The organism is Halomonas sp. ALS9 (assembly GCF_001651035.1).
Lineage (GTDB): Bacteria > Pseudomonadota > Gammaproteobacteria > Pseudomonadales > Halomonadaceae > Vreelandella.
In genome coordinates this window covers 456,242-543,102 of the sequence record NZ_LXRG01000054.1, presented here as the reverse complement: position 1 = coordinate 543,102, position 86,861 = coordinate 456,242, and the positions used below count along the sequence as shown (strand labels likewise).

Below are 86,861 nucleotides of genomic sequence, written 5' to 3'. Positions count from 1 at the left end.
GGTCGGCGATCTATTTGAGATACTGCCGGAGCTTGAGAGCAAGCTGTAAGTGGTCGAGCAGCTAAGTCCTAAAAGCCGGCTTCGCCAGAAGTCGGCTTTTTTGAGCCTGGACTATTAGGTAAACTGATAATAGTTGACTAAAGTACTGGGGCAAAGAGTAAGAAAACAACACGAGTAAGAAAAACCACCTCGGTGGTTGAAAAAGCTGCGGGCTGACCGCATATAAGTAAGTGAAAGCAACGAAAGCCACTCAAGGAGATGATGATATGGCGCATACATTACCCGAACTGCCGTACGCATATGACGCTCTCGAACCGAATATCGATGCGATGACGATGGAAATTCACCACTCTCGTCACCATCAAACCTACATCAATAACCTGAACGCCACGCTGGAAGGCACAGGCCTTGAAGATGTACCCGTTGAAGAGCTGGTCGCTAATCTGGATCGCGTTCCAGAAGCCAAGCGCCAAGCCGTTATCAACAACGGTGGCGGCCACGCTAACCACTCCATGTTTTGGCAGATGATGTCGCCAAACGGTGGTGGCAACCCCCAAGGCGATGTGGCGAAAGCCATCGACGCTGAATTGGGCGGTCTGGAAACTTTTAAAGAAGAGTTCAAAAAAGCGGCTGTTGGTCGTTTCGGTAGCGGTTGGGCATGGCTATCCGTTACCCCTGAAAAGAAATTGGTGGTAGAAAATACCCTGAATCAAGACAGCCCGCTGATGCACGGCAACACGCCGCTGCTGGGTCTGGATGTTTGGGAACATGCCTACTACCTGAAGTATCAAAACAAGCGTCCTGACTATATTGCTGCGTTCTTTAACGTGGTGAACTGGGAAGACGTTGAGCGTCGTTACCAAGCAGCGATTAGCTAATATTGCTATGACCCGCTAGCCGCGCTGCTTTGCGGCGCTGTGAAAAAACCGTCCACTTTTTAGTGGGCGGTTTTTTTATTGCCGGGGATAATGCGGGGCATTAGCTGTCAATAACCTGTGGATGAAAAATACCACATATGCTTGGATTGATTTTCTTTTGGTCTATATATAGTATGCGTTGTATCTTTTAGAGGGGGCGAGCACTAGATGTGCTCTACCCGAAAAACGCCGCTATGAAAAGGAAAATAGCCATGGAAATCCAAATTTATAGCAAGCCCGCTTGTGTACAGTGCACCGCGACCTACCGCGCGCTAGACAAGCAGGGGCTTGATTACACTGTCATCGACATTACCGCTGAATCCGGTGCCCAAGAAGAAGTTGAAGCGCTGGGCTATCGCCAGTTGCCCGTCGTGGTTGTAGGCGAAGATCACTGGTCGGGTTTCCGTCCAGACCGTATTCAAGCGCTGGCTTAAGTCATCCCCATGCTGGCAAGTTGCACATTCGCGCCTGCGGCCGGCAGTTTGGTGTACTTCTCTACTAAATCAGGCAATACCCATCGTTTTGTAGAAAAGCTTGGTTTTGCCGCAAAGCGACTGCCGCTGAATCGAGACGAGCCTGTTCCACGTGTCACCCAGCCGTATATTTTAATTACCCCCACTTATGGTGGGGGGAGTGAGCAGGGGGCGGTGCCCAAACAGGTCATCCACTTTCTCAACGATACGCATAATCGGAGCCTCCTGCGGGGGGTCATTGCAGCGGGCAATACTAATTTTGGCGAAGCCTATGGCCTTGCTGGCCGCATTATCGCCAAAAAGTGCAACGTGCCGCTGCTGTATCGATTCGAACTGTTTGGCACCGACGACGACGTGGCCAACGTCCGCAAAGGAGTAGAAGAGTTTTGGAAACGACAAGCCTAGCCTCTAAAGACACAGCCTCTACAGATTTAGCCCCTAAAAATGTTGAGGCAAAACGGCCTGCGGCTACTTCTGAAGCGCGCACGCTGGATTACCACGCCCTCAATGCCATGCTCAACCTGTACGGGGCCAATGGCGAGCTACAGCTGGATAAAGATCGCGAAGCGGCGCGCCAGTACTTTTTGCAGCACGTTAACCAGAACACAGTGTTTTTCCACTCGTTAGAGGAAAAGCTCGATTACTTAGTAGAAGAGCAGTACTACGAAGCAGAAATGCTGGCCCAGTACAGTTTCGCCTTTATCAAGGCGCTGTTCGAGCAGGCCTATGCGTATAGGTTTCGCTTCCCCAGTTTTTTGGGCGCTTTTAAGTACTACACCAGCTACACGCTAAAAACGTTTGATGGCAAGCGCTACCTAGAGCGTTACGAAGACCGCGTTTGCATGGTGGCACTGACCCTGGCGCGGGGCGACGAAACGCTGGCGAAGTCGCTAGTGGATGAAATTATTAGCGGCCGTTTCCAGCCCGCAACACCCACTTTCCTGAATTGTGGTAAGCAGCAGCGCGGTGAGCTGGTGTCGTGCTTCCTGTTGCGAATTGAAGACAATATGGAGTCGATAGGCCGCTCGATTAACTCGGCCCTGCAGCTCTCCAAGCGTGGTGGCGGCGTGGCATTTCTGCTCACCAATATTCGTGAGTCAGGCGCGCCCATCAAGCGTATTGAAAACCAGTCGTCGGGCATCATCCCGATTATGAAGCTGCTGGAAGATGCCTTCTCCTATGCTAACCAGCTGGGCGCGCGCCAGGGTGCTGGGGCGGTATATCTCAACGCTCACCACCCCGATATTCTGCGCTTTTTGGATACCAAGCGGGAAAATGCCGACGAGAAAATTCGTATCAAAACGCTTTCCCTGGGCGTGACGATTCCGGATATCACCTTTGAACTTGCCAAGCGCAACGACGATATGTACCTGTTCTCGCCCTACGATGTAGAGCGTGTTTACGGTGTACCGTTTGGCGATATCAGCGTCACCGAGAAGTACCAGGAAATGGTCGCCGATGCGCGTATCCGCAAGCACAAGATTAACGCCCGGGCGTTTTTCCAGGTGTTGGCCGAACTGCAGTTTGAGTCGGGCTACCCCTACCTGATGTTCGAAGACACGGTTAATCGCGCCAATCCGATTGCTGGCCGCATTAACATGAGCAATCTGTGCTCGGAAATTCTTCAGGTGAATACGCCTACCGAGTACGACGATGACTTGGGTTATCGCCATGTTGGCCAGGATATCTCTTGCAACCTGGGTTCCATGAACATTGCCAAGGTGATGGACTCAGGCGAACTCGGCACCAGCGTAGAAATTGCCATTCGCGGTCTCACCGCCGTATCAGAGATGAGCAACCTGCGCAGCGTACCCTCGATTGCCGAAGGTAATGCTAAGTCCCGGGCGATCGGCTTGGGCCAGATGAACCTGCACGGCTATTTGGCGCGAGAGCATATCTACTACGGTTCTGATGAAGGCTTGGATTTTACCAATATCTACTTCTATTGCGTTGCCTTCCATGCGATCCGGGCGTCGAACCGTTTGGCGATTGAGCATAAGGACACCTTTGCAGGCTTTGCAGACTCTACCTATGCCTCGGGTACTTTCTTTGATAAGTACACCGACCAAGCGTGGCTGCCGCGCACTGACAAAGTGCGTGAGCTGTTTGAGCGCAGCGGTATCGCGCTACCCACTCAAGACGATTGGCAGGAGCTTAAAGCCTCGGTCATGGCTCACGGTTTATACAACCGTAACCTGCAGGCGGTACCGCCTACAGGATCGATCTCTTATATCAACAACTCCACCTCCAGTATTCACCCGGTAGCGGCGAGAATCGAGATCCGCAAAGAGGGCAAGCTAGGGCGTGTTTACTACCCGGCGCCGTTCCTGGATGAGGCGAATTTTGACTACTTCCAGGACGCTTACGAAATCGGCCCGGAAAAGATCATCGATACCTACGCGGAAGCCTCGCAGCACGTCGATCAAGGTCTATCGCTAACGCTATTCTTCCCGGACACTGCAAGCACTCGGGATATCAACAAGGCGCAGATTTACGCCTGGCGGAAAGGGATCAAAACGCTTTACTACATCCGCTTGCGTCAAAGTGCGCTAGAGGGCACTGAGGTGGAAGGCTGTGTGTCTTGCACGCTGTAATCGCAACGACGTGCTCGTTTTTGTAACCCAGCTTTTATGACCATAACCCAGCTTTGCTAGCCCGGCGGTAATGGCCGGGCTTTGAGAGAGTGATATGAATACCATGCAACGTTTATCGCGGGTTGACGCGATTAACTGGAATCGGCTCCAGGATGATAAAGACCTGGAAGTCTGGAACCGCTTGACGAGTAATTTTTGGCTACCGGAAAAAGTCCCGCTATCTAACGATATTCAGTCTTGGAACACCCTGACCGAAAAAGAAAAACAGCTGACGATTCGCGTGTTTACCGGTCTCACACTGCTGGACACCATTCAGAGTAGCGTTGGTGCACCGGTATTAATGGAAGATGCACGCACTCCTCACGAAGAGGCGGTTTATACCAACATCGCCTTTATGGAGTCGGTGCACGCGCGCTCCTACAGCTCGATTTTCTCAACGCTGTGTACCACCCGCGATGTGGACGATGCCTTTCGCTGGAGTGAAGAGAATCCCACGCTGCAGGCAAAATCTCAGCTGATATTAGAGCGCTACCGCTCGGATGACCCGCTGATGCGCAAAGTCGCCAGCGTGTTTCTTGAGTCGTTTCTGTTCTACTCCGGCTTCTATCTGCCGATGTACTGGTCAAGCCACGCCAAGTTGACCAACACCGCCGACCTGATCCGTCTGATCATTCGCGATGAAGCGGTACACGGCTACTACATTGGCTACAAATTCCAGCAGGCAATGGCAGAAGCGACACCCGCGCGTCAGCAGGAAGTTAAAGATTACGCCTACGAGCTGCTGCTGGAACTCTACGACAACGAAGTGCGCTATACCGAGTCGCTGTATGACGAGGTCGGCCTGAGTGAAGACGTCAAAAAATTCCTTCACTACAACGCCAATAAAGCGCTGATGAACTTGGGCTTCGAGCCGCTGTTCCCCAGCAGCGTCACCGATGTGGATCCGACCATCATGGCGGCGCTGTCTCCCAACGCCGATGAGAACCACGACTTCTTCTCCGGTTCCGGCTCTTCCTACGTGATTGGCAAAGCCGTTGCCACCGAAGATGACGACTGGGCGTTTTAATACCACCGGAGGTTATGGGCATTAAGTCATGGGCATAGAGGAGGGTGTATGTCAGATAGCAAAGCTAACGTATTGAGGATCGCCGCTGCCGTCGTGAGTGACCCCGACGGGCGCTTGCTGTTAGTGCGAAAGCACAATACATCTTTCTTTATGCAGCCCGGCGGCAAGATCGATGCGGGGGAAACCGCTCTAAGGGCCCTGTGCCGCGAGCTGAAGGAGGAGTTGGGCTTGCAGGTTAATGAAGACCAACTGATTCCGCTAGGCGTGCACAACGCTCCCGCTGCCAACGAGCCGGGTATGGCGCTTGAAGCGCATCTGTTTAGTTTGGTTATTGATGAGCCTGTCGAGGCAGCGGCTGAAATCGCCGAAGCAAGATGGGTAACCCGTGAAGAGGCTTGGCTGCTTCCTCTGGCGCCGCTGACAAAAGAGTACGTAGTGGTAAATTAGTGCTTATTCACCAGCTTCTTAAACGTATAGCCATGGCTCGATGCCATCACCGTTACTTGATGAGCCCCACTGCAAAACCAGTTGTCTAGTTGCATTTAATTCTCCCCAAAGCGTATAAAAGAGCATCCATGTGAGAGCAGAAGGGGGACTCTCATGACTGATGTAATAAAAACAGCGCGTAAGGCTAATTTAGACACAACGCTGTTGCGTACGCTGGTATCCATAAACGACTGCGGTGGGTTCTCTGAAGCTGCGCAGGCCTTGCACCTAACTCAATCGGCGGTTTCTCACCATGTGCGCCGGCTTGAGGAGCAGCTTGGCAATGCTCTTTTCGATGCTCATGGGCGACGAAGACGTCTTACAGAGGCTGGCGAGCTATTTCTATGGTACGCACGACAAATTCTTGCCCTCAACGACGAAGCTTTCGTTAAGCTCGGGCAGCAACGTAAGGTGGCAAAAGATATTCGCTTAGGAGTGTCAGAATATTTCGCCCAAGACTACCTGCCGATCATGCTGGCCTCCTTGCGTTTTGAGCAAGAGGGTATTCACATCATTCCTCAGTTGGGGCGATCAACAAAACTGCAGCGTAGGCTCAATGATGGTCAGCTTGATATGCTCATTGCTGTCGACAGTCCAGAAACACTGCATTCGGATATGCAAAAAGGCGTCCGGTTATCTGACCGGCGCCTTTCCTGGGTAGGTGCGCCAGGTTTTATGCTTGAATCCAGTAATGAGATTCCTATTGTTGCATTTTCCCCGCCTTGCATGCTGCGAGATCTTCAAATTAATGAGCTTAAGCAAAGTCAGTTGCTATGGCGGATAGTCTACGAGGCGCGTGATTTAGGCGATCTACTTGCAGCTGTCAAGGCGGGCCTGGGTGTGAGCGCTTTACCTCTTATCCCTTCGCAGTATGGGCTAGCCTCTCCGGTAAATTTGCAACAACTGCCTGTGTTGCCGGATGTACGAATTAGCATTAAAACTGCTGCCACCGTTGAGTTCGACCAATTTGAGTGGCTGATTCAGCTTATTCGGCGCTGCTGGGACTACCCTGCACAACAGGAAGCAGAAGCTGCACCTCTCCAAGTACCATGCGCGATGTGACTGCAACAAGGCGAAACTACTAGCGGTTATTCAGATAGACCCCGAAAGCGGCCACTGCAAAGCCAATCATGGCTAATGGGTGAAGCGTTTCGCCAAGAATCACAAAGGCCATAATGGCAGTCATGCCGGGTATGAGGTAGAAGAGGCTGGCCACTTTGCTCGCCTCGCCGCGACGAATCATGACGTAAAGCACGCTGATGGCTCCGATTGAGTTCACAAGACTCATCCAGCTTGTCGCGAATAAGAAAGTGGGCGTGACTTGGAAGTACAAATCTTCAAGAGTATGGGCTGTAATGAAAGCAAAGGTTGCAGCGACACTCAGTTGAATGAGACCTCCCGTACGTAGATCCATGCTTGTACAGAATTTCTTCTGGTAAAGCGTACCTAGCGTGATACCAAGCAGGGCGAAGAGAATCGCGATATATCCCCCAAGCGTCGTCTCTCCCAAAGAGAACTTTTCCGAAACGACCAACACAACACCTGCTAGACCAATCAGAAGCCCGATCCATTGATGTGACTTTATGCGTTCAGAAAGGAAAACGCTGGCGCCAAGTGCAACGAAAATGGGCATTGTGCCGACGATGAGAGCCGAAACCCCAGCACTCACTCCGAGATTGATTCCGGTATAGAGCCCCGAAAACTGCATTGCTTGAATCAACAGCCCGACAACCGCAATGTGGCCAACCTCCTTCCACGTTTTTGGCCACGGTGCGCGTGTTGCAACGGCGACCATAAGTAGAACCAAGGCGGCACTAGCGAAGCGCAGAAATATCATGGTGTACGGGCCGACAAAGGGCAGGGCTGCTTTGCCAGCCACGTAGCCAGAGCTCCACATTACAATGAAAAGCAAGGGCAGTCCGAGGGCTGCCACGCTTGGGCGAAAATGAGGGATCGTGGTTGTATTTGATGTCATTGGATTCTCTCCTTAGTGGGTTTGTTACTAAGGAAAGGCTAGCGATACCCAATGATTATGAATAATGAAGATTTGCTCAGGTACACTTTACGAAACGTAATAGATGGAAGGCAGGCGTGGAGGGGCTGACCACTAAGATGCCTCATAAAAAGCAAGGCAAAAATAACTGATTGTTAATGATAAATATTGTCATTTCTTCTATTAGTGGTAGGCTAGGCAGCGTGAAATATGAACGCAAATCGTTCTGATACCCAATTAGTTTCTAGTTGGGCGGTTTCCGCCGCCCGCTACTCAGTGACGGAGAGTCGACGTGCTGAACAGGCCTTTCTTTGCCTTGCGTGGATGGTGGCTAGCTGGAGTGCTGGCCAGCGGTACGCTAGTGGCAAGTGAACAAGCAGTGGCTCAAGCAGCCGAAAGTGTAGAAGCCCAGCAGGCCCAGGCAGCGCTCCAAGAGCAAATTGATGCCGCCGATGAGCAAACCCGCGAACAGTTGGAAGAGCTACGCCGTTTAGAGCGCGAAACCCGCCAGTTGAAGGCTGATAATGCCTCGTTAACCGGGCGCCTGGCGGAAGAGGCCGAACGTCAGCAGCGGCTGGCCACTGCACTGGACACGTTGGAAGAGACCCGAGCCGCGCTGCCTGTGATCGAACAAAACATGTCGGCGCAGCTTAGCCAGTGGATCGAGCGTGACCTGCCTTTTCTACGTGAGGAGCGGTTGGCGCGGGTTGAGCGTCAGCCCGATGAGCAGGGTCAAAATACCATCGAGCGGATTAATGGCCTGCTCGAAGCGTGGCGTGTTGAGCTTGACTATGGGCAGGCGATGGACAGCTGGCGTGGGCGTTTAAGTCAGGATGGCCGTGTGCGTGAAGTGGACTTCTTGCGCATCGGGCGTATCGGCTTCTATTACCTAACCCCTGACGGTCGTGAAGGCGGTGTGTGGGATGCTGAAAGCGGTGCATGGCAGCCGCTGGAAGACGAATACCTGCGTGAGGTGCGCAGTGGGCTGCGCATGGCGGAAGATCAGCGCGCTCCGGATCTATTAACCTTGCCGCTCTCGATTAGTGCCAATGACTTGCAGGGAGAGCAACCATGAGTCGTTTTAGCCTAGCGTTTAATTGCCCGCCCGTGAATCGCTTATCCCTGCGTCAGCTTGGCTATGCCTGCGTTGTATTGGGGCTGGTCGCGGTCAGTGGCGTATCAATGGCGCAAACCGAGAGCGCGACTTCGCTGCGGGAAGCCCGTGAGGCGGCTGAAGCGCGAGACCAGCAGCGGTTAATGAGCTTCCTGGATGATCAGCAGGCGCTACAGGCTGCGCTGGAGCAGGCGCGCGCCGAGCACGAAGAAGCACTGCAGCAGCATGAAACGCTAGAGGCCCAGCAGGCAGAGCAAACAGAGCAAGCCAGCGCGCTTAGCGAGCGCCAAGCAGAGCAGGGCGAAGCGCTTTCAGGTCTGCTGGCGAATCTTGCCCGGCATAGCTCTGAGATTCGCAATGCGCTCGGCGAACAGAGCTTGCTGACGCTGGAAGAAGGCTCGCTACCACCGCGTTTGGATGAAGTGGAAGTGCTTGAGCGTCACCAGTTGGAAGGCGTAGTAGATCATTTGGCAGCATTAACCGCGCGCAGCGGGCGCGCCGAGCGGCTTTCGATGCCGGTTGCCGATGCTAATGGCGAGGTGGCCACCCGCGAGTTATTGCGGTTAGGCGATTTCGCGGCCTTTACCGAGAGCGAGTTATTAGAGCGCGGTGAAGGCGATGGCAACTTGGTCGTGCTGGCGCGCACGCCCAATGCCATTGGTGGGTTGCTGGCGGATTACTACCAGGGCGAAAGCAACGTGATGGCGGTGGATCCTACCCAGGGCAGCGTGCTGGAAGCCTTGGCCCAGCAGCCCAGTCTGTGGGAGCGTTTCCAGCAGGGTGGCTATGTTGGCTACGTAGTGGTGGCACTGGGTATTCTGGGTATGATTATCGGCCTTGGCCAATACCTCTATTTGGTGCTGGTGAGCCTACGTGTTAAACGCCAGCGGCAATCCCTTGATCAACTGCGGGCCAATAATCCGTTGGGGCGGGTGCTGCTGCGTTTTGAAGGCATGGATAAACATCAAACCCCAGAAGCCCTGGAGGCGCGCTTGGATGAGGCGGTGTTGGCCGAGCTACCCAAGCTGGAGCGCAGTCAGCCAATGGTGAAGTTGCTCGCCGCCATCGCTCCGCTGCTCGGTCTGCTGGGGACAGTGACCGGGATGATCGTTACTTTCCAGGCGATTACTGTATTTGGCACCGGTGACCCACAGCTAATGGCAGGCGGTATTAGCCAGGCGCTGGTCACCACCGTGCTGGGTCTGATTACCGCCGTGCCGTTGTTGTTTGTGCAAACAGCGCTGGCAGGCCGCAGCCGCTACTTAACCCACGTGATTGAAGGGCAGGCGAGTGCGACTCTGGCGGATCACCTGGAATCTCACGCAGCCGTGGTGAATTAACATGTCTGCACTTCCTCTCTGGCTCGAACCCGTTGAGCGTTTAGTGGAGGCGGGTGGTGCGGTATTGGTCGTTTTGGCCGTCGTGGCTGTGCTGGTGTTTGCCATGGCCATGGAGCGCTGGTGGTACTACCGGATTACCTGGCGTATAGCGCGGCGCCAATTGCTGCGGCGTTGGGCGGCGCGCAGCGACCACACCAGTTGGAGTGCCCGCACGCTGCGTCAGGTATGGGCAGAGGCGCTGGTCGCCAGGCTGCGCAAACCCTTGCCATGGTTAAAACTGTTGGTCGCGTTATGCCCTTTGCTGGGGCTGTTAGGTACGGTGACGGGTATGATTAGCGTGTTCGATAGCCTTTCGTTGAGTGAGACTCATCAGGCCCGCGCTATGGCGGATGGCGTCGCCCGGGCGACGCTGCCGACCTTAACCGGCATGGCCATCGCCGTGGTAGGGCTGTTATTTATTAGTCGTTTAGAGCATGTCATTCGTCGTGAAGACCAGCGGCTGCATGATCGCTTGGCGCGGGCACTGGAGGAGAGTGATGCGTAGACGTCGTTCCATAGATGCGGCTGCTGAGAGCAATGAGGTGAATCTTACCCCCATGCTCGACGTGGTCTTTATCATGCTGATTTTCTTTATTGTGACGACCAGCTTTGTCAAAGAGAGCGGTGTCGAAATTGAGCGACCTGAATCCAGCGCCGCCACCCCGCGCCCGGATGCCCAAGTGCTTGTGGCGATTTCCCCCGAGGGTGCGGTGTGGGTCGATGGCAGTCCTGTGGATGCCCACCGGGTTGGCCAGCAGGTAGCCGATATGCTGAGTGATGATGGCTCGGTGGTTATTCAGGCGGATCGCGAATCCACGACTGGGCTGCTGATCGAGGTGATGGATCGCCTGCGCGAAGCGGGGGTTGACCAAGTGGCAGTTGCAGCGAGCCGGAGTGGGTCATGATACGCCACCTGCTATCGATACTAGGCGGCGTTGTGCTGGCGGTGGGCTTGTTCTGGCTGTTGGCCCAGCTGGTGGCACCGCCTGAGCGGGAACCCGAAAAGCTCACTATGAGTATGGCGATGACGATGGTTGAAATGCCGGAGGTCGCGCCGGAACAGGAGGCGCCCACACCGCAGCCTGTTGAAGCGGCGCCCCAGCAAGCGCCGCCGCCCATGCCAGCCCCCGAACCGCCGCCAGTCGCTGAGAGCACTATTAGCTTGCCGGAAGTGGAGCTGCCGGATGAGCCCGTTGAGCCGGTTGAAATGGATAGTGAGCTCCCCGAACTGACGGAAGTGATGCCGGAGCCCCGGCCAGAGCCCACCCCTGAACCTGCGCCTGAAGCGCCGCCCCAGGAAGCGCCCGCTGAGCCAGCGCCCGTCGCTACCGCTGCTGAGTCTAGCGAGCCCGCTGAGCGTGAAGTTGCGCCGCAAGCTGAACCAGCACCTTCGAATGAGCCAGTTAATGTTGGTCGAATCACGCCAACTAACCAGACTAAGCCCATTTACCCGCCCCGAGCCCAGCGCCGTGGTATAGAGGGGTTTGTAGAGGTTACGTTTATTATTCGTCGCGACGGCAGTGTGGATGCTTCCTCTATTCGCATCACTAATGCGCAGCCGCGTCGAGTATTTGAAGATGCTGCTCGGGAATCACTTGTTAAATGGCAGTTTGAGCCCAGCGATCAGTTGCGCAATGCCTCCCAGCGAATGGAGTTTCAGTTGAGGTAGCGTTATGAAGCATCTTTTAAGTGTTCTATTGTTGAGTGTTTGGTCGACCGCTGCCCTTGCTGGCCCTGCCTTGCAAGGCGATGTCATTGCCGATCTCAACGCCCTTCAGGCGCAGCTCCAAGATGGGGAGTTGTCCAGTGTCGTCGAGCGAGCAACTGCACAAGCCGAGCGGTTAGCGCCGGGGAACCAAGCGGATCAATGGGCTAGCGCGCTCTACCAACAATTGGCGGCAGGTGCCTTGACGCGCCAGGATCAGCACGCTGAGGCAGCGGATCGGCTGGCGATTGCCCGTGGCTTAAATGGTGTTGATGGTGCCCAGGCAGCTCGCTGGCTGCGTGAGGAGGCTTCACTGCGTCGTGCTGCAGGTCAGCGTGATCATGCCATTGAGCTGCTCAGCGAGTGGTTAGCCAATCAGCAAGATATTGATACTACGTGGCAGTTAATCCGCCTGCTGGCGCAGCAGGAGCGTTGGGAAGATGCCGCCAACTGGTTAGAGCAGGCGATTAATGAGACGCCAGAATTAAACGAAGTTCAGCAGGCCCTGGCGCTTGCTGTGTATCGCAATGCAGGGCAAAGCGATCAGGCATTAGGCTGGCTGCTGGATGGCCTGGCCGCGCAAAGTGACGCTGCCGATTGGCGCCAAGCTGCCGGGCTTGCCCAACAAGCAGGTCAGCCGGGAGTAGCCGCTGGCCTGTGGGAGACGGCATGGCAATTAGGCAAGTTAACCGAGCAGGAGGATTTTTGGCTGTTGGTTCAACTCCATCTCGCTGGCGGTACTCCCGCCCGTGCCGCCGAACATTTAGAGCAGGCGTTAAACAAGGGCGATATTGTTCGCGATGAGTCTAACCTACGTTTGCTTGCCAGTGCCTGGCGGCAGGCTAAAGACGTTGGGAAGGCTTTGAATGCTTGGCAAGCCATAGCGCTGCATACCCAAGCAGCCGCCGATTGGCGAGCTTATGGTCAGCTCGCTTACGCCTGGGGTGAGGATGGGCAAGCAAAGCAAGCCTTTGCCCGCGCCTCGTCGCTAGGTGACGATGAGGCGCAGCAGTGGCTGGCCAGTTTTAACTAAGAAAGGGCTATTTCTTAAGGGTGATGTCTCAAGGGTCATGGCTTAAGGGCGATGTCTCAAGGGCTATGACTTGAGCGTTACAGCGAAGTCGCTCCAAGTAGGCGCGTGATCAGATGGCCGCTCCATGCTGCGCAGGTCGTAATCAATGCCCGCGGCGGTAACGTGTTCGCCCAATGCGGAAGTGACCAGAATATAGTCGATACGCAGGCCGCGCTTGGGCTCTTGGTTAAACCCTTTGGAGCGGTAATCGAACCAACTAAAGCGGTCATCGCTGTGCGGATAGCAGAGCCGATAGCTATCGCTAAGCCCCCACGCTTTAATGCCTTCAAGCCATTCGCGCTCAACGGGCTGAAAACTGGTTTTGCCTTCGCGCAGCCAGCGCTTGCGGTTGGCCTCACCGATGCCGATGTCCTGATCTTCCGGCGAGATGTTAAAGTCGCCCATAATGGCTAACCGCTCGTCAGGGCGATGCTGTTCGTTAAGCAGTCGCGCTAACTGGCCATAAAAACGCTCTTTATGGGGAAACTTGGTCGGATGAGTAACGTTTTCGCCCTGAGGGAAATAGCCATTCCACATTGTCACCGGTTCGCCGTCTTCGCCCAGCAGGCGGACGCCAATCATACGGCGCTGGGCGTCTTCCTCATCATCGGGGAAGCCGTAAAACACCTCTTGGGGTGCCTGACGGCACATCAGGGCAACGCCGTAGTGGCCTTTCTGGCCGTGATAAAAAACGTGGTAACCCATGGCTTCCACGTCTGCGATAGGGAACTCGCTGTCTTGTACTTTGGTTTCCTGCAGGCCAATGACGTCAGGCTGCTGAGTGTCAATCAACGCCTGTAACTGATGAAGGCGGGCACGGATGCCGTTAATGTTGAACGAAACCAAACGCATTACGAGTTATCCCCCTGCGGTTTGTTCGCGCCGCTGTCAGTTTTGTCAGGGTGAATGGCAATATCCTGCCCGTTCTGCTGGCGGGCGAGTTTTCTTACTGCCTGTAGCTTGCGCTGCTGCTGCTTTTTCGCCACAAAACGGCGCGAAGGGGCGACTTGATCAGGGTTGTCGTGGCGCCATTTTTTATAATCTTTGCGTCGGCCGGTACGAATTGTCACCTTATCGGCCAGTGAACGAGTTTTTTTCTTACGCGTCATGTCGCGCTCCTTACGTCGATTTGACGGCTATTCTAACAGGCCTTGGGACTCCTTCGACAGCAGGACGCGCTCTTATCGCCAAGCCCTGGTACAATGCGCACGTCAATATGCCTAACCTCAACAGCAATGGATAGATAGACAGCCTATGAGCGAGTCGGAACAGACCACAGCACCGGCCCAGAACCGCAAGCCAAAGCGTCGCCGTCGTAAACCGCGTCGTCGTCAGTCGAGTTGGGATCTTCGTCAGTTTCAGGTGCCCGCCGTGGCCGGCAAGTGGCGCTTTCATGACTTTGATCTGCCGCTGCCCATAATGCGCGCTATTCATGCCCAAGGGTTTGAGTACTGCACGCCTATTCAAGCCGAGGCCCTGCGCCAAACGCTATTAGGTGGCGACATTGTCGGTAAAGCGCAAACGGGAACCGGTAAAACCGCGGCTTTTTTGATCTCTGTGATGGCCTACTTCCTGGAAGAGCCAACGCCCAATGGTCAAAAGCCGGGGGCACCGCGTGCCTTGATTATTGCGCCCACCCGCGAGCTGGCACTGCAGATTGAAAAAGATGCTAAAGCGTTAGCACGTTTTACCCAGCTTAATGTTGCCAGTGTGGTCGGCGGTATGGACTACCAGAAGCAGCGTGAAAGCCTGGGCAGCAAGATCGATATTCTGGTGGCAACGCCAGGGCGCCTGTTGGATTTCCACCAGAAACGCGATATCGACCTCAATGAAGTCGAAGTATTGGTGCTGGATGAAGCCGACCGTATGTTGTCGATGGGCTTTATTCCCGACGTGAAGCGAATTATTCGCTACACGCCGAAAAAAGAGGAGCGCCAGACCTTCCTCTTCTCGGCCACCTTTACCGACGACATCTTGAACCTGGCCAGTCAGTGGACGTTAGACCCAGCCCACGTCGAGATCGAAGTCACCGTTGAGAACCAGGCGGATATCGATCAGCGGGTTTATATGGTGTCTGATGACGATAAGCAGCGCTTGCTGGTTAATCTACTGAAGCAAGAGAGCTTTGAGCGTGTGATGGTGTTCGGCAACCGCCGTGATTTGGTGCGTAAGCTGGATGATCTGCTCAAAAAAGCCGGTGTCAGTGCCGCAATGCTGTCGGGTGATGTGCCCCAGAATCAGCGCATTAAAACTCTGGAAAGCTTCCGTGAAGGCGAGATTCAGGTGCTGGTCGCAACTGATGTAGCAGGTCGTGGGATTCATATTGAAGACGTCAGTCACGTGATCAATTACACCCTGCCCGAAGACCCGGAAGATTACGTACACCGTATTGGTCGTACCGGCCGTGCTGGCGCCAAGGGTGTCTCGATTAGCTTCGTCGGTGAAGAGGATGCCTTCTCGCTGCCGGAAATCGAACGCTATATCAACGACAAGCTGCCCTGCGTGCATCCGCCGGAAGGTATGCTCTAAGTCGCATGCTCGATACAGCCCTCAAAAGCGAAATTCAAGACGCTTACCGTCGCGTGGTGGACACCCTTAAGCTGACCCCACGCTACGGCCAGCGCATGATGATTGCCGAAATTGCCCGCACGCTAGGTAATATTGAGAGCGACGGCGAGGGTAAGCGGACGAGTGATACCCATGTCTGTGTGCTTGAGGCGGGTACTGGTACGGGTAAAACCCTGGCCTATCTGCTCGCCGCCTTGCCGATCGCCAAAGCGCGCGGCAAGCGGCTGATCATCTCGACCGCGACGGTTGCGCTTCAAGAGCAGGTGCTCAACCAGGATCTACCTTCGCTGGCCAGCCATAGTGGCCTTGCCTTTCGCTACGCCTTAGCCAAAGGGCGGGGGCGTTATGTCTGCGTCGCGCGCTTAGATCAGGCGCTTGAGGGGAGTGAGCCCAACCCTACGCTATCGTTGTTTGAGCAGTCGCTGCAAACCCAAAGTAGCGACTTCAATGTCATTGCTAGCGACATGGCCCAAGCTTACGGCCAGGGAGAGTGGGAGGGTGATCGCGACAACTGGCCTGAGGCGATAGATGACGCCCACTGGCGGCGACTAACGGTGGATCATCGCCAATGCACGGGTAGGCGCTGCGGGCACTTTGGTGCCTGCGCGTTTTTTCGTTCCCGTCGTGAGCTTGAAAATGCTGACGTTATCGTCGCCAATCACGATCTTGTGCTGGCTGATTTGGCCCTGGGTGGCGGCGCGATTCTGCCCGATCCCGCAGACTGCATTTTCGTGTTTGACGAAGGTCACCATTTGCCGGAGAAGGCGCTTTCCCACTTTGCCCACCGCTTTGCGGTGCACGGCTGTTTGCGCTGGCTGAAAACGCTGAGAAGCAGTTTGACTGACCTTCACCAAGCGTTGGCTATTCAACCCACGGTGGCGCGCCTGTTGGTCAGCTTACCCGAGCTGATTCACAACCTGGAGCCTGCGCTGGGCGATGTATTTAGCATGGGGCATCAGCTGGCGGGGCGGCCCAACGGTTTGGCTGATGAAGAGGCCACCCATCAATCGCGCTTTGAGAAGGGCCAAGTGCCCGATGCTTTGCGTGAGCAGGCGCAGCAGCTATTGGTGATGTTTGCTTCGCTAGCGCGCTGCTTGGAGAGTATCAGCGATATTCTGCGTGAAAGCCTGGATCCCGATAAGCAGACCGGCCTAGACCGTGAGCAGGCAGAAACCTGGCTGCCGTTGGTGGCGCTGCTGCACGGGCGGGCGTTAGAGGCGCATGCCTTGTGGCAGGCGTTTAGCGAGCAGGACGTAGCTAATGAAGCGCCCAGTGCCCGCTGGATCACGTTAAGCCGCGTAGCCGGTGAGCCGGAGATTGAGTTTTCAGCCAGTCCGGTATCCGCGGCGCATACCTTGGCCAAACACTTGTGGGGGCGCTGTCACGGCGCGGTGGTTACCTCGGCGACGTTGACCGCGCTAGGGCGCTTTGAACGTCTTCAAGAGCGGGCTGGCTTGGCCAATCGCTACCGCTACCAAGCGTTACCCAGTCCGTTTGATTATGCCAATGCGGTGCTGCGTGTCCCCCAAGAGGCCACCGACCCCAGCGATAGGGACGCCCACGAAAGCACTATCGTCAGCTTTGTGTCGCAACTGGCCGACACGGAGGCAGCGCTGGTGCTGTTCTCTTCCCGTGCTCAGCTGCGGGCGGTGGATAAAGCGCTGCCTGCCCATGTTAAAGAGCGGGTGCTGGCCCAGGATGCGCTGCCTAAGCGTGAGCTGATTGAGCGCCATCGGGCGGCGGTGGATAAAGGCGACGGGAGCATTATCTTTGGCTTGGCGAGCTTCGCCGAGGGGATCGATTTGCCCGGCGACTATTTGACGCACGTGGTGATTACGCGGCTACCCTTTGCAGTGCCCGATGACCCGGTGGGCGCTACGTTAGCGGAGTGGATAGAGAGCCAGGGCGGCAATGCGTTTATGCGCATTAGCGTGCCTGATGCGTCTATCAAGCTGGTACAGGCCTGCGGGCGTTTGATTCGTAAGGAGAGCGACCGCGGGACTATCACAATACTTGATAAACGGGTGATCACCCGCCGTTACGGACAAGCACTGTTGGATGCGCTGCCGCCATTTCGGCGCGAAATTAGTCGCTAGCAGTTTATTCAATGTTCTGGAACCAAAAACCCCCGCCGCGGCGGGGGTTTATAGCAGTTTAATCTAACTGCAACGGTGTTACTTAGCGATTCGCTTGGCCAGGGTGGCGGCAAGTTTGTCGTTCATACGGTTGAAGGCTTCCACCGTGGTGTCCCAGTCGATGCAGGCATCAGTAATCGACACGCCATACTGTAGTTGGCTAAGGTCTGCGGTCAGTTTCTGATTGCCCCAGCCAATGTTGGATTCAACCATCAGGCCGATAATGGAGGTATTGCCCTCCAAAATCTGATTGGTGACGTTCTCCAGTACCAGGGGCTGTAACGCCGCGTCTTTATTGGAGTTGGCGTGGGAGCAGTCGATCATGATGTTGGGTGATAGCTTGGCTTTCTCAAGCTCTTTCTCCGCCAGGGCAACGCTTACGCTGTCGTAGTTGGGCTTACCGTTGCCACCGCGTAGAACGACGTGGCCGTAGGCATTGCCGCGAGTGCGAATAATGGCTACCTGGCCCGCCTGGTTAATGCCCAGAAAGTTATGCGGGCTAGCCACGGACTGGAGTGCGTTGATCGCCACATCCAGGCTGCCGTCGGTGCCATTTTTAAAGCCGACGGGGCTGGAAAGGCCGGAGGCCATTTCCCGGTGAGTCTGCGACTCAGTGGTGCGGGCGCCAATCGCCGACCAACTGATGCAGTCCTGCAGGTACTGGGGCGAAATGGGATCCAGTGCTTCGGTCGCTAGCGGTAAGCCCATTTCGGCCAGATCGACCAGCAGTTTACGGGCAATATGCAGACCCTCATCGATCTCAAAAGAGTCGTTGAGGTGCGGATCGTTAATCAGGCCTTTCCAGCCCACCGTTGTGCGCGGCTTTTCAAAATAGACGCGCATCACGATATACAGGCTGTCGCTGACCTGGTCGGCCAGCGCCCGCAGGCGACGGGCGTAATCAAGCGCGGCTTCCACATCGTGGATTGAGCACGGGCCAACGACGACTAAGAGTCGCGGGTCGTTGCCACTCAGGATATTCTGAATGGTTTGACGACCTTCAATGACGGTTCGCTCTGCTGCATCGGTTAACGGCACGGCATTTTTGAGCGCTTCTGGCGTGGTGAGAACGTCTTGAGCGAGGACGTTAAGGTTATTAACCTGCTGTTCTGACATCTTGCTACCTGTGCTTGCGCGATGGCTGAAAAAAGTGAAGGGCGATAAAAGTGGCGCCTACTATCGCTTGTCGAGCAGGTAAAAATCAATTGCTGTGGAACTATGGCGGCATTAAAAGTGTCAGCCGCAGGGTTTTGCGAAAGGGGGTAAGCGCTTGATACGCTGCGAAGAACGCGTAACACTGAGACCCTGTCGTTAAAATTCTGTGGCGTAATAAAATACTGTTTCGTAATAAAATACAGCAACATACTCGGGCGATGAACTCGCTCTTTTATTAACTCTATTATTAATCAATGCCCAAGGGACGCTATGCTGCTTGCTGTGAACGCCCGCTTGTCAGGGCTAATAGGAATGGGGCTCGGCGCACGCCGTACGAGCTGGAGGAGCGTGTGAATGGGCACTCGGGAAACAGACCAACAGCTTGTTGAACGTGCCCAAAAAGGTGATACGCGCGCTTTCGATCTGCTGGTAAAAAAGTACCAGCATAAAATTATCGGCCTGATTGGCCGTTACGTTCATGATCACTCTGAAGTTCAGGATGTAGCCCAGGAGGCATTTATTAAGGCGTACCGCGCCTTAGGCAAATTTCGCTCAGAAAGTGCGTTCTATACCTGGATGTACCGCATCGCAATTAATACAGCAAAGAACTATCTGGTTTCGCGGGGAAGACGTCCGCCGGGCAGTGATTTGGACATCGTCGATGCTGAAATTATCGACCAAAGCGGACGGTTGGCAGACTCAGAGTCACCGGAAGCGGCGATTGCCAGAGACCAGCTCGAAGCCGCGGTTTATCAGGCGATCGAAAACCTGCCGGATGATCTGCGTACGGCGATTACGTTGCGAGAGCTGGATGGTCTTGCTTACGAAGATATAGCGCAGGTAATGCAGTGCCCAGTGGGCACCGTACGTTCGCGGATTTTTCGCGCTCGTGAAGCAGTTGATGAACATATACGTCCATTAATATCGACGGCGCGGAACAGTCGCGATGAGTAGTGGTCAGTAGAGGGTAGGTAGTACGGCCGCCAAAGGATGCCGAAATAAAGGTTTTTTCTTTTTTGTGAACTGTCTGGCATGTAAGGCGTCATAAAGCCTGACTATCTTGATGAGTACGTTTGATATGTCGATACATGATGTATCAATGTACAAAGCGTCATGCGCTTAGCGTTGCAGGCTAATCAATGTTGGTAATTTATTAGCGTGTAACTGAGTCTTGGCCTTGGAAGTCGTCGGAGTGGTGGTGCGCAGAATGAAGGCCCATTACCCCAGTACTTCTTTTAAACAGTGTGAGGGTGTGAAGTATGAGTCAAAACACACGGGAATCACTTTCGGTGTTAATGGATGGCGAGAGTGATGAGCTTGAGCTTCGCCGAGTGTTGAAGGCACTGCCTAATGATGACGATGCCGCTGATACTTGGCGCCGTTATCACCTTGCCCGCAGTATGATGCAGCGCGAGCAGGGCGTAGATGTCAGCGTTGATCTTTCTGCGGGTATTATGGCTCGCTTGCGTGACGAGCCTGCACCAATGATGCAAGATGCGGAACCTGTGGCCCACCGCGCGGGAGGCATATCGTTTGCCCGCGGCGCCGGGGTTGCTGCTGCGGTGTCATTGATGGTGATCACTGGCGTTCAGTTCTTTGGCAATAACTCATCCGTTGGCCAGGGCAGTAGTGACATTGCGACGACTGCGTCCGTTTCCAACGGGGCTACTCTAGTGCAGCCCGTTAGCCTAGCCTCTCAGTCGGCAGTCGCTACGCGTGCTGACATGCCCATGTTTGAGCCAACGCCGTTTCGGCTTAGTGGCCAGTCGGGTCAAAGTGGCCTAATGAATATTAGTGAAACTGGTTTCTCGGCGCAGACGCCTCAAGGAGTGACTGCTTCCCAAGGTACTAATATTGATATCGAACAGATTGGCTTATTACAGTCTTACTTAGAGCAGCATACCCAAAGTGCCGCCTACGGCAGTGGCGATAGCTGGATGCCGCTAATGCGCTCCTCCGCAGTCACTGAGCCTTTAGGTCAGCGCTAAATAATGCCACTCTATTTTGACGATACATATTAGGTGAGTAGGGAGTGCGCAGCATGATGGTTCCCCAGCGAGCTAAGCGCGCATGGGTGCTGGCGGTAGTTATTGGTACGCTCCCTTTTCAAACGCATGCGGAAGACGCCAATAGTTCGTCAACAGCCAATAGCTCCTCAGCAATCAATACGTCTTCTGGCAGTCATGCGGGCTACGAATGTGCGTTTGAATCTGAAACGCAGCCCAGTAGTCCAAAACAGTGGCTAGAACTCGGTTTGTGGGCTAGCCACTGTTATGCGTTTCAGGCCAGAGCGGTGGCTATTGATTCCGTCGATGTACGCACGCTGGCGCTTTCCCACCGCATTCAAGACGGCATTCGTCAGCAGGTAGTTCAGTATTTAGACGGTCCCTCTGTCAGCATCGAGCGCCGCTCGCCGGTAGGTAGGTTGGCTTGGACCGAAGAGCACAGCAACGGTGAATTACCTTCGCCCGAAAGGTGGGCGGCTCATCTTGAAAAATATTACGCCATTGAGCTAGAGGATAACGCTCGAGTAGCTGGTCGCGCCGCCGTTAAACTGATTTTCAAGCCCGTCGATCGATGGCGTTTCTCTCATGAGTGGTGGTTAGACCAGGAGACCGGCCTGCTGCTTAAGCATGTGCTCAGTGATCAGCAAGGCAGGATCATTGAAACCTTCCAAATTACTCAGCTTCAGTCGCCCCAAAAGTATACCGGCAGTGTTCGAACGAGCACCCCTAACGCTATTCCCAATACTCCCTGGCAGGCCACTTGGTTGCCCGATGGGTTTGTTGCGCAACCGGTGTCCTTGGCTGGTGATAATGGTCATCAGCGAGTCTATAGCGACGGCTTAGCCACCGTGAGTATCTTTGTCGAACCTCTCGCGTCTGAAGATACGACTACCTTGCAAGAAGGCGTGCAGCAGTTGGGCGTGTCGGCCGTCGCGATTGAGCACACCCTTACTGCTGAAGGACGCTGGCAACTAGTGGCCATTGGTGAGTTGCCGGTAGCAACGTTGCAGCGCATTGTACGCTCAATTACCTTCGACCTACTTGAAGATGAAACTCATGAGAGTGATGATGCCGCTGAACAGTAGCGTTAGTTGTTTACTTATGGTGAGAAGATAGCTAATGACTTCCGCACCCTGTGCTTCTCGGTCGAGTACCCCACTGCTTCGTACGGGCACGATTGTTGACTATTTCCCTATCGATTGTGCGCCGAAAGGGCTTGTCGTAGAGATTTCCGCCCAACAGGGCTGCGAGCAGTGTGCTCAAGGGCGAGGGTGCGGTGTTGGGTTGCTGGCTCCCCAGCGTAGCCAGCGCATTGCAGTAGCGCTTCCTCCCAAAGTGTACAGCGCTGAGCATGACTATCCGCTAGGCAGTCGCGTCACTATTAGCCTGCCACGTGCCTCTGTCACGCTGCTGGCTGTTTGCGTTTATGGGCTGCCGCTGATGTTAGCGCTATTGCTGTCCGGCCTGATTTCGTTCGTCAGTACCGCGAGCTGGCTGGCGCCGCTGGTCTTTTTTATTGCCCTGGTGGGCGGTGCGTTAAGTATTAAATGCCTAATGCGTGGGCGAGGGGAACGCTTCCGCCCACGCTTGGTCAATTAGTTCGTCAGTCTAGTTCTCCGGCGTCTCGCTGTGAGCTGTTGATCTGCCTTTGATTACTATCACATTAAGTAGGAGCTCTTGCATGAAGCGCTTGATTCTCCCTTCCACGCTATGGGTCTGCGTGGTGGCATTGCTAACGTTTGGCCAAGCCGCCAGCGCACAAGGCTTACCTGATTTTACCCAGTTAGTTGAAGACGCCGCCCCTGGGGTGGTGAATATCTCGACCAGTCGAACGGTTCAGCGCAGCAGCGCTCCTAGTTTCGGTGGGCAGGAAATTCCGGAAATCTTCCGCCATTTTTTTGGTGAGAGCTTTGGTGACAGCTTCCCAGTACCACCTGGCAGTGGGCAAGGGCGCACTGAAGAGCGCCAGTCATTAGGCTCGGGGTTTGTTATCAGTGAGGACGGCTATGTGATGACTAATGCTCATGTGGTTCAGGACGCTGATGAAATTCTTGTGCGGCTCAATGATCGTCGCGAATTGAGTGCAGAATTGGTTGGCAGCGATCCACAAACCGATGTGGCATTGCTGAAAATTGACGCAAATGACTTGCCTACACTCAATCTAGGTGACTCTGACGAGCTCAAAGTCGGCGAGTGGGTAGCTGCCATCGGTTCACCCTTCGGGTTTGATCACTCGGTTACTGCGGGTATCGTTAGTGCCATTAATCGTACCTTGCCACGGGATGCGTACGTACCGTTTATTCAAACCGACGTGGCGATTAACCCCGGTAACTCAGGCGGCCCGCTATTTAACTTAGATGGGGAAGTGGTGGGTATTAACTCGCAAATCTTTACCCGTAGCGGCGGCTTTATGGGCGTGTCGTTTGCTATCCCCATCAACGTTGCCATGGATGTGGCTGAGCAGTTGCGTGAAGGCGGCCGGGTGGATCGTGGTTGGTTAGGCGTCATGATTCAGCCCGTGTCTGAGGATCTGGCCGAGTCTTTCGGTATGGACAATGCGATTGGTGCTCTGATTGCTGACCTTGATCCAGAAGGCCCCGCAGCCCTGGGCGGTCTTCAGGCTGGCGATGTCATTCTTGAGGTCAATGGCGAAGAGGTTGACCGCTCAAGCTCACTGCCGCGTCTGATTGGCAAAGGTTCGCCAGGCACCGAGGTAGAGCTCACCCTAATGCGTGATGGCGAAGAGCTGACCGAGTCAGTCGAGTTAGGTAGTTGGCCAGATGCTGAGCAACAGCCGGGTCAAGCCAGCAGTAATAATCAAGCCCGCCTTGGCGTGATGGTTGCTGAAATTGATGATGCCATGCGCGAACAGCTAAATATTCCTGGCGGTGTGATTGTTCGTCAGGTAGAGGCGGATAGCGTGGCCGCTGATGCAGGCATTAACCCTGGTGATGTTTTGGTGAGCATTGATCACCGCAGCGTGTCTTCTTCCGATGAGCTGGTAGAGATCGTTGAGGCGTTGCCGAACGACCGCGCTATTCCTGTGCGCTTGTTCCGCGATGGACGTTCACTATTTGTAGCGCTACGTCTGGAATAACCCGCCTATTTTAACCCCTGGTCCGGCGGTTCTCGCCGGACCGCTGTTCCTAGCCTGCGCATATCGCTACAATAGCGGATATCTTTTTGTCGGAAATGGCCCTTAGTTTTAAACGGCAGCTGTTTTCGAGCTTTGAACTCTCGAAGCGGTCTGCTGATGCGGCCGCTTGCGTACCACTAAGGCAGAACAGACTCGATGTCCCAAGACGTTCCCAACGGAAAGCTTAAGCACATACGCAACTTTTCAATAATCGCCCACATCGACCATGGTAAATCGACGCTCTCTGATCGCCTGATCCAGACCTGCGAAGGATTAACCGAGCGTGAGCTTAAAGAGCAAGTGCTCGATTCTATGGACATCGAGCGTGAACGTGGTATCACCATCAAAGCGCAGTCGGTCACGCTGGATTACACTGCTGCCGATGGTCAAGTTTATCAGCTGAACTTTATCGATACGCCTGGGCATGTTGACTTTTCTTATGAGGTGTCGCGTTCACTCTACGCCTGTGAAGGGGCGTTGCTGGTTGTCGATGCTGCACAAGGTGTTGAGGCTCAGTCGGTGGCCAACTGCTATACCGCTATCGAACAAGGCCTGGAAGTACTGCCCGTACTAAATAAAATCGATTTACCTCAAGCGGACTGCGACAAGGTTGCTCAGGAGATCGAAGAGATTATTGGCCTCGATGCCACGGATGCCTGCCAAGTTTCGGCTAAAAGTGGCATTGGTATTGATGCCCTGCTTGAGCGCTTGGTGCGGGATATTCCGCCGCCCAAAGGCGATCCTGATGCGCCACTGCAAGCGTTGATTATTGATTCCTGGTTTGATAACTACCTTGGCGTTGTCTCGTTAGTGCGCCTGTTCGACGGCACGCTACGTAAAGGCGATAAAATCCGTATTAAATCAACCGGCCGCGATTGGGGCGCTACAGAAGTAGGTATTTTTACCCCCCAACGTAAACAGACAGATATTCTGCGGGCGGGCGAAGTCGGTTTTATTGTTGCCGGTATCAAAGAGATTCACGGTGCGCCGGTGGGCGATACGATCACTCACACTAAAACGCCCGATGTACCGCGTTTGCCCGGTTTCCAAAAAGTGAAGCCGCAGGTTTACGCCGGTATGTTCCCAGTCAGTGCGGATGATTACGAGGACTTCCGTGATGCGCTTGAAAAGCTCGCGCTTAACGATGCCTCTCTTGAATATGTGCCAGAGAACTCCGACGCACTTGGATTTGGATTCCGTGTAGGTTTTCTAGGCACGCTGCACATGGAGATAATTCAAGAGCGCCTAGAGCGTGAGTATGATATTGACCTACTCACTACCGCTCCAACGGTTGTCTACGAACTAGCGATGAAGAATGGCGACGTTCACTATGTCTCCAACCCTTCCAAGCTGCCTGATATGGCTGACGTAGATGAAATGCGTGAGCCGATTGTCCGCGCCAGCATATTGGTTCCCCAAGAATACGTGGGTAATGTCATTGCCGAATGTGAACAGCGCCGCGGCACACAGCGAGACATGCAGTTCTTGGGTAATCAAATTCAACTGGCTTATGAGCTCCCCATGTCAGAAGTGGTCATGGACTTCTTTGACCGCTTGAAATCGATCTCTAAAGGCTACGCGTCGCTTGAATATAACTTCGAACGCTTTGAAGAGGCGAAATTAGTCCGTCTCGACGTATTGATAAATGGCGACAAGGTGGACGCGCTAGCGGTGATTATTCACCGCGATCACGCTCATAATCGTGGTCGCTTATTAGTTGAAAAAATGAAAGAGCTGATTCCACGCCAGATGTTTGACGTGGCGATTCAGGCGGCTATTGGTGGCCAAGTGGTAGCACGTTCCACTGTGAAGGCGCTGCGTAAAAACGTGACGGCCAAGTGTTATGGCGGCGATGTCAGCCGTAAGAAGAAACTGCTCGAGAAACAGAAAGCGGGTAAGAAACGCATGAAACAAGTGGGGCGCGTGGAAATTCCCCAGGATGCCTTCCTTGCTGTGCTCAAGGTTAACGACTAGGAAAGAACGTCACTCATGGATTTTTCATTACTGCTGGTACTTGCCGTTGCGCTTTCGGGCGCTATTTACCTATTGGATGTATGGCTATTAAAGCCTAAGCGCCGCCAACGCTTCGCCGCAGCAGAGGCTAAAACCCAGGAAGGGTTGGATCCCGTTACCAGCGAAAAACTGCTGAAAGAGCCTTGGCCGGTCGACTACGCGCGCTCGTTTTTTCCAGTGCTACTCGTGGTGCTGATAGTGCGTAGTTTCATCATTGAACCCTTTCAAATTCCTTCGGGTTCAATGCGGCCGACGCTTGAAGTGGGTGACTTTATTCTGGTCAACAAGTTTGCCTATGGACTACGCCTGCCGGTAGTGAATACCCGCTTTATCGAAGTAGGTGACCCTGAGCGCGGCGACGTGATGGTCTTTCGTTTTCCCGAAGAACCTTCGGTCAATTTCATTAAGCGCGTGGTTGGCTTGCCGGGTGATACTGTCCGCTACGAAGGTAAACAGCTTTATATTAATGGAGAGCCGATCGCTAAGCAGCTGATTGAAGAGGGGCCGGATAAATCGCCTCAACAGCTGCTGTTAGAAGAGCGCCTCGGTGACGCCGAGCACTTCATTTATAACAACCCGCGTGATCCTGGCCCGCAAATGCGTGAAGAAACGATTCCAGAAGGCGAGTATTTCATGATGGGCGACAACCGTGACCACTCCAACGACAGCCGTTATTGGGGCTTCGTGCCAGAAGAAAATATTGTCGGTCGTGCGTTTGCGGTATGGATGCATTGGGACGGCGGGTTGCCAAGCTTTACCAGCGTGCGGCGGATTGAATGAAAATGCTGCCTAGGCTAAATTTAATTAGTTATGTCACTTTAGTTAACGTCAATGACGTAGGAGAGCTGTGAGTAATTCCTTGAACGCTTTTTGCCGACGAATCGGCCATACTTTTGGCGACGATACGCTACTGGAATTGGCCTTGACCCACCGTAGCTTCGGTGGTCGTAACAATGAGCGCCTGGAGTTTTTGGGTGACTCCATCGTCAACTTTGTGATCGCCGAGGCGCTTTTTCAGCGCTTTCCCCAAGCTCGAGAAGGGCAGCTTTCACGCCTGCGCGCGCGACTGGTGAAGGGGCAAACGCTGGCGGAACTGGCCCGGGAAATGGAGTTTGGCGAATGCTTGCGGTTAGGATCAGGTGAGATGAAAAGCGGCGGGCATCGCCGTGAATCGATCCTGGCGGATGCGGTAGAAGCCATTATTGGTGGCATCTATCTGGACGCCGGGATGGATGTGGTACGCGACCGTGTGTTGGATTGGTACTCCGAAAGACTGGGTAATATTTCTTTGCAAGATACTCAAAAAGATCCCAAAACACGGCTGCAGGAGTTCCTGCAGTCGCGTCAAGCCGCGTTGCCGCGGTATGAAGTTGTCTGCGTAAAGGGTGAGGCGCATGCCCAGACCTTTACCGTGGAGTGCTACATTGACTTGTTGGCTGAGCATACCACTGGTAAAGGCCCTAGTCGCCGCCATGCTGAACAGCAAGCGGCAGAAGAAGCGCTGTCGTACCTCGAAAAAAGCCCTGGAGATAAATCATGAGCCAAACCTGCGGATTCGTTGCCATTGTCGGCCGACCCAACGTGGGCAAATCGACCCTCATGAACCGTATTCTAGGGCAGAAAATATCGATTACCTCACGGCGCCCGCAAACCACGCGGCACCAGGTAATGGGGATTAAAACGGTCGATGAGACCCAGTTTATCTACGTGGATACGCCGGGCATGCACATCATGTCCAAAGATCGTAATAAAGCCATCAATCGCTTTATGAACCAAGCAGCTACCCAGGCGCTGCGCGATGTCGATTGCGTGGTGTTTATTATCGACCGCACCCGCTGGACGGAAGAAGACCAGGCGGTGTTAAAGCGCCTGGAACATGTAAAAGCGCCGGTGATTCTGGCGGTCAATAAAGTCGACCGCCTGGGCGAAAAAGGCGATTTACTGCCATGGCTCGCAGATGTCGGTGCGCGCCGTGATTTCGCCGCCATTGTGCCGATTTCAGCGAAACACGGCACCCAGGTCGACACGTTGGAAGAGGAGGTGGCCAAACACCTGCCTGAAAGCGTCCACTTCTTCCCTGAAGACCAAATTACCGATAAAAGCCTGCGCTTTATGGCCGCTGAACTGGTACGTGAAAAGGTCATGCGCCAGTTGGGCGATGAGCTGCCTTACCAGATGACCGTCGAAATTGAAGAGTTCCGCGAGACTGAGCGAGTAACGCATATCAGCGCACTTATTCTCGTTGAGCGTCAAGGCCAGAAAGTCATTTTGATCGGCGAAAACGGCGATCGCCTCAAGAGCATCGGCCGCGAAGCGCGCTTGGATATGGAGCGCGCCTTGGGCACTAAAGTAATGCTCAATTTATGGGTGAAAGTGAAGCGCGGCTGGTCGGATGACGAGCGCGCCTTGAAAAGCTTGGGTTACGACCTCGATTGAAGGTAACGATGTCGCCAGAGCCGGCTTTTTTGCTCCACCGTCGGCCCTACCGTGAAACCAGTGCGCTGGTGGATCTATTAACGCTTGATCACGGCAGAGTGCGTGCCGTTGCCCATGGTGGGCAAAGGCCTGGCTCAAAATCACGCCAACGCCTGCAGCCGTTTACACCGCTGTTTGTGACTTGGCAGGGCAGTCGTGATTTGAAGCGGTTGACGTTAATGGAGTCTCGCGGCCAGACGGCGCTATTGGCTGGAGAGGGGCTGCTATGCGGGCTTTATGCCAATGAAATCGCTACCCGGCTGCTGCCGTTAGAATTGCCTGCGCCCGACGTATTTGCGTTTTATACCGCGCTACTCGAAGCGTTGCCAGCGCCCGCCGAGCGAGCGCTGGCGTTACGCCGCTATGAATGGGCGCTGCTAGAAGCGCTGGAGGCCACGCCGCAGTTTACGACGCCAGAGGGTAGCGTTTTGGATCCCCAACTCCGCTACCGTTTTGATACCGCCAGCCGGGCATTTATGCCTGCTGAGCGAGGGCTCGATGGCAGAACGCTACGCTATATTGAACAGGGTGACTGGCAGCATGAAGGGCTTGCCAATGCACTTAAAGCGGTAATGCGCGCGGCGTTGGCGCCCCATCTGGGCACAACCGTTTTACGTTCGCGGGAACTGATGCTCGATTTAGCACGGCGCCGCCACCGTCCCTAATTCCTGATTTTATGTTCACAAACTCTTATCTTATCGTTGCGCTGGAGGCACTATGCACCCCCCTCGGATACTGTTAGGCGTCAATATCGATCACATCGCGACACTTCGCCAAGCCCGAGGTACGCGCTACCCTGACCCTGTGCAGGCGGCACTAGTCGCCGAAGAGGCCGGTGCTGACGGTATCACCGTGCATTTGCGTGAGGATCGGCGACATATTCAGCCCCGGGATGTGCGTATTCTGGCAGAAGTGCTTAATACGCGTATGAATCTGGAAATGGCCGTCACCGAAGAGATGCTGGCTTTGGCCGAAGAGGTGCGTCCCGCCCATGTCTGTTTAGTGCCGGAAAAACGCGAAGAGCTGACCACCGAAGGCGGCCTGGACGTTGTAGGCGGCTTTGACGCCATTGCCAGCGCCTGCCAGCGATTGAGCGCGGCGGGTTGTGATGTGTCCCTGTTTATCGATCCTGATATTGAGCAAATTGACGCTGCCCAGCGCGCCGGGGCGCCGACGATTGAGCTGCACACGGGCGCTTATGCCGAAGCACGGCCAGGCAGCGATGACGCGAATGCGGAGTATCATCGCTTAACCACCGCTGCGACTCACGCTATCTCACTGGGTTTGGTGGTCAATGCCGGTCATGGCTTGCACTACCATAACGTTGAAGCGATTGCGGCGCTGCCGGGCGTCAACGAACTCAATATTGGTCATGCGATTATCGCCCGTGCGCTGTTTGTGGGCCTGAAAGAGGCCGTGCAGGAAATGAAGCGCTTGATTATCGCTGGTCAAGAGGCGGGCTTAATGGCGGCCCTCGATGCTCACGATCACGAACATAGCCACGATCATGCAGACTCATCCGAGCATGTTCATAATGGCTGCTGCGGGCATTAAACAGCTGTTTTCTGTTTAAGGATTTTCTGTTTAGAGTTTTTCTGTTCAGGGGTTTTAGGCAATGATCGTGGGTATAGGTTCTGATATTGCCCGTGTTGAACGTTTTACACGGGCCATGCAGCGGCACGGCCCACGCTTTGCTCAGCGTATTCTAGGCCCCGAAGAGCATGCGCTTTGGCAGCAGAAATCCCAGCCCGCTGCGTTTCTGGCCAAACGCTTTGCTGCCAAAGAGGCATTTGTTAAAGCGCTGGGGTTGGGCCTACGCCAGGGATTGCAGTGGTGTGATATTCAGGTGCTGAACGATGCCCTGGGTAAGCCCTATTTCCTTCTTAACGGCGAAGCCGAAAGGCTCTTGCAAGCGGCAGGTGTCACCACCAGCCACGTTACGTTGAGCGATGAAGTCGAGTACGCGGTGGCTTTTGTTGTATTAGAGCGTGAAGCCCAAGGCTAACGTTAAGTTTTGCTTGATGCTCGATATGCTTAATACCTAAGTGCTTAATATCTAAGTGCTTAATGCATAAGTACTTAATGTCTAAGCAGTAATGGACGATGTGCACGCAACCGTGCCATTGCCCGGTAGAGGTCTTCCAATAGCCCCTCAACATGGTCTAAGCCGCTGGTACGTAGTCGAGTTTCCAGGGTCTCGACCAGCAATGCCAGCTCAGGCGCACCGCAGTAGCGGCTAGCGCCATTGAGTCCATGTACCCAATCGAGTAGCGTGGGTAAGTTTTTTTGGGCAAAAGCAGCGCGCATATGCTGTTCACTCTCATCCAAACTGTCGATCAGGCGTTTTAGCTGTTCTCGCGCCAAGTACTCTTTACCCCCTGCTAGGCGTGCGCCTATCTCAAGATCAACGACGGGCAGTGTGGCGGGAGTTTCGTGGCTAAAGCGTGGATTATTGGTACTGCTTTCGCGCTGTAAGTAGGACATCGTTGCATTACTGGTGGCCAGCCGATGAGTAATCCCCAAAAAGCGCTTTAGCAACTGGTCTAACTGTGCCTCGTCAATTGGTTTTATCAGCACGTCATCAAGGCCTTCCGCGAGCCACTGCTGACGCTCACTGCTTAGCACATGGGCGGTAACGGCAATAATCGGGCAGCGGGCCCAGGTGCTACTAAGTCGGCGCAGCGCCTGGGTGGTCTGCACGCCATCCATTTCTGGCATACGAATGTCCATTAACACCATGTCAACGTTACTGTTGCGCGCGAATTCTAGCGCCTGGCGGCCGCTTTCTGCCGTAATGACATGCAGGGTTGAGTCTTCAAGCATACTTTTGAGCAGCTCTCGGTTCGGCGCGTTATCGTCGACAATCAATAGTTTGAGTGACTGGGATGCCGCTGGTAGTGCTAGTAATTCCTGGTCGCTTTTATTTGGCAGAAGTGCAGGTAAGAGGAGTTGCTTAAGCGACGCCACCAGTTGAGCACGGGAAAAGGGTTTGTAGAGGGTTTCACCCCCATGGGTTAAGTGCAGTGGTGGCAGGTCAAAACTGTTGCCATTGGCTAAAACCAAAGTGGGGCAGGGCGTTTGATCAATCACCGTTTGCCAGTGGGAGTGCCATTCGGGACTAAAGTCGCTGTGTTCCAACCCTAATATCAGCAGTCTCGCTGGCTCAGAGGCATCAAACGCGATCGGCTGTGCTTCCCAGCGCTGCAGTAAATGCTCGAGTACGTGTCGGGTCGGTGCGTGAGTCTCATATAAACGAATAGTCGGATTGGCCAGGCTGATTTCAGGTGGCCGTTCGATAGCCTTGTGAGCCAGCATGGGCAGCGTGAAAGAAAAGGTCGTACCTTTACCCAGTTTGCTCTTCACCTCAATCTCTCCGCCCATGCGTTCAATCAATTGTCGGCAAATAGTAAGGCCGAGGCCACTGCCACCAAACTGTCGCGAATGGCTGGGCTCTGCTTGAGAAAAGGCGCTAAACAGTGCTTCTTGGTGGGCGTCGCTTAGGCCAATTCCGGTGTCACTGACGCTGATATTGAGCACCACATGTTGGCCTTCCAGGTTATCCAGCATGACGCGCACGATTACTTCGCCTTCATGGGTGAATTTGAGCGCATTGCCAATTAAGTTGTTCAATACTTGGTGAATACGCAGTGGGTCGCCGGTCAGCGGTGTAGGTACGTCGTCATATACCATGGCCACCAAATGAAGCTGTTTATGTTGGGCTTCTGGAGCATGCAGCCCTACCACTTCGTCAACCAGCGCGACAATATCGATATCCGCCTCTTCCAGGGTGAGGCGATTCGCTTCAAGCTTGGAAAAGTCGAGTACGTCGTTAACCAGCATAAGCAGATTGTCGCAAGCGCGATGCACGTGCTGTAGCCACTCCTGCTGTCGTGTATCCAGCGACGAACGGCCCAGCAACCGGCAAAAGCCGATAATGCCGTTTAGCGGCGTACGGATCTCATGACTCATGTTGGCTAAAAATTCAGACTTTACAGCGTTCGCTCGCAGCGCGCTGCGGTGAGCTAGATCGAGCTTGATATTCTGCTCTTCAATGGTTTCCATTGACTCTTGCAGCTCGCTGGTAGCCTGCTCGATTTGTGTTTGCATATTCCGCTGGGCCTGCTGAAAGTGCTCGGCCAGGGCGTTAATATGGCTACTCAGCTGGTGAAGTTCTGCTGCATTAGAGGGTGCCATACTTAGTCGGTAGTCCCCGCGGGATAGGCGGTAAAGGGCTTGGTTGGCTTCTTCAATAGGGCGGGTGGTATAGCGGCTGATGGCGAAAGCAACTAAAAATAGCAGCAGGCCAAGTAACATGCCGCCTAAGCTGAGGCTGGCAATCAGTTTATAGCGTCCCAAGGCTAACGCTCGGGTGTCCATTTCAATGTCTAGCCAGCCAACGCTAGTATCGTTTGCTAGAAGCTGGCTGGTTCGAATCTGGCTTGTACTGATCGGGTATGCATTGCTCTGAGAAGCATTTAGTGGCAAACGTAGCCGCCAAGCTTCCTTCTCCATGATCAGTTGATTAACAGCGGGGGCGCTAGGCAGAGGAGAACTGGATTGCCCCAGCTGTAAAAGACGATCGCCTTGTTGATTAAAAAGCGCAACCGATCGCAGCTCTTGCATATTGAGCAGTTGGCGCGCCAAGGCCTCCAGACGCTGGGCATCAGCCGCTGTAACCGCGTCAGTAAGGCTTGGAGCCAGCAACTCGCCAGCACTTTCTAAGCGCTCTTGCTGTGCTGCGCGGGCTTGTGTATCACTCTGTATGACCAGCAGTACGGCCATCATGGCGTACACCAGGAGCGGAAAACCGAGTAAGGCAAATAGAAGACGGGTGTTCAAAGACATGAAAAGAGCTCGTTGATTCAAGGAGGTTGCCTGTCCAGCCCAAGGCAGCACCGATATAATGCAGCATAACGGTGACGATAAGGAATATTCATGAACGATCTCAAGGGCTATCTCAAGGGCTATCCCACGCTAGAAGATGTGGTTGGCAACACGCCCCTAGTACGCCTGAAGCGCATTAGCGCTGGGCGTAACAATACCTTGTTGGCCAAGCTCGAAGGCAATAACCCCGCCGGGTCGGTCAAAGACCGCCCTGCGCTCTCCATGATCAATGAAGCCGAAGCGCGGGGCGATATTACCCCTGGCGATACGCTGATTGAGGCAACCTCAGGCAATACCGGTATTGCGTTAGCCATGGCAGCGGCGATTAAAGGCTATCAGATGGTGTTGGTTATGCCCGAAAACGCCTCGGAAGAGCGTAAGCAGGCAATGGCGGCCTATGGCGCTAAATTAATTTCTGCCAGCAAAGCCGGTGGCATGGAAGAGGCTCGGGATATTGCGGATGGCATGATTGCCAGAGGTGAGGGGAAGCCGCTCAACCAGTTCGCTAACCCGGATAACCCCCTGGCGCACTACCGCACCACCGGGCCCGAAGTGTGGCAGCAAACCGGTGGCGAAGTGACTCACTTCGTCAGCTCCATGGGTACGACGGGCACCATTATGGGCGTGTCGCGCTATTTGAAAGAGCAAAACCCAGCCATTCAAATTGTCGGCTTGCAGCCTGCCGATGGCGCTAGCATTCCCGGTATTCGCCGCTGGCCACAAGCTTACCTACCGGCTATTTTTGAAGCGCCGCGGGTGGATGTCACCCTGGATATTGGCCAACAGGAAGCAGAAGAGCATATGCGTCGTCTGGCCCGTGAAGAGGGCATTCTGGCCGGGGTCTCATCGGGAGGCAGTCTAGCGGGTGCGCTGCGCATCGCTGAGCAGACCGAAAATGCGGTGATTGTGTTTATCGTCTGTGACCGTGGTGACCGCTATCTCTCAACTGGCCTTTTTGCCCCAGGAGTATAACCATGGCCATGTTGGGAAAACGGCGGCCGCCCAGGCCTGCGTCAGGTCATTCTGGGCTAGCGGGCACGCCAGGCGGCAAAACACGGCATACGGCTACGGAGGGTACATCGCCCTTGGTAATTGAACGCTTGGCCCACGATGGCCGTGGCGTTGCCCACGCTGCCAACGGTAAAACCGTGTTTGTTGATCAGGCGTTACCCGGCGAACAGGTGGATGTCGCCATTCACCTCACCCGCAAGCGCTTTGACGAAGCGCATCTCAAATCACTGCTGACGACATCGGAGCAGCGCGTCACACCGCCGTGCCCGCATTTTGGTCACTGCGGTGGTTGCGATTTGCAGCATTTGAATATCGATGCCCAACGTGCCCATAAGCGCGAAGTAGTGCGCGACCTCTTTGCGCGTCAAGGCATTACGCTAGACCAGATCGGCTCAATTCAGGGGGATGATCAAGGCTACCGTCGCCGTGCGCGGCTGGGCGTCAAAGTTGATAGCCAGGGCAATACGCGGCTTGGCTTTCGCGCCGCCCACAGCCACCGCCTAGTGGATATCGAGCGCTGCCCGGTATTGGTCGATCCCTTACAGCAGCTGCTAACGCCCCTGCGCGAGTTACTGAAAACCCTGGAGGCTCCGCGTCAGGTAGGCCATATCGAACTGTTGGCAACGCCTACAACCCAGGTGGTGTTGGTGCGCCAGTTAAAGGAGCACGGAAAAGACGCCGAACGCTGGCAGGCTTTTGCGCAGCAGCAGGGAGTAGCGCTGGGCACTTGGTTGGGGCGTGAAACACCTGCTCTGCACTGGCATGGCGCAGCGCCGACGCTAGAAGAGGTGCTAACCGTTAACGGCCAACCCCCGCTGAGCTTAAGTTTTGCGCCGGGGGATTTTTTACAGGTTAACGCCCAGGTTAATCAGCAGATGGTCGCCCAGATTCTCCAGTGGCTAGCGCCACAACCAGGGCAGAAACTACTCGATCTGTTTGCCGGTATCGGTAATTTCAGCCTGCCTATGGCGGGCGCAGGTGCTGAGGTTCATGCGGTGGAAGGCAACCTCGCCATGGTGGCGCGCATTGCCATAAATGCTAAGCGCAATCAGCTCATGGTCAGCGGCCAGCAGGCCGATTTGAGCGACGCCGTCGGCGTTAATGAGTTGTTAACTGTGCATGGTGATAGTGATGCGCTGGTGCTCGATCCACCGCGCAGCGGCGCAGAGGCAATTTGCCAAGCGCTGGCCCATCATCCGGTGCCCAAAGTGGTCTATATTTCCTGTGATCCAGCGACGCTTGCCCGAGATGCGGCACATCTTGTGCATGCAGGTTACCGGGTCAAGCAAGTAGCAGTTGCGGATATGTTCCTTCACACTGCGCATATGGAAACGCTGATGCTGTTTGAAGCTGATGTTAAAAAATGATGTTAAAAGCTGATGCTATAAAGCGGATGTTATAAAGCTGCTGTTGCAAGGCTGCTGTTGCAAGGCTAGGGGGCCTGTGTTGCCCCGCCGCATCAAGCCACGGTGACGGCCGTGTAGAGACCGTCTCCCTGAAAGGATAAGTGATTGTCATGGTGAAAGTGCGTGAAGACCAGCCGCTAACCACAAGCGGAAAGGTGGACATACAGCAATGGTTGACGCGCCTTCAGGAGGATGTGCGTCTACCTGAGCCTGAGCGTTTAGTCGCTGCCTGTGAACTTGCCGAAAAGTTGGAGCTTGAGGCCCCACGCACCCATCGCGTATGGCTATCGCCAGGCTCTAGCTTTCGCATGGGTCTGGAAATGGCTGATATCCTAGGCGAACTGAAGCTAGATCAAGCGACGCTTGAGGCCGCCGTTCTCTACCGTGGCGTAAGGGAAGGGTTGCTGAGCCTTGAGTCTGTATCAAAGCGCTTTGGCGAAGAAGTGGCCAGCCTGATTGATGGCGTGCTGCAAATGGCCGCTATTAGCTACCCGCTGGCGCCTGATCATGGGATGGGCCAGCACAACCAGCAGGAAAACCTGCGCAAGATGCTGGTCAATATGGTCGGTGATGTACGCGTGGCGCTGATCAAAATTGCCGAACGCACCTGCGCCTTACGCCAAGTAAAAGACGCCCCCCGGGAAAAAAGCTTACAGGTGGCCAGGGAAGTTGCCGATATTTACGCGCCGCTGGCCCACCGCCTGGGCATCGGTCAGCTTAAGTGGGAGCTGGAAGACCTATCGTTTCGTTATTTGCACGAAGACGAGTACAAGGCGATTGCCAAACTGTTGGCGGAGAAGCGCCTTGATCGCGACCGCTATATCCACGATGTCGTAGAAACCATCAAAGCGTTGATGGAAGCGCAGCACATCCACCGCTACGACGTGGACGGTCGGGCCAAACATATTTACTCGATCTGGCGTAAAATGAAGCGCAAACGGATCGATTTTTCTCAGGTACACGACGTAAGAGCAGTGCGAATTCTAGTGCCAGAAGTAGCCGACTGCTACACCGTACTGGGCATTATTCACTCGCGCTGGCATCACGTGCCGAACGAGTTTGACGACTACATCGCCAACCCCAAAAAGAACGGCTACCAGTCACTGCATACTGCCGTGATGGGGCCAGAAAACAAGGTGCTCGAAATCCAGATTCGTACCTTCGCCATGCACGACGAAGCGGAGCTGGGCGTGTGCGCCCACTGGCGTTACAAAGGCCACGATACCAACGCCAAAAGCCGTAGCTACGAAGAGAAAATTGCCTGGCTGCGTCAGGTACTGGAGTGGCAGGACGAGGTGGGTGGTTTTGGCGACCTGCGAGAAGGGCTCTCCAGCGATGTGGCACCTGACCGTATCTATGTCTTTACCCCCGACGGCCACGTCATCGATTTGCCGCGTATTGCCACCCCGATCGACTTTGCCTACCGGGTGCATACCGAGATTGGGCACCGCTGCCGGGGTGCCAAAATTAATGGGCGCATCGTGCCGCTCACTTACAAGCTTAAAACCGGCCAGCAGATAGAAATTCTCACCGCCACCAAGGGCGGACCGAGCCGCGACTGGTTAAACCCCAACCTGGGCTATGTGCGCACCTCACGGGCGCGGGCCAAAATCCAAGCATGGTTCAAGCATCAGGCGCGGGATCAAAATCTAGACGAAGGGCGCGTGCTGTTTGACCGCGAAATGCGCCGCCTGGACGTTGAGGGCCTCGACCTGCCCAGGCTGGCCAAGGCGGTTAACTACCTCAATGCTGATGATATGTACGCCGCCATCGGCGCCGGAGACTTGCGCATTGGTCAAGTGTTGCACCAGGCCCAGCAGCTATTTGGTGAAAGCGATGATCAAGAGCAGCTCGACCGCCTACTCGCCAAGCCAAAACGCCAATCCAGCAAGGCCACCAAAAGTGATATCACTGTGCTGGGTGTCGGCAACCTGAAAACCAGTATGGCCAACTGCTGCCGTCCGGTGCCCGGTGAGCCGATTATTGGCTTTATTACTCAGGGGCGCGGTGTGACCGTTCACCGTCAGGACTGCAGCAATATTCTACAATTGCGTCTGGATGAGCCCCAGCGCATTATCGAAGTGGAGTGGGGCGAACGCGCCCAAACCCGTTATCCGGTAACCATTGAAATTCAGGCTTGGGATCGCTCCGGTCTGTTGCGCGACGTTACCGGGCTGCTGGGTAATGAAAAAGTTAACGTGCTGGCGGTGAACACGCTAACCGATACCGATGAAGGCATTGCCCGACTGCGTATCACGCTGGAAGTCGATGGCCTTGAATCACTGGGGCGCTTGTTCTCGCGTATTCAGCAGTTGCCTAACGTTACCGAAGTGCGCCGTTTGCGCAACGCCGACCCAGAGCAGCAAGCGCGTAAGGGAGGTGCGTAATGCGCCATGGTATCGATGACCTGCTGACATTGATGCAGGTGCTGCGTGACCACGAGCAAGGCTGTCCCTGGGATCTTCAGCAGGATTGGGACAGCATTGTGCCCCACACCCTGGAAGAGGCCTACGAGGTCGCTGATGCCATCGAACGGCGCGCTTTTGACGAGCTACCCGGTGAGCTAGGCGATCTGCTTTTTCAAGTGGTTTACTACGCCCAGTTCGGTGCGGAGGAGCAGCGCTTCGATTTTGCCGATATCGTCGATACGCTGACCGCCAAAATGCTACGCCGCCATCCACACGTATTTCCAGAGGGCACCCTGGCCTCGCGGCGCCCGCCAGGAATGAGTGCCGAAGAGGTGCAAACCCAGCAGGTGAATAGCCGCTGGGAGTCACTGAAAGCCGAAGAACGTGCCGAGAGAGCCGTAGAACGGCCCTCTGTGCTCGACGATGTTCCGCGCACGCTGCCCGCGCTTAGCCGCGCTGCCAAGCTGTCTAAACGCGCAGCGCGAGTAGGCTTTGATTGGCCCGACGCCCGCGGCGTGATTGATAAAATTCGTGAAGAGTTGGCCGAAGTGGAAGAAGCGCTCGCCGCCGGTGATCAATCGCATGCGCAAGAAGAAGTCGGCGATCTGCTATTTGCAGTCACCAACCTTGCCCGCACGCTGAATGCCGACCCGGAGCAGTGCCTGCGCGCTACCAATGCCAAGTTTGAGCGCCGTTTTCGTTTTGTCGAGCGCGAGCTGAGCGCTGCCCAGCGGCCATTAGCAGAGGCTTCCCTAGACGAAATGGAAGCCCACTGGCAGGCGGCAAAAGCACAAGAGCTTCAGTCTCAAGAACTTCAGTCACAAGAAAAACAACCTACCCATTCCTGATTTAATAATGATGCGACCCCTGCAAGGAGGCCATGCCAATGAGTCACGACCTACACGAATCTCTGCGCGATAACGTGCGCATTCTGGGCGATAGCCTGGGGCGCACCATTGCCGATGATTTGGGCCAAGCATTTGTCGATAAAATTGAAACCATTCGCGCCCACGCCAAGCGCGGTCGCCAAGGCGATTCACTGCAGCAGCGCGAATTAATCGAGTACCTGCGTGAGCTGCCCGAGAGCGACCTGCTGCCGGTTACTCGAGCCTTTAACCAGTTTTTAAACCTTGCCAATATTGCCGAACAGCACTACCGGGCACGCTTTCGCCGGGTAGAGGACTACAAGCCTGGCTCTCAGCCAGTGCTGGGGGAACTGCTTGAACGCGCCCAGAAGGCGGGTAACTCACCGCGTAATCTGGTCGAAACCCTCGCTAATATGCGCGTAGAGTTGGTGCTCACCGCCCACCCCACCGAAGTTATTCGCCGCACCTTGATCCAAAAATATGACGCCATCGATGAGTGTTTAACCGCCATCGAGAGCTCTGAAGATTATCCCGAGCGTGGCACCCGCGCCCAAGGGCGCCTGGAAGAGCTGATTAGTCAGGCGTGGCACACCGACGAGATCCGCCACGAGCGGCCCACCCCGGTGGACGAAGCCAAGTGGGGTTTTGCGGTGATCGAAAACTCGTTGTGGCAGGCAGTGCCTGACTTTCACCGGGATCTGGACAACCTGCTGCTGGATACCGCCGGCGAGCGCTTGCCCCTGGATGCAGCACCGATACGCTACGCTTCCTGGATGGGCGGCGACCGGGACGGTAACCCCAACGTAACTGCACGGGTGACCCGCGAAGTATTGCTACTGGGCCGCTGGATGGCTGCCGACCTCTATTTGCGCGATCTTGAGCAGCTCAAAACCGAGCTCTCCATGTGGAAGGCCAATAGCGCGCTCAAAGCTGAAGCGGGCGATGTCGCTGAGCCTTACCGCGAAGTGTTGAAGCGGTTGCTTGCGAAGATGGAATCAACCCGCGATTGGGCCAAGGCTGAGCTGGAGGGGAATAACTATGACGGCGGGCCGATTATCGAAACCCGCGATCAGCTCTATTCGCCACTGCTCGCCTGCTACCGCTCGCTGTGTGATGTGGGTCTCGACACCATCGCCAACGGCGCGTTGCTGGATACGCTGCGCCGGGTAGCGGTATTTGGTGTGACGCTGACCAAGCTTGACCTACGTCAGGAAGCCAGCCGCCATGCCCAGGTCATTGAGGAACTGACCAGCGCCCTGGGTCTGGGTCATTACCAGGAGTGGGACGAAGCCAAACGCCAGGAGTTTCTGCTCGCCGAGCTGGCCTCACGACGCCCGCTGATTCCGCGCCGCTGGGAGTGCTCTGCGGAATCCCGAGAGGTGCTGGATACCTTCAAAGTCATCGCCCAGGAGCAAACTGAAGCACTGGGGACGTACATTATTTCCATGGCCGCTGAGCCTTCTGATGTGCTCACCGTCGCGCTGCTGATGAAAGAGGTTGGCGGACAGGTAACGCTACCTATTGCGCCACTGTTTGAAACCCTTAACGACCTTAATCACGCAGGCGATGTGGTGGATCAACTGCTCGCGATACCCGGCTATCGTTCGCTGATTGATGACCGCCAGGAAATAATGATCGGTTATTCCGACTCGGCCAAAGATGCCGGGCAGTTGGCCGCTGCTTGGGCGCAGTACCGCGCCCAGGAGTCATTGGTAAATGTGTGTAACCGCCACGGTGTTGATTTAACCCTGTTCCACGGCCGCGGCGGCACCGTTGGCCGCGGCGGCGGCCCGGCTCATGCGGCGATTCTCTCCCAGCCCCCAGGTTCGGTAAACGGCAGTCTAAGGGTAACCGAGCAGGGCGAGATGATTCGCTTCAAGTTTGGTCAGCCGGATATTGCCCTACGCTCCATGGAGATCTACGCCTGCGCGGTGTTGGAAGCCACGCTATTGCCACCTCGTGCTCCAGAACCCCACTGGCGTGAAGAGATGGATCAGCTCGCCCAGGTAGCGCATGCCGCCTACGTAGGCGTCGTGCGTGAAGACCCGGACTTTGTGCCTTATTTCCGGGCGGTCACCCCAGAAGGTGCTCTGGGCCGGCTGCCACTAGGCTCCCGCCCCACCAAGCGGCGTCAGGACGGTGGGGTCGAAACCCTACGCGCTATTCCGTGGATTTTCGCCTGGACGCAGATTCGTTTAATGCTACCCGCGTGGCTGGGCAGCGGCGAAGCCTTCTCACGGCGTTTGGAGCAGCCCGGCGGCCGTGATGTGTTGCAGGAGATGCGCAACGAGTGGCCTTTCTTCGGCACCTACCTGGACATGCTTGAGATGCTGCTGGCCAAAGCCGACGTAGCGATTGCCGCTTACTACGAGCACCGCTTAGTCGACGAGCCCTCGCTGAAAGCGTTGGGTAAACAGCTGCGTGAACGTTTTGGGCGTTTGGAAGATGCAGTGCTGGATATCTTGCAGCAGGAGAAACTGCTGGAGAATACGCCGCTGATTCGTCAGGCGATCGATGTGCGTAACCCCTACATCGACCCGCTCCATGGCCTTCAGGCAGAGCTGCTGCAGCGTAACCGTGATGCCGATGGGGCGATTAGCGCGGATCTTTCCCGTGCACTCATGGTCACCATGGCGGGGATTGCTGCTGGTCTACGTAACACGGGCTAGGTAACACGGGCCAGGCAACACCGGCTAGTTTCTTAATTACGCTAAGAAGGAGGCGTCAATGCCCTCAGATGCTCAAGCGGTACTCGATTTTTGGTTTGAGGAGCTGACGCCTGCTCAGTGGTTTAAAAAAGACCCTGAGATGGATCGGATGATCTTGCAGCGGTTTGGCGCACTGCATGCCCAAGCCGCGCAGTGCGAGTGTTACCCATGGCGGCAAACGGCCGATGGGCGGCTCGCTGAGATTATTGTGCTGGATCAGTTCTCGCGCAATATCTACCGCAATGACGCGCGCGCCTTTGCCACCGATACCTTAGCGCTGGCGCTGGCCCAGGAGGCAGTGGCCGTTGGAGCCGATGCTCCGCTTTCCAGCGTGCAGCGGGCGTTTCTGTATATGCCCTATATGCATAGCGAGTCTGTGGTTATTCATGAGCGGGCGATGCAGCTATTTGACCAGCCGGGGTTGGAGAGCAATCTCGATTTTGAAGTCCGCCACAAAGCGATTATTGATCGTTTCGGGCGTTACCCGCACCGCAATGCATTGCTAGGGCGGGCCTCTAGCGATGAAGAGCTGAACTTTCTAAAGCAGCCCGGCTCGTCTTTTTAAGCGTTTCTTTATTCTCTTTTAGCCATATGGCGTTATATGTCGTTGCGAAAATCTACCCGGATCAATAAGTACATTAGCGAAAGTGGCATGTGCTCCCGCCGCGAGGCCGACCGCTTTGTGGAGCAGGGCAATGTGTGGATTAATGGCCGCCGCGCGACCACGGGTGATCAGGTGGTGGCGGGGGATTTGGTTAAGGTTAACGGTCAGGAGATCGAGCCTCAGGAGGAGGAGGATCTCGTTCTTATCGCGCTGAACAAACCGGTGGGCATTGTCAGTACCACCGAGTCCAGCGAGAAGGATAATATCGTTGAGTTCGTGAAGCATGGCGTGCGTATTTTCCCCATTGGGCGGCTCGATAAAGACTCCCAGGGGCTGATTTTTTTAACCAATAACGGCGATCTGGTTAACAAGATTTTGCGCGCCAATAACAACCACGAAAAAGAGTACCAGGTGACGGTGGACAAGCCGATCACCGACGAGTTTATCGACGGCATGCAGAGCGGTGTGCCGATTCTTGGCAAGGTGACCAAGCGGTGCAAGGTGCAAAAAGAGTCCACCTTTGTGTTCACCATCACCTTGGTGCAGGGGCTCAATCGGCAAATTCGCCGTATGTGTGAATACTTCGGCTACGAAGTTACCCAGCTTATTCGCACGCGCATCATGAATGTGTCGCTAAAAGGCTTAGCCCTGGGAGACTGGCGCGACCTGACTGCCAAAGAGATCGATACCATTATCGCCCTGACCGAACGCTCAGAGGCGGCACCCGAGAAGAAAAGTAAAGCTAAGCCGGAAAGACCCAACTACAGCTCAGGCGCAGGAAAGGCAAAACCGCCTTCCGCGAAAGGGCGTCCGGCCAAAGCAGGCGCGAAGGCGGCTGGTGTCAAGGCCGCCGGGGCTAAATCGCTTCCCAAAGGTAAAAAAGCCGCCAGCGGAAAAGCTAACGGAAAAGCTAGCACCGGCCCGAAAGGCAATGCGCCAGGTAAGCCGCACCCCAAGGGCGGTAAAGCCCTCGGTAAGCCCGGTGTTAAAAGCAAGACTGGTGCTAAAGGTAAGCCCGTTGGTAAAGGCCGCGGTAAGCCAGCGGTGGGCGGCAAACCTTCTCAGCGACGCAAGTAGCTCCTAACCCTTTAAGAGTCTCCACTGTGATTCCAATCGTCGCCTTTTACGCTGTGATGAGCGTTATCGCTTATATCACGTATGCCATCGACAAAAAGGCGGCGATTAAAAACCGCCGTCGGGTGAGTGAGAAGTCGTTACATCTGCTTGGGATAGTGGGTGGGTGGCCGGGTGCGCTCCTGGCTCAGCAGCAGCTGCGGCATAAAACCCAGAAAACCGCCTTTCAAGTTACGTTCTGGCTGACGGTTGTCGTGAATCTGGTCTGTGCAGGGTGGCTAACTGTTTCATTGAGTCTCATTTAGCCACCCATTTAGCCATCCTATACTTGGTGCTTACGCTGTGGCTTGATCGTTGGGCGCGAAAAGAAAATTAGCAATCAGCTCTTTACCGCCTTCGGTGGCAAACGATTCCGGATGGAACTGAATGCCGTGAATCGGGTACTCCCGGTGTTTCACGCCCATCAGTTCGAATTCACCCAATGCTTGCCAGCCGCTGCGCTGCTCAAAGTTATCAGCTTCCAGTGCGCCAACGGTGGCGGTCACTTCCAGGCACTCGGGCAGGGTGGCCGCATCGGCAATCAGTGAGTGATAGCGCATTACCTCAAGCTGGTCGGGCACGCCGTTAAACACCGATGCGTTATTGTGGTTGATGGGACTGATCTTGCCGTGCATGGGCAGCGGCGCCTTCACTACCTTGCCGCCAAACACGTGCACAATGCCCTGCATGCCCAGGCAAACGCCCAGCAGCGGTGTGGTTTTGCCTAGTTTCTCTATCACTTCAGCACAGACGCCGAAGTAGCGCGGGTCATCCGGCGAGCCAGGGCCAGGGGAAATAATAATGCGATCCGGTGCCATGGCTTCGATGGTTTGGAAATCAATTTGATTATTGCGCTTAACGGATATCTCAAAGTTGGCCAGCCCGCCGCGATTCTTCTCCGTGGTTAAGATCTCACCAATAAACTGATAGAGGTTATAGGTGAAGGAGTCGTAATTATCGATAATCAGTACTTTCATGCTGGGCGCTCCATGTCCGTTTTCATAAAAGGGGCAAGGGCTTTGCGGGTGCCGGCAAATTTGCGGCGAATCTCTTCGTACTCATCTTCAGCGTTGCTATCGAAGACGTTGCCACCACAAGTTTGCACGTAGGCGCGCTCACCGTTAACAAACACGGTACGGATGGGGATTGCAAAGGTGCAGTCACCGTTGAACGAAAACTGACCTACCGCACCACCATAGGGGCCGCGACCGTCGGTTTCCAAGTCATCGATAATTTTCATCGCTTCGATTTTTGGCGCACCGGTGAGGGTGCCCGCCGGAAAATTGCTGGCCAGCGCGGTAAACATATCCTCGCCTTCGGCGATAATGCCGACGATCTCGCTGGAGATATGCTGCACGTGGCTGAAGCGCTTGATGTCCATCAGGCTGCGCACCTTCACCGTACCGAACTGCGCTACTCGGCCAATATCATTGCGGTGTAGATCCACAATCATATTGTGCTCGGCGATCTCTTTAGGGTCGTTGAGCAGCGCCCGGGCGAGCTGGGTGTCTTCCTGAGGCGTTTGTCCGCGCAGCGTGGTACCTGCGAGGGGAAAAGTTTCCATCTCCCCTTGGCGCAGCCGGAACAGCAGCTCAGGGCTGGCGCCAATTAGCTTCTGTTCACCAAATTTGACGTAGTACATCTGCGGCGAGGGGTTAATGGTGCGTAGCTGGTCGTACAACGCCAAAGTGTCGCCCTGAATCCGAAAGCGCTTTTTAAACCCGACCTCACACTGGAACACCTTGCCGTCAATAATATCCTGCTTCACCTTGGCCACTGCCTCAGCGTGCTCTGCCTGGCTCATGGTGTCGCCGAGTGCCGTGATCTGCAGCGGGCCTGCTGGCTCATCGTCTGCACTGATCAGCGTCTGCAGAAAGTCGTAGCGGCTGTTGTCGTAGTAGAAGTAGGTGACTTCCCCGGTCATCTTGTCGAGAATCAGGCCATCTTTGTAAAGCCCAAAGCGAAACGTATCGAAATCATCGCTGGCTTTAAGCGTTAGCGATGGCTCGAAGTACTGCATGGCATCGTAACCGAGATAACCGCTTAGTCCGCCAGCGTATTTACGCGAAATAATATTTTGCGGGATCAGGCTGCGCAGCAGCTCGTAGGGGTTATCGCTGGAGTAGTGGTTGGCATTGCCTTTGCGGTCTTCGATGGTCAGCGTTTGGCCGTTGGCGTAAAGCGTGTACTCGGGGTCAAAGCCAATGATCGAGTGGCGCGCCATATGGCTGTCTTCGCCCAGGGACTCCAGCATGTAGCAGGTAGAAAATTGCCGCTCGATTTTTTGAAACAGCGCAAAAAAATCGCAGTCCGCCGCCAAGGTCACGTAGTGCGGTTTGCGTGGCAGCGTAAAAGGCTGCGGGCCTGATACGGCCTGTGTATTGGCAGTGGTCATGATGCATCATTCCGTGAAGAGGGTGGTGATGAAAGTAGTGAAGAAGGCTGTGAAGAAGATTGAGAAGAATGTGGCGATGTTGAAGCAGGTAACGTTGCTAAGGCGCGGGAGCCCCGTGACACCGTAGCGATACCCACGCCCAGGATTTCGGCAATTTTGCGGTGGGGCACACCGTCACGCAGTAGTCTAAAAATCTGTAGGCGTTTACTGATTTCTTGGTACTCTGCAGGCGTTAGCAGGCTAGCCAGCGCTGCGTCCATTGCCTTAGGTGAATCAATGGCGAGCAGATGGTCAATTAGCTCAGCCTGGTAGTCTTCGTTTGAGGGCATGGTCAAGACCGGTTAATAATCGTGTACTAGCGTACTAGTACGTTATATTATTGGCCGTAAAAGTCAAGCAATGCGTGTTGATTTACATTAAGGGAATTCGATGACCGGCTATTTTATTCAAGCCTTTATTTACCTTGTCGCCGCGGTGATTGCGGTACCGCTCGCCAAACGCTTCGGCCTGGGGTCAGTGCTGGGTTATTTGGTTGCTGGGGTGGTGATTGGCCCAATTCTGGGATTGGTGGGTCAGGAGACCACCACTATTCAGCACTTTGCCGAGTTTGGCGTGGTGATGATGCTGTTTTTGGTGGGTATGGAGCTTGATCCCAAGGGGCTTTGGGCGATGCGCGTGCGGTTGATCGGTCTGGGTGGGCTTCAGGTAGTGCTAACGGCCGCTGCAGGCACTGCCATGGCTTGGTGGCTGGGACTTGTGTGGCAAACTGCACTGGCAGTGGGGTTAATTTTTGCGCTCTCTTCCACGGCCATTGTGCTGCAAACACTCAATGAGAAGGGACTCGCCAAAACAGAAGGCGGGCGCAGCGCTTTCTCGGTGCTGCTGTTCCAGGATATCGCGGTGATCCCTATGCTGGCGTTGATTCCGCTGCTGGCGCTGCCGGAATTAATGGGTGTGGGCGTTGATGATGGCCATGCCAGTTTAAACTTGGTTGCAGGCTTGCCCGGCTGGGCACACGCTTTGGTGGTCGTAGCTGCTATCGCCAGCGTGATAGCCGGGGGCTACTATTTAGTGCCGCTGTTGTTTCGCTATGTCATTGGCTCTGGCCTTCGTGAGGTGTTTACCGCCACGGCGCTGATGTTGGTCATTGGCATCGCTGCACTGATGAGTGTGGTCAATCTATCTCCTGCTTTGGGGGCCTTTTTGGCCGGCGTAGTACTGGCTAATAGCGAGTTTAAGCACGAGCTGGAAGCCAATATTGAACCCTTCAAAGGCCTGCTTCTGGGGCTGTTCTTTATTACCGTCGGCGCGGGCATCAACTTCTCGGTGCTGGCGGCAGAGTGGGGCACGGTACTCTCATTAGGCGTGGCGGTTATCGTTGTAAAAGGGGTGATTCTGCTGGGCTTGGCACTGCTATTCCGGGTGCATGGCAGCAACGGCTGGCTGTTTACGTTAAGCCTTGCCCAAGCCGGTGAATTTGGCTTTGTGCTGCTCACCTATAGCGTCCAAAACAGCGTAATTCCTACTGATATCTCCCAGGTACTGTCGTTGGTTGTCGCGCTTTCAATGTTCTTAACACCACTGCTTTTTATAGCTTACGACCGCTTAGTGCTACCGCGTTACCAAACAACCAAAAACGACGACCGAGAGGCCGATGCGATTGAAGAGCAGGCGCCGGTTATCGTTGCGGGGGTAGGGAGGTTTGGGCAAATCATTTGCCGTTTGTTGCGCGCTAATAATATTCCCATTGTTGCGTTGGATCACGAGATCAAGCAGATCGAAAACCTGCGAAAAATTAATATTAAAAGCTACTTTGGTGATGCCAGCCGCTCTGACTTACTCGAAACGGCAGGGATTGAGCATGCCCGTTTGCTGGTTATCGCGCTAGATGATCGCGACCGCTCCGTGCAGATGGTCAAGCATGTAAAGCACGCCTATCCGCATGTCTGGGTATTGGCCCGCGCCTTTGATCGCGGCCACGGCTATCAGCTCCGCGATGCAGGGGCCGACGATGTAATCAGCGAAACCTACCATTCAGCGCTGGAGTTAGGGGGCCATGCTTTGACAGCCATGGGCGTGCACCCCATGCGCGCCAAGCAAATGACCTGGGCCTTTGTACAGAACGAAGATGACCACGAAGACGAGCTGTTTAACGCCTGGAAAGAGATCGAAGAAGGCATCAGTTTCAGTCCTCGCTACGGCGAGCTATTTATGAAGCTGGAAGAGTCGCTGAATAGCGCCATGCAGCAGGATTGGCCAGAACCCCAACGGGAGGATGTGCCGATCTGGACACCGCCAGAGGTTGATCAGGGGGACAAGGCATAGGAAATGAAGTAAACAATAGCAGTGTACTTGGTGTATTTGTCGCCGAGTTAAATGTGAGCAATTACATTGTAGTCGACGCGGTTGTGATTCCTGAATTCGACTAAATCGGGCAGTGCCTACTGCTGCTCTAACCGATCCCTCGCCGCATCCACCGAGTCGCGGTGGGCATTATCGCTGTGTTGGCTTCAGGCGATAACTTTTTCTGCTGGATCGCCTTGCAGGCTGCGGAAGCTCATCCGACCCAGGGCGTCGTATTGATAGCTCTGTTGGCTGGTGGTGTCCGGGCTGCGCAGGGGGAGGTGAGCTAACTGGCCGAGATTGGTGTAACCCCACTCCAGAATTAATGGCTGGTGATGGTCATTGGTGCTGGTGTTGAGACGGCGCTGGGCCACTTGGTACAGGGCATTGGGTCAAGTCCAGGCCGGGGCAGTCAGACCGTATCGGTGGCCGTGTGCCGCGTCATGAAGGGCTTAGAGCGGGATAAGTTGCTTTTTAAGAGCAAAAAACCGTCTTCAACAAGCTTTAGCTGGGCGCTCAAGTGGCTAAATGCCGATATTAAAATTACTCACCCAGATGACCGGCGGGGTAAATAAGGACAACAGGCAGTGGAGGCGGCTCGAAATCGGGTTTTTCTACAGCCTCGTTAGGTGATCTAGCTGGCTGAGGTTGGTGGTAACCCCGCTCCAGTATTAGTGATTATTTAATTGGTTGTTACGATCAGCAGAGGCCTCATTCTTTTGACAATAGTATTTCTCCCATTATAGATGAGAAAAATATTAAACTATTGTCAGGTGTTAGTTGACCACTATACTTTAGACCGCCCTATCCTTCTGAAGGACAAACTATTCTAACTGGCTGCCCATCTTTATAATGAAAATATTCTTTGCAGCCATTTTCCAATTCTCTCAGCCCTATATCCTTGGCCCTCATTAGCTCAGTCAACTCGACCCTCCCATTCTCATTCCAGTCCATATCTTTCACTGGATATCCTTTCATAAGCCCTAGCCCCACATTTGCTGAAATATACAAGCCAACTAGGAGGCACAACCCTACGATAAGCCACTTCATATTACCAACCTGCCCATGGCGCACTCTCGAATCGGCCGGGATCTGGAGAGTTAGGATTTCTGCTATAAAAAGTTCCGCTCTCTATCAAGCCAACTTCTGAAATGGATTCATATAACGAGCCTGGAGTTATATTTATTCCCAAGTCATATCCTAAATCCTCTAACCCCCTCTCTAAAGGATCAGTGCAGTTGAAACCAAGTGCACCATAACTACCTTTTCCTTGTTGCCACCTAAGTCTATTCTCAAGCTGAGCCTCCTGATGTGGTGACAGATTAAGAGTGTATCCTTTGGCATTCCTGAAATCGTTTCTTTCCATATATTGTTGGTGAGGCATAATGGCCATGCCATCTGTCCCCCATGAGTAATTAGTGCCATTAATGCTGGTAGCAACATGACCGAATGATGATCCACCCCATCCGACCCCTTCAAATATAATAACTTCTGTTTTTAATCCTTTTGGATCGATGAAACTAATTGGGTTTGCCACATACCCATATAAATTCGTGCCGCCGTTGAGCCCTATCGGATCCTGGCTGATGTACCTACCCTGCTGCGGGTCATAATAGCGGTGGCGGTTGTAATAGAGCCCACTCTCTTCGTCGTGCCACTGGCCCTGGAAGCGGATCGGTTGGGTGACGTTACGCACGGCGCGTTGATTTTTCACCGCTGCCCAGTCGTCGGGTTCGGCGAGCCAGCGGGGTTGGCCGTTGGGGGTGACCAACTGCATCGGTGTGCCCAGGGCGTCGGTGATATAGGCGCTGACTAACTGGCCCTGTTGGGTGTCGTCGATTCTGAGCATGGGCACAAAACTCCCCGGCTCATACACCACGGTAGTGCGCTGATTGTCCGTTTCTTCGCGTACGATGCGGTCTCCGTCCCAGCCGTAGTGGGTGGTGGCGGTGGTACCGTTGGGGTGGCGCACGGTTTTGCTGATGCGTCTTCCCAGGCCATCGTAGCGGTAGGTGGCGTCGCGGGTGTAGCCCAGCTCACTGGCGTGAGTGAGATGTACTAGACGATTGGCGCCGTCGTAGCCTAGGGTTAAGCGTTCGCCGTTGGGCTGTTGGCGTTCGATCAGGTTGCCAGCGCCGTCGTAACGATAGCGGGTGCCGTTGAGTTGAGCCAGCTGGTTGGTGGTGTTCGGCGTTGGGTTCTCTGTTGATGGTGCCGCTAACCGATTGCCCGCCGCATCCACCGAGTAGCGGTGGGCATTATCGCCGTGCTGGCTGCCGATCAAGCGCCCGGCGGCGTCGTAGCTGTAGGCGATGACTTTGGAAGCGGGGTCACCTTCCAGGCTGCGGAAGCTCATCCGGCCCAGGGCGTCGTATTGGTAGCTCTGTTGGCTGGTGGTGTCCGGGCTGCGTAGAGTGAGGTGATCCAGCTGGCCGAGGTGGGTATAGCCCCGTTCCAGCACCAGCGGTTGATTGTGCGCATTGGCGCTGGTGCTCAGGCGGCGCTGGGTCTCCCGGTGCAGGGCGTCGGGTTCGAGTGCGATCTCAAGATCAAGGCCGGGGGCGCTTAGGCCGTGCAGGTGGCCGCTGCCATAGGTGTGCCAGTTGAGCGCCGGTAGGTCGCCGAACTGGCTGGTTTCGGGCGCGCCGGTGGCGGTGAGGCTGTGCTGGTGTTGCCACTGCCAGCCACTCTCACCTGCTAGGCCCGCATGTTGCTGCTGTTCGCCGATTAAACGCTGGGCTTCGTCGTAGCTGAAGGTCACTTCGCCATGATCGTTGGTAACGCTAACCAGTTGCCCATTGCTGCCCCACTGGTACTGCTCCGTGCTGGCCGGGGCGTGTTCCGTGGCGGGCAGGTGCCGGGCGGTGAGGCGGCCGGCTTCGTCATAGTCGTAACGGGTCACCAGCGGCTGGCCGTCGGGGCCTGTTCGGTTGGTCTCAATACGTTCGATCAGTTGCCCAGCATCATCGTAGCGGTACTGCTGCTCGCGGCCATCGGGGCCAGTCTCGCTGGCTAAGCGATCCATGTCGTCATAAGCAAAACGGTAGACGGCGCCGTTGCCCAGGGTCAGCTCGTTCAAGCGGCCAATGTCATCGTAAGCGGTAAACTGCTGACTGCCATCGGCCTCAATGCGCTGCACCGGGCGGCCGTGGTCATCAAAGAAGAACTGCTGCCTAAACCCTTGTGGGCCTTCCAGCTCCACCAAGCGCCCTAGAGAGTCCACATGGTGGTGCCAGTAGAGTCCGTCGGGGAGCTGGGTGGCGACGCGTCGGCCCATCTTGTCGTGCTGGGTGCGGGTGGTCTCCCCTAGGGCGTTGGTGACGCTGGCCAGGTAGCCGTGGCGGTCGTAGGCGTACTCGGTACGCTGCTGGGAGCAGTCGATCTGGGCGGTGGCTTGACCCAGGGCGTTCCACTCGCGCTGATGGGTAGCACCCGCGGCATCGGTGACGGTGGTAGGGCGGTCAGGTAACTGCTCATTGTCATAGGCAAAAGCGGTGGTGCCTTCGGGCCCAGTGACCTCCAGCGGGTGGCCGCGCTCGTTACGGGTGATCTGCCAGCGCTGATTCTCGGGGCCTTCGATGCTCACCGGCTGCCCGAGCGCATCCCGCTCAATCGCCCAGCGCGTGCCGTCTGGGCTCGTCTGCGCAATCACTTGGACGTGGTCATCGCGTTCAATCAGCGTCTCGTGGCCCAGGGGATCCACCGTCGCTACCTTGAGACCCGCACGATCATAGCGAAACTCGATCCGCGAACCGTCGGCGCGGGTATGAGCCGTCCAGCGGCGGCCGGGGCCGCTGCCCACAAAGTGGTAGCGCTCCTCCCGGCCCAGGCTGTCGGTGACCAGGGTGTGATCCACGTGATAGGTATAAGAGCGCGCCAACCCACCGGCTTCCTGCTGGCCGACCACGCGGCCATCCGGGGCGTGGCGATCCCAGGTGTAGTGGGCTTCCATGCCCCCAGGTACCCGGTGGGCGGTGAGCATATGCGCCTGCCACTCAAACTCGCGCACCACCTCGCCGTGGCGGTGGCGCACCGCAATCAGGTCACCAGCGGAACTAAACGAATAGCGTACCAACCATTCGTCCGCTGACTCACCATCGTGTGCCTGCACCAGCTTGACGCCGGTCAAGCGCTGCCCGCTATCGCCCTGCATGGCAGGTAACAGGCTATCGTAGACCAGCTGGTAGTGGCGCTGGGCGCTGTCGATGACCCGCACTAACTGGTCACCTTCCCAGCGGTACTGGGTGGTATAGCCGTTGCGGTCGCGCTCTTCGATCAAGGGCCAGCGAGCAGCGGTATCGCCTTTAGGGCTGTTGCTTGCAGAAGTATCGCCGGGGCTGGCAGACACTGGGTTAGCAAACACGTAGTAAAGCCCGCTGGCATCGCTTAACACGATACGCTCAGGATCACTGCGCAACGTCTCATCCAGGGCTTGCCAGCGAGGCGTGTTACTCTCTTCAGCGGTTGAGGCACCCCCACGACGAATCCACAGTTGCTCGGTAGGCGAGAAGCGCGCCTGACCGGGGGCCAGTGCGCCAAAGGTAATCGCACGGCCCTGGGCATCATGAACAATACAGGCGTCGTCGTTGAGGGTAATGGCCAGGGACTCGCCGGGGAGTGACCAGCCCTGACCCAGAGCACCTATTTGTTCGTTGCTGGAGAGATAGCCACGGCTAAACACAAACGGCCGGGGCGCGGGGAGCGCAAAATCGGTCTCCGCAGGCAGCAGTTTGGCCCCCAAGAGCGGGTTGACCGGGCTGCCCACTGCCGGTTGGCAGGCGCTGCAGTCATCGGCCAGGCCATCGGTAATATCGATATCATCCAGCGCCAACGGGGTGGCGGCGGTGATATCGCTGCTGAGTAGCGGGGTCTGGTGCGGGTCGAGGGTAACGTCCTCGCTCTCCTCGGGCTCGGCTTCCCCGGGCAAGCGGGGCAGCACAATGGCGTGGCCCTGGCCACGCCCGGGGCTACCGCCGGAGTTGATCTTGACCTGAGGGCCCACAATGGTCACACCGCCGGGGTCGAGCTTGATAAAGCTGCCGCCGGCTTTGAAGGTGATCTCGCTGCCTGCTTCCAACACAATTTGGCTGCCCGCCTTGTGGTGCAGCTCGCGGCCGGTCTCCACCAATTGGGACTCGCCGTACACCTCATGGCGGGTTTGATCGATCTGAAGGTGGTCATCGCCCTTGATCTGGGTGTAGCGTTTCCCGTGCACGGTAAGGTGATCGTCGTTATGGATCTCGCTCAAGCGGTTGCGATGCAGCTTGAGGTGGCTGTCCCGGCGGATCTCCTCGGTGCGGTCGTTGAGGGTCAGCAGCTCCAGATCTTTCTGGGCGTGCAGCCAGATCTGCTCCTCACCGGTGGCGTCCTCAAAACGCAGTTCGTTAAAGCCGACGGACTTATGGCTCTGGGTGCGGATCACCGTGCGGGTCTTGTGTTCCGGCAGCGGGTAGGGCGGGGTATTTACCGCATGATAGGTACGCCCGGTGATCAGCGGCTGGTCCGGGTCAGCCTCCAAGTGTGAGATTATCACCTCATGGCCGATCCGCGGGATCGCCATGCTGCCGTAGCCACCGCCTGCCCAGCCCTGGGCCACTCGCACCCAACAGCTCGCCGTCTCGTTGGGTTCGGCGTAGCGATCCCAGGGAAATTGCACCTTGACCCGGCTGTGTTCATCGCAGTAGATCTCTTCGCCCTCCGGCCCGACCACAAAGGCCACCTGGGGGCCATCCACGCGCGGCTTGGGATTAGGCACCGGGCGGAAGGTCTGATCCTTGGGCATGATGACCAGCTCGTTATGGTAGCGGGTCATCTGCTCGCCTGACGCATCCGACAGTGCCCCACGACTCAGCGCCCCATTGCCACCCCGGGCCATGCCGTCCTCTTCCAATGCCTGGGGCTGCTCGCCGTGGTGCACCACGGCTACCACCTGCCACGCCTGGTTAAGGCTGTCGATATCGTGGTCGGCGAGGGTAAAACAAAGGCCAGGGGCAAGTTCAGGAAGGTCACTTTCCGCCTCGGCGGTGAGGGCGTCAGCGCGCAGGGACTCTAAGCGGTGGCGGGTAAACGGCTTGCCGGAGGCATCCTTTTTATAACGCCCGGGGTAATCGAAGTGTTCGTAATCTTCCCGCTGGGCGTGCTCACCCAGGTTGGGGGCCAGGTGCTCATGAAGCTGCGCGTAGGGCGGGTTCTTAAAGGTGTAGTCTTTAAGCATCGCCGAGGCGGGGCGTACCCGGCTGACCTGGCGGAGTTTACGTATATGACGTCGGGGCGGGGTGCCCCCGGCGCGGCCGTGGTAAGTGCGCTCGCCCACACTGGGCAATACCACCGTGGCGTCGGCAAACACTAACGAGTGTTTACCGCCCTCGGCATTTTCAAACTCATGGAAATAGAAACAGCCCTCTTCGGCGGCCACGCGCTCGATAAAGGCCAGGTCGGTCTCCCGGTACTGCACCAAATACTCCCGATCCAAGGGCGTGCGGGTAGTGGCAAACCTGATATCGGTGAGGCTGCGTTCATTGGCTAAGGTAGTGATGGCATCGTACGGCGAGGTGTCTTGAAAGATGCGCGAGTTGTGGCGTAGCGATAGGCGCCACAGGGCCGGGCGAATCTCCACCCGATAAAAGCTGCGCCGGTGTCCGCGGTCGCCTCGATGCAGCGCAGCGACCACCCCATGCACGCGGCGCAGCGGCTCGCCGTCCTGCCAAATGGACAGGGTGGCTTCCTGATCCAAACAGTCGCTGGGCGACAGGGTATGGGTGCGGCTGGCAAAGTCCACGGAGAGGGTAAACGGCTCAGAGAGGGCTTCACGATGGGTGAAACGTACCACGGCGGTGTCATCGGCCCCGGGAAGGGTCAGGGTAAATTGCAGGCCCGTTTTATCCGCCATCGCTCCGCTCCTTGAATCGTTATCTGCTAAATGAGAACGAGTTAGGATAGCGAGCCAGCGGCAGAGGGCAACCCCTTGAAGGCATGAAGCGTCAATGTCTTACACGCTTGTAAGAGATCTCTTACAAAATTTTAATCCATGGCTTACAAATTGAGTAGCAACCAGAAAAATCAAAGTTTAATTTGTTAAAAGGGTGGCGTCAGAACGGCAGATGCAAGGAGGCGCTTAACATATTGAGATGGCTGAGGGTGGGGGCGTCGATGCGTTCGTACTCCAGGCGACTGACGAATCGATTAATCGTGACCGTGGCGCCGAAACCTTGCAGCATCGCGGTGCCGCTTTCGTCGGCGCCTTCCAGGTCGCTTTCGCCACGCCACTCAGTGATGCCGGACTTTGCATAGACGCTAAAGGCGCCCATGCGAACACCGGCAACAATGGCACCGCCTAAGCTCAGAGTATCCATAATCAGCGGATTAATGCTGGAAGAGGCGGCGATTTCTTCGCTTTCCCGGTAGGCGATTTCAGCGCCGATATCCAATTGAGGCAGACGCCAGGGACTGAAGCCTGCGGTTACTCGAAAACCGCTGGTATAGTTATCAAGGCTTTGAAGGTCGCTGCCTTCCAAAATGACGCCGTTATCAAGCTTCATCAGTTCACTATTGGGTGCGGTATAGGCCATTACCGGCGGAGTGTCGTCGGCGTAGCTGCTAAACCAAGGAACGGAGCAACAGAGCAGGGTGCTTGCCAAGCGTTTAATTGGCATGTTTCGTACACCTATTGTTTTATACTCATATGTTTTGTACCCATGTTTTATAACAGTATATTTTATACCTAATATCTTTCGTACCTTATATACAACGTCATGTACCCATGGGTAGGGAGAAAAACTATCCTATTCAGATTAGCAACTAGCTTGGATTTCCACCACTTTAATTGCGCCCTCGGCTAGGTTGTCGACTAAATTTTTACCCATGGTGATAAAACGCTCGCCGAAAACCCACTGGGGAGACAGCACCGCCTGACGTGGCGTCTGCTCTTTTTGCCGCTGACGCTGGCGCCACTCCAAGGCAATTTTGCTCCAGTCTTCCTCATGTTCAAGCTGAAAGCCGCCCTTTTCCAGCAAACAAGTCAGCTCCACACTAGACATTAGATGAGAGTGTTCGGAAGAGGCTGCCCAAGGCACCGGGTAGCGAAGGTGTGCCACATTGGGGCCGCTGATTACCTCATGCATCACTAGCTGTCCGCCAGGGCGCAGAACTCTGCGGCTTTCTGCGATTACCTTGGCGGCATCGGGCATATTGAGCAGACTGTGCTGAAAGAGCACGGCATCAAAGCTGTTATCGGCAAAAGGCAGGGTGCTGGCGTTACCGGTTACCCAGGTGAGTGGTAACGAGTCAGGTTGGTTAACCCGTAAGCTCAGCGCTTTGTTCAGTGCACTGAAACCATGAGTGATATCCAGTCCGGTTATCTGGAACCCCAGCGAAGCACCCTGCCGCATCAATCCGCCCAGTCCAGCACCGATATCCAGTACCTTGCTGTGAGTGTCAGGGTTGAGCCTTTGAAGTAGTCTCGCGGAGGCTGCCACGCCACCAATATGCAGCTGATCCAGAGGGGCTAATTGATGCAGGGTGGGGCCAGCGGGGTAGTGGCTATCAATCTGCGCCAGTACCTCATCAGCGCGCAGGGCGCGCTGATAGTGATCCGCTAACGGATTGGGAGACGTCATCGCCTATGACTCTTTATCCAAACCCAGCTCTTGAATGGAAATTTCGCGCATTTTGAATTTCTGAATCTTGCCAGTGACGGTCATCGGGAATTCGTCGACGAACTTGAAGTAGCGTGGAATTTTGAAGTGGGTGATCTTGCCTTTGCAGTACTCGCGCAGCGCTTCGCCGGTCACTTCACCCGCAGTGCTGTTGAGTTTTACCCAGGCGATCAGCTCTTCACCGTACTTCTTATCTGGCACGCCGGTAACCTGTACCTCTGAGATCGCTGGGTGGGCGTAAAGAAACTCCTCTATTTCTTTGGGATAGACGTTCTCACCGCCGCGAATGACCATGTCTTTGATGCGGCCGACAATCTGGATATAACCCTCTTCATCCATGGTGGCCAAGTCGCCAGTGTGCATCCAGCCCGCTTCGTCGATGGCTTCCGCGGTGGCTTTGTCGTTGTTCCAGTACTTCAGCATGACGCTGTAGCCGCGGGTACATAGCTCGCCGATTTCACCGCGGGGGAGAATACCGCCGTTGCCGGGGTCGACAATTTTGTTCTCTAAGTGAGGCTGGGTGCGGCCCACGGTGGAAACGCGCTTCTCGATGCTGTCGTTGGCGCCGGTTTGGGTAGAGACCGGGCTGGTTTCGGTCATGCCGTAGGCGATCTGCACGCCTTTCATGTTCATCTTATTGATGACCTGCTTCATGATCTCCGCGGGGCAGATGGAGCCCGCCATAATGCCGGTGCGCAGTGACGAGAGGTCGGTGCTGGGAAAGTCAGGGTGATCCAACTCGGCGATAAACATGGTGGGCACGCCGTATAGCGCAGTGGCTTTCTGTTCGTGAACTGCCTTGAGTACTTTGCCAGGGTCAAAGCCTTCATCCGGGTAGATCATGGTGGCACCGTGAGTCATGCAGCCCAAGTTACCCATCACCATGCCAAAACAGTGGTAAAGCGGCACCGGAATCACCAGGCGGTCTTCGCTGGTAAAGCCCATGCTTTCCGCCACAAAAAAGCCGTTGTTGAGAATGTTGTGGTGGGAGAGCGTTGCCCCTTTGGGGAAGCCGGTAGTGCCAGAGGTGTACTGGATATTGATGGCGTCGTCGAACTGCAGGGTTGCCTGGAGGTCGTTAACGTCGGTTTGGCTAACCTTGTTGGCTTCTTCCATTAGGTCAGACCAACGCCACATACCGCTGAGTTTGTCATTGCTTAAATTAATAATGCACTCAAGGTCAGGCAGCTTTTGTGATTTCAGTTCGCCTTCTTTGCAAGCGTTTAATTCGGGCGCGAGCTCATACAGCATGCCGCTGTAATCGGAGCTTTTAAAGCTGTTCGCAGTCACCATAAAACGGGCGCCGGATTGGTTCAGCGCGTATTCCAGCTCATGGGTGCGATAGGAAGGGTTAATATTGACCAGAATCGCGCCAATTTTAGCAGTAGCAAACTGAGTGAGCGTCCACTCGCTGCAGTTGGGCGCCCAAATGGCCACCCGGTCGCCTTTGTTAACACCAATGGAGAGCAGGGCGCGGGCGCAGCGGTTAACCTCTTCCTGGAGCTTGCGATAGCTCCAGTGGATGTTCTGATGCACAACAATCAGCGCGTCGTTATCAGCATACTGCGCGGCGATTTGGTCGAACTTATCGCCAATGGTCATACCTAGCAGCGGTTTGTCCGCCATGCTACTGGAGTAGCTGGGGTGGGTAAGAGCAGATGATGCCATGTTGAGACTCTCCGATATTTTTTTTGTCCGAGCGGTAAGGCAGAGGATAGTTGGCTGCTTTTATTGTTCTATTAATAACGTCTAGTTTTAATGGCTAGTTTTAATGGCTAGGGCCTTTTGCCAGGGCGACTTTGGCGCTTGGCTTGCGGCCCAGCTCGTTAGTGATCCAGTAGCCGGTGTCGATCACGGCCTGTAGATCGATACCCGTTTCAATGCCTAGCCCCTCAAGTAGATAGAGCACGTCTTCAGTGGCCACATTGCCGGAAGCGCCTTTGGCATAGGGGCAGCCGCCCAGGCCTGCGGTTGCCGCATCAATCACACTGACGCCTTCTTCCATTACCGCATATAAGTTGGCCAGCGCCATGCCGTAGGTGTCGTGGAAGTGAGCGGCCAGAAATTCGATGGGTACCTGCTGCTGAACGGCGTCAATCATACGCTTGGCGGCCAACGGCGTGCCAACGCCGATGGTGTCGCCCAGTGACACTTCGTAGCAGCCCATTTCATAAAGCGCTTTGGCTACCTCGGCGACTTTGTTGGGATCAATCTCGCCTTCATAAGGGCAGCCCAATACGCAGGAGACGTAGCCGCGTACGCGCACACCTGCCTCGCGGGCGCGCTCTAAAACGGGTTCAAAACGAGTGAGCGATTCGGCAATTGAGCAGTTGATGTTTTTTTGCGAGAAGGCTTCTGACGCGGCACCAAACACTGCCACCTCTTCAACACCTACGGTTAGGGCGTTTTCCAGCCCTTTCAAATTGGGCGTTAGGGCGGAATAGACCACCTCTTGCTGGCGCTTGATGCCTGCCATCACCTCAACGGCGTCGCCCATTTGCGGCACCCATTTGGGCGATACAAAGCTGGCGGCTTCGATATGCTTAATACCCGCCTTGGCAAGCCGCTCAATCAGGGCAATTTTGGTCGCGGTGGGCACGATAGCCCCCGGCTCGTTTTGCAGGCCGTCCCGGGGTGCCATTTCAAATAGCTTAACGGAGGTAGGCAATGGCATAAGCAGAGACTCCTATTTGTTAGCCGCAGCGTCGTTGGCCGCAAAGTCGAGCAGCACAGCGCCCTGGCTGACGGTGTCGCCAGCTTGGAAATGGAAGGTGTCAACGCTGCCATCCGCGGGGGCGGTCATGGTGTGCTCCATTTTCATCGCTTCCATCACCATCAGCGGCATGCCTTTTTCAACCGCCACGCCGGGCTCCACTAGCAAAGCAACCACGGTGCCGTTCATGGGGGCAGTGAGGGTAGACTCCGCCTCGTGGTGGCCGTGATCAATGGCATCAATGCGCCGCCAGAACAGGCGGGTTTCGCCGCTGGGGTCAGCCATAACGACGACATGACCATCGCGGCGCGCTTGCAGGCGGCGACGGTGGCCATTCAGGGTGACAGCAACTGCATCGCCGGTCAGCGGTTGAAGGCTTGCGGTTAAGGTGTCATTACCAATGGTTAGATTCCATAGCTTCTCGCCAGCGTTGCGCTTACCTTCCACGATCACTACCGCCTCATCGCTATCAGCGGCTTTTACGTCGGCTGGGTCACACAGCGCGATGCGAATGGTGTGGGGAGCATTGAGACGGAAGCCGTCGTGGCGATCCCAGGGCGAGTCGCTTTCGCACTCCTGGGCCAGTTGATTGAGGCCAATCAGCGCCGCGCTGGCGTAGGCCTCCATGCTATAGGTTCGCGGCGCAAACAGCGTGGCTTCATTGCGTTCGATAAAGCGGGTGTCTAGTTCGACGTTTTTAAAGCCGGGATGAGTCGCCAGGCGCATCAAGAAGGCGCGGTTGGTCACGACGCCCTGAACATCTAACGCCGCCAAGGCGCGGTTAAGGGTTGCCAGCGCTGCATCGCGGTCGGGGCCGTGCACAATCAGTTTGGCAAGCATCGGGTCGTAGTGCATCGATACTTCGTCGCCGCTCTCCACGCCGCTGTCCAGGCGCACTTGATCAGCACTTAAGCCCGCACCCTCCAGATCCAGAGCAAAGCGGTTAAGCAAGCCGGTGGCGGGCAGGAAATCCTGATCCGGATCTTCTGCGTAAATGCGCGCTTCAAAGCTATGGCCGGTAATCGTTAGCTCATCTTGAGAGCAGGGTAGTGGTTCGCCCATGGCCACGCGTAGCTGCCACTCGACCAGATCCTGGCCGGTAATCATTTCGGTGACCGGGTGTTCAACCTGAAGACGAGTGTTCATCTCCATAAAATAGAACGAACCATCAATGTCTAAAAGAAACTCGACGGTGCCCGCACCCACATAGCCGATCTCCTGGGCCGCGCGAACCGCAGCATCGCCCATGGCGCTGCGCAGCTCTGCCGTCATACCCGGCGCTGGGGCTTCTTCGATCACTTTCTGATGGCGGCGCTGCACGCTACAGTCGCGCTCAAACAGATAAACGCCGTTGCCGTGGCGATCGCAAAATACCTGCACTTCCACATGGCGTGGCTGTACCAGGTACTTTTCGATCAGCATACGGTCATCGCCGAAGGCGGCTTTGGACTCACGGCGGCAGCCATCTAGCGCTGCCTGGAAACCATCGCCTGATTCGACAACGCGCATGCCTTTACCGCCGCCGCCCGCGCTGGCTTTGAGCATGACCGGGTAGCCGATCTTGTCGGCTTCATTGCGGAGCAGGGCGTCGTCTTGATCGTCGCCGTGATAGCCCGGTACTAGCGGTACCCCCGCATTGGCCATGCGGGCTTTAGCAGCGGATTTGTCACCCATGGCGGCAATCGCCGAAGCGGGCGGGCCGATAAAGGTAATGCCCGCTTCTTCAAGGGCTTTTACGAAGCTGCCGTTTTCAGACAAAAAGCCGTAGCCAGGGTGAATCGCATCGGTGACGGTGCGCTTGGCGGCGTCAATCACTGCGTCAATATTGAGATAGCTTTCGCGCGCAGCGGCAGGGCCTAAGCGCACAGCTTCATCGGCTTCACGCACGTGGCGGGCGCTGGCATCGGCATCGGAGTAGACCGCGACGGTTTTCAGGCCCATACGGCGCGCCGTGCGCATCACCCGGCAGGCAATTTCGCCACGGTTGGCGACCAGCAAAGTGTCAAATTTGGTTGGGGTAAACGTCATGAGCGTGGCTCCGCAGCGTTATTGTGTTCTTCAGGTGACGTCCAAACCGGGCGGCGCTTTTCAAAGAAGCTGGATAAGCCCTCTTGACCCTCTTGGCTGACCCGCAGCTTGGCGATCACCTGACAGGTATGCTCGCGGGTGGCGTCACTGTCGGGCGCTTGAGCCACTGCGGCCATCAGCGCTTTGGTAGCGCGTTGGGCCTGGGGCGAGCCTGCTAATAGCGTTGTCAGCATGGCGTCGACGGCGCTGTCTAACGCTTCGTGCTCAACCACCTGATGGGCTAAACCGAGCGCGAGCGCTGATTCGGCATTCATCACTTCGGCAGTTAGTGCATAACGCCGCATTTGGCGCTCGCCCAGGGCACGCTGAACGTAAGGACTGATGACCGCGGGTGATAGACCGATTTTGACTTCCGAGAGGCAGAACTTAGCTTTATCAGAGGCAATCACCAGATCACAGCAGGCGGCGAGACCTACCGCGCCGCCAAACGCAGCCCCTTGAACACGGCAAAGCGTGGGGCAGGGCAGGGTATCGAGCCCATGCATCAATGCGGCAAGTTTGCGGGAGTCCGCGAGGTTATCCTCCAGGTCGTAATCGACCATGCGCTTCATCCAGTTCAGGTCGGCACCGGCTGAAAAGCTTTTGCCTTCTGACCCCAGTACTACCGCGCGAACTTCGCCAGCTTCAGCAAGGGTATGCAACTTGTTGAGGTGTTCATTCAGTTCGGCGATTAAGCTATCGTCAAAGGCGTTATGCACCTCGGGTCGGTTTAAGGTCAGGCGAGCCACGCCATTGTCTATGATGAGTGTTGAGTAAGCCATGGTGATTGCCCCTTACATCCGGAACACGCCGAAGCGTGTCTCTTCGACTTCGGCATTCATCGCGGCGGCGAGTGAAAGCCCCAGCACGTCGCGGGTTTGCAGCGGGTCAATCACGCCGTCGTCCCATAAGCGGGCGCTGGCGTAATAGGGGTGGCCCTGGTGCTCATACTGCTCGCGGGTGGGCTGCTTAAAGGCCTCTTCTTCCTCTTTGCTCCACTCGCGGCCTTCGCGTTCATGCTGCTCGCGTTTGACTTGTCCAAGCACCCCTGCTGCCTGCTCGCCACCCATCACGGAAATGCGCGCGTTGGGCCACATAAACAGCAGGTTGGGATCATAAGCCCGGCCGCACATCCCGTAGTTGCCAGCACCGAAACTACCACCTATCAGTACCGTGTACTTGGGCACTTTGGCGCAGGCCACGGCAGTCACCAGTTTGGCGCCGTGCTTGGCAATGCCTTCGTGTTCGTACTTGGAACCGACCATAAAGCCGGTAATGTTCTGCAGAAAGATCAGCGGAATCTTGCGCTGGGCGCACAGCTCAATAAAGTGCGCGCCTTTCACGGCGCTCTCGGAAAACAGCACGCCGTTGTTGGCCACAATACCTACCGGGTAGCCGTGGATGTGGGCAAAGCCAGTGACTAGTGTTTCGCCGTAGTAGCGTTTGAATTCGTCGAAATCTGAGTCATCGACAATACGGCCAATCACTTCCCGCACGTCGTAAGGCTTTTTAAGGTCGGTGCCGACGATGCCGTATAGCTCAGCCGGGTCGAGCTTGGGTGGCTTGGGTGCCTGCATGGCAAGCTTGCCGCGCTTTTGCCAGTTCAGCCGGGATACACAGGCACGGGCAAGTTGCAGCGCGTGGGCATCGTTTTCCGCGTAGTGGTCGGCGACACCGCTGATTTTGGCGTGAACATCCGCACCGCCCAGGTCTTCGGCGCTAATGCTTTCACCGGTGGCGGCTTTTACCAACGGCGGGCCACCGAGGAAAATCGTGCCCTGCTCCTTAACAATGATCGACTCATCCGCCATGGCTGGCACATAAGCGCCGCCCGCGGTGCAGGAACCCATCACCACGGCAATTTGTGGAATGCCCTCGGCGGACATGGTCGCCTGGTTATAGAAGATGCGCCCGAAGTGGTCGCGGTCGGGGAATACTTCATCTTGGCGGGGCAAGAAGGCACCGCCGGAGTCTACGAGATAGATGCACGGCAGGCGATGTTTACGGGCGATCTCTTGAGCACGAATGTGCTTTTTCACCGTGAGCGGGAAGTAGGTGCCGCCTTTTACTGTGGCGTCGTTAGCCACAATCACACACTCAACGCCGGACACCCGGCCAATGCCGGTCACCACGCCCGCGGCGGGGATTTCACTGTCGTAAATGTTATGGGCTGCTAGGGCTGAAAATTCTAAAAATGGCGACCCTTCATCGATCAGGTGATCAATGCGGTCACGCACAAACAGTTTCCCACGGCTTTCGTGGCGCTCGCGGGCTTTGGCACCGCCCCCTTGGGCGACGGCGGCGGTTAGCTCACGCAGTTTATTGACTTCACCCAGCATGGACGCTTCGTTGGCTTGAAACACATCGCTGCGCGGATTGATCTGGCTATTCACAGTGCTCATGGCGCGGCCTTTTATTTGGTTTCAGTGAACAGTTCGCGACCAATCAGCATTCGCCGAATCTCGCTGGTTCCCGCGCCAATTTCATACAGTTTGGCGTCACGCAGCAGGCGACCAGTGGGGTATTCGTTGATATAGCCGTTGCCACCCAGTAGCTGGATGGAGTCTAGCGCCACTTGGGTGGCTTTTTCCGCGCAGTAAAGAATCACGCCCGCGGCGTCTTTCCGGGAAGTTTGGCCGCGATCGCAGGCACCCGCCACGGCATAAAGATAGGCACGACAGGCATTGAGAGTGGTGTACATATCCGCCACTTTGCCCTGCACCAGTTGAAACTCACCAATCGACTGGTTGAACTGCTTGCGCTCATGGATATAGGGCATCACCACGTCCATCGCTGCCTGCATAATCCCAATCGGGCCAGCGGCTAATACGGCGCGTTCGTAGTCCAGGCCGCTCATCAGTACACGAACACCTTTGCCTTCTTCACCGAGAATATTCTCAGCGGGTACAGCGCAGTCCTGGAATACCAGCTCACAGGTGTTGGAACCACGCATGCCGAGCTTGTCGAGCTTCTGAGCAGTCGAGAAACCGGGCATACCTTTTTCGATAATAAACGCCGTGATGCCCTTAGAGCCGGCGTCGGGGTCGGTCTTGGCATAGACCACCAACACATCTGCGTCGGGGCCGTTGGTGATCCACATTTTATTGCCGTTAAGAATGTAGTGGTCACCGTCTCGCTTAGCACGAAGTTGCATGGAGACTACATCAGACCCGGCACCGGGTTCCGACATCGCCAAAGCACCCACATGGTCGCCGCTAATTAGCTTGGGCAGGTACTTGGCTTTCTGCTCAGGCGTGGCGTTGATCTTGAGCTGGTTGACGCACAGGTTGGAGTGGGCACCGTAAGAGAGCGCCACCGACGCGCTGGCCCGGGAAATCTCTTCCATGGCAATGCAATGGGCAAGATAGCCCATGCCGCTGCCACCATCTTCTTCGGAGACGGTAATCCCCAGCAGCCCCATATCGCCAAACTTCTTCCACAAATCGTTGGGGAACTCATTGTTGCGGTCGATTTCAGCAGCGCGGGGGGCAATCTCGCTGGCGGCAAAGGCGTTGACCTGCTCACGCAGCATGTTCAGTTCATCATCGAGGCCGAAGTTCAGTTCTGAGTAGTGTGAAAACATGGTCAATTACCTATCGCTAATTATTTATATTGGCTATTTATGCTGGCTAACTGTATTGGCGAGTCGAGCTGGCGTTATGGATGACTGGGCGCCGAGTCAGTGCATGGTGGCGGAAGAGGAGGTCGCATTTTTTTCGGAAGAGCCATCAGAAGTACCCGAGCGCTCCTCTTCGTATTGTTTTTCGTGTGGCCCTTTTTCATTTAGCTCTTCTAATGCTTGTCGGCAGCGAATTTCGGCGCTCTCCAGCTCTAGTTGCACCATCGTGATGTCTTTCATCTGCTGGTCAAGTACTGCACGACGCTCAGCTATTTTGCTCAGCATTAAATGCAGTTGTTTTTTACTGCCGCTGCGGGTTTCGTCCCATAACTCGAATAGTTCACGAATCTCAGCCAGAGAAAAACCCAGTCGCTTGCCACGAATCGTCAGCTTGAGACGCACCCTGTCCTTGCTGCTGTAGACCCGGGTCTGCCCGCGACGAGTGGGATGAAGCAACTCCTGGTCTTCGTAAAAACGTATGCTGCGGGTAGTCAAGTCAAACTCGCTGGCCAGTTCGCTAATCGAGTAGGTTCTGCTCATGGCGACGTTCTCTCAAAAGGCATGTTGTTAACAATCATTCCTAAGGATCATTCCTAAGATATACCTTCTATGGAACACTGCTACTGAGGCTAAAACAAGTTTACGTTAACGTAAAGCAATTATTGTCAGCAGTTTAAAAGCGTTGAATATATTTAAGTAATTGATATTTATGATTTTAAGTTGTTTGTTTAGGTAAGGAGATCTCGTCGATAGACCAAAGTTGTAATTGTATTGCCATAGCGAGAGTTGCTAGTTTGCACATACACCTTACGTTCAGGTAAGGCAGCGTCAGTCGCTATTGCTTACCTGTAAAGATTTCGCACAACAACAATAAGAGGCTTGCCACTCTATGAGTGCAAACGATGTCCTTCAGGGACCTGTCCTCGAAACCCGAGGGCTAACCAAAGAGTTCCGCGGGTTTACCGCTGTGGACGACGTCAATCTTCAGGTGCAGGAAGGACATATACACGCCTTGATAGGGCCCAATGGCGCGGGTAAAACCACCGTATTCAATTTGTTAACCAAATTTCTGCCGCCTACCCGGGGCGATATTTTGTATCGTGGCAAGTCGATCACGGGTAAGAAATCCAATGAAATTGCTCAGTTAGGCTTAGTGCGTTCGTTTCAGATTTCAGCGGTGTTCGCCCATATGACAGCGCTGGAAAACGTGCGGGTAGCACTCCAGCGCAAGCTGGGCACTTCGTTTCATTTCTGGAAATCCGAAAAATCCCTCGATCACCTCAATGAGCGCGCCCTTGAGCTGCTTGAAGAAGTTGGGCTGCGTGAATACGCCGATACCTTAACGGTAGAGATGCCCTATGGGCGTAAAAGAGCCCTTGAGCTGGCCACTACGTTGGCGCTTGACCCTACCATGATGTTGCTGGATGAGCCGACTCAGGGCATGGGGGCGGAAGATGTGGATCGTATCGTGGCGCTGATTAAGCGCGTGTCCCAAGGGCGCACGGTATTAATGGTAGAGCATAACTTAAGCGTGGTTAGCCGTCTGTGTGATCGCATTACCGTATTGGCACGAGGCGCTGTTTTGGCCGAGGGTGATTACCAGGCTGTCTCTCGTAACCCACTGGTACGTGAAGCCTATATGGGCAGCGACGCCGCGGAAGAGGATGGTTCTGAAAAAGAGGGAGCTGCCGTATGAATACCGCTGAAGCGCAGGCGCCTATCGATAATGTTCAAAGCCTAGAAATGTTGCGTGTTCAGGATCTGCACGCCTTTTATGGCGAGTCGCATATCCTGCACGGCGTTAATTTTGATGTGAAGCGCGGCGAGCTGGTGACGCTGTTAGGACGCAACGGCGCCGGGCGAAGCACCACGCTGAAATCGATTATGAATATGGTGGGGCGGCGCACTGGCTCGATTGTGATTAACGGCAATGAAACGTTGCATATGAAGCCTCACCATATTCCGCGTTTAGGGATTGGTTACTGCCCAGAAGAGCGCGGCATTTTTGCCAGTTTGGATGTCCACGAAAATCTTCTGTTGCCGCCAACAGTTCGCTCAGGTGGCATGAGCCTCGATGAAATCTACGCCATGTTTCCTAATCTGTATGAGCGGCGTAGAAGCCAGGGCACGCGGCTTTCCGGTGGCGAACAGCAGATGCTGGCCATGGCGCGCATTCTGCGCACCGGGGCACGCATGCTGCTACTGGATGAAATAACCGAAGGCCTGGCGCCAGTGATCGTGCAGAAGCTGGCCGAAGTGCTGGTTCAGCTTAAAGAGCGCGGTATGACCATTGTGCTGGTGGAGCAGAATTTCCGCTTTGCGGCGCCGCTGGCGGATCGCCACTTCGTGATGGATCACGGTCAGATTGTCGAAGAAATCAGCGCCGCGCAGTTGCCATCGCGGCGGGAACATCTCAACTCAATGCTGGGGGTATAACGCACTGACTACCTTCGACTCGCTCCTTGTTTAAACGCTTTTAATACCAGCACGACTCTGTTCACAAAATAACAATATGACCACTTAACACTGCAATTCGCACCTCGTAACACAACAGCTCAACAACGATACAACAGCTCAACAATTATACAACAGCTGCACAACAACAAGGCCCCCAGGGCCAGGAGACGAACATGACCTTTATGAAAAAAACGCTGGCTGCCAGCATCGCCGTCGCGGCAGCTTCAAGCCTCGCTGTGTCCACCGCCCAGGCGGATATGAGCGATGGTGAAGTGCGTATTGGCTACCTGGCCGATATGTCCGGCACTTATCGCGACCTTGCAGGCCCAGGCGGCTTAACCGCCATGGAGATGGCGGTGGCCGATTTTGGCGGCAGCGTCAACGGTGCGCCCATTGTTATTTCCAGTGCTGACGATCGTAACAGCGCTGACGTAGGCGCGAACACGGTACGTGGTTGGATCGACCAGGATAACGTCGATATGGTCGGCGGCCTGGTGGCGTCTTCTGTGTCCATTGCCGTTACCAAAGTGCTGGAAGAGAACAACGGTCTGGGCATCGTCTCCGGCTCTGCGGCGTCTAGCATTACCAACGAGCACTGCACCCCTAACCATATTCACTGGGTATACGACACCTACCCACTGGCTAATGGTACTGCCAAGGCCGTTGTAGAGCAGGGCGGTGATACGTGGTTTATGTTGACCGCTGACTACGCCTTTGGCCATGCACTGGAGGGTGATGTAACCAAAGTTGTGGAAGAAAGCGGCGGTGAAATTGTCGGCGGCGTACGTCATCCGTTCCCCACGAACGACTTCTCCTCTTACATTCTCCAGGCGCAAGGTTCCGGTGCGAAAATTATTGGTCTTGCCAACGCTGGCGCTGACACCGTCAATGCCATTACTACCGCCAGCCAGTTTGGTATTACCCAGTCTGGCCAGCAGCTAGCGGGCCTACTGATTTTCTTGAATGACGTACACGCACTCGGGTTAGAAGCCACCCAAGGGCTGTTGCTTACCACCGGCTGGTACTGGGATATGGATGAACAGTCCCGCGAGTGGGCGCAGCGCTACTTTGATGAAGTAGGCCGCATGCCGACGATGGTTCAAGCGGGCATTTACTCCAGCACTATGCACTACCTGAAAGCCGTTGAAGCGGCGGGCACTGACGACCCAGAAACTGTGCGCGCACAAATGGCCGAAATGCCGATTGAAGACTTCTTTGCCCGCAACGGCACTATTCGTGAAGACGGCCGCATGATTCACGACATGTACCTAGCTCAGGTAAAAACGCCAGAAGATTCCACCGGTGAGTGGGATCTTTACGAAATCCTCAGCACCATTCCCGCCGAAGAAGCCTACCGCCCGCTATCGGAAAGCCAGTGCAAATTGGTGCAAAACTAATCTCCAGGCTGAGCTTGGTTCAGATAGCAATCGCAAGTGATGTGTAGAACCGGTTGGCGGCAAGTTGCCGCCAACTGCTTGACGGCGAGGAGAGTCGCGTTATGACGATGATATTCGGCGTGCCAATGGCCGTGTTTATGGGGCAGCTAACGCTGGGCCTTGTGAATGGCGCTTTTTACGCACTGCTTAGCCTGGGCCTGGCGGTCATCTTCGGCCTGTTGAAGATCGTCAATTTTGCCCATGGGGCGCAATACATGCTGGGGGCCTTCGCCGCATTGTTAGGCTTTCGTTATTTAGGCATTAATTACTGGCTGGCGCTGCTGCTGGTTCCTTTAGTAGTGGGCGCTTTTGGTGTTCTGTTAGAGCGCTTTTTACTGCGCAGGATCGCTCATTTAGACCATCTTTACGGGCTGTTGCTGACCTTCGGTTTAGCGCTGATTTTTGAGGGCACGCTGGTCAATTTCTTCGGTGTTTCTGGTGCACGCTATGCCACGCCGGAAATTTTTCAGGGTGGTCTGAACCTGGGCTTTATGTTCCTGCCTACCTATCGCGCCTGGGTGCTGGTGGCAGCGCTGGCGATGTGCCTGTTCACCTGGTTCATGATCGAACGTACGCGGCTGGGGGCTTACCTGCGCGCGGGTACTGAAAACTCGCAGTTAATGCAGGCCTTTGGCGTTAATGTACCGTTGTTGATAACGCTAACGTACGGGTTTGGGGTTGCGCTCGCCGCATTTGCCGGGGTGCTGGCTGCGCCGCTCTATCCGGTATCGCCAACCATGGGGTCAAGCCTGTTGATCGTGGTGTTCGCTGTAGTGGTGATTGGCGGTATGGGCTCGATTCTAGGTGCCATTATCACCGGACTCTCAATGGGTATCATCGAAGGGCTGACCAAGGTGTACTACCCAGAAGCCGCTAATACGGTGATCTTTCTTGTCATGATCCTTGTGCTCATGTTTCGCCCCGTTGGGCTGTTCGGTAAGGAGGCATGAACATGGCAGAATCTCAACCAATGACGGCGCCATCCGCGGTACTTGAGCGTCAAAAGCGGGCTAAATTTCGCCGTAATATGTTCTATCTGGCATTGATTGTGGTGGGCTTGGTCGCGCCGTTTTTAGCCTACCCCGTGTTCCTGATGAAAGTGCTCTGTTTTGCACTGTTCGCCTGCGCCTTCAATCTGCTGCTTGGCTATGCGGGTCTGCTCTCTTTTGGTCATGCAGCGTTCCTGGCGACAGGTGGTTACGTAACCGGCTACCTGTTGGCGAGCTACCCTGGATTAACCCCGGAGCTGGGTATTATCGCCGGGACTGTTCTGGCCACGCTGCTTGGGGTGGTGTTTGGGGTGCTCTCCATCAGGCGTCAGGGTATCTATTTTGCCATGGTGACTTTGGCGATCGCCCAGCTGGTGTACTTTATGTTTGTCCAGGCGCCGTTTACTGGCGGTGAGGATGGCTTGCACGGAGTCCCCCGTGGCGAACTGTTTGGGGTGATCAGCCTGAGCAGCAATCTGGCGATGTACTACTTTGTTTTCGCGATATTTATCGCTGGCTTCGCGCTGATTCAGCGCACGGTGCACTCGCCGTTTGGCCAGGTGCTTAAAGCGATTCGTGAAAACGAGCCCCGGGCGGTATCGCTGGGTTACAACACCGATGCCTATAAGCTTGTTGCGTTTGTTATCTCCGCCGGTTTGGCAGGCTTGGCAGGTTCAACGAAAACCGTGGTTTTCCAGCTGGCCTCGTTGACCGATGCGCACTGGCATATGTCCGGTGAGGTGATTTTAATGACCCTGTTGGGCGGTGTGGGCACCTTGTTGGGCCCTTTGATGGGCGCGGGCATTGTGGTCAGCCTGCAACATATTTTGGCGCAATCGCCGCTGGGCAACTGGGTCAGCGTGATTCTCGGCATCATTTTTGTGATCTGCGTGCTTAGCTTCCGTAGCGGCATCATCGGTGAGCTGGACAAGATGTATCGCAAAAACTTTAAGTAGACCGTTTTTAAAACAGTCTCTCAGTCCTGTACTTATTGATCCTTCCCATTGGGCGCCGTTTGGCGCCTTTTTTCCATCTATCTATTTACCTATTTATCTATCAATCGCAGGCCTACGCCTAAGGTCGCAAGCATGGGTATGTTGCTTGTAGCCGGGTAAATAGATAAGTTAACGTAAACGTCAATTACAACGACAACACCCAGTGTGCAGGCACACTAGTGGAGATACGCGATGAATTTTGAGCTTAATGAAGACCAGGTTGCGTTTGCCGATATGGCAAGAGCGTTCGCCCAAAACGAGCTGGAGCCCCATGCCGCCGAATGGGATCAAACCTCGTTCTTTCCCGTTGATGTAATACGTAAAGCGGGCGAGCTGGGCTTTTGTTCCCTTTATGCCCCAGAAAGCGTGGGCGGGTTAGGGCTTTCACGGCTTGATGCCAGCATCATTTTCGAGCAGCTCTCCATGGGCTGTACCTCTACCACTGCGTATCTGACCATCCACAATATGGTCACCTGGATGCTGGCGGATTTCGGCACACCGGAAGCCGTAGAGCAATGGGGCGCAAAGCTGGCCACGGGCGAGTTGCTGGGCTCTTACTGTTTAACCGAGCCCAACTCAGGCTCTGACGCGGCATCGTTAAAAACCACCGCCAAGCGCGATGGTGATCACTACGTGCTGACCGGCAGCAAGATGTTTATTTCCGGCGCCGGTAGCACCGACTTTCTGGTGGTGATGGCGCGTACCGGTGGCGAAGGGGCTAGCGGCGTCTCGGCGTTTGCCGTGGATGCCAAGAGTGACGGCATTAGCTACGGGCGCAAGGAAGAGAAAATGGGCTGGAACAGCCAGCCAACCCGCATGATCACTTTTGAAGACGTTCGGGTGCCCGCCAATCACCTGCTCGGCAATGAAGGCGACGGTTTTAAAATCGCCATGAAGGGCCTCGACGGCGGGCGTATCAATATTGCCACCTGCTCCATCGGTACCGCCCAGCAGGCAATTAACAAAGCGCGGGAATATATGCGGGAGCGCAAACAGTTCGGCAAGCACTTGGCCGAGTTTCAGGCGCTGCAGTTCCGCTTGGCCGATATGGTCACCGAGTTGGTCGCCGCGCGCCAGTTAGTGCGTATGGCGGCCACCAAGCTAGATGCAGGGCACGTCGATGCCCCGACCTACTGTGCCATGGCTAAGCGCTTTGCTACCGATGTGGGCTTTAAAGTGTGCGATGAAGCGCTGCAGCTATACGGTGGCAACGGCTATATCAAGGAGTACCCCATGGAGCGCTACGTGCGCGATACCCGGGTACACCGGATTCTCGAAGGCACCAACGAAATCATGCGCCTAATTATCTCCCGTCGGGTGCTGGCAGACGGCGCCACCGAGCTGTAAGAGGAGAAGGAGAGCCAATGAGCAGCGTACTGTTTACCGAACACGCCACCGATGATGGCCATGTCATCGGCGAGATTAAGCTTAATGCCGAGCGCTCGCTGAATGCGTTAACGCTTGAAATGATTGAACTGATGCTGCCGCGCTTAAAAGAGTGGGCCACCGACGAACGGGTCGTGGCGATCCTGCTGGATAGTGCCGGCGAGAAAGCGTTTTGTGCCGGTGGCGATGTCGTCAACCTGTATAAAACCATTACTGGCGAGGGCGACCCCCGCTTCCCAGAGCGTTTTTTTGAAACCGAGTATCGGCTCGATTATCTGCTGCATACCTATCCAAAGCCGGTGATCTGCTGGGGCAGTGGCATTGTCATGGGTGGCGGTATGGGGCTGTTAAGTGCCAGCAGCCACCGCATAGTCACCGAGACCTCGCGCCTGGCCATGCCGGAAGTCACCATCGGCCTTTACCCCGATGTGGGCGCCAGCTGGTTTTTGAACCGACTGCCCAACGGTGCGGGACGTTTTCTAGCCATGACCGGCTGCCAGATCAACGCGCCAGATGCCTTGCAGCTTGGCTTGGCCGACCGCTGTATCTCCAGCGACCAGCGCGACAGCTTGATGCAGCAGCTCAGCGAAGCCGCCTGGGGCAAAGGCGAGCAGACCGACGCCCACGGTGTGGTCAATCGCGTGATGCGTGAGTTGGAGCAGACGTCTCAGCCCGCCTTTGCCGACTTGGAAACACCGATACATAAGCATGCTGCGCTGATTCGCGAGTTGATGGATCACGATAGCGTAGAGCAGATTGTAGCCGCGATTGCCGCGGTGGAAAGCGACGATAAATGGTTTAGCAAAGCGCAGAAAACCCTGGCCCAAGGCAGCCCGGTGTCTGTTAAATTGATTGATGAGCAGCTCAAGCGCGCTAAGCATATGTCGCTAGCGGAAGTGTTCCAATCAGAGATGGCGCTGTCGGTACAGTGCTGCCGTCACCGTGAATTCCCTGAAGGGGTTCGCGCGCTGCTAGTCGACAAAGACGGCCAACCGGCATGGACGTATCCCGATGTGGCCTCGGTAGAGGATAGCTTTATCAATGAGCTGCTATCTTGCCCCTGGTCGCAAAATCCGCTGGCGGATCTACGCTAATACTATATTTTCATAACCGAGTTTTCAGAACTGGGTTTTCATGACTGGGTTCTTTCAACTCAGCTCTTACAACTTAGCTCTCACGACTTGCTGATAAGGATAATAAAATGAATACCATCGCATTTATCGGTCTGGGCAATATGGGCGGCCCTATGGCTGCCAATCTAGTCAAAGCAGGCTTTGAGGTTCGCGCCTTTGATCTTTCTCAAGCGGCGCAAGACACCGCCAAAGCCAATGGCTGTGAAGTGGCTTTTTCGGCTCAGGAAGCGGCCACCGATGCCGACTTTATCATTTCAATGTTGCCCGCAGGCAAGCATGTACGCGGGCTATACATTGAAGACGATGCGCCGCTATTTGATGTGATCAAACGGGGTGCTCTGGTGATCGATTGTTCTACCATTGACGGCGATACCGCCCGTAGCGTTGCCGCTGACGGTGAGAAGCTGGGTATCGGCTTTGTGGATGCGCCGGTTTCCGGTGGGGTAGGCGGCGCTCAAGCGGCCACACTGACCTTTATTGTGGGTGGCAGCGTGGCCGAGTTCCGGCAGGCTAAGCCAGTGCTGGAAGCCATGGGTAAAAATATCTTCCACGCCGGCGACCATGGCGCGGGGCAAGTAGCTAAAGCATGCAACAACATGCTGCTGTCCATCTTGATGGCGGGCACCTGCGAAGCGATCAATATGGGCATCAAAAATGGCCTCGACCCTGCGGTGTTGTCTGAAATTATGAAGCAGAGCTCCGGTGGTAACTGGGCACTCAATGTTTACAACCCCTACCCTGGGGTAATGGAAAATGCACCGGCTTCCAAAAACTACCAAGGCGGTTTTCAGGTAGATTTAATGATCAAAGACCTAGGCCTTGCCATGGATATCAGCCAGCAAAGCGCCTCCGCAGTTCCCATGGGTTCCGCCGCCCGGTCACTGTTTACCCTGCATAAAGCCAAGGGCAACGGCAAGCTCGACTTCTCAAGCCTGATGAAGTTTTATCAAGATAAAGAAGGTGAATCGTGAGGTGTGAGGCGTAAATGGTGAGGCGGGAACCGTGAGGTGGGAATCGTAAATGGTGAGGAGCGGTGTTTTGTAGCGCGTGGTAACGAGTAGCGAGCGCAGCGAGAAACGAGGCACCCGCGAGAGGGCGGCGAAGCCGCCCCAGCCCTGCCACAAAAGCCCCAGCTTGCCACCCAACCCCATGCGAGGCAAACTCAGCTTTCTCCCTACTCGTAAACACAAGGATTGCCATGATCACGCTTTGGGGCCGCAACAACTCCACCAACGTCAAAAAAGTGCTGTGGGTGCTCGAAGAGCTTGGGCTGGCCTTTGAGCAGATCCAGGCGGGTCTTGAGCACGGGGTAAATAACACCCCGGAATACCTGGCCATGAACCCCAATGGTCTGGTGCCGCTACTCAAAGACGACGCCACCAACAGCGTGTTGTGGGAATCTAATGCGATTGTCCGCTACCTTGCTGCACAGTACGGCCAAAACAAGCTATGGATCGAAGCCCCCGCCGAACGTGCCCAGGCAGAAAAGTGGATGGACTGGGCAAACAACACTCTGTCACCCAAGCATCGCACTATCTTGATGGGGTATGTCAGAACCCCACCCGATAAGCGCGATCACGCCGCTCTTGAAGCGGGCATGCAGGCCTGCGAAGAGCTGTTTGAACTGCTGGATAACGTGCTGGCCAAGCAGGCGTATTTTTCAGGCAATCAATTTGGCCTGGGCGATATTGCCGTTGCACCCTTTATCTACAACTTATGGCATATCGGCTTAACCTGGCAGCCGCGCCCCAATCTAGAACGCTGGTACCAACAAATCGCGGAACGCCCGGCCTACCAAAAAGCAGTGGTGATTCCGGTTACCTGATGTGTGAGTCTCGATGAGATAAACGCGCTTGTGGAACACTCTAAGTGTTTGAGTGAGAAGTGGTTTTTATGTGACGCGTGGTAACGAGTAGCGAGCGCAGCGAGAAGCGAGGCACCCGCGGGAGGGCAGCGAAGCTGCCCTTGGTATCACGCACGCAACTGGATTCAGACACTACTCATTTTTCCATTTGATCTGAAATTCAATTTCCTCTTCATCATCTGAGCGTTCGTGTTCGATGGTGAATTCGGCGCGAACGGGGACGTAGATGCGCTCGCCTGCAATCTGAATATCGAAACGTTCCCCGTTCTCGATGGCATCAGCCAGTCGCCTTAGCTTGGCCACAAAATCGGCCTTCGGATAGCCTTTTTCTACGTCTCTCTCTTCTTTGGATCCCATTTGCTTCTCCTGGGTTAAGTCATTACTGCCAGCGCCTGTGGTGAATCAGGCTCGCATCCAGTCTAGCAGGTGATCCGCGCACGTAACGGTTGTCCTTTCCTCAATGACGATGAGTGCCTAAATAACTCGCTTCCATCTCTGCTAACTCATCATCCAACCCCTGCAACACCTCACACGCCAACCCATGGCGCTGGGCGTTCTCAATCAACGGCCCCAATATCGCCCCGCGTTCGGTAGGCTGTTCTGCCTGCACATCCTGCAGCATAGAAGCCTTGTTGTTCGCGGTGTTCTCTACCACCTGCCACACCAACGCCAGCCACGCTTGCTCACCACTCATACCATTATCTTGCCCATCGTTTGGCGGCTGAATACCTTCTGCCTTCATAATCGCCGCGACTTCCTTTACCACAGCTTCCACACGCTGCGCATAAGGGTCGGCACGAAGCACCCCATTGCGCACGCCATTCAGCGCCACTAGAGGGTTAATCGCCGCGTTCACCGCCAGTTTTTGCCACAACCGATGGCGAATATCATCCACTTTGGTAGCGGCAAGCCCCGCCTGGGTTAACGTTTGCGCAAGTTCATCCGCCAGGGCGCTGTGCCGGTTATTCAAATCGCCAATAAACGTATGCCCGCGCCCGGCGTGAACCACGCCATCATCACCGGTTAAGTAAGCACCTTCCGTTGTTGTTGCACATAGCACTGGCCCCGGCCACGCCTGAGTAATCCGCGGCTGAGCCAAAAAGCCGTTCTGCCACAGCACCAGCGGGGTAGAAGGGGGAATATAACCACTAATGCCAGCCAGCGCCGTCTCTGCCGCCATCGCTTTGGTAGTGAGATGTACAAAAGCGGGTGGTTCATGCGTTTTAGAGGTGAGTTGGGCAACCGTGAGTATATTGAGAGGCTGCACCTTTTGTTCGCCTTCAGGTGTGGAAAGTGCTTGCTGCTCAGGCAGCGCACGTCGACCAATTAGCGTGGTGGCCGCTAAAGGTGAAAGCGAATGGGCCAGCAGGCGGCCAATGGCACCAGGGCCGAGTATCCAGTGGGTAGTCATCATCAAGGTCGTTGCTCAGCAGCGGCGTAGCCGCCAAGCTTACCGTGTTCATTGCCCAGAAATGAAGGCGGTATAAACGGTTAATTTCCAGTGACGGCAGCAATCGTTATCTGGTAGCTTTGAAGCTAAGAAGATTTGGATAACTTGTACTTAAGGTGGTGCAAGCAGCGCAGGTGGTGGCTGCAGGGACACCTTGTTGGAGGACTGGTTTCGACCCAAAGCGGTCGTTCCGGCGAAAGCGGCATGCTGATTCAGCCGGAACGATAATCTATATTATGCTGCCTATTTATACTTAATTTATTTTAATTTCAGCGGGATAGATCGTGACTGATGGGCTATATAACCTCAATGAAAGCGCCGCCGGGTTCATTCAGGTTATGTAGTGGGGTTTATAACCACTGTTAAAACTCAGGAGAAACTCGTGTCAGGATTGACTCAACGTTATATATCCAAAGAGCTATTACACTTTATTGGTCGTGGTATGGACACTGGCGAGCAATTTAGGTTGTTTGCGAAAATTCTCTCGGAAGGTTGGATCACTCACCCCCCTCATAATCCAAATGCTAGTGGTAACTTACAAGTGAATGTGGGGGCATCTATCAGCAACAATGAAATGTATAGCCCTGACATAACTTGTTTTGCCGATATTCCTTTAGAAGATATCTCCCTACACATGGGAAAGTACAGTTCAATAGGCTTATCATTTACCAAAGACTTTATTGCTGCCGCAGGAGGGGTTCCTGTTCATTACCTACCAATTGATGCAAGTGTAAACAGATCAAAAAACCTGAACTGCGAAGACATTCAAAAAATTGTATTTGAACATGGTCATGACTCTTTAATAGAGCATATGAGTGAGACTGTTTCTAAAGGGCAGCATTTCGATGAAATGCTAAGCGAGTATCATGAGTTATTTGATATATTTAGAACGCTAGCACGAGAAGCCGATCCCACGCCTGGTGTTTCTGGCTTGTCTAAACGAGTAATGGAGCTAAAACGGTTTCTTGATTTTCATTTGTTTAGCTACTTTAAGTTTTTTGATCACCGAAAAGCAGATGATGACCCCGATAATTACTATTTTGAACGTGAGTGGCGAATTGTAGGAAATCTACGGTTTACATTAGATGATGTAAAAACAGTGCTAATACCAAGCGAGTTTTCCCGAGCTTTCAGAGAACAGTTTCCTGAATACGTTGGCCAAGTTGTATTTACAGATTAGTTTTAACAAACGGCTGCACCGGACAAACTTCCGCTGTCACCTTTTGTGCAAAAAACACGCACAAAAGCCGCCATCAAAAATTTGCTCGGTGAGCCGGGCGTTATGCAAAGGTTAACTTATGGAGCACATAAACATTTTCGCTCGAGGCGTTTGGAAGTGCATTCCTGATGAAGAAGACTCATCCTGGGTAAAAACCATCTCCGAGGCCGAAATTTCAAAAGAGCCACTTGGTGATTTTGGGGCAATTATCAATGAAATGCTTTCTAAGGGTGTTGCGTCAGAAACAATAGCTCGATTTGCCAAGATAATAGGGTACGAAACAGCCTTTCGTCTTTGTTACCATCTTGAGGATCCATCCGCATCTTACGACAGCTTTGCAAATGACGCCGATACAATTGCATGGGGTTTATTCGAGGTGATTCCAGAAAGCGATGCACCACGTCAGAGGCTTACTGGAGTACACGAAATTCTGCTATCAATGGATCCAAGTGGTCGTGAAATGAGACCTAAGAATGCATAACCATGCAATCAAGTACGCTCCCTGCGGTCCCCGGTCCCCGGTCCCCGGTCGCCGGACGCCGGACGCCGGACGCTCGTACCTCGCGCCGCTTATTGCGGGCGTTATGGCTCAGGTGAACTATGAAGGTATCTGAGATATTTGAAGAAGAACCGGTAAAGTGGGGACTAAGGGGCGATCCTATTCTGTGGCGTGAACTGAAAGAACGCTTAAGCGTTATTTACATGCCTGAATCGCCTGACGAGCTAAAGGAAATTATAGAACGGGAGTACGAAGTATCTAATGGCCGTTGTATCTCCCATGAAAAGAACTTCGGCGTCGAGCGGCTCAAGACCCATGGGATGTCGAGCGGCGGTGTTTGTCCTGAATTTTGGGTTAATCGTGGCATTCCACTATTGGTCAGCCGTCATGCAAAGCCGTAACCAGTTGCACCAGTGCGCGCCTGCGGCGCCGGACGCCTCGTTCCTCGCGCCGCTGTGCAAAACGTTAGTTTTCAGGATGTATTCGTGCCCAATCAAGACAAAATATCGCTCGATGCACTGCTTGATGAGTATAAAGCCCAGCCAGTAGGCGATGGGTACATAGATATTATTGTATCGCGGGAGAACTACCGACCTTTTGCAAGTGCGCTCATCAAGAACGGATTCATCGTCGAAGCAATAAGCTGGTGGGAATACCTTGAAAGTACCAATCAGCCAAGCACTTATGGCATGGGCGGCCCCACGAGTAAGTACTATCCAGGGTGGTTCGCAGAGACTTGTACGGATTTAGACACGATACCCGTGCCAAGTGATTCTTTATCCACCATCATTGAAGTCGTCGAAGGTAAAGTGCTTGGTGAGTATGATGGGCATCTTGTCAGCTTTGAAACATCGCACTCATTGACCCCAGCATTTTGGTTAAATGTCGATGAAAACTGGAAGAACACGCAGTAGTAGGTAAAAACTAACAATCCAAGGCAGTGGGACATATTTTTGCTTCGCTGCGCTCAAAACGCAAAAATATGCCCCTGCTTGGGGGCGTTAGCTACATTGAGGACTGCATGACATCAGAAGAGTTTAAGGCAAGATTCATTAAAGCCCTCCCGGACGTTCCAGAGGAGCTCAACTTAAAGTTAGATGAATTTTCCCAATTCCCAGAGTCTGCTCTCTTGGGGTATGAGCTCCGAGATGATGATCGGGATTTTCTCTGCAAAGTTGGCTTTCCAAGGCAAGCAGCGTCATTCCTGAGCTTTTCGAGTTATGAAGCGCTCAGCAATATGCAAGCCGGCTTCTTTCCAATAGGCTCAGATGGAAGCGGAAGTAATATTGGCATCGAGCTAAGCTCTGGTAATGTAATTCTGCTTGATCATGATTTTGGTATGAAAAGTGTCTTTATTAACAGTTCGCTTTTTCTGTTTGCCGAGTGTCTTTGCCTTTTCCAAGAGCACCTTACGAGAGAAGCTATGGCTGGCTGTGTAGAGGCATTGTGCCAGATTGATCGCTATGTAAACGACCAAGACGGGTGGTGGTATAATGAAGTTGCCAATGCGTAGTTCAGTAGCTAACAAACGGCTGCACCGGACAAATTTCCGCTGTCACCTTTTGTGCAAAAACACGCACAAAAGCCGCCATCAAAAATTTGCTCGGTGAGCCGGGCGTTATACAAAAGCGAGAGAACATTTGGCATGGAAAACAAACGTCTTGAACTTGATATTTTTCTAAATCATATTAAAGAAAATTTTGGCGAGGCAGTCATATTTGACGCTGTTGATGAGCTAACAAATCAAGAGGTGGTTTTTGAAGGCCAGTTTCCGTTTTTGGACGATGCCACCATGAGAGAGCGCAATTTTGAAGTTCAAATGTCTCTTTTCGAAAGGTATGGATACGAAGGGCCGGATGAAACTCACACCAGAATGGTTGATGTCCCGGGACGGGGTTGGATGAACTGTTTCTATAGGTTAAGTGGGCGATTCAGTACTATGGAAGATGTTAAATCCGAAGTCCTTCGCCATTTTACGAATCAGGTGTAACCAAGCCATTAAGTACGATCCCTTCGGTCGCCCGACGCTCGCGAGCTCGCGCGGCTTATGGCGTCGTTATATCAGAGAAGACTAAAAGGCCGCTTCTGGCTGAAACCAGCCTTTTAAAGCCATCAGAAAAGGGGAATGTCATCAATATGGTTGCATTCCTTTTTGCCTAAGCCATGCGTTGACTCAAAACGCGATGAATCTTGCAGGTGACTTCAACCGGTTGAACCGGTGAAGCCATAAACGCAGCCAATGGCAGGGTAGGGCTCCGATATACGTCAGGCATTGTCGCCGAAGGTCTTGCGCCAGTCGCGGGGGCTCACTTGATGGCGATGCCTAAAATGTTGTCGGAAAGACGTTGCTGTGTGAAAACCTACTCTCTCTGCAATTGCTTCTACCGATAAAGAAGTGGTTTCCAATAGCTCGCGCCCATGTCGTAACCGCTCGTTCACGAGCCACTCCACCACCGTCATGCCGGTCGCTTTTTGAAAGTGACGCGTGAAGGTACGTCGGCTCATGGCGGTTCGAGCCGCTAAATCATCAATACTATGCGAAGCGACTAAGTTTTCTCTCAAATAGTCCAATAAGCGATTGATGTGGGCATCCTGGGTAGAGACGGCAACAGGTTGCTCAATAAACTGCGCCTGCCCGCCTTCGCGATGCGGCGGAACCACCATGATACGGGCAATCTTGTTGGCAATCTGCGCGCCGTAATATTTGCGCACCAAGAACAAGCAGCAGTCCAGGCCAGCAGCCGTGCCAGCGGACGTCACTAGACGATCCTCCTCCACATAAAGCGCATTGGTGTCGAGTTTGACGCTTGGGAAGCGCTCACTGAAGTCCTGCTCAGCTACCCAGTGGGTTGAGGCCCGCCTGCCATCCAGTAAGCCAGCGTAGGCCAGCGCATATGTGCCGAAACAGAGTCCCACCACGTAAGCACCCCGTTCATGGCAGCGAACGAGCGCCTCGGCCAGCTCAGGTGCTGGCGATTCATCCAGATCATGCCAGCCGGGTACCACGGCGATATCCACGTTGTCCAAGAGCGCTAAACCGCCGTCCGTCCTTAGCGTCATTACCCCCTCACTCTCTAGTGACGTTCCCTCTGGTGCCACAATGGAAAGATCGAACAGCGGTTGATCTGGCAACTCCATCCCGAACACCGTATAGGGCACCGAAAAATGGAAAGGGGTGATACGTGGATGAAGAATCAATCCGACACGAGGTAAGGGCAAGGCTTTGCTCCTAAGGTTTTATTCACTTAAACGGTACCATGCTGGCCCAAAAGTTTCGATCATTGTCTGTTAGGCCAATGTTTGTGTCGGTCACCTCTCTCTAAACTGCATGGCATCAACCCAATAACGTATTGAAGGACGTCATTAGATGCTCACTAAGACTTTAACCAGTTCACTTCTGTTAGCCTCGGTTTTCATTGCCGGTAGCGCATTCGCAGCGTCAGGTGCTCAGGAGACAATCCAGCAGGTACAGCAGATTCGTAACGCCACGGTGAAAATCACCTACGGGGATACCACTTTCTTGATTGACCCTATGCTGGCTGAACAGGGCGCCTATCCAGGTTTCGAGAACACCTACCGCAGCGAGTTGCGTAACCCACTGGTCGGGCTGCCAATGCCAGCAGAGGATTTGATCGACGGCATAGACGCCGTCATTGTTACCCATACCCACCTTGACCACTGGGATGACGCTGCCCAGGTGCTATTACCGAAGGGTATTCCTCTGTTCGCCCAGAATATGGAGGATGCTGAGCTGATTCGCTCTCAAGGTTTCAGCGATGTGCGCGTTCTTGAAGATGGTACCGAGTTCGGCGGAGTGCAGCTTCACAAGACGGGTGGCCAGCATGGCTCAGATACCCTCTATGCTGTTCCTGAACTGGCGCAATCGCTCGGCGAGGTCATGGGTGTGGTCTTTGAAGCACCGGGACAGAAAACCACCTATTTAGTCGGCGATAGCGTATGGCGCGACGAAGTTGAGCAGGCATTGGCGCACTTCAACCCTGAGGTGATTGTGCTGAATACCGGTGCCGCAGAAGTCACTGGCTTCGAAGGTGACCCCATTATTATGGGCAAGGAAGATACGCTGCGTACTCATCAGGCAGCCCCCAGTGCCACCATTATCGCGGTACATATGGATGCCGTGAACCATATGACGCTAAGCCGTGACGAATTGGCTGACTACGTGCAGGAGGAGGGTCTCCAGGAACGCGTCTTGATTCCCGCTGATGGCGAACTAGTCTCCTTCTGATTCCCAATGGGCCTCCATCCTTATGGTGGCCCATGTCATTATGCCAGCGTGCCGACTGAGCGCTCGTTCAGAGGGCAATGTCACCAAAACGCTGGGTAAACGCTATTGAAAGAGGATTAACACTATGAGTAATCGCGCCATTATTGTCGTCGATATCCAGAATGAATATTTCCCCGGTGGAAAGTTGCCGCTGATAGGAATTGAAAAAGCAGCGAAGAATGCAGCCAAGGTCATTGAGCATGCTCGATCGACAAAAGATTTTGTCGTCTATCTGCAACATGAGTCTACTGATTCAGAAGCCCCTTTCTTTACCCCCGGTTCGCAGGAGGTGGCTATCCATCCTATGGTCGCTCCCCTTGAATCGGAAACAGTGCTAGTGAAGCATTTCCCCAACTCGTTTCTTGAGACTGGTCTGAAAGAGCTGCTGGATAAGCAGGGTATTGATGAAGTCGTGGTCATCGGCGCCATGAGCCATATGTGTATTGATGCAACAAGCCGTGCAGCGTCGGACTTAGGCTATAAGACGACGACCATACACGATGCCTGTGCCACTATGGATCTTGAGTTCGATGACGTGAAAATACCTGCGCATCAGGTACACGCCTCAATAATGGCAGCCTTGGCATTCGCCTATGGCACGGTAATCACCACGAGCCAATATATCGAGTAACGTTATAGACTTGTAAGCTGTGTTTATCTCAATGCCGCCTTCGTGAAATCACTGATGGTCGGCGGTATTGGGGGGATGTCGCTGGCTGGGTAAATAAATAAAGATGACCGGCGATGGAGACGGCTCGAAATCGGGTTTTCCTTCAGCCTCGTTAGGCCTATAACCAACCATTACACATGGTTCGCAATGAAAATCACATACAGAGTAGCAGCACCTGAAGACACGCCCGAGTGCATCGCGTTGAGAGGTAAGACAAGAGAGAATGCTTTCTCTGTCGAGCAATTGGAAGAGCTCGGCATAACTCTGGATAGCTGGCAAACAGGCATTAGTGATGGCTCCTTACCTGGCTACGTCGGTGTTAGTGAAGGAAGGATTGGCGGTTATTGCTTTGGCGATAGAGAAACTGGAGAAATTGTTGTTCTTGCATTGTTACCAGAATACGAAAACAAAGGTATCGGCAAGATCCTACTAAATCTCATGACTGAAGATTTCAAAGTACTCGGCTTCAAGAGGCTTTTCCTCGGTTGCTCATCCGATCCGAGAGCTCGTTCATATGGTTTCTATCGACATGTAGGCTGGCGTTCAACTGGAACTTTTGATGATGCAGGTGACGAAATACTTGAATACATTCCTCCGCCATTAAAATAAATTAGGAGGTTGTAAGCTTACATCGCCTAACAAGTGTTTTAAATCACTCGTTCCGTTCGCTGGGATGAGTTTAAGCTCGAAATGCTAATCATACAGAGATCCACTATGGAGATTCGACAGGTTGAGCAGAAAGAAATTGAAGGCGTTCTAAACCTGATCGATGAGTATGATCGACCTCGTTCGCCTAGGCCGTCCTATGACGACATGCGCACCATTCACAAAGCTATATTGGAAACCGGTGGATGTGTAGTAGGTGCTTTTTCCACTGGGAGTATGGTCGGCACTTGCACCATAAATATTTGCGCAAATCTGAGTTGGTCTGGTCGCCCATATGCGATCATAGAAAACGTAATTGTTTCCAAGAGTCACCGGAATCAGGGTATAGGCAAGGCTATCCTTGAGTATGCAACAGACTTCGCACAGCAAGCTGGTTGCTATAAAGCGGCGCTCATGACTGGCTCCAAAGAACCTGCAACCCATAGGTTATACGAGTCCGCAGGCTTTAGCGCGAGCAAGCAGGGCTATCAAATACGGTTTAATGCTTAACGAGGCTTATTTAATACGCTGCCTGCTGTCGCCGAGCCTCATTTCACCGTCACTCGGCTGTTTATGGCGAGCGGTATATAAGATGTGCCAAAGGATAGCCTCTGGCCGATAAAGGCGATCCAGCTAGGGCCAAAGAGTCAGTCCCAGCGATCAATGAGCATCGAGGTCATTCACAAAGTCTCCAGTCATGGCAACCCCGGGTATGGGATCCCAAATCACGACAAGGCTCAGCTCGACGGCCCTTCGTGACCAGGCACGAAACCGCCCAGCAGGCGGTCGATTTCCTTGGCCGGCATCGGACGGTAGAAGAAGAACCCCTGGATGAGGTCGCAATGCATTTCGCGAAGCAATGACAACTGTTCGGCGTTCTCGACGCCCTCGGCCACCACCTCCAATCCCAACCGATGACCGATGAAGATGGCACCCTCCATGATGGCCCTATCCTTTGGCTGTGTGAGAGCGTCGTTGATGAAGGAGCGATCGATCTTTAGGGCAGTGGCTGGAAAGTGCTTGAGGTAGCTCAGGGAGGAATAACCGGTTCCGAAGTCGTCGATAGCAATATGAATACCGCGATGATAGAGGCGCCGCAGGTCCTCGAGGACGGTCTCGTCGGCTTCGATCAGGACATTCTCGGTCAATTCGATGCCGATATCCCGCGGAGCTAAGCCGTGACGCTGCAGCGAGTCCTCGAAGCCTTTGAGGGCATCGGGACGCACCAGTTGGCGACCCGATACATTGATGTCGATGCGGTGCTGATGAAACCCCTTGGCACGCCATTCCACCTGCTGGCGGCAAGCCTCTTCGATGACCCAGTCGCCCAGACGATGGATCAAACCGGAACGCTCGACCAGCGGGATAAACTCGCCAGGCGAGATCGTCGGGCCCTCGGCAGGCTCCCAGCGTATTAAGGCCTCGAGATTCTCTATTCGCCCACTGGCCGCGGAGACCTGGGGCTGGTAGTGGAGGGCGAATTCACCGTTATCCAGGGCTTCCTCGAGTCGCGCCGAGAGATAGTGCTGGCGAACCAGCTCATCATGGAGCTTCTGTTGGAAGAAGCGAACAGCACCCCGACCATCTAGTTTGGCACGATTCTTGGCAACATCGGCATTACGGATCAATTCGCGTGACGATTCACCATTCTCGGGAAAAAGCGCCACGCCTAGGCAGGCCGTGACCTGACGCTCCCGACCATCCAGGGCGAAAGGTTCCCGAAAGACATTCTGGACATGACGAACGACCCGTCTGACATCGGAGTCCAAGTGGACGCCGGGAAAGGCCAGCACGAATTCATCGCTAGAGACACGAGACACCAGGTCGGTAACTCGCTGGCGCTCTCTCAGTCGCCGAGTCAGCTCAACGAGTAGGCGATCACCCTGATCATAGCCAAGAGCATCATTGATCTCGACGAAGTGATCGATGTCCACATAGATGGTTGCCAGGCCATTGCCCTGGCGTCGACAGGAATCCAACAGACTGTCCAGGTCGACCTCGAAGGTCTGGCGGTTGGGTAGGTGGGTGAGCCTGTCGAAATGGGTGGCGAATTCCAGGTCACGGTGGGCGCGCTTCTGGTCGGAAAGATCAACATCCACGCAAAACATCAAGGGTGAGTCGGTATGCTCATTGAGCATCAGGTGCTGCGAAAAGACCGATACCAGTTCACCGGTTTTATGCTTGAGCTCAAGTTCATCGGCGGGTATATCGACCCCTTCTTTGATCCAGGCATCATGTGCCTGGATCACCTCGTCACGCATTAAGGCAGGAATGATCAGATCTTCCAGTAACTGTCCCAGGGCTTCCTCAGCGGTATAGCCATAGAGGCGAGTGCTACCCTCATTCCAGTAAATCACTCGCCGATCGCGATCATACCCCTGAACCGCCACCTTCGGCAGACTCTCCAGCAGGGTGCGGAATCGCTGCTCACTCTCCAGATACTGGCGGCGTACTAACTCGACTTCTTCCCTGCCGACATCATGCGAATCAATGCCATCCGTTGGAGGTATCTTTGACACCTTCAACACGAGCGCACCGGAAAACTCCCTGCGGTTCTTCTTCAGGCGTTCCGGATCTCTGTGATGTCGGGAATCGCTGGCAGTCATGGGATCCACTTAAAGAAAAAACACTGTCAAGAGCCATCATAATGGCAACAATAGTCACTTTATTGTGATTATCCTACACCTATGTGAAGGAGGTAACCTAGACATATACGTCATCAGCGGTCTGATCCTGTTTTCAAAAAAATTACTCT

Annotated in this window: 79 protein-coding genes and 1 pseudogene; 55 read left to right on the top strand and 25 right to left on the bottom strand. The window is 54.7% G+C overall.

Going from position 1 to position 86,861, the window contains the following annotated elements:
- The first annotated feature begins 266 nt into the window (after positions 1-266).
- The 7 genes from A6R74_RS04075 (at position 267) to A6R74_RS04045 (ending at position 6,598) form a co-directional block, all read left to right on the top strand.
- Entirely contained in the window at positions 267-878 is a 612-nt protein-coding gene (locus tag A6R74_RS04075; protein WP_064233163.1) for a superoxide dismutase, read from the top strand.
- A gap of 251 nt (positions 879-1,129) precedes the next feature.
- The gene (gene nrdH / locus A6R74_RS04070; RefSeq protein WP_008956787.1) at positions 1,130-1,351 is read left to right on the top strand and encodes a glutaredoxin-like protein NrdH; all 222 of its coding nucleotides are present in this window, start codon (positions 1,130-1,132) and stop codon (positions 1,349-1,351) included.
- 9 nt (positions 1,352-1,360) lie between these two features.
- Positions 1,361-1,795, top strand: coding sequence for a class Ib ribonucleoside-diphosphate reductase assembly flavoprotein NrdI (gene nrdI, locus A6R74_RS04065; RefSeq protein WP_064233162.1), 435 nt, complete (start codon positions 1,361-1,363; stop codon positions 1,793-1,795).
- A complete protein-coding gene (nrdE, locus tag A6R74_RS04060; RefSeq protein WP_082906588.1) occupies positions 1,777-3,984 on the top strand; it encodes a class 1b ribonucleoside-diphosphate reductase subunit alpha in 2,208 nt (735 codons plus the stop codon). Before nrdI ends, nrdE begins: the two co-directional genes overlap by 19 nt.
- A gap of 94 nt (positions 3,985-4,078) precedes the next feature.
- Positions 4,079-5,050, top strand: coding sequence for a class 1b ribonucleoside-diphosphate reductase subunit beta (gene nrdF, locus A6R74_RS04055; RefSeq protein ID WP_007114779.1), 972 nt, complete (start codon positions 4,079-4,081; stop codon positions 5,048-5,050).
- Positions 5,051-5,098: 48 nt separating this feature from the next.
- Positions 5,099-5,497, top strand: a complete 399-nt coding sequence (locus tag A6R74_RS04050) for an NUDIX hydrolase (protein ID WP_064233161.1) — start codon at positions 5,099-5,101, stop codon at positions 5,495-5,497.
- Positions 5,498-5,650: 153 nt separating this feature from the next.
- Positions 5,651-6,598 (top strand): LysR family transcriptional regulator, encoded by a 948-nt coding sequence (locus tag A6R74_RS04045; protein ID WP_064233160.1) that lies wholly within the window; start codon positions 5,651-5,653, stop codon positions 6,596-6,598.
- Between the two features lie 19 nt (positions 6,599-6,617).
- Here A6R74_RS04045 and A6R74_RS04040 read toward each other — a convergent pair whose 3' ends face one another.
- A complete protein-coding gene (locus A6R74_RS04040) occupies positions 6,618-7,511 on the bottom strand; it encodes a DMT family transporter (RefSeq protein ID WP_064233159.1) in 894 nt (297 codons plus the stop codon).
- 310 nt (positions 7,512-7,821) lie between these two features.
- Between A6R74_RS04040 and A6R74_RS04035 the strand changes: the two genes are divergently transcribed.
- The 6 genes from A6R74_RS04035 to A6R74_RS04010 are packed head-to-tail and all read left to right on the top strand — an operon-like array spanning position 7,822 to position 12,760.
- Positions 7,822-8,604, top strand: coding sequence for a DUF3450 domain-containing protein (locus A6R74_RS04035; RefSeq protein WP_064233158.1), 783 nt, complete (start codon positions 7,822-7,824; stop codon positions 8,602-8,604).
- A complete protein-coding gene (locus A6R74_RS04030; protein ID WP_240488155.1) occupies positions 8,601-9,983 on the top strand; it encodes a MotA/TolQ/ExbB proton channel family protein in 1,383 nt (460 codons plus the stop codon). The genes A6R74_RS04035 and A6R74_RS04030 overlap by 4 nt, the downstream gene beginning before the upstream one ends.
- A 1-nt stretch (position 9,984) precedes the next feature.
- Positions 9,985-10,527 carry a MotA/TolQ/ExbB proton channel family protein gene (locus A6R74_RS04025; protein ID WP_007114786.1) on the top strand — a complete coding sequence of 181 codons (543 nt, stop codon included), beginning with the start codon at positions 9,985-9,987 and terminating at the stop codon, positions 10,525-10,527.
- Entirely contained in the window at positions 10,520-10,927 is a 408-nt protein-coding gene (locus A6R74_RS04020) for an ExbD/TolR family protein (RefSeq protein ID WP_064233157.1), read from the top strand. The genes A6R74_RS04025 and A6R74_RS04020 overlap by 8 nt, the downstream gene beginning before the upstream one ends.
- Positions 10,924-11,691, top strand: a complete 768-nt coding sequence (locus tag A6R74_RS04015; protein ID WP_064233156.1) for an energy transducer TonB — start codon at positions 10,924-10,926, stop codon at positions 11,689-11,691. The genes A6R74_RS04020 and A6R74_RS04015 overlap by 4 nt, the downstream gene beginning before the upstream one ends.
- A 4-nt stretch (positions 11,692-11,695) precedes the next feature.
- Positions 11,696-12,760, top strand: a complete 1,065-nt coding sequence (locus A6R74_RS04010) for a hypothetical protein (RefSeq protein ID WP_064233155.1) — start codon at positions 11,696-11,698, stop codon at positions 12,758-12,760.
- Between the two features lie 63 nt (positions 12,761-12,823).
- Here A6R74_RS04010 and xthA read toward each other — a convergent pair whose 3' ends face one another.
- Complete coding sequence (gene xthA, locus A6R74_RS04005; RefSeq protein ID WP_064233154.1) at positions 12,824-13,651, bottom strand: exodeoxyribonuclease III; 828 nt, start codon at positions 13,649-13,651, stop codon at positions 12,824-12,826.
- A complete protein-coding gene (locus tag A6R74_RS04000) occupies positions 13,651-13,908 on the bottom strand; it encodes a hypothetical protein (RefSeq protein ID WP_064233153.1) in 258 nt (85 codons plus the stop codon). Before A6R74_RS04000 ends, xthA begins: the two co-directional genes overlap by 1 nt.
- 145 nt (positions 13,909-14,053) lie before the next feature.
- Here A6R74_RS04000 and rhlB point away from each other — a divergent pair, with 145 nt between their 5' ends.
- Positions 14,054-15,328: an ATP-dependent RNA helicase RhlB gene (gene rhlB / locus A6R74_RS03995; protein ID WP_064233152.1), complete on the top strand. Its 1,275-nt coding sequence runs from the start codon at positions 14,054-14,056 to the stop codon at positions 15,326-15,328.
- Between the two features lie 5 nt (positions 15,329-15,333).
- Positions 15,334-17,463, top strand: coding sequence for an ATP-dependent DNA helicase DinG (dinG, locus tag A6R74_RS03990; RefSeq protein ID WP_064233151.1), 2,130 nt, complete (start codon positions 15,334-15,336; stop codon positions 17,461-17,463).
- Between the two features lie 78 nt (positions 17,464-17,541).
- Here dinG and A6R74_RS03985 read toward each other — a convergent pair whose 3' ends face one another.
- The gene (locus A6R74_RS03985; protein ID WP_064233150.1) at positions 17,542-18,618 is read right to left on the bottom strand and encodes a 3-deoxy-7-phosphoheptulonate synthase; all 1,077 of its coding nucleotides are present in this window, start codon (positions 18,616-18,618) and stop codon (positions 17,542-17,544) included.
- A gap of 393 nt (positions 18,619-19,011) precedes the next feature.
- Here A6R74_RS03985 and rpoE point away from each other — a divergent pair, with 393 nt between their 5' ends.
- From rpoE to acpS, 12 genes are all read left to right on the top strand, one after another.
- Positions 19,012-19,611 carry an RNA polymerase sigma factor RpoE gene (gene rpoE / locus A6R74_RS03980; RefSeq protein ID WP_064233149.1) on the top strand — a complete coding sequence of 200 codons (600 nt, stop codon included), beginning with the start codon at positions 19,012-19,014 and terminating at the stop codon, positions 19,609-19,611.
- A gap of 305 nt (positions 19,612-19,916) precedes the next feature.
- Entirely contained in the window at positions 19,917-20,645 is a 729-nt protein-coding gene (locus tag A6R74_RS03975; protein WP_064233148.1) for a sigma-E factor negative regulatory protein, read from the top strand.
- Between the two features lie 53 nt (positions 20,646-20,698).
- The gene (locus A6R74_RS03970; protein ID WP_064233147.1) at positions 20,699-21,748 is read left to right on the top strand and encodes a MucB/RseB C-terminal domain-containing protein; all 1,050 of its coding nucleotides are present in this window, start codon (positions 20,699-20,701) and stop codon (positions 21,746-21,748) included.
- A gap of 34 nt (positions 21,749-21,782) precedes the next feature.
- On the top strand, positions 21,783-22,262 hold the full coding sequence (locus tag A6R74_RS03965) for a SoxR reducing system RseC family protein (protein ID WP_064233146.1): 480 nt from the start codon (positions 21,783-21,785) through the stop codon (positions 22,260-22,262).
- Between the two features lie 82 nt (positions 22,263-22,344).
- Complete coding sequence (locus tag A6R74_RS03960; RefSeq protein ID WP_064233145.1) at positions 22,345-23,760, top strand: DegQ family serine endoprotease; 1,416 nt, start codon at positions 22,345-22,347, stop codon at positions 23,758-23,760.
- A gap of 195 nt (positions 23,761-23,955) precedes the next feature.
- Complete coding sequence (lepA, locus tag A6R74_RS03955) at positions 23,956-25,773, top strand: translation elongation factor 4 (protein WP_064233144.1); 1,818 nt, start codon at positions 23,956-23,958, stop codon at positions 25,771-25,773.
- A 15-nt stretch (positions 25,774-25,788) separates the two neighbouring features.
- Entirely contained in the window at positions 25,789-26,592 is an 804-nt protein-coding gene (lepB, locus tag A6R74_RS03950; protein WP_064233143.1) for a signal peptidase I, read from the top strand.
- Between the two features lie 67 nt (positions 26,593-26,659).
- Entirely contained in the window at positions 26,660-27,352 is a 693-nt protein-coding gene (rnc, locus tag A6R74_RS03945) for a ribonuclease III (protein WP_064233142.1), read from the top strand.
- On the top strand, positions 27,349-28,248 hold the full coding sequence (gene era / locus A6R74_RS03940; protein WP_009286442.1) for a GTPase Era: 900 nt from the start codon (positions 27,349-27,351) through the stop codon (positions 28,246-28,248). The genes rnc and era overlap by 4 nt, the downstream gene beginning before the upstream one ends.
- Positions 28,249-28,256: 8 nt before the next feature.
- Positions 28,257-28,952, top strand: a complete 696-nt coding sequence (gene recO / locus A6R74_RS03935) for a DNA repair protein RecO (protein WP_064233141.1) — start codon at positions 28,257-28,259, stop codon at positions 28,950-28,952.
- Between the two features lie 52 nt (positions 28,953-29,004).
- Positions 29,005-29,841 (top strand): pyridoxine 5'-phosphate synthase, encoded by an 837-nt coding sequence (pdxJ, locus tag A6R74_RS03930; protein WP_064233140.1) that lies wholly within the window; start codon positions 29,005-29,007, stop codon positions 29,839-29,841.
- Positions 29,842-29,902: 61 nt separating this feature from the next.
- Positions 29,903-30,292 carry a holo-ACP synthase gene (gene acpS, locus A6R74_RS03925; protein WP_064233139.1) on the top strand — a complete coding sequence of 130 codons (390 nt, stop codon included), beginning with the start codon at positions 29,903-29,905 and terminating at the stop codon, positions 30,290-30,292.
- Between the two features lie 74 nt (positions 30,293-30,366).
- Here acpS and A6R74_RS03920 read toward each other — a convergent pair whose 3' ends face one another.
- The gene (locus tag A6R74_RS03920) at positions 30,367-33,132 is read right to left on the bottom strand and encodes an ATP-binding protein (protein WP_064233138.1); all 2,766 of its coding nucleotides are present in this window, start codon (positions 33,130-33,132) and stop codon (positions 30,367-30,369) included.
- Between the two features lie 90 nt (positions 33,133-33,222).
- Between A6R74_RS03920 and cysM the strand changes: the two genes are divergently transcribed.
- From cysM to A6R74_RS03880, 8 genes are all read left to right on the top strand, one after another.
- The gene (gene cysM, locus A6R74_RS03915; protein ID WP_064233137.1) at positions 33,223-34,143 is read left to right on the top strand and encodes a cysteine synthase CysM; all 921 of its coding nucleotides are present in this window, start codon (positions 33,223-33,225) and stop codon (positions 34,141-34,143) included.
- A 2-nt stretch (positions 34,144-34,145) separates the two neighbouring features.
- Positions 34,146-35,549: a TRAM domain-containing protein gene (locus tag A6R74_RS03910; RefSeq protein ID WP_064233136.1), complete on the top strand. Its 1,404-nt coding sequence runs from the start codon at positions 34,146-34,148 to the stop codon at positions 35,547-35,549.
- A 149-nt stretch (positions 35,550-35,698) separates the two neighbouring features.
- Entirely contained in the window at positions 35,699-37,975 is a 2,277-nt protein-coding gene (gene relA / locus A6R74_RS03905; RefSeq protein ID WP_064233135.1) for a GTP diphosphokinase, read from the top strand.
- Entirely contained in the window at positions 37,975-38,844 is an 870-nt protein-coding gene (gene mazG / locus A6R74_RS03900) for a nucleoside triphosphate pyrophosphohydrolase (protein ID WP_064233134.1), read from the top strand. The genes relA and mazG overlap by 1 nt, the downstream gene beginning before the upstream one ends.
- 38 nt (positions 38,845-38,882) lie before the next feature.
- Complete coding sequence (gene ppc / locus A6R74_RS03895; protein ID WP_064233133.1) at positions 38,883-41,531, top strand: phosphoenolpyruvate carboxylase; 2,649 nt, start codon at positions 38,883-38,885, stop codon at positions 41,529-41,531.
- A 58-nt stretch (positions 41,532-41,589) separates the two neighbouring features.
- Entirely contained in the window at positions 41,590-42,135 is a 546-nt protein-coding gene (locus A6R74_RS03890) for a DUF924 family protein (protein WP_064233132.1), read from the top strand.
- A gap of 36 nt (positions 42,136-42,171) precedes the next feature.
- Positions 42,172-43,251: a 23S rRNA pseudouridine(2604) synthase RluF gene (rluF, locus tag A6R74_RS03885; RefSeq protein ID WP_064233131.1), complete on the top strand. Its 1,080-nt coding sequence runs from the start codon at positions 42,172-42,174 to the stop codon at positions 43,249-43,251.
- Positions 43,252-43,277: 26 nt separating this feature from the next.
- Complete coding sequence (locus tag A6R74_RS03880) at positions 43,278-43,553, top strand: DUF1294 domain-containing protein (RefSeq protein ID WP_064233130.1); 276 nt, start codon at positions 43,278-43,280, stop codon at positions 43,551-43,553.
- Between the two features lie 30 nt (positions 43,554-43,583).
- Here the strand turns inward: A6R74_RS03880 and A6R74_RS03875 are convergent, their stop codons facing one another.
- From A6R74_RS03875 to A6R74_RS22160, 3 genes are read right to left on the bottom strand one after another with little or no spacing between them, the layout of a single operon-like run.
- Positions 43,584-44,264, bottom strand: coding sequence for an anthranilate synthase component II (locus tag A6R74_RS03875; RefSeq protein WP_064233129.1), 681 nt, complete (start codon positions 44,262-44,264; stop codon positions 43,584-43,586).
- Positions 44,261-45,682, bottom strand: coding sequence for an anthranilate synthase component I family protein (locus A6R74_RS03870; protein WP_064233128.1), 1,422 nt, complete (start codon positions 45,680-45,682; stop codon positions 44,261-44,263). The genes A6R74_RS03875 and A6R74_RS03870 overlap by 4 nt, the downstream gene beginning before the upstream one ends.
- Positions 45,679-46,011: a Trp family transcriptional regulator gene (locus A6R74_RS22160; protein ID WP_082906587.1), complete on the bottom strand. Its 333-nt coding sequence runs from the start codon at positions 46,009-46,011 to the stop codon at positions 45,679-45,681. The genes A6R74_RS03870 and A6R74_RS22160 overlap by 4 nt, the downstream gene beginning before the upstream one ends.
- 100 nt (positions 46,012-46,111) lie before the next feature.
- Between A6R74_RS22160 and A6R74_RS03865 the strand changes: the two genes are divergently transcribed.
- Complete coding sequence (locus A6R74_RS03865) at positions 46,112-48,007, top strand: monovalent cation:proton antiporter-2 (CPA2) family protein (protein WP_064233127.1); 1,896 nt, start codon at positions 46,112-46,114, stop codon at positions 48,005-48,007.
- A gap of 185 nt (positions 48,008-48,192) precedes the next feature.
- On the opposite strand, the gene A6R74_RS22620 is transcribed toward A6R74_RS03865, so the two are convergent.
- The 13 genes and pseudogenes from A6R74_RS22620 to A6R74_RS03805 form a co-directional block, all read right to left on the bottom strand.
- The gene (locus tag A6R74_RS22620) at positions 48,193-48,399 is read right to left on the bottom strand and encodes a hypothetical protein (RefSeq protein ID WP_125410283.1); all 207 of its coding nucleotides are present in this window, start codon (positions 48,397-48,399) and stop codon (positions 48,193-48,195) included.
- Between the two features lie 430 nt (positions 48,400-48,829).
- Positions 48,830-49,075, bottom strand: a complete 246-nt coding sequence (locus tag A6R74_RS22730; RefSeq protein ID WP_064233125.1) for a hypothetical protein — start codon at positions 49,073-49,075, stop codon at positions 48,830-48,832.
- 1 nt (position 49,076) lies between these two features.
- Entirely contained in the window at positions 49,077-52,790 is a 3,714-nt protein-coding gene (locus A6R74_RS23020) for an RHS repeat-associated core domain-containing protein (RefSeq protein WP_240488161.1), read from the bottom strand.
- Between the two features lie 123 nt (positions 52,791-52,913).
- Positions 52,914-54,914 (bottom strand): annotated as a pseudogene (locus A6R74_RS23015) (type VI secretion system Vgr family protein); the annotation flags it as partial.
- 199 nt (positions 54,915-55,113) lie between these two features.
- Entirely contained in the window at positions 55,114-55,677 is a 564-nt protein-coding gene (locus A6R74_RS03845; protein ID WP_064233124.1) for a hypothetical protein, read from the bottom strand.
- Between the two features lie 138 nt (positions 55,678-55,815).
- The gene (locus A6R74_RS03840) at positions 55,816-56,640 is read right to left on the bottom strand and encodes a class I SAM-dependent methyltransferase (RefSeq protein WP_064233123.1); all 825 of its coding nucleotides are present in this window, start codon (positions 56,638-56,640) and stop codon (positions 55,816-55,818) included.
- A 3-nt stretch (positions 56,641-56,643) separates the two neighbouring features.
- Complete coding sequence (locus tag A6R74_RS03835) at positions 56,644-58,347, bottom strand: AMP-binding protein (RefSeq protein WP_064233122.1); 1,704 nt, start codon at positions 58,345-58,347, stop codon at positions 56,644-56,646.
- A gap of 100 nt (positions 58,348-58,447) precedes the next feature.
- The gene (locus tag A6R74_RS03830; RefSeq protein WP_064233121.1) at positions 58,448-59,353 is read right to left on the bottom strand and encodes a hydroxymethylglutaryl-CoA lyase; all 906 of its coding nucleotides are present in this window, start codon (positions 59,351-59,353) and stop codon (positions 58,448-58,450) included.
- A 12-nt stretch (positions 59,354-59,365) separates the two neighbouring features.
- Positions 59,366-61,420 (bottom strand): acetyl/propionyl/methylcrotonyl-CoA carboxylase subunit alpha, encoded by a 2,055-nt coding sequence (locus tag A6R74_RS03825; RefSeq protein ID WP_064233120.1) that lies wholly within the window; start codon positions 61,418-61,420, stop codon positions 59,366-59,368.
- Positions 61,417-62,241, bottom strand: coding sequence for an enoyl-CoA hydratase/isomerase family protein (locus A6R74_RS03820; RefSeq protein WP_064233119.1), 825 nt, complete (start codon positions 62,239-62,241; stop codon positions 61,417-61,419). The genes A6R74_RS03825 and A6R74_RS03820 overlap by 4 nt, the downstream gene beginning before the upstream one ends.
- Before the next feature lie 12 nt (positions 62,242-62,253).
- Positions 62,254-63,861 carry a carboxyl transferase domain-containing protein gene (locus A6R74_RS03815; RefSeq protein WP_064233118.1) on the bottom strand — a complete coding sequence of 536 codons (1,608 nt, stop codon included), beginning with the start codon at positions 63,859-63,861 and terminating at the stop codon, positions 62,254-62,256.
- Between the two features lie 11 nt (positions 63,862-63,872).
- Complete coding sequence (locus tag A6R74_RS03810) at positions 63,873-65,042, bottom strand: isovaleryl-CoA dehydrogenase (protein WP_064233117.1); 1,170 nt, start codon at positions 65,040-65,042, stop codon at positions 63,873-63,875.
- A 96-nt stretch (positions 65,043-65,138) separates the two neighbouring features.
- Complete coding sequence (locus A6R74_RS03805) at positions 65,139-65,618, bottom strand: MerR family transcriptional regulator (protein ID WP_064233116.1); 480 nt, start codon at positions 65,616-65,618, stop codon at positions 65,139-65,141.
- Positions 65,619-65,967: 349 nt separating this feature from the next.
- Here A6R74_RS03805 and A6R74_RS03800 point away from each other — a divergent pair, with 349 nt between their 5' ends.
- The 9 genes from A6R74_RS03800 to A6R74_RS03760 all read left to right on the top strand — a co-directional run bounded on the left by A6R74_RS03800 (position 65,968) and on the right by A6R74_RS03760 (position 75,299).
- Positions 65,968-66,774 carry an ABC transporter ATP-binding protein gene (locus A6R74_RS03800; RefSeq protein ID WP_064233115.1) on the top strand — a complete coding sequence of 269 codons (807 nt, stop codon included), beginning with the start codon at positions 65,968-65,970 and terminating at the stop codon, positions 66,772-66,774.
- Positions 66,771-67,514, top strand: coding sequence for an ABC transporter ATP-binding protein (locus A6R74_RS03795; protein WP_064233114.1), 744 nt, complete (start codon positions 66,771-66,773; stop codon positions 67,512-67,514). Before A6R74_RS03800 ends, A6R74_RS03795 begins: the two co-directional genes overlap by 4 nt.
- 194 nt (positions 67,515-67,708) lie before the next feature.
- The gene (locus A6R74_RS03790; RefSeq protein WP_064233113.1) at positions 67,709-68,932 is read left to right on the top strand and encodes an ABC transporter substrate-binding protein; all 1,224 of its coding nucleotides are present in this window, start codon (positions 67,709-67,711) and stop codon (positions 68,930-68,932) included.
- A 101-nt stretch (positions 68,933-69,033) separates the two neighbouring features.
- Complete coding sequence (locus A6R74_RS03785) at positions 69,034-69,921, top strand: branched-chain amino acid ABC transporter permease (RefSeq protein WP_064233112.1); 888 nt, start codon at positions 69,034-69,036, stop codon at positions 69,919-69,921.
- Between the two features lie 2 nt (positions 69,922-69,923).
- Entirely contained in the window at positions 69,924-70,916 is a 993-nt protein-coding gene (locus A6R74_RS03780; RefSeq protein WP_064233111.1) for a branched-chain amino acid ABC transporter permease, read from the top strand.
- Between the two features lie 231 nt (positions 70,917-71,147).
- A complete protein-coding gene (locus tag A6R74_RS03775) occupies positions 71,148-72,302 on the top strand; it encodes an acyl-CoA dehydrogenase family protein (RefSeq protein ID WP_064233110.1) in 1,155 nt (384 codons plus the stop codon).
- 17 nt (positions 72,303-72,319) lie between these two features.
- Positions 72,320-73,435, top strand: a complete 1,116-nt coding sequence (locus A6R74_RS03770) for an enoyl-CoA hydratase/isomerase family protein (RefSeq protein WP_064233109.1) — start codon at positions 72,320-72,322, stop codon at positions 73,433-73,435.
- A 107-nt stretch (positions 73,436-73,542) separates the two neighbouring features.
- Positions 73,543-74,445 carry a 3-hydroxyisobutyrate dehydrogenase gene (mmsB, locus tag A6R74_RS03765; RefSeq protein ID WP_064233108.1) on the top strand — a complete coding sequence of 301 codons (903 nt, stop codon included), beginning with the start codon at positions 73,543-73,545 and terminating at the stop codon, positions 74,443-74,445.
- A 227-nt stretch (positions 74,446-74,672) separates the two neighbouring features.
- The gene (locus A6R74_RS03760) at positions 74,673-75,299 is read left to right on the top strand and encodes a glutathione S-transferase family protein (protein ID WP_064233107.1); all 627 of its coding nucleotides are present in this window, start codon (positions 74,673-74,675) and stop codon (positions 75,297-75,299) included.
- 171 nt (positions 75,300-75,470) lie between these two features.
- On the opposite strand, the gene A6R74_RS03755 is transcribed toward A6R74_RS03760, so the two are convergent.
- Both A6R74_RS03755 and A6R74_RS03750 read right to left on the bottom strand, forming a co-directional pair.
- The gene (locus A6R74_RS03755; RefSeq protein WP_064233106.1) at positions 75,471-75,695 is read right to left on the bottom strand and encodes an amphi-Trp domain-containing protein; all 225 of its coding nucleotides are present in this window, start codon (positions 75,693-75,695) and stop codon (positions 75,471-75,473) included.
- 100 nt (positions 75,696-75,795) lie between these two features.
- Positions 75,796-76,749 carry a ketopantoate reductase family protein gene (locus A6R74_RS03750; protein WP_064233105.1) on the bottom strand — a complete coding sequence of 318 codons (954 nt, stop codon included), beginning with the start codon at positions 76,747-76,749 and terminating at the stop codon, positions 75,796-75,798.
- A 421-nt stretch (positions 76,750-77,170) separates the two neighbouring features.
- Here A6R74_RS03750 and A6R74_RS03745 point away from each other — a divergent pair, with 421 nt between their 5' ends.
- From A6R74_RS03745 to A6R74_RS03720, 6 genes are all read left to right on the top strand, one after another.
- Positions 77,171-77,968 (top strand): abortive infection system antitoxin AbiGi family protein, encoded by a 798-nt coding sequence (locus A6R74_RS03745; RefSeq protein WP_064233104.1) that lies wholly within the window; start codon positions 77,171-77,173, stop codon positions 77,966-77,968.
- 118 nt (positions 77,969-78,086) lie between these two features.
- The gene (locus A6R74_RS03740) at positions 78,087-78,488 is read left to right on the top strand and encodes a hypothetical protein (RefSeq protein ID WP_064233103.1); all 402 of its coding nucleotides are present in this window, start codon (positions 78,087-78,089) and stop codon (positions 78,486-78,488) included.
- Positions 78,489-78,607: 119 nt separating this feature from the next.
- Complete coding sequence (locus tag A6R74_RS03735) at positions 78,608-78,907, top strand: hypothetical protein (RefSeq protein WP_064233102.1); 300 nt, start codon at positions 78,608-78,610, stop codon at positions 78,905-78,907.
- 84 nt (positions 78,908-78,991) lie between these two features.
- Complete coding sequence (locus A6R74_RS03730) at positions 78,992-79,420, top strand: hypothetical protein (RefSeq protein WP_064233101.1); 429 nt, start codon at positions 78,992-78,994, stop codon at positions 79,418-79,420.
- 107 nt (positions 79,421-79,527) lie between these two features.
- Positions 79,528-80,019, top strand: coding sequence for an SUKH-4 family immunity protein (locus tag A6R74_RS03725; RefSeq protein WP_064233100.1), 492 nt, complete (start codon positions 79,528-79,530; stop codon positions 80,017-80,019).
- Between the two features lie 132 nt (positions 80,020-80,151).
- Positions 80,152-80,496 carry a hypothetical protein gene (locus A6R74_RS03720; RefSeq protein WP_064233099.1) on the top strand — a complete coding sequence of 115 codons (345 nt, stop codon included), beginning with the start codon at positions 80,152-80,154 and terminating at the stop codon, positions 80,494-80,496.
- Between the two features lie 275 nt (positions 80,497-80,771).
- Here A6R74_RS03720 and A6R74_RS03715 read toward each other — a convergent pair whose 3' ends face one another.
- Entirely contained in the window at positions 80,772-81,725 is a 954-nt protein-coding gene (locus A6R74_RS03715; protein WP_064233098.1) for a GlxA family transcriptional regulator, read from the bottom strand.
- 148 nt (positions 81,726-81,873) lie between these two features.
- Here A6R74_RS03715 and A6R74_RS03710 point away from each other — a divergent pair, with 148 nt between their 5' ends.
- The 4 genes from A6R74_RS03710 (at position 81,874) to A6R74_RS03695 (ending at position 84,616) form a co-directional block, all read left to right on the top strand.
- A complete protein-coding gene (locus A6R74_RS03710; RefSeq protein WP_064233097.1) occupies positions 81,874-82,752 on the top strand; it encodes an MBL fold metallo-hydrolase in 879 nt (292 codons plus the stop codon).
- 124 nt (positions 82,753-82,876) lie between these two features.
- Positions 82,877-83,422 carry a cysteine hydrolase family protein gene (locus tag A6R74_RS03705; protein ID WP_064233096.1) on the top strand — a complete coding sequence of 182 codons (546 nt, stop codon included), beginning with the start codon at positions 82,877-82,879 and terminating at the stop codon, positions 83,420-83,422.
- Positions 83,423-83,608: 186 nt separating this feature from the next.
- Positions 83,609-84,070, top strand: coding sequence for a GNAT family N-acetyltransferase (locus A6R74_RS03700; RefSeq protein WP_064233095.1), 462 nt, complete (start codon positions 83,609-83,611; stop codon positions 84,068-84,070).
- Positions 84,071-84,175: 105 nt separating this feature from the next.
- Positions 84,176-84,616, top strand: coding sequence for a GNAT family N-acetyltransferase (locus A6R74_RS03695; protein WP_165603347.1), 441 nt, complete (start codon positions 84,176-84,178; stop codon positions 84,614-84,616).
- 227 nt (positions 84,617-84,843) lie between these two features.
- Here the strand turns inward: A6R74_RS03695 and A6R74_RS03690 are convergent, their stop codons facing one another.
- The gene (locus A6R74_RS03690; protein ID WP_240488154.1) at positions 84,844-86,712 is read right to left on the bottom strand and encodes a putative bifunctional diguanylate cyclase/phosphodiesterase; all 1,869 of its coding nucleotides are present in this window, start codon (positions 86,710-86,712) and stop codon (positions 84,844-84,846) included.
- Between the last annotated feature and the right edge of the window lie 149 nt (positions 86,713-86,861).

What these genes read in the sequence shown, in the direction of transcription:
- A6R74_RS04075 (WP_064233163.1), top strand. Translation starts at nt 267, where the DNA reads ATGGCGCATACATTACCCGAACTGCCGTACGCATATGACGCTCTCGAA.
- nrdH (WP_008956787.1), top strand. Translation starts at nt 1,130, where the DNA reads ATGGAAATCCAAATTTATAGCAAGCCCGCTTGTGTACAGTGCACCGCG.
- nrdI (WP_064233162.1), top strand. Translation starts at nt 1,361, where the DNA reads ATGCTGGCAAGTTGCACATTCGCGCCTGCGGCCGGCAGTTTGGTGTAC.
- nrdF (WP_007114779.1), top strand. Translation starts at nt 4,079, where the DNA reads ATGAATACCATGCAACGTTTATCGCGGGTTGACGCGATTAACTGGAAT.
- A6R74_RS04050 (WP_064233161.1), top strand. Translation starts at nt 5,099, where the DNA reads ATGTCAGATAGCAAAGCTAACGTATTGAGGATCGCCGCTGCCGTCGTG.
- A6R74_RS04045 (WP_064233160.1), top strand. Translation starts at nt 5,651, where the DNA reads ATGACTGATGTAATAAAAACAGCGCGTAAGGCTAATTTAGACACAACG.
- A6R74_RS04040 (WP_064233159.1), bottom strand. Translation starts at nt 7,511, where the DNA reads ATGACATCAAATACAACCACGATCCCTCATTTTCGCCCAAGCGTGGCA.
- A6R74_RS04030 (WP_240488155.1), top strand. Translation starts at nt 8,601, where the DNA reads ATGAGTCGTTTTAGCCTAGCGTTTAATTGCCCGCCCGTGAATCGCTTA.
- A6R74_RS04025 (WP_007114786.1), top strand. Translation starts at nt 9,985, where the DNA reads ATGTCTGCACTTCCTCTCTGGCTCGAACCCGTTGAGCGTTTAGTGGAG.
- A6R74_RS04020 (WP_064233157.1), top strand. Translation starts at nt 10,520, where the DNA reads ATGCGTAGACGTCGTTCCATAGATGCGGCTGCTGAGAGCAATGAGGTG.
- A6R74_RS04015 (WP_064233156.1), top strand. Translation starts at nt 10,924, where the DNA reads ATGATACGCCACCTGCTATCGATACTAGGCGGCGTTGTGCTGGCGGTG.
- A6R74_RS04010 (WP_064233155.1), top strand. Translation starts at nt 11,696, where the DNA reads ATGAAGCATCTTTTAAGTGTTCTATTGTTGAGTGTTTGGTCGACCGCT.
- xthA (WP_064233154.1), bottom strand. Translation starts at nt 13,651, where the DNA reads ATGCGTTTGGTTTCGTTCAACATTAACGGCATCCGTGCCCGCCTTCAT.
- A6R74_RS04000 (WP_064233153.1), bottom strand. Translation starts at nt 13,908, where the DNA reads ATGACGCGTAAGAAAAAAACTCGTTCACTGGCCGATAAGGTGACAATT.
- rhlB (WP_064233152.1), top strand. Translation starts at nt 14,054, where the DNA reads ATGAGCGAGTCGGAACAGACCACAGCACCGGCCCAGAACCGCAAGCCA.
- dinG (WP_064233151.1), top strand. Translation starts at nt 15,334, where the DNA reads ATGCTCGATACAGCCCTCAAAAGCGAAATTCAAGACGCTTACCGTCGC.
- A6R74_RS03985 (WP_064233150.1), bottom strand. Translation starts at nt 18,618, where the DNA reads ATGTCAGAACAGCAGGTTAATAACCTTAACGTCCTCGCTCAAGACGTT.
- rpoE (WP_064233149.1), top strand. Translation starts at nt 19,012, where the DNA reads ATGGGCACTCGGGAAACAGACCAACAGCTTGTTGAACGTGCCCAAAAA.
- A6R74_RS03975 (WP_064233148.1), top strand. Translation starts at nt 19,917, where the DNA reads ATGAGTCAAAACACACGGGAATCACTTTCGGTGTTAATGGATGGCGAG.
- A6R74_RS03970 (WP_064233147.1), top strand. Translation starts at nt 20,699, where the DNA reads ATGATGGTTCCCCAGCGAGCTAAGCGCGCATGGGTGCTGGCGGTAGTT.
- A6R74_RS03965 (WP_064233146.1), top strand. Translation starts at nt 21,783, where the DNA reads ATGACTTCCGCACCCTGTGCTTCTCGGTCGAGTACCCCACTGCTTCGT.
- A6R74_RS03960 (WP_064233145.1), top strand. Translation starts at nt 22,345, where the DNA reads ATGAAGCGCTTGATTCTCCCTTCCACGCTATGGGTCTGCGTGGTGGCA.
- lepA (WP_064233144.1), top strand. Translation starts at nt 23,956, where the DNA reads ATGTCCCAAGACGTTCCCAACGGAAAGCTTAAGCACATACGCAACTTT.
- lepB (WP_064233143.1), top strand. Translation starts at nt 25,789, where the DNA reads ATGGATTTTTCATTACTGCTGGTACTTGCCGTTGCGCTTTCGGGCGCT.
- era (WP_009286442.1), top strand. Translation starts at nt 27,349, where the DNA reads ATGAGCCAAACCTGCGGATTCGTTGCCATTGTCGGCCGACCCAACGTG.
- recO (WP_064233141.1), top strand. Translation starts at nt 28,257, where the DNA reads ATGTCGCCAGAGCCGGCTTTTTTGCTCCACCGTCGGCCCTACCGTGAA.
- pdxJ (WP_064233140.1), top strand. Translation starts at nt 29,005, where the DNA reads ATGCACCCCCCTCGGATACTGTTAGGCGTCAATATCGATCACATCGCG.
- acpS (WP_064233139.1), top strand. Translation starts at nt 29,903, where the DNA reads ATGATCGTGGGTATAGGTTCTGATATTGCCCGTGTTGAACGTTTTACA.
- A6R74_RS03920 (WP_064233138.1), bottom strand. Translation starts at nt 33,132, where the DNA reads ATGTCTTTGAACACCCGTCTTCTATTTGCCTTACTCGGTTTTCCGCTC.
- cysM (WP_064233137.1), top strand. Translation starts at nt 33,223, where the DNA reads ATGAACGATCTCAAGGGCTATCTCAAGGGCTATCCCACGCTAGAAGAT.
- A6R74_RS03910 (WP_064233136.1), top strand. Translation starts at nt 34,146, where the DNA reads ATGGCCATGTTGGGAAAACGGCGGCCGCCCAGGCCTGCGTCAGGTCAT.
- relA (WP_064233135.1), top strand. Translation starts at nt 35,699, where the DNA reads ATGGTGAAAGTGCGTGAAGACCAGCCGCTAACCACAAGCGGAAAGGTG.
- mazG (WP_064233134.1), top strand. Translation starts at nt 37,975, where the DNA reads ATGCGCCATGGTATCGATGACCTGCTGACATTGATGCAGGTGCTGCGT.
- ppc (WP_064233133.1), top strand. Translation starts at nt 38,883, where the DNA reads ATGAGTCACGACCTACACGAATCTCTGCGCGATAACGTGCGCATTCTG.
- A6R74_RS03890 (WP_064233132.1), top strand. Translation starts at nt 41,590, where the DNA reads ATGCCCTCAGATGCTCAAGCGGTACTCGATTTTTGGTTTGAGGAGCTG.
- rluF (WP_064233131.1), top strand. Translation starts at nt 42,172, where the DNA reads ATGTCGTTGCGAAAATCTACCCGGATCAATAAGTACATTAGCGAAAGT.
- A6R74_RS03875 (WP_064233129.1), bottom strand. Translation starts at nt 44,264, where the DNA reads ATGAAAGTACTGATTATCGATAATTACGACTCCTTCACCTATAACCTC.
- A6R74_RS03870 (WP_064233128.1), bottom strand. Translation starts at nt 45,682, where the DNA reads ATGACCACTGCCAATACACAGGCCGTATCAGGCCCGCAGCCTTTTACG.
- A6R74_RS22160 (WP_082906587.1), bottom strand. Translation starts at nt 46,011, where the DNA reads ATGCCCTCAAACGAAGACTACCAGGCTGAGCTAATTGACCATCTGCTC.
- A6R74_RS03865 (WP_064233127.1), top strand. Translation starts at nt 46,112, where the DNA reads ATGACCGGCTATTTTATTCAAGCCTTTATTTACCTTGTCGCCGCGGTG.
- A6R74_RS22730 (WP_064233125.1), bottom strand. Translation starts at nt 49,075, where the DNA reads ATGAAGTGGCTTATCGTAGGGTTGTGCCTCCTAGTTGGCTTGTATATT.
- A6R74_RS03845 (WP_064233124.1), bottom strand. Translation starts at nt 55,677, where the DNA reads ATGCCAATTAAACGCTTGGCAAGCACCCTGCTCTGTTGCTCCGTTCCT.
- A6R74_RS03840 (WP_064233123.1), bottom strand. Translation starts at nt 56,640, where the DNA reads ATGACGTCTCCCAATCCGTTAGCGGATCACTATCAGCGCGCCCTGCGC.
- A6R74_RS03835 (WP_064233122.1), bottom strand. Translation starts at nt 58,347, where the DNA reads ATGGCATCATCTGCTCTTACCCACCCCAGCTACTCCAGTAGCATGGCG.
- A6R74_RS03830 (WP_064233121.1), bottom strand. Translation starts at nt 59,353, where the DNA reads ATGCCATTGCCTACCTCCGTTAAGCTATTTGAAATGGCACCCCGGGAC.
- A6R74_RS03825 (WP_064233120.1), bottom strand. Translation starts at nt 61,420, where the DNA reads ATGACGTTTACCCCAACCAAATTTGACACTTTGCTGGTCGCCAACCGT.
- A6R74_RS03820 (WP_064233119.1), bottom strand. Translation starts at nt 62,241, where the DNA reads ATGGCTTACTCAACACTCATCATAGACAATGGCGTGGCTCGCCTGACC.
- A6R74_RS03815 (WP_064233118.1), bottom strand. Translation starts at nt 63,861, where the DNA reads ATGAGCACTGTGAATAGCCAGATCAATCCGCGCAGCGATGTGTTTCAA.
- A6R74_RS03810 (WP_064233117.1), bottom strand. Translation starts at nt 65,042, where the DNA reads ATGTTTTCACACTACTCAGAACTGAACTTCGGCCTCGATGATGAACTG.
- A6R74_RS03805 (WP_064233116.1), bottom strand. Translation starts at nt 65,618, where the DNA reads ATGAGCAGAACCTACTCGATTAGCGAACTGGCCAGCGAGTTTGACTTG.
- A6R74_RS03800 (WP_064233115.1), top strand. Translation starts at nt 65,968, where the DNA reads ATGAGTGCAAACGATGTCCTTCAGGGACCTGTCCTCGAAACCCGAGGG.
- A6R74_RS03795 (WP_064233114.1), top strand. Translation starts at nt 66,771, where the DNA reads ATGAATACCGCTGAAGCGCAGGCGCCTATCGATAATGTTCAAAGCCTA.
- A6R74_RS03790 (WP_064233113.1), top strand. Translation starts at nt 67,709, where the DNA reads ATGACCTTTATGAAAAAAACGCTGGCTGCCAGCATCGCCGTCGCGGCA.
- A6R74_RS03785 (WP_064233112.1), top strand. Translation starts at nt 69,034, where the DNA reads ATGACGATGATATTCGGCGTGCCAATGGCCGTGTTTATGGGGCAGCTA.
- A6R74_RS03780 (WP_064233111.1), top strand. Translation starts at nt 69,924, where the DNA reads ATGGCAGAATCTCAACCAATGACGGCGCCATCCGCGGTACTTGAGCGT.
- A6R74_RS03775 (WP_064233110.1), top strand. Translation starts at nt 71,148, where the DNA reads ATGAATTTTGAGCTTAATGAAGACCAGGTTGCGTTTGCCGATATGGCA.
- A6R74_RS03770 (WP_064233109.1), top strand. Translation starts at nt 72,320, where the DNA reads ATGAGCAGCGTACTGTTTACCGAACACGCCACCGATGATGGCCATGTC.
- mmsB (WP_064233108.1), top strand. Translation starts at nt 73,543, where the DNA reads ATGAATACCATCGCATTTATCGGTCTGGGCAATATGGGCGGCCCTATG.
- A6R74_RS03760 (WP_064233107.1), top strand. Translation starts at nt 74,673, where the DNA reads ATGATCACGCTTTGGGGCCGCAACAACTCCACCAACGTCAAAAAAGTG.
- A6R74_RS03755 (WP_064233106.1), bottom strand. Translation starts at nt 75,695, where the DNA reads ATGGGATCCAAAGAAGAGAGAGACGTAGAAAAAGGCTATCCGAAGGCC.
- A6R74_RS03750 (WP_064233105.1), bottom strand. Translation starts at nt 76,749, where the DNA reads ATGACTACCCACTGGATACTCGGCCCTGGTGCCATTGGCCGCCTGCTG.
- A6R74_RS03740 (WP_064233103.1), top strand. Translation starts at nt 78,087, where the DNA reads ATGGAGCACATAAACATTTTCGCTCGAGGCGTTTGGAAGTGCATTCCT.
- A6R74_RS03735 (WP_064233102.1), top strand. Translation starts at nt 78,608, where the DNA reads ATGAAGGTATCTGAGATATTTGAAGAAGAACCGGTAAAGTGGGGACTA.
- A6R74_RS03725 (WP_064233100.1), top strand. Translation starts at nt 79,528, where the DNA reads ATGACATCAGAAGAGTTTAAGGCAAGATTCATTAAAGCCCTCCCGGAC.
- A6R74_RS03720 (WP_064233099.1), top strand. Translation starts at nt 80,152, where the DNA reads ATGGAAAACAAACGTCTTGAACTTGATATTTTTCTAAATCATATTAAA.
- A6R74_RS03710 (WP_064233097.1), top strand. Translation starts at nt 81,874, where the DNA reads ATGCTCACTAAGACTTTAACCAGTTCACTTCTGTTAGCCTCGGTTTTC.
- A6R74_RS03705 (WP_064233096.1), top strand. Translation starts at nt 82,877, where the DNA reads ATGAGTAATCGCGCCATTATTGTCGTCGATATCCAGAATGAATATTTC.
- A6R74_RS03700 (WP_064233095.1), top strand. Translation starts at nt 83,609, where the DNA reads ATGAAAATCACATACAGAGTAGCAGCACCTGAAGACACGCCCGAGTGC.
- A6R74_RS03695 (WP_165603347.1), top strand. Translation starts at nt 84,176, where the DNA reads ATGGAGATTCGACAGGTTGAGCAGAAAGAAATTGAAGGCGTTCTAAAC.
- A6R74_RS03690 (WP_240488154.1), bottom strand. Translation starts at nt 86,712, where the DNA reads ATGACTGCCAGCGATTCCCGACATCACAGAGATCCGGAACGCCTGAAG.